This is a genomic window from Pseudomonas grimontii (genome assembly GCF_007858185.1).
In the GTDB taxonomy this organism is placed as follows: domain Bacteria; phylum Pseudomonadota; class Gammaproteobacteria; order Pseudomonadales; family Pseudomonadaceae; genus Aquipseudomonas; species Aquipseudomonas grimontii.
Genome location: NZ_VFES01000005.1, coordinates 115344 through 230686, shown reverse-complemented (window position 1 = coordinate 230686; position 115343 = coordinate 115344). Strand labels below are relative to the sequence as shown.

100 protein-coding genes and 4 pseudogenes (2 of these 104 cut by a window edge) are annotated in these 115343 nt (G+C 58.8%); 51 read left to right on the top strand and 53 right to left on the bottom strand.

Annotation, left to right across the window (positions count from 1 at the left end):
• The 4 genes from ada to FIV39_RS10920 form a co-directional block, all read right to left on the bottom strand.
• Positions 1–30, bottom strand: partial view of a bifunctional DNA-binding transcriptional regulator/O6-methylguanine-DNA methyltransferase Ada gene (gene ada / locus FIV39_RS10930; RefSeq protein ID WP_090403980.1) — the beginning only. 1017 nt of this gene lie to the left of the window's left edge; the window shows 30 of its 1047 coding nt (coding positions 1–30); the start codon lies at positions 28–30; its stop codon lies beyond the left edge, outside the window.
• Positions 31–105: 75 nt separating this feature from the next.
• Complete coding sequence (gene alkB / locus FIV39_RS10925) at positions 106–771, bottom strand: DNA oxidative demethylase AlkB (protein ID WP_090403982.1); 666 nt, start codon at positions 769–771, stop codon at positions 106–108.
• A 4-nt stretch (positions 772–775) separates the two neighbouring features.
• On the bottom strand, positions 776–943 hold the full coding sequence (locus FIV39_RS32990) for a hypothetical protein (protein WP_090403985.1): 168 nt from the start codon (positions 941–943) through the stop codon (positions 776–778).
• Positions 944–968: 25 nt separating this feature from the next.
• Entirely contained in the window at positions 969–1271 is a 303-nt protein-coding gene (locus FIV39_RS10920) for a DUF1883 domain-containing protein (RefSeq protein ID WP_003173824.1), read from the bottom strand.
• Between the two features lie 212 nt (positions 1272–1483).
• On the opposite strand from FIV39_RS10920, the gene FIV39_RS10915 reads away from it, so the two are divergent.
• On the top strand, positions 1484–1834 hold the full coding sequence (locus FIV39_RS10915) for a hypothetical protein (protein ID WP_027606592.1): 351 nt from the start codon (positions 1484–1486) through the stop codon (positions 1832–1834).
• A gap of 20 nt (positions 1835–1854) precedes the next feature.
• A complete protein-coding gene (locus FIV39_RS10910) occupies positions 1855–2085 on the top strand; it encodes a hypothetical protein (RefSeq protein ID WP_027606591.1) in 231 nt (76 codons plus the stop codon).
• 9 nt (positions 2086–2094) lie between these two features.
• On the opposite strand, the gene FIV39_RS10905 is transcribed toward FIV39_RS10910, so the two are convergent.
• Both FIV39_RS10905 and FIV39_RS10900 read right to left on the bottom strand, forming a co-directional pair.
• On the bottom strand, positions 2095–2376 hold the full coding sequence (locus FIV39_RS10905) for a hypothetical protein (protein WP_090403987.1): 282 nt from the start codon (positions 2374–2376) through the stop codon (positions 2095–2097).
• A gap of 142 nt (positions 2377–2518) precedes the next feature.
• Positions 2519–2704, bottom strand: a complete 186-nt coding sequence (locus FIV39_RS10900; RefSeq protein ID WP_017528082.1) for a hypothetical protein — start codon at positions 2702–2704, stop codon at positions 2519–2521.
• Positions 2705–3014: 310 nt separating this feature from the next.
• Between FIV39_RS10900 and galU the strand changes: the two genes are divergently transcribed.
• Both galU and gorA read left to right on the top strand, forming a co-directional pair.
• Complete coding sequence (galU, locus tag FIV39_RS10895; protein WP_003212579.1) at positions 3015–3854, top strand: UTP--glucose-1-phosphate uridylyltransferase GalU; 840 nt, start codon at positions 3015–3017, stop codon at positions 3852–3854.
• A gap of 99 nt (positions 3855–3953) precedes the next feature.
• Complete coding sequence (gene gorA, locus FIV39_RS10890) at positions 3954–5312, top strand: glutathione-disulfide reductase (protein WP_090403989.1); 1359 nt, start codon at positions 3954–3956, stop codon at positions 5310–5312.
• Here the strand turns inward: gorA and FIV39_RS10885 are convergent, their stop codons facing one another.
• The gene (locus tag FIV39_RS10885) at positions 5313–6320 is read right to left on the bottom strand and encodes a DNA-binding protein (protein WP_090403990.1); all 1008 of its coding nucleotides are present in this window, start codon (positions 6318–6320) and stop codon (positions 5313–5315) included.
• 170 nt (positions 6321–6490) lie between these two features.
• On the opposite strand from FIV39_RS10885, the gene FIV39_RS10880 reads away from it, so the two are divergent.
• From FIV39_RS10880 to ahpF, 3 genes are all read left to right on the top strand, one after another.
• Positions 6491–7423 (top strand): site-specific integrase, encoded by a 933-nt coding sequence (locus tag FIV39_RS10880; RefSeq protein WP_090403991.1) that lies wholly within the window; start codon positions 6491–6493, stop codon positions 7421–7423.
• A 133-nt stretch (positions 7424–7556) separates the two neighbouring features.
• On the top strand, positions 7557–8120 hold the full coding sequence (ahpC, locus tag FIV39_RS10875; RefSeq protein WP_003173835.1) for an alkyl hydroperoxide reductase subunit C: 564 nt from the start codon (positions 7557–7559) through the stop codon (positions 8118–8120).
• Between the two features lie 130 nt (positions 8121–8250).
• Entirely contained in the window at positions 8251–9816 is a 1566-nt protein-coding gene (gene ahpF, locus FIV39_RS10870) for an alkyl hydroperoxide reductase subunit F (RefSeq protein ID WP_090403994.1), read from the top strand.
• Between the two features lie 64 nt (positions 9817–9880).
• On the opposite strand, the gene gloA is transcribed toward ahpF, so the two are convergent.
• Entirely contained in the window at positions 9881–10402 is a 522-nt protein-coding gene (gloA, locus tag FIV39_RS10865) for a lactoylglutathione lyase (RefSeq protein WP_053129696.1), read from the bottom strand.
• A gap of 199 nt (positions 10403–10601) precedes the next feature.
• Here gloA and FIV39_RS10860 point away from each other — a divergent pair, with 199 nt between their 5' ends.
• The gene (locus FIV39_RS10860) at positions 10602–11138 is read left to right on the top strand and encodes a DUF4946 domain-containing protein (RefSeq protein ID WP_090403996.1); all 537 of its coding nucleotides are present in this window, start codon (positions 10602–10604) and stop codon (positions 11136–11138) included.
• Positions 11139–11250: 112 nt separating this feature from the next.
• Here the strand turns inward: FIV39_RS10860 and FIV39_RS10855 are convergent, their stop codons facing one another.
• The 3 genes from FIV39_RS10855 to FIV39_RS10845 form a co-directional block, all read right to left on the bottom strand.
• On the bottom strand, positions 11251–11616 hold the full coding sequence (locus FIV39_RS10855; RefSeq protein ID WP_027606583.1) for a histone-like nucleoid-structuring protein, MvaT/MvaU family: 366 nt from the start codon (positions 11614–11616) through the stop codon (positions 11251–11253).
• A gap of 197 nt (positions 11617–11813) precedes the next feature.
• Entirely contained in the window at positions 11814–13355 is a 1542-nt protein-coding gene (locus FIV39_RS10850) for an EAL domain-containing protein (RefSeq protein ID WP_090403998.1), read from the bottom strand.
• Between the two features lie 27 nt (positions 13356–13382).
• Positions 13383–14309, bottom strand: a complete 927-nt coding sequence (locus FIV39_RS10845; protein ID WP_090404000.1) for a LysR family transcriptional regulator — start codon at positions 14307–14309, stop codon at positions 13383–13385.
• 77 nt (positions 14310–14386) lie between these two features.
• On the opposite strand from FIV39_RS10845, the gene FIV39_RS10840 reads away from it, so the two are divergent.
• From FIV39_RS10840 to FIV39_RS10810, 7 genes are all read left to right on the top strand, one after another.
• Positions 14387–15310 carry a DMT family transporter gene (locus FIV39_RS10840; RefSeq protein ID WP_090404001.1) on the top strand — a complete coding sequence of 308 codons (924 nt, stop codon included), beginning with the start codon at positions 14387–14389 and terminating at the stop codon, positions 15308–15310.
• Positions 15311–15556: 246 nt separating this feature from the next.
• The gene (hppD, locus tag FIV39_RS10835) at positions 15557–16633 is read left to right on the top strand and encodes a 4-hydroxyphenylpyruvate dioxygenase (protein WP_090404003.1); all 1077 of its coding nucleotides are present in this window, start codon (positions 15557–15559) and stop codon (positions 16631–16633) included.
• A gap of 235 nt (positions 16634–16868) precedes the next feature.
• On the top strand, positions 16869–17432 hold the full coding sequence (locus FIV39_RS10830; protein ID WP_090404005.1) for a fimbrial protein: 564 nt from the start codon (positions 16869–16871) through the stop codon (positions 17430–17432).
• 108 nt (positions 17433–17540) lie between these two features.
• Complete coding sequence (locus FIV39_RS10825; RefSeq protein WP_090409957.1) at positions 17541–18317, top strand: fimbrial biogenesis chaperone; 777 nt, start codon at positions 17541–17543, stop codon at positions 18315–18317.
• A 68-nt stretch (positions 18318–18385) separates the two neighbouring features.
• The gene (locus FIV39_RS10820; RefSeq protein WP_090404007.1) at positions 18386–21070 is read left to right on the top strand and encodes a fimbria/pilus outer membrane usher protein; all 2685 of its coding nucleotides are present in this window, start codon (positions 18386–18388) and stop codon (positions 21068–21070) included.
• Positions 21071–21114: 44 nt separating this feature from the next.
• Positions 21115–22164, top strand: coding sequence for a fimbrial protein (locus tag FIV39_RS10815; RefSeq protein ID WP_159440125.1), 1050 nt, complete (start codon positions 21115–21117; stop codon positions 22162–22164).
• A complete protein-coding gene (locus FIV39_RS10810) occupies positions 22161–22910 on the top strand; it encodes a fimbrial biogenesis chaperone (protein WP_090404009.1) in 750 nt (249 codons plus the stop codon). The genes FIV39_RS10815 and FIV39_RS10810 overlap by 4 nt, the downstream gene beginning before the upstream one ends.
• A gap of 7 nt (positions 22911–22917) precedes the next feature.
• Here FIV39_RS10810 and rarD read toward each other — a convergent pair whose 3' ends face one another.
• The 3 genes from rarD to FIV39_RS10795 all read right to left on the bottom strand — a co-directional run bounded on the left by rarD (position 22918) and on the right by FIV39_RS10795 (position 26015).
• A complete protein-coding gene (gene rarD / locus FIV39_RS10805; protein ID WP_090404011.1) occupies positions 22918–23799 on the bottom strand; it encodes an EamA family transporter RarD in 882 nt (293 codons plus the stop codon).
• A gap of 221 nt (positions 23800–24020) precedes the next feature.
• Entirely contained in the window at positions 24021–25031 is a 1011-nt protein-coding gene (locus tag FIV39_RS10800) for an aldo/keto reductase (RefSeq protein WP_090404013.1), read from the bottom strand.
• A gap of 81 nt (positions 25032–25112) precedes the next feature.
• Positions 25113–26015, bottom strand: coding sequence for a LysR family transcriptional regulator (locus tag FIV39_RS10795; protein ID WP_090404015.1), 903 nt, complete (start codon positions 26013–26015; stop codon positions 25113–25115).
• Between the two features lie 101 nt (positions 26016–26116).
• On the opposite strand from FIV39_RS10795, the gene FIV39_RS10790 reads away from it, so the two are divergent.
• Entirely contained in the window at positions 26117–26821 is a 705-nt protein-coding gene (locus tag FIV39_RS10790; RefSeq protein ID WP_090404017.1) for an SDR family oxidoreductase, read from the top strand.
• A gap of 48 nt (positions 26822–26869) precedes the next feature.
• Here FIV39_RS10790 and FIV39_RS10785 read toward each other — a convergent pair whose 3' ends face one another.
• On the bottom strand, positions 26870–28180 hold the full coding sequence (locus FIV39_RS10785; protein WP_090404019.1) for an MFS transporter: 1311 nt from the start codon (positions 28178–28180) through the stop codon (positions 26870–26872).
• 172 nt (positions 28181–28352) lie between these two features.
• On the opposite strand from FIV39_RS10785, the gene FIV39_RS10780 reads away from it, so the two are divergent.
• From FIV39_RS10780 to FIV39_RS10765, 4 genes are all read left to right on the top strand, one after another.
• Positions 28353–29459: a sugar diacid recognition domain-containing protein gene (locus FIV39_RS10780; protein WP_090404021.1), complete on the top strand. Its 1107-nt coding sequence runs from the start codon at positions 28353–28355 to the stop codon at positions 29457–29459.
• Between the two features lie 91 nt (positions 29460–29550).
• Positions 29551–30690: a glycerate kinase gene (locus FIV39_RS10775; protein WP_090404023.1), complete on the top strand. Its 1140-nt coding sequence runs from the start codon at positions 29551–29553 to the stop codon at positions 30688–30690.
• Between the two features lie 55 nt (positions 30691–30745).
• Positions 30746–31810, top strand: coding sequence for a DUF1176 domain-containing protein (locus tag FIV39_RS10770; protein ID WP_090404025.1), 1065 nt, complete (start codon positions 30746–30748; stop codon positions 31808–31810).
• A 61-nt stretch (positions 31811–31871) separates the two neighbouring features.
• Positions 31872–32384, top strand: coding sequence for a GNAT family N-acetyltransferase (locus FIV39_RS10765; RefSeq protein WP_090404027.1), 513 nt, complete (start codon positions 31872–31874; stop codon positions 32382–32384).
• On the opposite strand, the gene FIV39_RS10760 is transcribed toward FIV39_RS10765, so the two are convergent.
• Positions 32381–33073 carry an aspartate/glutamate racemase family protein gene (locus FIV39_RS10760; protein ID WP_090404028.1) on the bottom strand — a complete coding sequence of 231 codons (693 nt, stop codon included), beginning with the start codon at positions 33071–33073 and terminating at the stop codon, positions 32381–32383. The two genes, FIV39_RS10765 and FIV39_RS10760, sit on opposite strands and share 4 nt — an antisense overlap.
• 381 nt (positions 33074–33454) lie before the next feature.
• Here FIV39_RS10760 and FIV39_RS10755 point away from each other — a divergent pair, with 381 nt between their 5' ends.
• The 6 genes from FIV39_RS10755 to FIV39_RS10730 all read left to right on the top strand — a co-directional run bounded on the left by FIV39_RS10755 (position 33455) and on the right by FIV39_RS10730 (position 39042).
• A complete protein-coding gene (locus FIV39_RS10755; protein ID WP_090404030.1) occupies positions 33455–35680 on the top strand; it encodes a cytochrome P450 in 2226 nt (741 codons plus the stop codon).
• On the top strand, positions 35677–36474 hold the full coding sequence (locus tag FIV39_RS10750) for a class I SAM-dependent methyltransferase (RefSeq protein ID WP_090404032.1): 798 nt from the start codon (positions 35677–35679) through the stop codon (positions 36472–36474). Before FIV39_RS10755 ends, FIV39_RS10750 begins: the two co-directional genes overlap by 4 nt.
• A gap of 73 nt (positions 36475–36547) precedes the next feature.
• A complete protein-coding gene (gene idi, locus FIV39_RS10745; RefSeq protein WP_090404033.1) occupies positions 36548–37126 on the top strand; it encodes an isopentenyl-diphosphate Delta-isomerase in 579 nt (192 codons plus the stop codon).
• 103 nt (positions 37127–37229) lie between these two features.
• Complete coding sequence (locus FIV39_RS10740; protein WP_090404034.1) at positions 37230–37571, top strand: hypothetical protein; 342 nt, start codon at positions 37230–37232, stop codon at positions 37569–37571.
• Between the two features lie 171 nt (positions 37572–37742).
• Complete coding sequence (locus tag FIV39_RS10735; RefSeq protein WP_146371514.1) at positions 37743–38237, top strand: hypothetical protein; 495 nt, start codon at positions 37743–37745, stop codon at positions 38235–38237.
• Positions 38238–38370: 133 nt separating this feature from the next.
• On the top strand, positions 38371–39042 hold the full coding sequence (locus FIV39_RS10730; RefSeq protein WP_090404038.1) for a DUF3313 domain-containing protein: 672 nt from the start codon (positions 38371–38373) through the stop codon (positions 39040–39042).
• 3 nt (positions 39043–39045) lie between these two features.
• Here the strand turns inward: FIV39_RS10730 and FIV39_RS10725 are convergent, their stop codons facing one another.
• The 4 genes from FIV39_RS10725 to FIV39_RS10705 form a co-directional block, all read right to left on the bottom strand.
• Positions 39046–40029 carry a DUF3829 domain-containing protein gene (locus tag FIV39_RS10725; protein ID WP_090404040.1) on the bottom strand — a complete coding sequence of 328 codons (984 nt, stop codon included), beginning with the start codon at positions 40027–40029 and terminating at the stop codon, positions 39046–39048.
• Complete coding sequence (locus FIV39_RS10720; RefSeq protein ID WP_090404042.1) at positions 40026–41573, bottom strand: J domain-containing protein; 1548 nt, start codon at positions 41571–41573, stop codon at positions 40026–40028. The genes FIV39_RS10725 and FIV39_RS10720 overlap by 4 nt, the downstream gene beginning before the upstream one ends.
• A 131-nt stretch (positions 41574–41704) precedes the next feature.
• Positions 41705–43105, bottom strand: coding sequence for a DUF1254 domain-containing protein (locus FIV39_RS10715; RefSeq protein WP_090404044.1), 1401 nt, complete (start codon positions 43103–43105; stop codon positions 41705–41707).
• A gap of 277 nt (positions 43106–43382) precedes the next feature.
• Positions 43383–43748 (bottom strand): response regulator, encoded by a 366-nt coding sequence (locus FIV39_RS10705; protein ID WP_090404046.1) that lies wholly within the window; start codon positions 43746–43748, stop codon positions 43383–43385.
• 295 nt (positions 43749–44043) lie between these two features.
• On the opposite strand from FIV39_RS10705, the gene FIV39_RS10700 reads away from it, so the two are divergent.
• The 5 genes from FIV39_RS10700 to FIV39_RS10680 all read left to right on the top strand — a co-directional run bounded on the left by FIV39_RS10700 (position 44044) and on the right by FIV39_RS10680 (position 50611).
• Positions 44044–47541 (top strand): response regulator, encoded by a 3498-nt coding sequence (locus tag FIV39_RS10700; protein ID WP_090404048.1) that lies wholly within the window; start codon positions 44044–44046, stop codon positions 47539–47541.
• Positions 47542–48372: a CheR family methyltransferase gene (locus tag FIV39_RS10695; RefSeq protein WP_186731513.1), complete on the top strand. Its 831-nt coding sequence runs from the start codon at positions 47542–47544 to the stop codon at positions 48370–48372.
• Entirely contained in the window at positions 48369–48968 is a 600-nt protein-coding gene (locus FIV39_RS10690) for a chemotaxis protein CheB (protein ID WP_090404050.1), read from the top strand. Before FIV39_RS10695 ends, FIV39_RS10690 begins: the two co-directional genes overlap by 4 nt.
• Complete coding sequence (locus FIV39_RS10685) at positions 48962–50155, top strand: hybrid sensor histidine kinase/response regulator (RefSeq protein WP_090404052.1); 1194 nt, start codon at positions 48962–48964, stop codon at positions 50153–50155. Before FIV39_RS10690 ends, FIV39_RS10685 begins: the two co-directional genes overlap by 7 nt.
• A 78-nt stretch (positions 50156–50233) precedes the next feature.
• Positions 50234–50611, top strand: a complete 378-nt coding sequence (locus tag FIV39_RS10680; RefSeq protein ID WP_003217591.1) for a response regulator — start codon at positions 50234–50236, stop codon at positions 50609–50611.
• Between the two features lie 44 nt (positions 50612–50655).
• Here the strand turns inward: FIV39_RS10680 and FIV39_RS10675 are convergent, their stop codons facing one another.
• From FIV39_RS10675 to FIV39_RS10655, 5 genes are all read right to left on the bottom strand, one after another.
• Positions 50656–55368, bottom strand: a complete 4713-nt coding sequence (locus FIV39_RS10675) for a hypothetical protein (protein WP_143513872.1) — start codon at positions 55366–55368, stop codon at positions 50656–50658.
• A gap of 140 nt (positions 55369–55508) precedes the next feature.
• Positions 55509–57179 (bottom strand): ATP-binding protein, encoded by a 1671-nt coding sequence (locus FIV39_RS10670; RefSeq protein ID WP_090404056.1) that lies wholly within the window; start codon positions 57177–57179, stop codon positions 55509–55511.
• Positions 57176–58678: an ATPase domain-containing protein gene (locus FIV39_RS10665; RefSeq protein WP_090404058.1), complete on the bottom strand. Its 1503-nt coding sequence runs from the start codon at positions 58676–58678 to the stop codon at positions 57176–57178. Before FIV39_RS10665 ends, FIV39_RS10670 begins: the two co-directional genes overlap by 4 nt.
• 147 nt (positions 58679–58825) lie before the next feature.
• A complete protein-coding gene (locus FIV39_RS10660; RefSeq protein ID WP_090404060.1) occupies positions 58826–59884 on the bottom strand; it encodes a tetratricopeptide repeat protein in 1059 nt (352 codons plus the stop codon).
• A 71-nt stretch (positions 59885–59955) separates the two neighbouring features.
• The gene (locus FIV39_RS10655) at positions 59956–60849 is read right to left on the bottom strand and encodes a bestrophin family protein (protein ID WP_090404062.1); all 894 of its coding nucleotides are present in this window, start codon (positions 60847–60849) and stop codon (positions 59956–59958) included.
• Positions 60850–61049: 200 nt separating this feature from the next.
• Here FIV39_RS10655 and FIV39_RS10650 point away from each other — a divergent pair, with 200 nt between their 5' ends.
• From FIV39_RS10650 to FIV39_RS10635, 4 genes are read left to right on the top strand one after another with little or no spacing between them, the layout of a single operon-like run.
• Positions 61050–61817: an SDR family NAD(P)-dependent oxidoreductase gene (locus FIV39_RS10650; protein ID WP_090404064.1), complete on the top strand. Its 768-nt coding sequence runs from the start codon at positions 61050–61052 to the stop codon at positions 61815–61817.
• Positions 61818–61829: 12 nt separating this feature from the next.
• Positions 61830–63014: an acetyl-CoA C-acyltransferase gene (locus FIV39_RS10645; RefSeq protein WP_090404066.1), complete on the top strand. Its 1185-nt coding sequence runs from the start codon at positions 61830–61832 to the stop codon at positions 63012–63014.
• A gap of 12 nt (positions 63015–63026) precedes the next feature.
• Complete coding sequence (locus tag FIV39_RS10640) at positions 63027–64154, top strand: acyl-CoA dehydrogenase (RefSeq protein WP_090404068.1); 1128 nt, start codon at positions 63027–63029, stop codon at positions 64152–64154.
• An 11-nt stretch (positions 64155–64165) separates the two neighbouring features.
• Positions 64166–64939 (top strand): enoyl-CoA hydratase, encoded by a 774-nt coding sequence (locus FIV39_RS10635; RefSeq protein WP_090404070.1) that lies wholly within the window; start codon positions 64166–64168, stop codon positions 64937–64939.
• A gap of 82 nt (positions 64940–65021) precedes the next feature.
• On the opposite strand, the gene FIV39_RS10630 is transcribed toward FIV39_RS10635, so the two are convergent.
• The 12 genes from FIV39_RS10630 to arnC form a co-directional block, all read right to left on the bottom strand.
• On the bottom strand, positions 65022–66173 hold the full coding sequence (locus FIV39_RS10630) for an acyl-CoA dehydrogenase family protein (protein WP_090404072.1): 1152 nt from the start codon (positions 66171–66173) through the stop codon (positions 65022–65024).
• Between the two features lie 3 nt (positions 66174–66176).
• Positions 66177–67280 carry an enoyl-CoA hydratase/isomerase family protein gene (locus FIV39_RS10625; protein WP_090404074.1) on the bottom strand — a complete coding sequence of 368 codons (1104 nt, stop codon included), beginning with the start codon at positions 67278–67280 and terminating at the stop codon, positions 66177–66179.
• A 140-nt stretch (positions 67281–67420) separates the two neighbouring features.
• Entirely contained in the window at positions 67421–68131 is a 711-nt protein-coding gene (locus FIV39_RS10620) for an HPP family protein (RefSeq protein WP_090404076.1), read from the bottom strand.
• Positions 68132–68298: 167 nt separating this feature from the next.
• A complete protein-coding gene (locus FIV39_RS32985) occupies positions 68299–68454 on the bottom strand; it encodes a type VI secretion system contractile sheath small subunit (RefSeq protein WP_259194788.1) in 156 nt (51 codons plus the stop codon).
• A gap of 272 nt (positions 68455–68726) precedes the next feature.
• A complete protein-coding gene (locus FIV39_RS10610; RefSeq protein ID WP_090404080.1) occupies positions 68727–70349 on the bottom strand; it encodes an ArnT family glycosyltransferase in 1623 nt (540 codons plus the stop codon).
• A gap of 3 nt (positions 70350–70352) precedes the next feature.
• Positions 70353–71732, bottom strand: a complete 1380-nt coding sequence (locus tag FIV39_RS10605) for a UDP-glucose dehydrogenase family protein (RefSeq protein WP_090404082.1) — start codon at positions 71730–71732, stop codon at positions 70353–70355.
• Positions 71729–72142: a 4-amino-4-deoxy-L-arabinose-phosphoundecaprenol flippase subunit ArnF gene (arnF, locus tag FIV39_RS10600; RefSeq protein WP_090404084.1), complete on the bottom strand. Its 414-nt coding sequence runs from the start codon at positions 72140–72142 to the stop codon at positions 71729–71731. The genes FIV39_RS10605 and arnF overlap by 4 nt, the downstream gene beginning before the upstream one ends.
• Positions 72139–72486, bottom strand: coding sequence for a 4-amino-4-deoxy-L-arabinose-phosphoundecaprenol flippase subunit ArnE (gene arnE, locus FIV39_RS10595; protein WP_090404086.1), 348 nt, complete (start codon positions 72484–72486; stop codon positions 72139–72141). Before arnE ends, arnF begins: the two co-directional genes overlap by 4 nt.
• Positions 72483–74138 carry a lipid IV(A) 4-amino-4-deoxy-L-arabinosyltransferase gene (arnT, locus tag FIV39_RS10590; protein WP_090404088.1) on the bottom strand — a complete coding sequence of 552 codons (1656 nt, stop codon included), beginning with the start codon at positions 74136–74138 and terminating at the stop codon, positions 72483–72485. The genes arnE and arnT overlap by 4 nt, the downstream gene beginning before the upstream one ends.
• The gene (gene arnD, locus FIV39_RS10585) at positions 74135–75019 is read right to left on the bottom strand and encodes a 4-deoxy-4-formamido-L-arabinose-phosphoundecaprenol deformylase (protein WP_090404090.1); all 885 of its coding nucleotides are present in this window, start codon (positions 75017–75019) and stop codon (positions 74135–74137) included. The genes arnT and arnD overlap by 4 nt, the downstream gene beginning before the upstream one ends.
• The gene (gene arnA, locus FIV39_RS10580; RefSeq protein ID WP_090404092.1) at positions 75019–77010 is read right to left on the bottom strand and encodes a bifunctional UDP-4-amino-4-deoxy-L-arabinose formyltransferase/UDP-glucuronic acid oxidase ArnA; all 1992 of its coding nucleotides are present in this window, start codon (positions 77008–77010) and stop codon (positions 75019–75021) included. The genes arnD and arnA overlap by 1 nt, the downstream gene beginning before the upstream one ends.
• Positions 77007–78038 carry an undecaprenyl-phosphate 4-deoxy-4-formamido-L-arabinose transferase gene (gene arnC / locus FIV39_RS10575; RefSeq protein ID WP_090404094.1) on the bottom strand — a complete coding sequence of 344 codons (1032 nt, stop codon included), beginning with the start codon at positions 78036–78038 and terminating at the stop codon, positions 77007–77009. Before arnC ends, arnA begins: the two co-directional genes overlap by 4 nt.
• Before the next feature lie 513 nt (positions 78039–78551).
• Here arnC and FIV39_RS10570 point away from each other — a divergent pair.
• Both FIV39_RS10570 and FIV39_RS10565 read left to right on the top strand, forming a co-directional pair.
• A complete protein-coding gene (locus FIV39_RS10570) occupies positions 78552–79364 on the top strand; it encodes a M949_RS01915 family surface polysaccharide biosynthesis protein (RefSeq protein ID WP_090404096.1) in 813 nt (270 codons plus the stop codon).
• Between the two features lie 107 nt (positions 79365–79471).
• The gene (locus FIV39_RS10565; protein WP_027605855.1) at positions 79472–80386 is read left to right on the top strand and encodes a site-specific integrase; all 915 of its coding nucleotides are present in this window, start codon (positions 79472–79474) and stop codon (positions 80384–80386) included.
• A 15-nt stretch (positions 80387–80401) separates the two neighbouring features.
• Here FIV39_RS10565 and FIV39_RS10560 read toward each other — a convergent pair whose 3' ends face one another.
• Together FIV39_RS10560 and FIV39_RS10555 are read right to left on the bottom strand one after the other, a co-directional pair.
• Positions 80402–81259 (bottom strand): SDR family oxidoreductase, encoded by an 858-nt coding sequence (locus FIV39_RS10560; RefSeq protein ID WP_090404098.1) that lies wholly within the window; start codon positions 81257–81259, stop codon positions 80402–80404.
• Between the two features lie 114 nt (positions 81260–81373).
• Positions 81374–82585: a multidrug effflux MFS transporter gene (locus FIV39_RS10555; RefSeq protein ID WP_090404100.1), complete on the bottom strand. Its 1212-nt coding sequence runs from the start codon at positions 82583–82585 to the stop codon at positions 81374–81376.
• Between the two features lie 152 nt (positions 82586–82737).
• On the opposite strand from FIV39_RS10555, the pseudogene FIV39_RS33895 reads away from it, so the two are divergent.
• From FIV39_RS33895 to FIV39_RS10525, 7 genes and pseudogenes are all read left to right on the top strand, one after another.
• A pseudogene (locus FIV39_RS33895) lies at positions 82738–83493 on the top strand (MCP four helix bundle domain-containing protein); the annotation flags it as partial.
• Positions 83488–84351, top strand: a complete 864-nt coding sequence (locus tag FIV39_RS33890; RefSeq protein WP_390620696.1) for a methyl-accepting chemotaxis protein — start codon at positions 83488–83490, stop codon at positions 84349–84351. The pseudogene FIV39_RS33895 and the gene FIV39_RS33890, both read left to right, overlap by 6 nt.
• A gap of 239 nt (positions 84352–84590) precedes the next feature.
• A complete protein-coding gene (locus FIV39_RS10545; RefSeq protein WP_090404105.1) occupies positions 84591–84950 on the top strand; it encodes a response regulator in 360 nt (119 codons plus the stop codon).
• Positions 84950–85561, top strand: a complete 612-nt coding sequence (locus tag FIV39_RS10540; protein WP_090404107.1) for a chemotaxis protein CheC — start codon at positions 84950–84952, stop codon at positions 85559–85561. The genes FIV39_RS10545 and FIV39_RS10540 overlap by 1 nt, the downstream gene beginning before the upstream one ends.
• A 53-nt stretch (positions 85562–85614) precedes the next feature.
• Complete coding sequence (locus FIV39_RS10535; protein ID WP_244176316.1) at positions 85615–86901, top strand: ATP-binding protein; 1287 nt, start codon at positions 85615–85617, stop codon at positions 86899–86901.
• Positions 86902–86903: 2 nt separating this feature from the next.
• Positions 86904–87311, top strand: a pseudogene (locus FIV39_RS10530) (response regulator); the annotation flags it as partial.
• Between the two features lie 140 nt (positions 87312–87451).
• Positions 87452–87997: a hypothetical protein gene (locus FIV39_RS10525; protein WP_090404114.1), complete on the top strand. Its 546-nt coding sequence runs from the start codon at positions 87452–87454 to the stop codon at positions 87995–87997.
• Between the two features lie 246 nt (positions 87998–88243).
• On the opposite strand, the gene FIV39_RS10520 is transcribed toward FIV39_RS10525, so the two are convergent.
• Positions 88244–88780 carry an ATP-dependent nuclease gene (locus tag FIV39_RS10520; protein ID WP_090404117.1) on the bottom strand — a complete coding sequence of 179 codons (537 nt, stop codon included), beginning with the start codon at positions 88778–88780 and terminating at the stop codon, positions 88244–88246.
• A 176-nt stretch (positions 88781–88956) separates the two neighbouring features.
• On the opposite strand from FIV39_RS10520, the pseudogene FIV39_RS33365 reads away from it, so the two are divergent.
• A pseudogene (locus tag FIV39_RS33365) lies at positions 88957–89059 on the top strand (transcriptional regulator); the annotation flags it as partial.
• A 673-nt stretch (positions 89060–89732) separates the two neighbouring features.
• Here the strand turns inward: FIV39_RS33365 and FIV39_RS10505 are convergent.
• Genes FIV39_RS10505 through FIV39_RS10490 form a run of 4 tightly spaced genes read right to left on the bottom strand, consistent with a single transcriptional unit; the run spans position 89733 to position 96215 of the window.
• The gene (locus FIV39_RS10505) at positions 89733–90581 is read right to left on the bottom strand and encodes a DUF7281 domain-containing protein (RefSeq protein ID WP_090404119.1); all 849 of its coding nucleotides are present in this window, start codon (positions 90579–90581) and stop codon (positions 89733–89735) included.
• Entirely contained in the window at positions 90578–91819 is a 1242-nt protein-coding gene (locus FIV39_RS10500; RefSeq protein ID WP_090404121.1) for a hypothetical protein, read from the bottom strand. The genes FIV39_RS10505 and FIV39_RS10500 overlap by 4 nt, the downstream gene beginning before the upstream one ends.
• Positions 91816–92451, bottom strand: a complete 636-nt coding sequence (locus FIV39_RS10495; protein WP_186731512.1) for a hypothetical protein — start codon at positions 92449–92451, stop codon at positions 91816–91818. Before FIV39_RS10495 ends, FIV39_RS10500 begins: the two co-directional genes overlap by 4 nt.
• Positions 92452–92459: 8 nt before the next feature.
• Positions 92460–96215 carry an ATP-binding protein gene (locus FIV39_RS10490; RefSeq protein ID WP_090404125.1) on the bottom strand — a complete coding sequence of 1252 codons (3756 nt, stop codon included), beginning with the start codon at positions 96213–96215 and terminating at the stop codon, positions 92460–92462.
• A gap of 88 nt (positions 96216–96303) precedes the next feature.
• Between FIV39_RS10490 and FIV39_RS10485 the strand changes: the two genes are divergently transcribed.
• Positions 96304–97257 (top strand): WYL domain-containing protein, encoded by a 954-nt coding sequence (locus tag FIV39_RS10485; protein ID WP_226926230.1) that lies wholly within the window; start codon positions 96304–96306, stop codon positions 97255–97257.
• 334 nt (positions 97258–97591) lie between these two features.
• Positions 97592–99151, top strand: coding sequence for an endonuclease NucS domain-containing protein (locus tag FIV39_RS10480; protein ID WP_090404127.1), 1560 nt, complete (start codon positions 97592–97594; stop codon positions 99149–99151).
• 692 nt (positions 99152–99843) lie between these two features.
• Here the strand turns inward: FIV39_RS10480 and FIV39_RS10475 are convergent.
• Both FIV39_RS10475 and FIV39_RS10470 read right to left on the bottom strand, forming a co-directional pair.
• A complete protein-coding gene (locus tag FIV39_RS10475) occupies positions 99844–101448 on the bottom strand; it encodes a DUF2357 domain-containing protein (RefSeq protein WP_090404129.1) in 1605 nt (534 codons plus the stop codon).
• 3 nt (positions 101449–101451) lie between these two features.
• Complete coding sequence (locus tag FIV39_RS10470) at positions 101452–103650, bottom strand: McrB family protein (protein WP_186731511.1); 2199 nt, start codon at positions 103648–103650, stop codon at positions 101452–101454.
• 598 nt (positions 103651–104248) lie between these two features.
• Here FIV39_RS10470 and FIV39_RS10465 point away from each other — a divergent pair.
• Positions 104249–105349, top strand: a complete 1101-nt coding sequence (locus FIV39_RS10465) for an integrase (RefSeq protein WP_090404131.1) — start codon at positions 104249–104251, stop codon at positions 105347–105349.
• Positions 105350–105846: 497 nt separating this feature from the next.
• On the opposite strand, the gene FIV39_RS10460 is transcribed toward FIV39_RS10465, so the two are convergent.
• Positions 105847–106539: an ImmA/IrrE family metallo-endopeptidase gene (locus FIV39_RS10460; RefSeq protein ID WP_090404133.1), complete on the bottom strand. Its 693-nt coding sequence runs from the start codon at positions 106537–106539 to the stop codon at positions 105847–105849.
• Between the two features lie 240 nt (positions 106540–106779).
• On the opposite strand from FIV39_RS10460, the gene FIV39_RS10455 reads away from it, so the two are divergent.
• Entirely contained in the window at positions 106780–107790 is a 1011-nt protein-coding gene (locus tag FIV39_RS10455) for a hypothetical protein (RefSeq protein WP_244176318.1), read from the top strand.
• A 347-nt stretch (positions 107791–108137) separates the two neighbouring features.
• Here the strand turns inward: FIV39_RS10455 and FIV39_RS34100 are convergent.
• From FIV39_RS34100 to FIV39_RS10430, 5 genes and pseudogenes are all read right to left on the bottom strand, one after another.
• A pseudogene (locus FIV39_RS34100) lies at positions 108138–109723 on the bottom strand (hypothetical protein); the annotation flags it as partial.
• A gap of 160 nt (positions 109724–109883) precedes the next feature.
• Entirely contained in the window at positions 109884–110483 is a 600-nt protein-coding gene (locus tag FIV39_RS10445) for a malonic semialdehyde reductase (RefSeq protein WP_090404135.1), read from the bottom strand.
• A gap of 82 nt (positions 110484–110565) precedes the next feature.
• The gene (locus tag FIV39_RS10440; RefSeq protein WP_090409967.1) at positions 110566–110955 is read right to left on the bottom strand and encodes a nuclear transport factor 2 family protein; all 390 of its coding nucleotides are present in this window, start codon (positions 110953–110955) and stop codon (positions 110566–110568) included.
• Between the two features lie 5 nt (positions 110956–110960).
• Positions 110961–111857 (bottom strand): MBL fold metallo-hydrolase, encoded by an 897-nt coding sequence (locus tag FIV39_RS10435; protein ID WP_090404138.1) that lies wholly within the window; start codon positions 111855–111857, stop codon positions 110961–110963.
• Between the two features lie 63 nt (positions 111858–111920).
• Entirely contained in the window at positions 111921–112559 is a 639-nt protein-coding gene (locus FIV39_RS10430; protein ID WP_090404140.1) for a DsbA family protein, read from the bottom strand.
• Positions 112560–112613: 54 nt separating this feature from the next.
• On the opposite strand from FIV39_RS10430, the gene FIV39_RS10425 reads away from it, so the two are divergent.
• Positions 112614–113585: a LysR family transcriptional regulator gene (locus FIV39_RS10425; RefSeq protein ID WP_244176323.1), complete on the top strand. Its 972-nt coding sequence runs from the start codon at positions 112614–112616 to the stop codon at positions 113583–113585.
• Between the two features lie 370 nt (positions 113586–113955).
• On the opposite strand, the gene FIV39_RS10420 is transcribed toward FIV39_RS10425, so the two are convergent.
• Complete coding sequence (locus FIV39_RS10420; RefSeq protein WP_090404142.1) at positions 113956–114873, bottom strand: LysR family transcriptional regulator; 918 nt, start codon at positions 114871–114873, stop codon at positions 113956–113958.
• Between the two features lie 243 nt (positions 114874–115116).
• Between FIV39_RS10420 and FIV39_RS10415 the strand changes: the two genes are divergently transcribed.
• Positions 115117–115343, top strand: partial view of a pirin family protein gene (locus FIV39_RS10415; protein ID WP_090404145.1) — the 5' end (the start) only. Its footprint extends 613 nt past the window's final position; only the first 227 of its 840 coding nucleotides appear in the window; the start codon lies at positions 115117–115119; the stop codon falls past the right edge of the window.

The window sequence follows — 115343 nt, the reverse complement described above, 5'->3', positions numbered from 1 at the left end:
AGCCCAGCGCGGGTCGTGTTCGGTAGTCATGGTCGGCACTCTTGACGGATCCTGGCCAGATTAGCCTCGCCGTGCTGGCCTGGCACTCCGAAGCTTGCGGTCAAATCAACCGGCGGTGCGAAAGGTGAGGTTGATGCGCTGCGGGCCCATGATCGGGTGCACGCCTTCCTTGATCGGCATCACGCCGTGAAAGCGCAGGCGGTCGACGCCGCCCCAGACCACCACGTCACCGTGGAACAGCGAGATCTTTTGGGCTCGATCGCCACGCTCATGACCACCGAACAGGAAAATCGCCGCCAAGCCAAGGGACACGGATACCACAGGGGCGCTGTAGCAGCGCTCATTCTTGTCTTGGTGCAGGGACATTTTGGCGCCTGGCACATAGCGGTTGATCAGGCAGGCGTCGGGGTCGAAATCGCTGAACCTGGCGTCTGCCGCAGCTGATACCGCCAGTTCACGCAGCACGTCAGGCAGGGCCGGCCACGGTTGCTGGCTGCGCGGGTCCAGTGGGCTGTAGCGATAGCCGGTGGTGTCGGTGGTCCAGCCCAGGGCGCCGCAACTGCTCAACGCCGCCGACATGGTAAAGCCACCTGGCGTGACCATTTGCCGAAAAGGCGATTGAGCCAGCACGCTGCGCAACGCTGGCAGAAGTCGCTCAATCCAGGGCAGGGCATAGCCCCTTAGCACGTAGGACTGTTCGCCAATTTGCTCACGCCCTGCGGGCTGTTGCAGGGCGTCGTCAGCGAACAAGTCTGCAGTGGGGCCGGGCATTGCCTTACAGCGCCTTGCTCACGTTGATGTCGGTGATCACATCACTGGCATCGTGAATTTTCGCCAAGGCTTGCAGGGCCTCTTCCACGCTATTGCTCGTAAGTTGGGCGAACTCAAAGCGGCGTTCGCCGTTGAGCTTGTACTTGATCACGTATTTGGTGGTAGCAGTCACGGTGGTTTCCTGTGGCGTCTTCGAGTCAGCTCAGCTTGGTGCTGGTGCGACGTACGATGCGGATCTTGTGGGACAACGCGGGCTTGCGGGTGACACTGATCGCGCGACGCGTCACCACGTCCAGGGTGATGTTCCAGAACCCGGTGCTGGGTGCGGTGATTTTGGCGGGAAACTTATCGAAGGCGCCGCCGTGGTAGGTGTGGCGACCGCCATTCTTGAAGCTGCGAAAGTTCGCGTCGCTCATCAGGCGAATATTACAAGTCTGCGAGCACTCGATGACGACAATGTCTCCCTCGTTGAGGTGCTCGCGCTGGTGGATGAATTTCATGAGGGTGTCTCCAGAAGGGCTTTTTCTGAAAAATCAGAATGATACGTAGGTTAAGATAGAGTTTATCAGCCCCAGCGTGTTTATTATCGGCTCGTCTTCAATGACGTCGACAATTTAAAACAGTTATTTACCGAGTTATCAGGGATAAATCCTACGTGGGCGGGAGAAAATTACCATCCCCGCTGTCGTAGGGTCTTTATTGGAGGATTTGTATGAAGTGGAGTGTGTTGGTTCTGGCCTTGGCGATAGGTGGGTGTGCTTCGGTTGCAGATATCAAGCAGACCCCGCCGACGTTGGCAGTCATTTCCGGGAAAAAACCCCAGGAGTACGCCGCGTGTGTGGTAAGAAAATTGTCGGCCACCCGTCGGCCGCCGCAGATTGAACCGCATAAAGACGGTGTGCAGGTCATCGTGCCGCAGAAATTTTCCGCCGATCCTTCGGCTATTTTCGAAATTGAAGAGCGCTCCAGCGGTAGCAGCATCAAGCTCTACGAGAGCATGTCGAACGTGCCGATCCGTCCGGGTGATGTGAAGAAGGCCGGAGAAGAGTGCATTTCCGGTTGAGGCCGCTGGGGAAAGCAGATATGAAGCGTGAACACGTCAAAGCCCGTCATGCCGAGGGTGAAATCTCGGCCACCCATGTCATCCAGAACCCAGCCGACTTGGGCGAGTGGATCGTCTTCTTCAAGAAAAGCGGCGGGCGCAGCTTTTTTCTGGTGGATGATCAGGATGAAGTCGAGTCCTTTGCCAGCCTTGACGAGCTAAGCGAGATCCTTCGTGAGCTGGGCATCAAATTTGCCGAGATTCACCTGTAACCCTCAGGGTTACTTGCAGACCACCACCACGCTGCGACTTTTGTAGTTGCCCACATCCTGGCCCAGGGTCTTGTCGCTTTCTTTCAGCGATGGTGTGCCCTCGGTGCCGACAATGCGATAGCCGGTGCCTGCGCAGGAGGCCTCGGCTTTCTCGTAGCAACTGGCCCAGGAGTTGGCTTCGCCTGAACAGTCGATGGTCAGGCCTTGCTCACCGTTTTTGAGGTAGACATCGGAAGTCGTGGTACAGCCGGCAAGTGCCAGTACCGCAGTCAGTGCCAGAAATTTGTTCATGTGTGTTCGTCGTCGAGGGTGTGGGAGGGGCGCTGACACTGTCGTGGGGCGTTTTTGGAAGATTATAGCGAACTGCCATCTAGGTACAGGCAAAACCAAAAAAGCCCCGTAAGTCGGGGCTTTTTGCGCAGGGTCTGGAGGCTTACTTGCCCTTCGGTCTTTTGCTCGACGCGTGGCCCGCTTCATCCACAAATACTTCGGCGACCGCGATGGCCATGCTTTCGGTTTCGAAAACGCCCGCGACGCTGTCTCCATGGAAGTTGATCAGGTGCCAGCCATCCGCTCGCTTGGTGATCAGGTAGCCGTTCACGCCTTTTGGTTCTGACATCTATTAACAATCTCGTGGTCTGATTCAAGGGCGTAATGATAGCGCCAAATGTCCCTGGGCCGCGCAAGTTATTCCAGGTCAGTGTTCTGGGCTGAAAAGCGTGTTAAAAGGGTTGCAGACCCCTTTAAACATGAGGAAGCGGTTTTTTTTAGTGTGATGGCGGAGTCGCTCTTTGTAAGATCAGCGGAACTTACGCCGACATTTTTTCTCTATGATGACATCGCAACGCCAGCAGGACCCATTGTAAGGTGACTGCGGCCTGATTAGACTGCGCCGAATTCCGTACGCACAGCCCTTTGTAAGGACTTATATGATCAAGAAATGCTTGTTCCCAGCAGCCGGTTACGGCACTCGCTTCTTGCCAGCGACCAAGGCCATGCCCAAAGAGATGCTGCCGGTGGTAAACAAGCCACTGATTCAGTACGGCGTCGAAGAGGCATTGGATGCCGGTCTGAACGAAATCTCTATCGTCACCGGTCGCGGTAAGCGTGCACTGGAAGACCACTTCGACATCAGCTACGAGCTGGAAAACCAAATCAAGGGCACCGACAAGGAAAAATACCTGGTCGGCATCCGCAAACTGCTGGACGAGTGCTCGTTCTCCTACACCCGTCAGACCCAGATGAAAGGCCTCGGCCACGCCATCCTGACCGGTCGCCCATTGATTGGTGACGAGCCGTTCGCCGTAGTCCTCGCGGACGACCTGTGTGTGAACCTGGAAGGCGACGGCGTACTGACCCAGATGGTCAAGCTGTACCAGAAATACCGTTGCACCATCGTTGCGGTTCAAGAGGTTGATCCTCAAGAGACCAACAAGTACGGCGTGATTGCCGGTGACGACATTGGTGATGGCCTGATCCGCGTACGTGACATGGTCGAGAAGCCTGCGCCTGAAGATGCACCGTCGAACCTGGCGATCATCGGTCGTTACATTCTGACCCCGGACATCTTCAAGCTGATCGAAGAAACCGAGCCAGGCAAAGGTGGCGAGATCCAAATCACCGACGCCCTGTTGAAACAGGCGAAAGACGGTTGTGTGATTGCCTACAAGTTCAAGGGTCGTCGTTTTGACTGCGGTGGCGCCGAGGGCTACATCGAAGCAACCAACTTCTGCTACGAGCACTTCTACAAGACTGGCAAAGCTTACTGATTCACGCTTGCCTGCGTTTGAAAAGCCACCTTCGGGTGGCTTTTTCGTTTTTCAGCCCCATGTAAGTCGGTATGCTGATGTCCTGCCGAGGAGAGTGAAATGGCCTACGATTTTGATCTGTATGTAATTGGCGCCGGTTCCGGCGGTGTTCGCGCGGCGCGCTTTGCTGCGGGCTTTGGCGCCAAGGTGGCCGTGGCGGAAAGCCGTTACCTGGGCGGTACCTGCGTAAACGTCGGCTGCGTGCCGAAGAAACTGTTGGTGTACGGCGCGCATTTCGCCGAGGACTTCGAGCAGGCCAGTGGCTTTGGCTGGTCCCTGGGCGAAGCGAATTTTGATTGGGCGACCCTGATCGCCAACAAGGATCGCGAGATCAACCGCCTGAACGGCATCTACCGCAACCTGCTGGTCAACAGTGGCGTGACCCTGCATGAAGGTCATGCGCGCCTGGTTGACCCGCACCAGGTGGAAATCAACGGTGAGCGCTTTACGGCCAAGCATATCTTGATTGCGACCGGCGGCTGGCCGCAGATTCCGGACATTCCGGGGCGTGAACACGCGATTGGCTCCAATGAGGCGTTCTTCCTCAAAGCGTTGCCCAAACGCGTGCTGGTGGTGGGGGGCGGCTATATCGCGGTTGAGTTCGCCGGGATTTTCCATGGCCTGGGCGCGCAAACTTCGTTGTTGTATCGCGGCGATCTGTTCCTGAGGGGCTTTGATGGTTCAGTGCGTACGCACCTGAAGGAAGAATTGACCAAGCGCGGCCTCGACCTGCAATTCAACGCCGATATCGAACGCATTGAAAAGCAAGCCGATGGCAGCCTCAAGGCCACCTTGAAAGACGGTCGTGTGCTGGAGGCCGATTGCGTGTTCTATGCCACCGGCCGACGTCCGATGCTGGATAACCTGGGGTTGGAAAATACCGGCGTCACACTGGATGAGCGCGGTTTTGTCCAGGTGAACGACCAGTATGAAACGACTGAAGCTTCGATCCTGGCGATCGGTGATGTGATCGGCCGCGTACAGCTGACGCCGGTCGCCCTCGCCGAAGGCATGGCAGTAGCGCGTCGCTTGTTCAAGCCCGAGCAATACCGCCCGGTGGACTACGCAATGATCCCGACAGCGGTATTCAGCCTGCCGAATATCGGTACCGTCGGTTTGACGGAGGAGGAGGCGAAGAAGAACGGGCACAAGGTGCAGGTCTTCGAAAGCCGTTTCCGCCCGATGAAGCTGACCTTGACCGAGTGCCAGGAAAAAACCTTGATGAAACTGGTAGTCGACGCCGACACCGACAAAGTATTGGGCTGCCACATGGTCGGCCCGGACGCGGGCGAGATCGTCCAGGGCCTGGCGATCGCGCTCAAGGCCGGCGCGACCAAGCAGCACTTCGATGAAACCATCGGCGTACACCCCACGGCGGCGGAAGAGTTCGTCACCATGCGCACGCCTGTGGCGGACTGATCAGGCTGGTGGCATTGCCTCTGGCGCCGTTGCAACGGCGGCGGCCAGGCGCAATGCTTCGACAGTGGCATGGGCCTTCATAAGGTCCAGTTCCAGGCGCTTGTTGGTGTGCGCGTGTTCTGTCAACGCTTGTTGGCGTGACTCGTTTTCAAGCAAGGCAACCCGCAGACGCTCCTGAAGCAGAGTGCGCTCGCTGTCGATCTGGCTCGCGTGTTCGCTCAGCTTCAGTTGCTGCGCCTGGCCTTTGCGGGTTTCTTCCTGCAGCGCAGCCAATTCCCTGGTCGTCACTCGCTGTTCGATCAGTAGTCGCTCATTGTCGCGATGCAGCTGGGTGATCTCATCCTGGCGAACCATTGCACTTTGCTGGGCCTGGCGCAGTTCTGCCTGTACCTGCTGCAACTGGCCTTCGTGGCGCTGCTGTTCCTGCTCGCGTTGCTCCTTGATCGCATTGCGGTAGTGCTCCAGCGCCTCGCGGGCGTGCAGGTGCTTTTCTTCCAGCGAGCGAATCTGTTCATCCTTGTCATTGATCCGCAGTTCGTAATCACTGCAGGCCTGGCTGAGCCCGGCGTTGCGCGTTTGCTCGGTTTGCAGGCTGGTGCTGGTGGTGTGCAGGGCGGCGCTTTCTTCTGCCAGTGCGGCCGCCTGAATATCGAATTGTTGCTTGAGCTCACGGTGAGCGTCCTCAAGCGTCTCGATCTGCGCGAGCAGGGCGGTTTTTTGCTGTTCGAACTGCGCCAGGGCCAGGTCGATTGGCTCTTGAGCCTTCTCCTTCAAGCGCTGCGCCAAGCGTGCAACCAGTTCGCCAAGCTCGTCGTCAATCGGGGCTTCGGTAATGGTCAGGCGGGCCTCGCTGTCGTCCAGCTCCTTCAAATAGCGGTGGATCGTGGTTTTCGAGCCGGTATTGCCCATCTCGATGCGTACCGCGTCGATGCTGGGGTTCTCGCCACGGGCTAGGATCGCCAAGCGTGCCGTTTGAACTACTGCTTTATTAATGCCGCCGCGAGCCATGGGGTCTCCGTCGATTTAGTACTGTGGTATGTATTATGTAAATACATACTGTATCACGAATAAAAACCTGTTGAAATTCATGATTCAACAGATGGGATATTGGCGTATTATCCCGTGTCAGTAGTGTTTGGAACGCTTTTACCTCTGCCAGTAGTACGAATAGGCCTCCCATGAGCGATCTGGATCGTTACCTCAGCGCCGCCACCCGCGATAACACGCGCCGCAGCTATCGTGCGGCCATCGAACACTTCGAGGTCAGTTGGGGCGGGTTCCTGCCGGCCACCAGCGACAGCGTGGCGCGTTATCTGGTGGCGCATGCAGGCGTGCTGGCGGTCAACACCCTGAAGCTGCGGCTCTCGGCATTAGCGCAATGGCATACCAGCCAGGGCTTTCCCGACCCGACGAAAGCGCCGGTGGTACGCAAGGTGCTCAAGGGGATTCGCGCCGTGCACCCGGTGCAGGAGAAGCAGGCCGAGCCTTTGCAGCTCAGGCATCTGGAGCAGGTCGTGGCCTGCCTTGAGGCTGAGGCGCGAGAGGCCAGTGAGGCGCATGACCCACCACGATTGCTGCGCGCCAAGCGCGACACTGCGCTTATCCTGCTGGGCTTCTGGCGCGGTTTTCGTAGCGATGAGTTGTGCCGGTTAAGTATCGAACACGTGCAGGCCACACCCAGTGTCGGCATCAGCCTGTATCTGCCGCGCAGCAAAAGTGACCGCGACAACCTCGGCAAGACCTATCACACCCCGGCGCTGCTGCGCCTGTGTCCGGTGCAGGCCTACAGTGAATGGCTCAGCGCCTCAGCGCTGGTGCGTGGTCCGGTATTCCGGGGTATCGACCGCTGGGGAAACCTGGGCGAGGAGGGCTTGCACCCCAACAGCGTGATCCCGCTGCTGCGCCAGGCGCTTGAGCGTGCGGGCATCGCCGCCGAGCACTACACCAGTCACTCCCTGCGCCGCGGGTTTGCCACCTGGGCCCATCGCAGCGGCTGGGATTTGAAGTCGTTGATGAGTTACGTCGGCTGGAGCGACATGAAATCCGCCATGCGCTATGTTGAAGCGACGCCCTTTCTCGGCATGACATTGGCCACCCAAGCGCTGCTTTGAGATTTCTTCTATTAATACCGTCACCTGATAGAGAAAACCAATCGTCAGCATCAGGTTTGCCAATGAGCCATCCACCGAGAGAGTGGGTAGGATTCACCTCATCAACTTCTTAACCCCTGACGGAGAGTCAACGATGCCTATCATCAACAGCCAAGTAAAACCGTTCAAAGCTACCGCATACAAAAACGGCAACTTCGTAGATGTGACCGACGCTGACCTGAAAGGCAAATGGTCGGTAGTGTTCTTCTACCCAGCCGACTTCACCTTCGTTTGCCCAACCGAGCTGGAAGACCTGGCTGACAACTACGCCGAATTCCAGAAACTGGGCGTCGAAATCTACAGCGTTTCCACCGACACCCACTTTGCCCACGCTGCTTGGCACAACACTTCGCCAGCCATCGGCAAAATCCAGTACACCATGATCGGCGACCCAACCCTGACCATCTCCCGCAACTTCGACGTACTGATCGAAGAAGCTGGCCTGGCTGACCGCGGTACCTTTGTGATCAACCCGGAAGGTCAGATCAAGATCGTTGAACTGAACGACGGCGGTGTTGGCCGTGACGCTTCCGAGCTGCTGCGCAAGATCAAGGCCGCTCAATATGTTGCTGCCCACCCAGGCGAAGTGTGCCCAGCCAAGTGGAAAGAAGGCGAGGCTACACTGGCTCCGTCCCTGGACCTGGTCGGCAAGATCTAAGTCTGTGAAGACGTATCAAGGGCGGAACTCCGCACTTAAGTAAGCTGCATCCGCCCTCAAAACGCCCGGGCGAGAGTCGCTCGGGCGTTTTTTTGTCTGCAATAAACCGAATTAATAGGAAATCGCCCGTATGTTGGACGCCAATCTTAAAGCTCAGTTGAAGTCATACCTGGAACGGGTCACCCAGCCGATCGAGATCGTCGCCTCCCTCGACGACGGCGCGAAATCCCAGGAAATGCTTGCCCTTCTGCAGGACGTAACCAGCCTCACCACGCTGATTACCCTGAAGACCGATGGCGATGATGCGCGCAAGCCGTCGTTCTCCATCAACCGCCCGGGTGCCGATATCAGCCTGCGTTTCGCTGGCATCCCCATGGGCCATGAATTCACTTCGTTGGTGCTGGCCCTGCTGCAAGTCGGTGGCCACCCGTCGAAGGCCAGTGTCGAAGTAATCGAACAGATCCGCGCCCTTAAAGGCGAGTTCAGTTTCGAGACTTACTTCTCGCTGTCCTGCCAGAACTGCCCTGACGTGGTCCAGGCGCTGAACCTGATGGCCGTGCTTAACCCGAACATCCGCCACGTTGCCATTGACGGCGCGCTGTTCCAGGCTGAAGTCGACGAGCGCCAGATCATGGCGGTGCCGAGCGTCTACTTGAACGGTGTGAACTTCGGCCAGGGCCGTATGGGCCTGGAAGAAATCCTCGCCAAGCTCGACACCAGCGGCATTGAAAAAGCTGCCGAGAAAATCAGCGCCAGAGATGCCTTTGATGTGCTGGTTGTCGGCGGTGGCCCGGCCGGTTCCGCAGCCGCCATCTACGCAGCACGTAAAGGCATTCGCACCGGTGTGGCCGCCGAACGCTTTGGCGGCCAGGTGCTGGACACCATGTCCATCGAGAATTTTATCTCGGTACAGGAAACCGAAGGGCCGAAACTGGCCAGCGCCCTTGAAGCCCACGTGCGTCAGTACGACGTGGACATCATGAACCTGCAGCGCGCCAGCAGCCTGATCCCAGCGAAAAACGCCGGTGACGTGCACGAAATTCGTTTTGAAAGCGGTGCGACCCTCAAGTCCAAGACCGTGATCCTGGCCACCGGCGCTCGCTGGCGCGAAATGGGTGTGCCGGGCGAGCAGGAATACAAGGCCAAGGGCGTGTGCTTCTGCCCGCACTGCGATGGTCCGTTGTTCAAGGGCAAGCGTGTGGCAGTGATCGGCGGCGGTAACTCTGGCGTTGAAGCGGCCATTGACCTGGCCGGTATCGTCAGCCACGTGACCTTGCTGGAGTTCGACAGCAAGTTGCGCGCCGATGCGGTCTTGCAGCGCAAGTTGTACCGCCTGCCTAACGTTGACGTGATCACCAGCGCGCTGACCAGTGAAGTCAAAGGCGATGGCCAGAAAGTCACCGGCCTGGCCTACAAGGATCGCGATACTGGCGATTTCAAGACCATCGACCTGGAAGGCATCTTTGTACAGATCGGCTTGCTGCCCAACACCGACTGGCTTAAAGGCACTGTGGAGCTGACCCCACGTGGCGAGATCATCGTCGATGCCCGTGGCGAGACTTCACTGCCGGGTGTGTTCGCCGCCGGTGACGTGACGACCGTGCCGTACAAGCAGATCGTGATTGCAGTCGGCGAGGGCGCCAAGGCTTCCCTGAGTGCTTTCGATCACCTGATCCGTACGTCCGCTCCGGCGTAACCCCCGGCACGGAAACGAAAAACCCCATGAGTGATCATGGGGTTTTTTGTTGTGCGTTAAAAACTTACAGCGGCGCTGGCTGGATGATCTCGACCCAGTACGCATCCGGGTCCTTGATGAAGGCCAGGCTTTTCATGCGGCCATCGGTCAGGCGCTTCTGGAAATCGCAGCCCAATGCTTCGAAGCGTTCACACGCAGCGACAATATCAGGCACCGAGATGCAGATATGGCCAAAGCCACGTGGATCGGTGTTGCCGTTGTGGTAGGCGAAGTCGGCATCGTTTTCGGTGCCGTGGTTGTGGGTCAGTTCCAGGATGCCCGGAATCGACTTCATCCATTGGGTACGCGCGGCGGCGTCGGCCGGGATCTGGGATTTGTCCACCAGGGCCAGGAAGTACAGGCTGAATTCGGCTTCCGGGAAGTCGCGCTTTTCAACCAGGGAAAACCCCAGGACGCGGGTGTAGAAATCCAGCGACTTGGTGATGTCCTTGACCCGCAGCATGGTGTGGTTGAACACGAAGTTCGAGGTGGCGGTGTCAGGTTGGGCGGTGACGCCCGGAAAGGTGTTCAGTTCGTGCAGGCTCATGGGCCCTCCAGAAAAAAATGGGGCAAACGCGGCTCCAGGTGAGAGGAGCGTTCCCTTGGCTTGCGGCTGGCGTCCGTGCAGCCGAGCCATGATACGCAAGGCCCGTCTGCTGCGCCAAATGAAAAAGCGCGCACGGGTCTTGCGACCAGCCGGTGGCGGGGCTCACACTTTGGCGCTTGAACCTTGGGTGTCTTTTGCAATGATCGAATGTCGTACACCGCTGTTGAGCGCTCTGTGTTTGCTGTTGGCCAGCCCCTGGGTGTGGGCGGGCGACCCGGAAATTCATTGGCCCAGCGGCTGGCAGGTGGAGGAAGTGGTGCCCGACGCGGACGCGCCGGCAAGACCGCAGCCGGTTTCGCGGCAGCGTGCGATCAAGAACGATGAAAATGGCAATACATTGATGGTGATGGAGTTGACGGGCACGCCGATCGAGGCCGGGCATAACGTTAATCTTCAGGGCGTATTGCTGGAGATGCGCAAGTCCATCCAGAAAGATTTTGCCCAGGGTGGTTACCAAAGTGTGTGCAGCAAGATGCACTCGACAACACTGAGTCGTCTTGAGGCCGTGGAAACTACGTGTGTGATTACCGAGAATGGACGGCACGTGCTTTCACAAACATTGGTGGGGGCGGTTGATACCGATAAAGCCTATGTTTTTTCATACGCGGGTCAAGCCGAAGCTTACGAAGCCAGCAAGGATGAAGTCAGTTCGGTGCGCGACAGCCTCAAACTTTAAGTGCATTTCATCCGTCGATGTTGAGCAAGGTGAAATGTTATTTAAGTTCGGCTTCGAACCGTTGAATAAAAAAAGCCCCGCATGTGCGGGGCTCTTTGTTAGTGCGTTGTGATCAGCCGCGAAGCCAGGAATCTACAGTGGCGGCGCCATACTGTTCTTTCCAGGCTTTGAGGCCACGGTGGTTACCGCCCTTGGTTTCGATCAGCTCGCCAGTGTGCGGGTTGTGGTAAACCTTGACCACGCGCGCACGGCGCTGTTTTGGTGCGCTGGCGGCGGCAGCGCTGGTCTTGCCCGGGTTTGGATCAAGGATCAGGATGATGTCACGCAGGCCTTTACCGTAGGTTTTCATCAGTCCTTGAAGCTTTTCTTCGAATTCGATTTCTTTCTTCAGGCCGGCGTCGTTCTTCAGGGATTCCAGCTGGGCAAGCTGCTCTTGAAGGGCTTTTTCTGCTGCGCGAAATTCGGCGAGTCTGGACAAAATCTGTACTCCAATAGTGTATTTGGCTGATGTCAACTACAGACAAAGCTATAAGCCAATAGCGTTAAGGCGACTCACAGAAGAAGTCGTCCTGCGAGTTCTGCACAGGCAAGAAAAATTGTAGTAGTTAATCCACCACGAGTAAATCACGTCTTTTGCCTTATTAACACTATTTCAACCCGCTAGTGCATGGCTATTCAATGGCTGGTCAGGTTTTTAATGAATTCATCGCTGGGTAATGGCCTGCCAAACAGGTAACCCTGTAGGAAATCCACACCATGAGCGGCCAGGTATTCGCACTGCTCGGCGGTCTCTACACCTTCTGCAACGATGCCCAAGTCCAGCTTTCCGGACAATTCTATGATGCTGTCCAGAATGTGACTCGATAGTGCATCCGCACCGATCATGGCGACAAAACTCTGGTCGATCTTCAAATAGTCCACATTGAAATTGCGCAAATAACCCAGGCTGGAATGACCGGTACCAAAGTCATCGATAGCAATCATCACGCCCAGTTGATGCAAGGCATCGAACAGTCGACGGGTAATATCCGTGGGCTCGATCAGCTCGCGCTCGGTCAGCTCCAGTACCAAGGTCACCTGGCCCGGTGCGAAGGCGGCGAGAAATTCACGGCAGTCCTCCACCAGCGCAAGGTCGTGGCAATGGCGCGCGGTGATATTCACGCCGATATGGAACCCCGGGCTGAACCGCATCGCGTGGGGCGCCAATTGGGCGGCGGTCTGGCGCAGGAGAGCACGGGTCATTGGCACGATCAGGCCAGAATGTTCGGCCAGCGGGATAAACAGATCGGGCCGGACCAGGCCTTCCTTGGGGTGCTGCCAGCGCATCAGCACTTCGCAACCGGCCCATTCGCGGGTGTCGCCGCGTACCACCGGCTGGAAGTACGGGATGAACTCATTGGCCCCGAGCGCCCGCCGCAGCTCATGGGTTGGCGCCGAGGAACGCTTTTGCAGCCAGTGTGCGAGCAGGCCTGCGAGTACGCCAAAGAACACCACCAGGCTGAACAACGCGGGGTAGCGGGCCTGCATATAGCGCCACACCTCACCGGCCGGCATGCCGGCATCCACGCTGTAGTGATAGCGCTCGGACGCCAGATGATGATGGGCCACGGCAAATACCGGGACCGCAGTCTCATGCACGTTGCCATCGGCGCCGAGCCAGTGAGGCCCCACTTGCAGTACAAGCTGCGCATAGCGGCTGATCAGGCGCAGGGCGTTGGTCAGGTGATAGCCGTCAATCGAGGCAAACGCCGCTTTGTCCCCGTCGACCAATCGGTAGACCAGCAGCGCGGTGTCCGGCGTAACCGGGTTGCCGTTCATCAACCACAGGCGCCCATCGACGTAGTCATCCGGATTCACCGGCGACTCGTAGTTGCTGCCGAACAGCGAGGTGCAATAGATGTTTTTCTGCCAGGACAAGGTTGTCGCCCGCACAAACGGGCGGCGCGTGACTTGTTCACGCAGCGCCAGTTGCGCGCCACTGTCACACGGTTGTCCGGCCAGTGGCAGCAAGGCCTGGGCGGCGAGGGCGGTATTGTCGAGCATCAGGTCGAATTGGCGTACGGCTTCCTGGGCGGTTTGCGCCGTGCTTTGTTCAAGGGTGCGTTCGGCTTGCCAATACAGGATGGCCACACCCAGCAGGATCGGCAGCAGACCCGACAGCACGCTGATCGAATAGCGGGTGAGGAGCTTTCGCGGGCCTTTGACGGTGAGAGGCATGGGTTCAGGCCTGTTGCTCAGGGGGCTTTACCGGCAGGCCGGTGAGGAATGTGTCGATGATAGATGGCCCGCCTGGAATTTGCTCGACCTACCCAGGCTTTGCGCAATCTCGATAAAGGCCAGGGTGGCCGGCGACGACTGCCGCCGATCAAGCACCGCCAGGCCAATCTGGCGCGGCACTCTGGGCGAAAGCGGTCGCCTCACATAGCGCGGATCATGTGCCTGGGGCAGCGAGGCTTCGGCGACGAGGCTCAGCCCGTCCCCGCGGCTGACCGCTTCGAGGGTGCTCAGCAGTTGCGCGCAGCGGTAACGGACCTTTGGCCGCAGTTGGCCGGCGTCGAACAGACGGGTGACCAATTCCGAGGAACCGGCTTCGGTCAGGATAAAGGCATCGTCACACAGGTCCTGCAGGGCCAGTGTGTCTCGCGCAGCCAAGGGATGACCCGCCGGCAGCAGCGCCACCATCTGGTCCTCGAACAAGGCGAAGGTGTCGAAGCGCTCCTGTTCCAGCACCACAAAACCCACGTCGATCCGACGCTCATCAAGCCACTGCAGCACCTGGCGGTCGGGCCCTTCGTCCACATGCACCTCAATCCCCGGATGGGCAGCGCGAAACTCGCTGAGGATGGCCGGCAGCAGGCGAATCGACGCGGTCGGCCCGAACGAGCCGATGCGCAAGGTGCCGCACCGCATGCCACGGGCATCGGCCGCCTCTTGTTGCAGGGTGTTGGCCAGGCCGAGCATGGCACGGGCGCGTCCGAGCAGTTGCTGGCCGATGTCGCTCGGCTCTACCAGCGACTGGTGGCGCCGAAACAGCTCCACACCCAGCTCCTGCTCCAGGGCCTTGATCGCGTGAGACACCGCCGATTGGCTGATGCCCAAGCGGTGGGCGGCACTGGTGAAGCCTTGCAGCTCGGCAACCAGTGAGAAGATTTCCAATTGGGTCAGGGTCATGAGTGAAAGCTCATTTTACGATGATCGATTATTAGCTGAAGAATACGCGAAGTCTCCCGTACTTTGAGCCCATCCTCATGCACGCCGCCTCCGATCGCCTGACTTATTGCAAACTCGCCACCGTCACCATGATCTGGGGCGGAACCTTCGTCGCCGGCCGCTTCCTGGCCGACCAGCTCAATCCGCTGCTGGCCGCCAGCCTGCGTTTTATCCTCGCCAGCCTGGCGTTGTTGCTGTTCATGGTCTGCGCGCGTATCCGCCTGACACGCCCGAACCTCCGGCAACTTGCGCAACTGGCGTTATTGGGTTTCTTCGGGATTTTTTTCTACAACCTGTGCTTCTTCTACGGGTTGCAGTACATCAATGCGTCGCGGGCCTCGTTGATCGTGGCGTTGAACCCGGCGGTAATCGGCCTGGCGAGCTGGCTGTTATTCAAGGAGCGGCTCAGCCGGATCAAGCTGTTGGGTATCCTGCTGTGCCTGGTCGGTGCCGGGACGGTCATTGTCAGTCGCAACCCGCAGGTATTGCAGGCCACCGCCGATGCGTGGATCGGCGACCTGCTGATCCTTGGCTGTGTGGCAGGGTGGGGCGTTTATTCGCTGTGTGCCCGTGGGCTCAACCAAAGCCTGGGGCCGTTGCAGACGGTGACCTGGTCGGTGCTGCTGGGTACGTTGATGTTGACCATGACCGCAGTGGCCACGGCAAGCGTCAGCCTGGAAGCGCTTGTTCACTTAGCGATGACCCAGTGGTTGAGCCTGGCCTACCTGGGCGTTTTGGGCTCGGCGCTGGCGTACATCGGTTACTACGATGGCATCCGGCGCATCGGCGCGACGCGCGCCGGCGTGTTTATCGCTCTCAACCCGCTGACGGCAGTGATCTGCGGTGCGCTGCTGCTGGGTGAACAGCTGACCGCGCCGATGCTGGCGGGCGCAAGCGTCATCCTGCTGGGCATTTACCTGTGCAACAAACCCCTTGCACAGGCCAGGGCAATGGGGATTTGATAAGAGTACGGACAAATACGATTACGCTGTGTAGAATCAATTTACGCATACAAGAATATGAACTTGCGCTCACGCAAGCCTCGGCCGTCAGAGACTGATGTAACCATGAAGCTACTCGGCTCCCCTCTCATCTTTGGTGACTTCCTCGCCCGCAGCGTGCGAGGCCTTTCGTGTGCGCCTCCCTCTGACCTCATCCTTGCTCGCAAATAATCAATTGCTACCCACAAGAATGATGAGGCACCGGCCATGACCGACCAATACGAAAACCCAATGGGCCTGATGGGCTTTGAATTTATCGAATTTGCATCGCCGACCCCAGGCACCCTGGAGCCGATCTTCGAGATCATGGGCTTCACCAAAGTCGCGACCCACCGCTCCAAGAACGTGCAGCTGTTCCGCCAGGGCGAGATCAACCTGATCCTTAATAACGAGCCCAACAGCATCGCCTCCTATTTCGCGGCCGAGCACGGCCCGTCGGTGTGCGGCATGGCGTTCCGCGTCAAGGACTCGCAAAAAGCCTACAACCGCGCGCTGGAACTGGGTGCCCAGCCCATCCATATCGAAACCGGCCCGATGGAACTGAACCTGCCGGCCATCAAGGGCATCGGCGGCGCGCCGCTGTACCTGATCGACCGTTTTGGTGAGGGCAGCTCGATCTATGACATCGACTTCGTCTACCTCGACGGCGTCGAGCGCAACCCGCAGGGCGCCGGCCTCAAGGTCATCGACCACCTGACCCACAACGTCTACCGCGGGCGCATGGCCTACTGGGCCGGCTTCTACGAAAAATTGTTCAACTTCCGTGAAGCGCGTTACTTCGATATCAAGGGCGAATACACCGGCCTGACCTCCAAGGCCATGAGCGCCCCGGACGGCATGATCCGCATCCCGCTGAACGAAGAGTCGTCCAAGGGCGCCGGGCAGATCGAAGAGTTCCTGATGCAGTTCAATGGCGAAGGCATCCAGCACGTGGCGTTCCTTACCGACGACCTGGTCAAGACCTGGGACGCGCTGAAGAAGATCGGCATGCGTTTCATGACTGCGCCGCCGGACACCTACTACGAAATGCTCGAAGGTCGCCTGCCGAACCACGGCGAACCGGTGGATCAGTTGCAGGCGCGTGGCATCCTGCTGGACGGTTCGTCCATTGAGGGCGACAAGCGCCTATTGCTGCAGATTTTCTCGGAAACCCTGATGGGCCCGGTGTTCTTCGAGTTCATCCAGCGCAAGGGCGATGATGGGTTTGGCGAGGGCAACTTCAAGGCGTTGTTCGAGTCGATCGAGCGCGATCAAGTCCGCCGTGGCGTCTTGACCACCGACTGATCCATGTAAGGCCTGGCAGGCTGTCCGGGCGCTTCAGGAGCATGCTCCGTATCGAAAGGTACGGAGCATTTTTTTTGTCTGTCAAACAGCTCCGAAAAGTCTTGTAACGGACATTTCCTCGGGTCTGTGGAACAAAGTTTGACGAGACTCCCACCCATGGATGACGCAAGAGCTGATCTTCTCCTGTGTCGAAATTATGCGTTTCGCGACCCCAAATTTTAAGGAAAGGCAGATTATGAAAAAACAGACTCTCGCGGCTGCAGTACTGGCTTTGTGCGGCTTCGCTGCCAGCTCCGCTTATGCGGCAGACGGCACCATCACGATCACTGGCTCGGTCAGTGGCACCACCTGCACCATCAGCGGCGGTACCGGAGCCTCGCCAGGTTCAGGTGCCAACTTTCCGGTAGTGCTTGATCGCGTGCAAACCTCGTCCCTCAGGGCAGCAGGCGATACGGCCGGCAGCAAGCGCTACTTCGTCTATGTGGGCGGCTCGGGCGGGTGCCCGAACGGGACCAAGGTCGCCGTACGTTATGAGCCGACCAGCCCTGGCATCAACCCGGCAACCGGCAACCTGCGTAATACCGCCACGGCAACACCCGCCTCGCGGGTAGAGGTACAAATTCTCGATGGCGCTTCCAACACGCCAATGGACTTGCGCACAGGTAATAACTCGACCGTTGCCACCGTGACCAATGGTCTGGCGACCTTGCCGTTTTACGCACGCTACATCGCCAACGGCGGAGCGGCAGGCGCGGGTAATGTCACCAGCAGCGTGCAGTACTCGGTCACCTTTCCTTGATGCAGCCTCGCTGATGACCATTGCGTTTGTTGCCTGAGATCCTCGCTCGACCCAGCGGTCGGGCGCAGGACAACTGTTTTCAAGGATTACCCGATGCAGGATTTACTGATGTTCTTAAGTCATCGCGTGGTGTCGGTCGCGTTGAGCCTGGCCTTGGGGATAGCCTCGCATGGGGCGCAGGCGGGGGTAGTTATCGACGGTACGCGACAGATTTACCCCGAGCAGCGACGCGAGGTCACCATTCGAGTGACCAATGATGACAAACACGCACCCCGCCTGGTCCAGGCCTGGCTGGACGCAGGTGACCCCGAGGCCGCGCCGACACTGAGCGATGTGCCTTTCGTGATGTCTCCCCCGGTATTTCGCCTGGACGCCGGCAAAAGCCAGTCCATGCGCTTGTCCTACACCAAGGCACCGTTGCCTGCGGATAGAGAGTCGCTGTTCTGGTTGAACGTCCTTGAAGTACCTGGCGCTACCAGTGAGTTTGATCCCACGCTTGAAGACAGCCAGCGGAATCACTTCAAGTTCGCGTTCCGTATCCGCACCAAAGTGTTTTTTCGCCCGGCGCAGTTATCTGGAACACCCGAGGAGGCGCCAGGGCTGCTGCGCTGGTCCCTGGAGCAGGTCGCCCAGGACAACGTGATACAGGTGCACAACCCATCGGCGTATCACGTCACCTTCAACGACATTGCCCTGCTTATGGGCTCCCATCCCGGCGCGGAAAAATTATCCCTGCCGGAAGGAATGGTGGCGCCGGGAGGCACGTTGAAGGTGCCGGTACCGAACGCCGCGCAGGTAATACCCGCCGATGCACGGGTGAATTTCACCTATATCAACGATTTCGGCGGCTTTTCATCGGCGCAGCCTGCTGTCTTGCATCGCTGAACGCGCCCCCGGAACGTTGCTGATGGCAAGCAAACGTAAATTTTCCAGCGTCCACTGAAGTCATAACTATGCCTAGTCACATCCAAGTACGGGTGCATCGTTGCGCCCCGATTTTGCCATTCCAGCATCGCAAGATGATGTTGGGCGGTTTGATGAGTGCGGCCGTAATCGCAAGCGATACCGCGCTTGCGTCTGAGTTGAGCTTTGATCTGAATGCATTCTCCAGTGGCCTGGCGTCGTCGGTTGACATGTCACGGTTCAATACCGGCAACCAGATGAGTCCTGGCATATATCGCATAGATATCGTGGTCAACGGCCAGGCGTTGGGGCGCAGGGAGGTGGAGTTCGTCGCAGCCCATGCAAAGGCCGGCGCGCAGCCGTGCTTGAGCCGCGAAGTATTGGAAAAAATCGGTATCGCGATGGATAAGGTCGATACCGATGCCCGTACGCGTGAACTCGCGAACCCTGCCGCAGCCGGCCAGTATTGCGGCGACCTGGGGCAGTGGATTCCGATGGCGTCCAGCACGTTCGATCCAGGTGCACTCGAGTTGGCCGCCAGCGTGCCGCAGGCCTATATGAAGCGTTCCATGCGTGGCTACATTGACCCCGAGACGTTTGATGAGGGAATTGCCGCCGGGTTGCTCAATTACAACTTCAGTAGCAGTGCGGTCACTGCCGGTGAAGGTGACGGTCGCACCTACCTGGGCCTCAATGCCGGTATCAATCTGGGTGCCTGGCGCCTGCGGCACCAGGGGGCCCAGAGCTGGAACAATCGCACAGGCTTTGAGACCTATCAGAACACGGCCACCTATGTGCAACGCAGCATCATCCCCTGGCAGTCACAACTGACCCTCGGAGACACCTTCAGCAACGGACAGATTGTCGACGGGGTACGTCTGCGGGGCGTAACCCTGGCCACCGACGACCGCATGCGCCCGCAGACGCAGCAAGGCTATGCACCACAGGTGCGCGGTGTCGCCGACAGTAATGCAACGGTCACGATCAGCCAGAACGGCTACACCATTTATGAGACCACCGTGGCGCCTGGTCCCTTTGTCATCAGTGATCTGCATGCCACGGGTTATGGCGGTGATTTGATCGTTAGCGTGACGGAAGTCGACGGGCGTCGAAACACCTTCGTCGTGCCGTACTCGGTGGCCCCGGAGTTACTGCGGGCCGACACGACAAAATACAGCGCCACCTTGGGTGAGGTGCAGCAAAAGGGCATCGATGCCAAGGGCGCGAACGTCTTTCAAGGCACTCTGCAACACGGCTTGACCGATGATCTGACGGTGTATGGCGGCGGCAGTCTTTCCAAAGGCTATGAGCAGGGAAAGGTCGGTGTTGCGTTAAATACGTCCATCGGTGCCTTCTCGCTGGACGGCGCTACCTCGCATACCAAGGTAGCTGATCATGGACGCCTGTCCGGCCAAAGCCTGGGCGTGGGCTACAACAAAAGTCTGCCCACCTCGGGTACGCATTTTGCGCTGGGTGCCTACCGGTTCTCTACAGAGGGTTACCTGAACCTTCCGGATGCACTGAATGTGCGTGAAATCGCTCGCCAGTCCGGTGATGTCAACGGTTATGCCCGGCAAAAAAGCCGGCTTGACCTGACCATCAGCCAGCAGTTGGGCATCGGCACCTTGAGCCTGTACGGCAGCTCAGTCGACTACTGGGGCGGGCAGGAAGGGCGCCAGGTTTCATTCACTGCGAGCTACGGCTCGACCTGGAAAAAGCTCAACTGGAACCTCTCGGCGCAACGCTCCAGGGTCCAGGACACGCGGCAACTGACCCAAAGCGAGCTCAGTGACGATGTGTTTTTCGGGCGTATCGGCCAACCTGGGCGCATCGATAACCGCTACATGCTCACGCTGTCAATGCCGCTGGGGAGCGAGCCGAGGTCGCCGACGATGAATACTTCGTTGTCCCGGGATACCGGCGATACACGGGGCAGCCAGCAGCAGGTGGGCATCAACGGCTTCCTGGGCGAGAACGCCGAGTTCGACTACGGTGTTTCTGCCAGCCGCGCGACCAGTGAGAGCACGAGTTCCAGCCAACTTAACACCCATGCAGGCTACCGCACCGGCTCAGCCAGCGTGCGTGCGGGTTATGGCCAGAGCCGCGATAGGTCGCAGCTTTCATTTGGCGTCGATGGGGGCGTCGTCGTTCACGCCGATGGCGTGACGTTTTCGCAAAGCCTGGGAGAAGCCTCGGCGCTGGTTCATGTGCCGGATGCTGAAGGCGCAGTGTTGGGCCATGACGGTGTTACGCGCATCAATAGCAGCGGTTATGCCGTGGTTCCGTCGCTCAGGGCGTTCCAGAACAATACGGTGAGTGTTGATCCGCAAGGCATGTCCATGGATGTGGAGCTTCAAGAGTCGAGCGTGAATATCGTTCCAACCCTGGGTGCAGTGCAGTTGGTGGAGTTCAAGACCGTCAGCGGGCGGGCGGTGGTCGTCCAGGCCAAACAGCAAAATGGTAAGCCGCTGCCATTTGCGGCGCAGGTTCTGGACCAGCAAGGCCGGGAAGTGGGCGTAGTGGGCCAAGCCAGCAAAGCCTTTGTCCGCGATATCCCAGCGGCCGGTACGTTGACCGTCAAATGGGGTGAAAAGATTTCTGAACGATGCGACGTGCATTACCAGATGCCCGCACATGCCGCAAACACCCGCCAGCAAGACGTCGACTATCTCCAAGGATTGTGCGTACCCAGCGCGGCTCGCCAAGTAGCCGGCAATATCAATCGGCACCCGTGAATATTCGGTGCCGCATCTGTGGGGCACCAGCAGAGGACTTGTGTATGAATTTATTTTGGCTTACTGCCTCGACGTTTGTCGGCTGGACGCTGGCGATGCACGCGCATGCTTTTTCAGGTGGGAATTGTTCTCCGCAAGGGGCAACGACTATCAACATTGCCCCTATCATCGCCCCGAGCAACCCTCAGGCCGGGCAGGTGATCGGTTTACCGGAAGGCTATCCATTGAATGCACCTGGCGCTGTCATGCAGTGCCGTTATGACTTCTGGAGCGGTTTCCATTGGGTAACTGCGACAATCAACGCGGTCAACGCTAACGCCACTGGCAGGACATTCAATGCCAACGGAGTGACGATGCCGGTGTTCGCCACCGGCTTGCCCGGGGTGGGGTTTGCAATGATGGCCCGGGACCCGAATCATGGCTTCGCCGCTGTCGGCCAATCGGCCGCATCACTGCTCAGGGTGAAGTATCCCAAGCCAGTTGTTTGGGGCCTGCAGGGACGGTTATACCTGGTGGCCACGGGAGGGGCGATTTCACCTGGGACTGCGTCCACGCGCACTGTCGCGCACTACAGGGTGCAAAATACCGTTACCTCAGCCCCTGGGTATCATCCGGTCAATATGCAGGCGCTGGTCATTAGCTCACCGCTTAAGCCGACCTGCCGGGTTTCGACGCCCTCCATTGCGATGTCGTTGGGGAGCGTACCGGTTAAGGCGTTCGGTGGCGTCGGTAGTCATGCGGGCAGCGTAACCCGCAATATCACGCTCTCCTGCGCTGGCGGCACCGGGGGCACGCGTGATGTGTTTATCACTGTCACTGACCATACCTCGCGCTCTAACCGCAGCGATGTGTTGTCCCTGACCGCAAATTCGCAGGCCAGGGGCGTAGCCCTGCAGTTGGTACGCAGCGGCAATATTCTGGTTCGTTACGGCGCGGACTCCTCAAGCGTGGGCAACCCTAATCAATGGATGGTGGGTACGACGGGCAATGCCACGGTGCAAATTCCGCTGACTGCGCGCTATATCCAGACCCAGCAGACGATCGCGCCAGGCAGCGCCAATGGCGTGGCAACGTTCACGATGAGTTACCGATGAGCCGGATGCTCCTGCGAAGGCTCGGCATGGTGGGGCTCCTGATGGTGCTGCAGGCGCCCCTGGTCCAGGGCGAAATCGTCATCGACCGTACCCGTGTGATCTATCCGGCAAAGGCCCGTGAAGTAACGGTCAACCTCACCAATGACACGGATGGCCCGCGGCTGGTCCAGGTATGGGTCGACGCCGACAATAGCGAAGCGTTGCCTGAAGACAGTGATGTGCCGTTCACTGTCACACAACCGATTTTCCGTATGGAGGCCGGCAGTGGACGAGCATTGCGCCTGCTCCATCAATCGTCTTCACAGCACAAGGAGGATCGGGAATCAGTGTATTGGCTCAACGTGCTTGCGATCAGGCCGACCGTTGAGCCATCCGCGCAAAACAACCAGGTGAATCTGGCATTCCGTACGAGGGTTAAATTGTTCTTGCGGCCGAGCCAACTGAAGGGGGCGGCGGCAGACTCGGGTAATGCCTTGCAATGGCAGCTGGTTACCGGTGATGAGTCGACGCTGCACGTGAATAATCCCGGCGACTACCACGTCACGCTGTCCAGCATCGTCGTGACACTCGAAGGCGTTGAATACCAAAGCGAAGACCCGCCGATGATCGCGCCTCGATCCAAAGCCATCGTAGCGATGCCAAGACTGCCGCACAGCGGGGAGGGCGGCGCCACACTGCGCTTCACCACACTTGACGATCAAGGTGCAACTCAAATTCATGCTGCGCAGTTGGGGCATTCCAGGTGACGACGGTTCAAGCCCGGCGCTGTCGCACCAAATGCTTGAACCCTTCGAACACCAGCACCATGACCGCGATCCAGATCGGGATGTAGGTCAACCATTCGCCCGCCTTGATGCCTTCACCCAGCAGCAGCGCCACCACCAGCAACAGCGCCGGCTCGACATAACTGAGCAGCCCGAACAGGCTGAACGCCAGCAGGCGGCTGGCGATGATATAGCTGACCAGCGCCGAGGCGCTGATCAGGCCCAGCATCGGGATCAACCCATACAGCTTGGGGTGGGCATCCATTACCGCGAAGCCCTGTTCGCCGCTTTGCACAAACCACCAGGCCACCGGCAGCATCAGCGCCATGTCCAGCCACAGCCCGCCCAGATGGTCGGTCTTGAGGTATTTGCGCACGATGAAGTACAGCGGGTAACCGATGATGACCACCAGCGTCGCCCAGGAGAACCCACCGGCCTGGAACAACTCGTTGAGTACCCCAAGGCCCGCAAAAAACACCGCGATCTTTTGCAGGTAGGAAAGCTGTTCGCCCCACACCAGGCGCCCGGTGAGCACCATGGTCAGCGGCAGCAGGAAGTAACCCACCGACACATCCAGGCTGCGCCCGTTCAGCGGCGCCCACATGAACAACCACAACTGCACGCCCAGCAAGGCCGACGAAAGCACCACGCCGCCGATCAGCCGAGGCTTGGCTGCCAGCACTTGCAGCAATTCCCACACCCGGCGCCACTCGCCGCTGACGATCATGAACACCGTCATGCACGGCATAGTCAGCAGCATGCGCCAGCCGAAAATTTCCAGGCCGCTCAATGGCGTCAGCAATGACGTGAAGTAATACATCACGGCAAACAACACCGAGGCCGACACCGATAACACAACACCTTTAGACACGCTGCCCTCGCGAAAACCGATTTCAAAACAGTAGGGGGAATTTCAAGAGCGGATTATGGTGCTTTTGACGCGAGAGGGTTGCGCTGTTTTGGGGCGTTTTTCAGGAAGATTTCTCGCTGCCGCGGTCTGGGTTTGCTTGGTAGGGGCAGTCGGCTTGTTGTTGTGGCGAGCGGGCTTGCCACCAGTAAGCCCGCTCCGCAACCATCGCTTGGTCAATCCGCCTAAACGCGCGCCACCCGGCCCGAGACAAAATGGCCCACATCATTGAACCCCGGCGTGGACGAATGCCCTGGTGTCACCAGCGAATCGATAAACGCCTCATCCTCAGGCGTGATCTTCACGTCCAGCGCCCCGGTATAGGCATCCCACTGCGCTTCGGTGCGCGGCCCGACAATCGCCGAACTCACCGCCGAGCTGTTCAGCACCCAGGCGATGGCAAATTCGACGATTCCCACGCCACGCCCTTGGGTGTACTGCTGAATCTGCTGGGCAATGCGCAGCGACTCCATGCGCCATTCGGTTTCCAGGATGCGCTTGTCCTGGCGGGCTGCACGGCTGCCGGCTTCGGGCGTGGCATCCGGCGCGTATTTACCGCTGAGTACGCCACGGGCGAGTGGGCTGTAGGGCACCACGCCCAGGCCGTAAGCGGCAGCAGCGGTGATCTGTTCCACCTCGGCCTGGCGATTGACGATGTTGTACAGCGGTTGGCTGATCACCGGTTTGTCCACGCCCAGGCGTTCGGCGATGCGGATCACCTCGGCAATCCGCCAGCCGCGATAGTTGGACAGGCCCCAGTAACGGATCTTGCCCTGGCGGATCAGGTCGCCGATGGCCGATACCGTCACCTCCAGCGGGGTGTCGTGATCTTCGCGGTGCAGGTAGTAGATGTCGAGGTAGTCGGTATCGAGGCGGGTAAGGCTGGCTTCCAGCGCGTTGAAGATGCGCTTGCGGCTCAGGCCACTGCGGTTGGGCAGGCCCTCCGTGGGGCCAATGGCAACTTTCGACGCCACCACCCAATCCTGACGATGGCGAGCGATGGCTTCGCCGACGATCTCCTCGGAGCGCCCGCCGGTGTAGACGTCCGCCGTGTCGATAAAGTTGATGCCCTGGTCCCAGGCCTTGTCGATGATGCGCAGCGAGTCCTCGGTGTTGGTCTGCTCGCCAAACATCATGGTGCCCAGGGTCAAGGCGCTGACCTTCAAACCGGACTGGCCCAATGTGCGGTAAATCATGCAAAGCTCCTTGCGGCTGTGAGACGTGCCCTATGCAATACCAGACTCGCAGGCTCTGGAACAAGCCCTGCGCGCGTTTCTTCATGTGCTCAGCAAGGCCTGGCAGCGCACTTGTAGAAACCGGTGCAGCACTTTCACCCGTTCCGACACTTGCAGGCGATGCGGGCACATCAGGTTGAACGGCGTGGGTTCTCCCTGCCAGTCCGGCAACAGTTGCACCAGCCGTCCGGCCTTGAGGTCCCGGGCGATGTCGAGGTTGGCTTTGTAGGCAATACCGTGGCCGGCCAGTGCCCAGCGCCGCACAATTTCTCCGTCATCGCTCAGGTAGTCGCCCGTCACCTCGACTTCCTGCAACGTGGTGCCTTGGCGAAAGTACCAAGTGCTGTTGGCCCGGCCCTGGCGCATGTACCGCAGCGTGTTGTGCTGCGCCAAGTCCGCCGGCGTGCGTGGCGTGCCGTGGCGCGCCAGGTAGTCGGGGCTGGCGCAGGGAATGCGTTGGTGGTCGGGCACCACCGGCAGCGCCACCAGGCTGGAGTCCCGGGGGACGCCGAAACGCAGGGCGATGTCGACGGTGTCGCGGAACAGGTCGGCATTGCTGTCGTTGAGCAGCAATTGCAGACGGATATTCGGGTGTTCCTGCTTGAACTCATCCAGCCAGCCCAGGACCACATTGCGCCCGAAGTCCGAGGGCGCGGCCAATTGCAACAGGCCGGTCAGGCCCTGGCTCTGCTGCTTGAGCGCTTGCTCGCCGTCGGCCAATGCGGCAAGGGCCTCGCGCACACTGTCGAGGTAACGCCGACCTTCTTCGGTCAGGCGCATGCTGCGCGTGGAACGTGCCAGCAGGCGAATACCCAGGCGGGTTTCCAGGCGCTTGAGGGCGATGCTGGCGGCGGCTGGCGTCAAGCCGAGGCCACGTGCAGCGGCAGACAGGCTGCCGGTGTCGGCGGTGCGCGCGAACACTTCAAGGTCGAGGATTGAGCTCATTTGTAAAAATCCTTTAAAGATCTTGTCGTTTTACCGGGATTTTTCGCCAATTGCCAAGCTGGGAAGATGAACGCTCACTTTCTAACCCAGGACACTTCTCCATGACTTCTCCCCTCAACGGTAAAACGGTCATCGTGATCGGCGGCAGCAGCGGGATCGGTGCAGCCGTGGCCAGGGCCGCTGCTGCACGCGGTGCTCAGGTGGTGTTGGCGGGGCGGCGCCTATCGTCGGGCCGCGACAAGGGGCTGCGCAGCGAGCCAGTGGACGTCACCGACGCCGCCTCCCTGCAACGTCTGTTCGAAACCGTCGGGCGTTTTGACCATCTGGTGTACACCTCCGGCCCCTCGGTGCGCGCCAAGACCTTGATCGAAACCGATCTGGACGAGGCCCAGGATAACTTCAACGTAAAACTTTGGGGCGCGTTGCGGGCGATCCAGCAGGCGCTGCCTTTCCTTGACGAGCGCGGCAGCATTAGCCTGACCTCGGGGCAACTGGGGCGCAAATTGGTGCCGGGCCAGTTCATCAAAGTCGGTATCAACGCGGCCACTGAAGCCCTGGGCAAGCAGTTGGCCAAGGAGCTGGCGCCGCGACGCGTCAACGTGGTGAGCCCCGGTGTGATTGATACCCCGGCGTATGCGGGGTTGGCGGAGGACCAGCGCCTGGCGATGTTTGCCAAGGCGGGTGGCGCGTTGCCGGTGGGGCGCGTGGGACAGGCAGAGGAAGTGGCAGCGGGGTATGTGCTCGCCATGGAAAATGGCTACATGACCGGTGCTGTCATTGATATAGACGGCGGCGGCCTTCTGTAGACGCGGACTAAATGTGGGAGCGGCAAGCCCGCTCCCACATGCAATGCGTTATACCTTCAAGGTCCGTGTCATCCGCAACGCCAACACACTACCCGCCACAATCACCGCCGCCAGCAGGTACAGCGCCACATCCGTGGAGCCGGTGGCGTCCTTCACAAAACCGACGATATACGGGCTGAGAAAGCCGGCCATCTGGCCCATGGAGTTGATCAGCGCCAGGCCACCGGCCGCTGCGCCTGCGCTGAGCATGGCGGTCGGTACCGGCCAGAACATCGGCAGGCCGGTGAGGGCGCCCATGGTGGCGATGGTCAGGCCGAGGATGGCAATCGCTGGCGTGGTGGCGAAGTTCACGGCGATCACCAGGCCGATAGCGCCCATCAACATCGGCACGACCAGATGCCAGCGACGCTCCTTGCGCAAGTCCGCCGAGCGGCCTACCAGCAACATGAAGACGGCGGCCAGCAGATACGGAATCGCACTGAGCCAGCCGATCACCAGGTTATCGCTGAAGCCCAGGTTCTTGATGATCGATGGCAGCCAGAAGTTGATGGCGTACACGCCGCTCTGGATGCAGAAGTAGATCAGGCCGAACGCCCAGATCGCCGGGTTCTTGAACACTTCGCCGAGTGAATCGGTGGTGGTTTTCGGCTTGTTCGCCAGGTCGGTGGCCTGGTCGGCTTCCAGCACTGCGCGCTCGTGGGGCTTGAGCCACTTGGCGTGGGCAAAGCTGTCGCTGAGCAGGAAGTAGGCGAGGGCGCCGAGGATCACGGTCGGGATGCCTTGCAGCAGGAACATCCACTGCCAGCCGGCCAAGCCGCCCTGGCCGGCGGCGAAGTGGTTGAGGATCCAGCCGGAAAACGGGCTGCCGAGCAAACCGGATACCGGGATTGCCGACATGAACAGCGCCATGATCCGCCCACGGCGGAACGTCGGGAACCACTGCGAGAGGTACAGCACCACTCCGGGGAAGAAGCCGGCTTCGGCCGCACCGGTAAACAGGCGCAAGGTGTAGAAGTGCGTCGGCGTGGTGACGAACAGCAGGCAGGTGGACAGTGTGCCCCAGACGATCATCATCAACGCAATCCAGCGCCGTGGACCGAACTTGGTCAGCGCCAGGTTGCTCGGCACGCCACACAGCACGTAGCCGATAAAGAAGATCCCGGCACCCAGGCCGTACACGGTTTCGCTGAATTTCAGCGCATCGAGCATCTGCAACTTGGCAAAGCCAACGTTGACCCGGTCGAGGTAGTTGAACAGATAGCAGATGAAAATGAAGGGGATCAAGCGCAGGGTAACGCGCTTGTAGATGGCGTTTTTATCGTCATCGGTGGCCAGTGTGACAGCGGCGCTCTGTGACATGGGAATCTCTCTTTATTATGATTTTTTGCGATGCGAGGGTAACGTTGATCGCCCAACGAGTCTCGGCCACGTGGCGGGGTGCTGTCTTTGTGCTTGCGCACAGTGATGCATACGTTGCGCTGTGCCGATGAACAACCACGCTTTTAAGGGCTTCTTTCAAGGAGACGGCCGCATGTTCGAGCTGGATCATGACCTGGCGCAGGATATTGTCGATAGGACCATGGCAATCCTGCCCTACAACGTCAATGTCATGGACAGTCAGGGCCTGATCCTCGGCAGCGGTGAGCCCGAGCGAGTCAATACCCGCCACGAAGGCGCACAATTGGTGTTGGCCAATGGTCGCGTGGTCGAAATCGACGGGCAGACCGCCAAGCACCTCAAGGGCGTACAGCCGGGCATCAACCTGCCGCTGATGCACGATCAGCGCTTGATTGGCGTGCTGGGCATCACCGGCGAGCCCGAGCTGTTGCGCACCTATGCGGAACTGGTGCGCATGACCGCCGAAATGCTCGTCAGCCATCGCCACCAGCAAGCCGAGCAGCAATGGCGACGCCAGCGCTGTGATGATCTGTTGGCGTTGCTCCTCGCCGACAGCGGCGACTCACCACGCCTGGTCGATGAAGCCCAGCAATTGGGCCTCAAGCCGCAGCTGGCACGCACGCCGTACCTGTTCGAACTGGGGCCAGGCCAATCGGCTGAGGCCTTGAACACCTGGCTGACCTCGCGCTATCCGGACAGTTGGTGCGTGAGCTCCGCGCAGTTCTCGCTGCTGTGGTGCCGACCGGCGACGCACCAGGTGGACAATCCACGGCTGCTGGAAAAGCTCCAGGGCCTGGGCTGGAATATCCTGCGGGTGGCGGTCGGCGGGCAGGCGGATGGCCTGGCCGGATTGCGCCGTTGCTATCGTCGCGTCGGTGACTTGCTGGCCTACGGTCGCGATGTGCTGCCGCAGTCGCGGCTGTTGACCCTCAACCGCTACCGCCTGCCGGTGATGCTCTGGCGTCATCGCAACGACGATGCCCTCGACGAGTTGCTCAACCCATTGCGCAAGGTGCTGGCCAAGGACGGTAACGGCCAACTCCTGGCCACGCTGCGCAGTTGGTGTGAACACGACGGGCAAAGCCAGGCCTGTGCCGACGCCCTCGGCATTCACCGCAACAGCCTGCGTTATCGTATGGAGCGCATCGCCGAACTCAGCGGCGTCGACCCGCTGACCCTGGATGGCATGCTGGCGCTGTACCTCGGCGTGCAGCTGTTGCCCCAGGCTTTGTCGGAATGAACAACAAACCTTACCCGTACTTGTGCATCGGACCGGCGTCATCGGCGGTGCCAACTGGCAGCATGGGCGTCATAAAACCCGGAGAAAGCCCATGAAAATCATCATCGCCCCTGACTCGTTCAAGGACAGCCAGAGTGCCGAGGGCGTCGCCCAGGCCATTGCCGCAGGGTTGGCGCAAGTCTGGCCGGATGCACAGGTGATCCAGTGCCCGATGGCGGACGGTGGTGAAGGCACGGTGGACTCCGTGCTCGCCGCCTGTAACGGCCAACTGCGCCGCGAGGCGGTGCGTGGGCCTCTGGGCGCTACGGTTGAAGCACGTTGGGGCTGGCTGGCCGACAGCCACACCGCGATCATCGAAATGGCCGAAGCCAGCGGCTTGCAATTGGTAGCGCCAGGCCAGCGCGATGCGTGCACCAGCAGCACCTACGGCACCGGCGAGCTGATTCGCGCGGCCCTGGACCTGGGTGCCCAGCGCATCATTCTGGCGATTGGCGGCAGCGCCACCAACGACGGCGGCGCGGGGGCGATGCAGGCCCTCGGCGTGCAACTGTTCGACGCCGCGGAACAGGCTTTGCCACCCGGAGGCCTGGCCTTGTCACGGCTGGCGCATATCAACCTGGAACAACTCGACCCGCGCCTGGCCCAGGTACGCGTTGAAATCGCCGCCGATGTGAACAACCCGCTGTGCGGCCCCCACGGCGCCTCGGCGATTTTCGGCCCGCAAAAAGGCGCCAACCCCGAGCAGGTGCAACAACTGGACGCTGCCCTCGGCCACTTCGCCGATCACTGCGCCAACGTCCTGCCCAAGGACGTGCGCGACGAACCCGGCAGCGGCGCCGCCGGCGGCCTGGGGTTTGCCGCCAAGGCGTTCCTCGGCGCGCAGTTCCGCGCGGGCGTGGAAGTCGTCGCCGAACTGGTGGGACTTGACGAGGCCATACGCGGTGCCGACCTGGTCATCACCGGCGAAGGCCGCTTCGACGCCCAGACCCTGCGCGGCAAAACCCCCTTCGGCGTGGCCCGAATCGCCCAGCAACACGGCGTCCCGGTGATCGTCATCGCCGGCACCCTGGGCGACGGCTACGAACAGATGTATGCCCATGGCGTGGATGCAGCGTTTGCCGTGCCGTCTGGTCCGATGAGCCTGGAACAGGCCTGCAGCGAGGCACCACGTTTGCTGCGCGAACGCGCGGCGGATATTGCGCGGGTGTGGCGCGTCGCTGCCAAGCGCTGACGCCCCACGCCGAACATGGGACAATCCGCGCCTTTTTTCGACACGGAGAGTCCCCATGCGACGCCCCATACTCTTGGCTCTGCTGCTGACCGGCACCGCCACTCCTGCCTTCGCTCAACCGCCTGCTGAAACCGTGCCGCTGTTACGGGAAATCAAGAACTGGGTCACCGGTTGCGACAACCTGCGCAATTGCCATGCCCTGAGCGCGCCCAGTGGCGTTGATGAAGAAGACTACAGCTCCCTGACCTTGCATGTCTGGCACCAGGCCGGGCCTGAAGGGTACCTGCGCCTGCGCTTCGATCATCGCGGCGAGGCGTTGGACCTGTCGACCTTGCTGTTGGACGGTCAACCGCTGGGCCTGGAGTTGACGCGGGATCTGCACGTCGAGCTGGACGATCAGGGCGGCGATCCCGAGGTGCAGTCTTACGGCGTGATCGAGGACGCAGCGGCGCGGCGCTGGTTGCAGCGTTTGCGCAATGGCCAGCGCTTGCAATTGCCGGGCGATGAGCAGGCGCACGTGTCGCTGAGCGGCCTGAGCGCTTCGCTGCTGTTGATGGATGCGGTGCAGGGGCGGGTGGATAACGTGACGGCCCTGGCACGCCCCGGAAAAGCTCCGGCCAGTGAGGTGCCGCGACGCTTGCCGACGCCAGTGTTGCGCAAGTTCCCTGCGCCGCCAACGCTGACCCCGCAAGAACAGGCGGGCCTGGTGGCCGCTGCATTGCAGGCCGTCACGCCGGAGGAGGGGGAGCCCGAGGCAAAGGCCGGGGCGCTGACGGCGCAACAGGCGATGACGGTGGTGCGTTACGACTGCGCAGCCTACAACTGTGAGTTCGACGTGGTCAGTCGCCAGCGTCAGGCGCCCTATGCGCAAACGCCGCTGGAGCTTGAGCCCTTGCCGTTGGACGGCGCGGCGCTGCAAGGCTCGGTGGGGTATGACGAAGCCACCGGCACCCTGAGTTATTTCTACAAGCAGCGCGGGATCGGTGACTGTGGCGGCGGTGGCGTCTGGGTGTTTGACGGCAAGGCGTTCCAGCTCAGTGAGTTTCATGTGATGCCGCGCTGCACGGGCGTGGGTTATGGCGATTGGCCGTCTTTGTGGACGACCGCGCCGGCACCCTAGCCAGGAGGCGGGCATGGCCTCTACACTGGCCGGCCACTTGTTTTTCAAAGGATGAAACGCAATGCACACGCCTGAACCCCACATCGTGATCCAGCGCTTTACCGAAGCCCACCTTGAAGGTGTCGCGGCGCTCTATAACGAACCGGCTGTGTGCCGGCAGGTGCTGCAGATGCCGTTCCAGTCGATCGAGGCCTGGCGCAAACGCCTGGTGATGGACAACGAGCGGCGCCTGCAACTGGTGGCGGTGCACGGCGGTGAGGTGATCGGCCAACTGGGCCTGGAACAGTACCTGCGTGTGCGCCAGGCCCATGTCGGTTCGTTCGGCATGGGCGTGGCGACGGCCTGGCAGGGGAAGGGCGTGGGCTCGCGGCTGTTGACGGCCGCGCTGGACGTGGCCGACAACTGGATGAACCTGCACCGGGTGGAACTCACGGTGTACGCCGACAACGAAGCCGCGCACCACCTGTACCGCAAGTTCGGCTTCGAGGTTGAAGGGTGCTTGCGTGACTACGCCCTGCGCGACGGGGTGTTCGTCGACACCCTGAGCATGGCGCGTCTGCGCAAGTCGGCTTAATCCTCCAGCGCAAACGCCACCGCAGCCTGCGCATGCAGCTCGGTGGTGTCCAGCAGCGGCAGGTCGCTGTGTTCGGGCTTGACCAACAGGCTGATTTCCGTGCAACCGAGGATGACCGCCTGGGCACCCCGCGCGGCCAGGGCGTCGATGACCCGCAGGTAGACCTGGCGTGACGCCTCGCTGATCACGCCGACGCACAACTCCTCATAGATGATCCGGTGCACGGCGCGGCGCTCGTCTGCGTCCGGCACCAGCACGGTGAGGCCCTGGGCGGCCAGGCGTGACGTGAGAAAATCCTGCTCCATGGTGAACGCGGTGCCGAGCAAGCCGACCGTCAGGGTGCCGGCTGCCACCGCCGCCGCAGCGGCCGCATCGGCGATATGCAGGAAGGGAATCGACACCGCCGCCTCGATACGCGGCGCCACCAAATGCATGGTGTTGGTACACAGCACCACGCACTCGGCGCCACCCGCCTGCAAACGGCGCGCAGCGTCTTCCAGGATCAGCGCGGCGTCATCCCAACGCCCGGCGTGCTGGGCCTGTTCCACCGGGCCGAAGTCCACGCTGTACATCAACACTTGTGCCGAGCGCAGGGGGCCGAGCTGGTCACGCACACGCTGGTTGATGATGCGGTAGTACTCGGCGCTGGACTCCCAGCTCATGCCGCCGATAAGGCCGATGGTGCGCATGTGATGCTCCTGACAGGGAAGGTCGCTTCACCTTACCCATCGAAAGCCGATTCGTCATACGCAGTTGCCAACCTATTCACCAGAGCAGTTCAAAAAGCGGTGATTACCAATCACTGCTTTCCTGCCGAGCTGACTCGTCTATACCTGTAAGAAATGACAGTATATTTTGAGTCAATGCACGTATCTAATCCGCATGGATGAGGGACCAATACACCTGTCCACTATGCGGGGGTTTTTCTGGGGCAAATTCCGACAATTCTCATTTCTCAGGATGTGAACTTCGAGCAAGATCGGGCCGGCTGGGAAAATGCTCCCGGTGATTTCACCGGCTACGCGGCTTGGCAATAGCCGCCAAGTATCTCTTACAGAAGAGGACACATCATGGCAGCGGAACTCCGGGAAGGTGCTCCCGGCACCCCCTACGGCGGTCATTTACCGACGACACAGCTGGTTATTCCCGAGATCCGGCTTCCTTTCGCCGGTCCGCCACCGCGTTCCGACAGTGAGCGGTTGCGCACGCATGCGCTCGCTTGGGCGCAGCGCTACGGCTTGATCGGACGCCGTGGTGCACATCGGTTGAGCACCACCGCGCTGCTCGAACTGGGCGTTGCGCTGTGCGGGAGGGCGCCCACGCCCCAAGCCGAGATTCTGGTGTGCTGGTATCTGTGGGCGCTCACTCTCGATGACCGAATCGATGATGGACCCTGGGCGGAAAACGGTGCGTTGGATCGTTTCATCATCGCAGTAGAGGCGTTGACCGAAGGCGGCGATGCTGATTCATCAGGTGAAATCAGCCGATTTGATGACCCAATGCTCGTTGTTCTGGTCGACGATCTGTGGCCTCAGACCCGGTGTTTGGGGGGCGATCAATGGCGGCATAGGCTTGTGCGACATTTGATCCAACATCTGCGTGCGCAGGCGACGCTGGTTCGTGTGCGGGAAACCGACAAGGCGCTCACATTGGCCGAGTACCTGCCGTTGCGCCGGGACGCTTTCGGCGCACTGTTCTTCTTTGATCTTATCGATGCGGCCGAAAGTCTGGACCCGTACGAGCATCCAGCGGACACCGCATGGTGGAACACGTTGCGTGAACACGGCGCCGATATCATCGCCTGGACGAACGATATCCATTCGATTGCCAAAGATGTGGTGTGTGGTGAACGCTTCAACCTGGTTTCAATCCTCGCGGATACCGCTGGCATGGACTGGCCTGCCGCGATTGAATCCGCCCATCAAATGGTGAACACGGCGGTTGCGCAGTTCACGGCGGTCGCCACCCAGCATGCAAATCACCGGCGGTGCGTCGCGACCGACCCGGACCGGCTGCGTCAGGTTGTCCGGGCGGCGGGCGACTGGCACCGGAGCGTTTCTCGCTATCACCTGCATGCCGCCGATTCCACGGCACAGGACAACCGGCAAGTGGACCTGAAACTTACTCCACCGACCCTTAAATCCCGGCAGTTCGAAATCGACCCTTACCCCTTGTATGAGCGGTTACGTACCAGTCTGCCGATCGTTTATGACGAGCCCACCGATGTGTGGCTAGTCAGTCGGCATGTGGATGTCAAAGCCGCATTGACCCATCCTGGGGCGAGCAACAACAACTACACCTGGCAGATTGGGCCGCTGCTGGGACACACTATTGTCACGATGGACGGGTGTGAACATGCGCAGCACCGTGCGTTGCTTAGCCCTTCGTTTCGCAGCAAGGCCCTGGCAGCGCTTGAAGTATCCATCACGTCGGTGACCGCGGACCTTCTGGCGCAGATGCACGGGCGACCCCAGGTGGACCTCATTGCCGATTTCACCGCAGCGCTGCCGGTGCGGGTGATGGCCCGTGCGCTGGGTCTTCCGGCTGAAACCCGCGAGGAGGTGGAGCAGCTGAAGCGTTGGTGTGCCATCGGCTTCGCTTACATGGGCAACTATCGACAGGATCCGGCACTGTTGACCGGCGGGTTATCCAACCGAGACAGTTTCTACGACTTCATCCAGCCGCACATCGACGCTCGTCGTGCTGAGCCCTCAGACGACCTGATCTCGCAGCTTCTGGCGGCAAGGATTGACGGTCAACCGTTGTCCGAGACGTTCGTCCGGTCCTACTGCGCGATCCTGATGACTGCGGGTAGCGAGACCAGTCACGGTGCCCTGGCGAATCTGATTGTCAACCTGTTGAGCGAACCTGGCGTCAAAGACGCGGTGATGGCTAATCCAGACCTGATGGACAATGCGCTCGCCGAGACCCTGCGACGCAACCCTCCTTTGCAACTCGTACTTCGCGAAGCCCGTGAGTCGCTGCTGCTGCCATCGGGAACGATTCCTGCTGGCGCGACCCTGGCCTGTCTTATCGGTTCGGCCAACCGCGATCCGAACCAATTCACCGACCCGGACACCTTCAACATGTCGCGCACCGAACAGGCGAGCAGTCATTTCGCCTTCGGAGCGGGGCGCCACTTCTGTCTGGGATCGATGCTGGCACGTATGGAGATCACGATCAGCGCTCGCATGCTGCTACAGACCTTTCCAAACGTGCGCTGGGCTCCTGGGTTCACCCCTGCCGAACGCGGATTCCTCAACCGCTGCCCCGATCAACTGGAGGTCGTACTGTGACCATTACTGACTTTGCCAAGGAGCCCGGCTACACCAACAGTTATCTTGCTGATCAGCACGCAGGCCAATTGGAACGGTTACGCACCCTGGAGCGTGCCTTTGACCCGTTGAGCCAAGCGGTTTTCGATCAGCTGGATCTTCCGGGCAAGCCTGCCATCCTCGATCTCGGCGCCGGTGCTGGATCGCTCGCCCGCTGGCTGAGCAAGCGCTATCCCAACGCGACCGTCACCGCCACCGACATCGACACTCGATTCCTGACCAATATTCCTCGCATTCGGGTGATGACCCATAATGCGGCGACCGATGATTTTCCTGCTGCCTCCTTTGACGTGGTGCACATCCGCGCGCTTCTGTGCCACCTCACCGAACGCGAGGACATATTGACGCGAGCCATCACTTGGGTCCGCCCGGGTGGTTGGCTGGTGATCGAAGACGTGAGTCTGCGACCGAGCTTGATAGCGGCGAACCCTGTGTTCCGAAAAGTAGCCCAGGCCGGAGTTACCCTCCTGGAGCAGTCCATCGGTTCCGATATGCTCTGGGCCGACACTCTCCCCGGCCAGTTACGTGATCGGGGACTCTCCAACGTTGGGCATTGCACCTTTGAAGGCCGAATCGGAGACAAAAGCCCAGCCGATGCCTTCTGGGCTGCAACCACCGCACAGGCTGGGCCTGCTCTGCTGAAACTCAAGTTACTCACTCAAGACGACCTTGATGCCATGGCCCGTCTGCGTGACGACTCCGCGTTTACCGCCGCGGCGTTGACATTCGTCAGCGCCTGGGGACGAGTCCGCTGACTTGGGTAAACCCCGCACACTGAAAACAGTGTGCGGGGGAGGGCGCGCGTAATTGCACCGAAGGGAATACAGAATGACCAATGATGTAGTGTTAGTTGATGCCAATGATGTACAGATCGGAGTGTGTGACAAACGCATCGCACACTTGGGAGAGGGAAAGCTGCATCGCGCATTTTCAGTGCATCTGATCGACAGTGAAGGGCGTCATCTGCTTCAACGTCGTGCCGCAGGTAAAATGCTTTGGCCAGGTTTTTGGTCGAATGCGTGCTGCAGTCATCCGGCACCGGGAGAGACTATTCTGGATGCTGCGTCTCGTCGTCTGCGTGAAGAATTAGGCATCTCTGCCTCCAGCCGGTTTTTATATAGTTTTGAGTACCATGCCCACTTTGGTTCGATCGGTGCGGAACATGAGTTATGTCATGTATTGGTTGCGCAATCTGACGCTGTGGTCTGCCCGGCAACTGAAGAAGTCAGCGAGATCAAGTGGTGGACGCGAGCCGAAATATCAGCTCGACTTTCAGCGTCACAAGGGCAATTCACGCCCTGGTTTCGAATGGAGTGGCATCGTCTTTTATCGGAACACCCTTCGTTCGATACGCCGGCATTGCAGATCTGCCCGGAGGGGAATACGACACCGTCAGGACACGTATAAACCTGTTACTTCTGACAGTAGACGGCAAGTAATTTGGCCTTGTTAATAGAGGCCAGGCCTGCGCCTTGAAGGCTTGGTCCCTTAACATGATGAGGATTGCCACATGCCAAATGTATACAAGATTATTAGCTTCGATGGACTGCCTGCTGCGCTGATTACCGATACCGAGAAAGAGCTCATAGTCACCGCGCCGGCGATTCCTGGGCTAGAAAAGGGACAGGAAGTGGTGTTCTTCTTTCGCACGCACCTGGGGCATGGCATTGCCGTCTACCTGAGCCTGGAAGAAGGCAGCTTGAAGCAACCCATGGAACTCGTGGTTGATAAGAGCCAACTTCCCAAGACGAAGGAATTGCACATCGACTACGGCGCCTACGTTAGCAGGCGCGCGGTTCATCGTTCAGCCGTAGCGTATTACCCCGCCCGTGAAAGCGCAGCCCAGGGCTAGCCCGTTAACTGCACCCTCCATTGCATTCACGTTGAGGCCGGGTCGCCCGGGTTGGAGTTCATCCAGCTGTAAACGACGACCCATGCCTCAGGCCGGTGTTTAGTCATACGCCGAGCGGGCGCATCTGCCATGATCGCGCTTTGCAACCTGGCTCACCCAAGGAGATCCGCAATGGACGATGTACAGCAACTGGGCGAGATGCTTCGTCATTACGCCGATAGCGAAGCGCACAAGAAGCAGCAGTTCGATGTGCAGTCGGCCCGTTGGGCGCAAAAGCTTGGCGAGTTGTTCGGGCAGATAGAGCAATGGCTGGAACCGGTCAAGACCGTCGGCTTGCTGGAGGTGCACCGTGAAGCCTATATCGCCAGCGGGCCGAGCGTGCCGGTGGAGACGTCGACCTTCAAGACCGAAAAGCTGCTGGTGCAGATCACCGGAAAAACCGTGGAGTTCGTGCCCGAGGTCATGGGCGTGGGCGGTTCAATCTCAGTGTCGGTGATGGGCTTGACCGCTGCCCGTCACGGCAGCGTGTCGCTGGTACTGCCGGCCGACAAAAACGACTGGCTGTGGAAGAAAACCAATGGCCTCAAGGACCCGGACACCTTTGGCTTCGACGCCAACTTCCTGGCCACGCAGTTGCAGAGCCTGATTCCGCGCGAACGCGGCTGAGGGCTACCGCTTCGTACAGCGTCGATGCGGGCCGCAGGCGTGTCAAACACTGGGTGGAAATAAGTATTTTTTGCCCAGGATTGGCTATACCTACAGCTCCATGTTTCGATGATGATCGCCAAGGAGTTCAATGATGAAACTAAGGCTAATGATCAGTACGCTGTGCGTGGCTTCAATCGCAATGGCTGGCTGCGCCAGCAAGGTCACCCAACCGGACGAGTACTCAGGCTTCCTTTCCGACTACAGCCAGCTCAAGGAAGCCAAGTCGCCTTCGGGGGCCGAGGTGATGCGCTGGGTCGACCCCAAACTCGACCTGAGCCGCTACACCGCGGTGTACATCGAACCGACGCAGTTCTACCCCAAGCCCCAGGCCACCGCGAAAATCCCCGACAGCACCCTCAATGGCATCAACACTTACTTCAACCAGGCGCTCAAGCGTGAGCTGGGCAAATCAGTGCCCCTGGCCAACGGCCCCGGCCCCGGTGTGATCGTGGTGCGTGCGGCGATCACCGCCGTCAGCAGCAAGACTGAGGGCCTCAAGCCCTATGAATTCGTGCCTGTGGCCCTGGTGGCGGCGGCGGTGAGTACCGGCACCGGCATCCGCGACCAGGAAACCACCCTCGGCACCGAGGCGCAGTTCCTCGATGGTGCCAACGGCAAGGTGCTCGCCCAAGTGGTGCGCAAGGGCACCGGCAAGCCGCTGGCCAACGACTCGCAGGTGATGAAGGCCGATGACGTGAAAGGCGTGATCGATGGCTGGGCGTCGGACCTGCATCAGTCGTATGTGAAGCTGAAAAAACACTAGGGACTAGAACGCATTCCTGGCGGGTTTGTTGTAGTAGCTGAGCAGGGCGTCATAGCGACGGGTGATGAGGTAGTAGTCATCACTCAGTTGCTGTGGCGGGGCGTGTTCCCGCCAGTCCTGATGCAGGGTGCGCAACGCCTGGAGGTACGCGTCGGCTGACGAGCGGGTGGCGTACCAGAGGTGAGTGGCTTCCTCCTCCCGTTTGCTGCGCGGCATTTTAACCAGGAAGTCCTTGCTGGCATCGCTGGCCTGTTGCAGTGTCTCAGTCAAGCTGAGCAGTTGTTGGGGCGTCAGGCTGGCGTCGCGTACACCCTGGTCAATCTGGTTCATCGCCTGACGGGCCGCGATCATATGGTTGAGCAGGTGCCAATGCAGGTCCCGGCCGAAGCGCGATTCGAGTCGCGCCAGTTGTACCGGGCGCAGATGGATGTCTTCGTTTTCCAATTGGGTGCGTAACGCAGCGGACGCGCTCAGGTACTCTTCGCCCCGGTTGGCCAATTCCCCGACCATCCGCTTGTTCATGGCTTGCGCCACCCATTGACGCATGTTCGACGGCATACCTTCGGTTTGTATCGGATCAACCATGTCCGCCAGGGAGGTGAATTTATTCAGCTTGTCGGCATACACCATGGCGAGAGTGCCGAGGTGGCTTCCGGGCTGCTGACGCTCCAGTTTGAGGGTGTACAGCTGCGAACAGACCGCCGCCTGTATAATGCGCGGCTCGGGCTCGTTACGGTCGCCAAACTTATCCTGGGTGGGGGCTTCGGGCTGTGTCGAACGCATACGGTAGTACGCCAGGCGCGTATCGCGATCAATTCGGTTCACGCAATCAATGATCGGCGCCAACGCGCTGGCCATTGCGGTGGAAGGGCTGTCCCGTTGGTCCAGCCATAATTGCACACGTTGCAGCGGTTTGGTGGCCCCGGCCACACCGAGCAATCCCAGGCCCAATACCAGGCTGACGGGTAACAACCATTTCGGATTCATTGCGCGGCCTCCTGACCATACCACTGTGCCTGGGTGGCGGGCGCCTGGCAGTCGGGGGCGGAGCGAGGCATGCGGCTGCACAGGCGTTCGGTCCACTGTTGCAGGCCCTGGTTACGGGTTACGTGTTGCTGGTTGTCGAGCACCGTCAAGCCGGCGTACAGCACAATCCCACTGATGCCCAACAGCACCATGCCCAGGGCCGTCCAGCGTGGGTGGCGGGCGGTCCAGGGGGTGTGGCTGTTCATGAAGGGCCGCTTGATCACGCCGATAACCGCCAGGGTCGCGACCAGCGCCAGGCTGGCAAACGGGCCGAACGCGTAACCCAGCGCTGCGGCAAGGACCAGCCCTGGCAGCAGGTCCCGTATCGGCAACAACGGCAGGTGAGTAGGGCTAAACCAGCGCGGCAGGCGCTCACTGAGCCGTTCATCGAGCACGCGGTACTGATGAGCCAGCGGGCGCCAGACCTGCCAAGCCAATCCGGCGCCGATCACGGCGCCCAACGACCACAGCAGGCCGTAGCCCAAGGTCGGCAGCACGTTGCCGGCCAGGGGCTCGGCATTCACCAACACGCCTACCAGGCAGCTCAATACCAGCGCGACAATCCAGGGCCAGGTATCCATGGCCGTGTCCCACCCTTGCCAGAAATACACGATACCGCCGGGCATCGTTTCGGCTTCGGCCGCGTGCTCGGTGTAGATATCTGCACTGAGTGCCTGGCAGGCTTTCCAGTCATGTTCATCGAAGCGTTGGGCGAAGGCACGGCGCTGACCCAGGCTCATCGGTGCCAGTAGCAGTCGGGCAGCCCGTTGTTGCGGGCTGTTGGGCGCTTCGGCGGCCAGTGCCCGTTGGCGTGCCATGAAGACCGGGCCTTGCTGGCGATGCAATAGCCGAGCCCAATCCTCCGCCGGGCAGTCATGACCGCTGCCGCCATGCCAGTTTTGGCCAGCGCACACTGCGTCGAACACCGCGCTCGACCAGTAATGACTCTGCGCCAACAAGCGCGCCAGCCATTGGTTGAACCACTCGGCATGCGGATGATTGTTCACCCAGGGATGCTCGGAGCGCGCGGCATAGGCAGTCAGGAAGGCGGCCTCGTCCTTTTGCTCAAGCGCCTGGCGCAAGGGTTGCTGCAACGCGCTGCGGTGCTTGCGCTCGAGCTTTTCGATCAGCTCGCCGGGCAGTTCCAGGCGCTGCCAGGCCGTCAGCCAGTTGAAGGTTTCAAAGGCCCAGCGAGTTTCTTCGGGGTTCAGATGCCCTTCGATGTCGCGCAGCAACAGGTGGATTTCAAAAGGCAGCGCATTGCCATCGGCCATTGCCGCCTGATAATGGTCGGCAAGGGTGTCGCCCTGGGCTTCGATGACGACTTCGTCGACTTCCTGCAGCCGTTGGCTCCACGCCAGCGCAGCCTCATAGGCCTCGCGCAGGCGCTGGAAACCCTCGGGGTCATCATCCGGCCGGGTTTTCTTCAGCAGGGCGGCGTATTGGCGCTTGATCGTGCGGCTATCGGCATCCGGCGCCAGGCCAAGGACATTCCAGCAAGTCATGTGCAGTGCAACTCCGTAGACAATCGCGCGCACATTACCTGTTTTACCGGTTGATTAACCAGCGCCAGTACGGGTTAGAGCCCACGGTAGGGCTGGCCCGGCCTGACCCTGCGGCGACCGGGCACGCGGTGTTACTTAAGCGGCGTCAATGGCGGCAGTTTCCACTGGCCGTTACCCACCTCAGGCTTGGGCAGGTAAATCCGCAGGATGGCGTAGAACGGACCGGGTGGAGCCGGCAGCCAGTTGCTCTGCTCGGCTTTCGGCGGTTCGTGGTGCTGCAGGGCCAGGGTCAGGCCGCCATCGGCGTCCCGCTTGAGGCCGGACAGCATGTGCGAGTTGATCACGTAACGTTTCTTGTGGTTGGGCACCAGTTGCTTGGTCTTGGCGTCGTACATGGTCAGCGACCAGAACGCATCGGCCGGTGGCAACTGGTCCTTGGCGAAATGCACGGTGTAGCTGTGGCGTGCACCGTTGGCAGGCTTGCCCTCGCTGTCGTTGACGTAGCTCAGGTAAGCGACTTCATCGCCGGAGTTACCGAAAAGCCCCATGTCCGCACCGGCGTAGCGGTACAGGTAGTTATTGTTCAAGTGGTCGCGGCTGCCATACAAATCGCCATTGGCGACCTGGTGCGTGTCGACCTTGTCCTTTTTGAATGCGGCAAACTCGGCGCGCGCATCGGAGATGCCGTCTTCCAGGGCCTTGCGCTGCTCAGCGGTCAACTCCTTGACCTTGAAGGGCGCGCCTGGGGCGATACCGATCTTGGCGAAACGCGCCAGCAGGTCTTTCTCGCTGTCCTGGGGCGCGGCGAAGGCCAGCATGAAGTTCAGGTAGCGAAACAGCTGCGGGCCTTCGGTCATGGTCGCCATGGGCTTGGGCCATGCGACCTTTGGCGCCTTGGCCGGCGCAGCTTGCTTCACGTAGTTGCTCAGGGACTGGACTTTGTAGCCGTTCTGGATCTGCTTGACCTTGTTCAGGTCCTTCTCGTCGAACAACTGCGTGCGGTAGAGGGCGTAGGCGATGTTGCTTTCGCTGTAGACCACGCGGTCGACGTTCACCGGCTGCTGACCTTTCCAGTCCGGGCCAGCAATCATGTAGTGACCGCCGTTGTTGCCGGTGCTGCGGGTGCCCAGGTAGGCGATGTTCTGCGTGTAGAGGTCGATCAATTGCACCGAGTAGTAACGGTCGTCTTCGATCTTGGGCAGCGTCAGCACCAGCGGCTCGCTGCGCAGGTCCATCCAGACAAACGAGTAGGGCGTGTCCAGGTTCGGCGTCACGAACGCGGTGTCCTTGGGGGTGAGCACCTGGGCGGTATTGCCGATATGGTTGAACGGCGCCTTGAAGTTGGCGCCGCCCTTATCAACGGCCTGGGTGTAGAGCGTCTTGTACATCTCCACCACCGGGTAGCCATACAGGTAGGCTTCCTTGGCAATGGCCCGCGCTTCGCTGGGGGTAGCGGTGAAATCGGCCCAGGCGCCGGAACTCATGAGTATCGAGAGGCTCGCCAACAGCAGGCGCGTCGGTTTTCCAATCATGTTGTTGCGTCCTTCCAAAGTTCGTTTGACTGACGGGGAATAAAGGCGACGAGTTTCCTGTTTTATTTCCCGAACGTCACGTTAATCCCTGCGAATAACGTGAACTGCGGCCAGCCGTCGTCTTTGCACGCCACGGTCCACTGCGGCTCAAGCGAGCAGCTAAATGCAGGCGCGCCAGGCATCCAAACGAAGGAGGGCGCGAGTACGGGCGTTTCACAGGTGGGTAAAGAGGGGGGGAATAGCCGCCCGTGCTGGGCGGCGATGCGCAAAAGAGGGGTCAGGCGGCAGGCAGCATCGATTTGACTTTATCGCGCAACTGGTCGATCGAGAACGGTTTGGCAATCACCTGCATGCCGGCAGGGACGTCGATACTTTCGGCATAGCCGCTGGCAAACAGGATAGGCAGAGCCGGGCGTAGTTCACGCACACGGGTTGCCAGTTGCTTGCCGTCCATGTCCGGCAGGCCCACGTCGGTCATCATCAGGTCGATCACCTGAGCGGAGTTTTCAACGACCGCGAGCGCCGCTTTAGCGTCGGCCGCCTCAAGCACACTGAACTCCAGCTCTTCGAGTACATCGACGATCAGCATGCGCACGATGGCGTCGTCTTCGACTACAAGGATGGTGGAGGCTGACGCGGGCATAATGGGAATTCCTGAGAAGAGGGGGGAGCAGGTAATAAAAAATTCAAAAGGACACCGCAGTAGTGAGTCTCCTTGATCAAGCCAAGTTCCCTTGGCATGCGCATTGTGCCGACACCGCACAGCATTGTCTCTTTCCAAGGTGACCATGGGTTTGTTCTGGGCTGGAAACAACGTACTACCCTCAGCCTCCTCTCGCTCGACGTGTCAATTACACGCTGAGCTGGCAGAAAAATAGCGTTCAACCGCAACTTTGGGGCAAACTCCCGGTTTTTCCGTATTTGGCCAAGGCATGCCCATGACTCCCGCGTCGTCCGTCGATGAACAGAGCTTTCGTACACTGCTGAGCCGAAACGTGGCATTGCCCCTGAGTGTGGGCGTGCTCAGCGCGGTGTTTTTCGTTTGTCTGATCACCTATTTGCTGTCGGTGATCCAGTGGGTGGAGCACACCGATCGGGTCATCAACAACCTCAACGAGACGTCAAAGCTGACGGTCGACCTGGAAACCGGCATGCGCGGTTTCCTGATCACCGGTGACGAGCACTTCCTCGACCCGTACGAAGTGGCCAAGCCGCGAATCATTGCCGACTTGCGCAATTTGCAGGGCCTGGTGGCGGATAACCCGCAGCAGGTGGATCGCCTCAAGCGCCTGGAAGCGTTGCAACTGGAGTGGAACAAATACGCCCAGTCGATGATTGATATGCAGCGCGAGAGTGGAGACTACCGCAGCGCGGTCAAGGCCGGCCGTGGCAAGCGCCTGACCGATGAGATCCGCAAGGAATATGAGGAAGCGGTGGCGATGGAGCAGCAGTTCCGCATCACGCGCAATCAAGAAGTGACCCGCACCACGGTCATCAGTGTCACCCTGTATCTAGCGTTCGTGCTCGGGCTGAGTGGCTTCCTGGCGTACATCGGCCGCAGGAACTTACTAGCTTTATCAGACAGTTACAGCGCAAACATCGCGTCACAACAGAAGATCGCACTGCGCCTGGAACAGCAGGCCTGGCTACGCAATGGCCAGACCGAGCTGGCCGAACAAGTACTGGGGCAGCTGACCCTCAATATGCTCGGACGCAATATCCTGCAATTTTTTGCCCAGTACATGGGCTCGGCGGTGGCGGCGCTGTATGTGCGTGAAGAGCACGGCGGTCTCAAGCGCGTCGCGACGTATGGCTTCTCCCGCGAACAGGAACAGCTCGAACAGGCGATCTACAGCGACGAAGGGATCGTCGGTCAGGCCGCCCAACTGGACCGGCTGATTCGCCTGGATGACGTGCCGGTGGACTACTTCAAGGTCAGCTCCGGCCTGGGCGAAGGCTTGACCCGTAGCGTGCTGGTGGTGCCGACCAGCGATGACGACCGTGTCAACGGTGTGATCGAGCTGGGCTTTCTGCGGCCGCTGGAAGAGCGTGACATCGAGCTGCTGGAGTTGATCGCCGGGAATATCGGCACCTCCATCGAAGCCGCGCGCTATCGCCAGCGCTTGCAGGAAGTGCTGGCCGAGACCCAGCAGCTCAACGAAGAGCTGCAAGTGCAGCAGGAAGAACTCAAGACCGCCAACGAAGAACTCGAGGAACAGTCACGCATCCTCAAGGAGTCCCAGGCCCACCTGGAAACCCAACAGGCCGAGCTGGAGCAGACCAACGAGCAACTGGCCGAACAGACCCAGACCCTGGCCGAGCAACGCGATGCCATGGACCGCAAGAACGTCGAGCTCAACCAGGCCCAGATCGAGCTGGAAGACCGCGCGGATGAATTGCAGCGCTCCAGCAAGTACAAATCCGAATTCCTCGCCAACATGTCCCACGAGCTGCGCACGCCGCTGAACAGTTCGTTGATCCTGGCCAAGTTGCTGGCGGAAAACCCCCAGGAAAACCTCAGCGCCGAACAGGTCAAGTTTGCCGAGTCGATCTATTCGGCGGGCAACGACCTGCTCAACCTGATCAACGACATCCTGGATATTTCCAAGGTAGAAGCCGGCAAGTTGGAAGTGCGCCCGGAAAACTCCAGTGTGACGCGCCTGGTGGACGGCCTGCGCGGGATGTTCGAACCGCTGGCCGCCGACCGCAAGCTGGGGTTCCAGGTGCAGGTGCAGGAAGGTGCGCCGATCATGCTGTTTACCGACCGCCAGCGCCTGGAGCAGATTCTCAAGAACCTGCTGTCCAACGCGATCAAGTTCACCGAACACGGCGAGGTCAGCCTGTCAGTATCCCGCGCGCCAGGGGAGGGCATTGCCTTTACCGTGCGCGATTCGGGCATCGGTATTGCCCCGGACCAGCAGGAAAGCATCTTCGAAGCCTTCCGCCAGGCCGATGGCACCACCAACCGCCGTTACGGCGGCACCGGCCTGGGCTTGTCGATTTCCCGCGACCTGGCCGCGTTGCTCGGCGGCTATATCAGCGTGACCAGCGAACCCGGCAAAGGCAGCACCTTTACCTTGGTGCTGCCGGAGCACTATGTCGAACGCGAGGAAGACGCGCCGCCGATCGAGCAACCGCGCCAGGTCGTTGCCGCCCCCGCACCCAAGCCCATCGCGATCTCACCGCTGCCGGTAGCCGACGCCAAGCAGATCCCGCGCTTTGCCGACGACCGCGACAAGGCGCCGTTCGCCACCCGCTGCATCCTGGTGGTGGAGGATGAGCCGAACTTTGCGCGCATCCTCTTCGACCTCGCCCATGAGCTGGGTTATCAGTGCCTGGTGGCCCACGGTGCGGACGAGGGCTACAGCCTGGCCGAGGAGTTCATTCCCGATGCGATCCTGCTGGACATGCGCCTGCCGGACCATTCCGGGCTCACCGTGCTGCAACGTCTCAAGGAACACGCCAACACGCGTCACATCCCGGTGCATGTGATCTCCGTGGAAGACCGCGTCGAGGCCGCCATGCACATGGGCGCCATCGGCTATGCGGTAAAACCGACCACCCGCGAAGAGCTCAAGGACGTGTTTGCACGCCTGGAAGCCAAGCTGACCCAGAAGGTCAAGCGCGTATTGCTGGTGGAAGACGATGACCTGCAGCGCGACAGCATTGCCCGCCTGATCGGCGACGATGACATCGAGATCACCGATGTCGGTTATGCCCAGGCCGCCCTGGACCTGCTGCGCACCAACATCTATGACTGCATGATCATCGACCTCAAGCTGCCGGACATGCTGGGCAATGAGTTGCTCAAGCGCATGGCTACCGAGGATATCTGCTCGTTCCCGCCGGTGATCGTCTACACCGGCCGCAACCTGACCCGCGATGAAGAGGCCGAACTGCGCAAGTATTCGCGCTCGATCATCATCAAGGGCGCCCGCTCGCCGGAGCGTCTGCTCGACGAAGTCACACTCTTTCTGCACAAAGTCGAATCCCAGCTGTCCCATGACCGCCAGAAGATGCTCAAGACCGCCCGCAGCCGCGACAAGGTCTTCGAGGGGCGCAAGATCCTGCTGGTGGACGACGATGTGCGTAACATCTTCGCCCTGACCAGCGCCCTGGAGCACAAAGGCGCCGTGGTGGTCATCGGGCGTAATGGCCGCGAAGCCATCGAGAGACTCAATGAAGTCGACGACATCGACCTGGTGCTGATGGACGTGATGATGCCGGAGATGGACGGTTACGAGGCCACCGCCTTGATCCGCCAGGACCCGCGCTGGAAAAAGCTGCCGATCATTGCGGTGACGGCCAAGGCCATGAAGGACGATCAGGAGCGCTGCCTCGCAGCAGGCTCCAATGATTACCTGGCCAAGCCGATCGACCTGGATCGCCTGTTCTCGCTGATTCGCGTATGGCTACCCAAGATGGAACGCATTTAAGTGGAGCACCGTTTTTTGGAGAAAAGCAGCGATATTGAGCTGCGCCTGTTGATCGAGGCGATTTACCTCAAGTACAGCTACGACTTTCGCGACTACTCCGGTGCGTCGGTCAAACGTCGCGTGGCCCACGCCTTGCGCCAGTTCGACTGCGCCACCATTTCGGCGTTGCAGGAGCGGGTGCTGCACGATCCGGCAGCGTTCATGCAGTTGCTGCAATTTCTGACGATCCCGGTGAGCGAGATGTTTCGCGACCCGTCGCACTTCCTGGCCATCCGCCAGGAAGTGGTGCCGCTGCTCAAGACCTACCCGTCGATCAAGATCTGGATTGCCGGCTGCAGCACGGGGGAAGAGGTGTACTCCATGGCCATCCTGCTGCGTGAAGAAGGCTTGCTGGAGCGCACGATCATCTATGCCACCGACATCAACCCCGCCTCCCTGGATAAAGCCAAGCAAGGCATCTTTTCCCTGGAGAACGTGCGAGCCTACACCGCCAATTATCAGCAGGCCGGCGGGCAACGGTCATTTGCCGACTACTACACGGCGGCTTACGATTACGCGATCTTCGACAAAACGCTGCGTGAGAATGTGACGTTCGCCGACCATAGCCTGGCGACCGACAGTGTGTTCTCAGAAACTCAATTAATTTCATGTCGCAACGTACTGATTTATTTCAATAAAAAATTACAGGATCGAGCGTTTGGATTGTTTCATGAGTCGCTGTGCCATCGCGGCTTCCTGGTGCTGGGCAGCAAGGAAACCCTGGAATTTTCTGGTTACAGCAAGCAATTCGAACCCTTGGTCAAGCAGGAACGGATCTACCGAAAATCATGAGCGACGTCGCAGCCAACCCGATTCGCGGGATTGAAGCCATCGTCGTCGGCGCCTCCGCCGGCGGCGTCGAGGCGTTGCTGAGTATTTTCAGCGAGCTGCCCGACACCTTCGCCCTGCCGATCATTGCCGTATTGCACCTGCCGGATGAGCGCCGTAGCCAACTGGCGGAAGTCTTTGCGCGGCGCCTGCCGATTCCGGTACGGGAAGGGCAGGACAAGGAAGTGATCCAGGCGGGCACGTTGTATTTCGCCGGTCCCGGCTATCACCTGTCGGTAGAGCATGACCGCAGCCTGTCCCTGAGCCAGGAAGACCGCGTACACCATTCCCGGCCGGCTATCGATTACCTGTTCGCCTCGGCCGCCGATGCCTATGGCAAGGGCCTGCTGGCCATTTTGCTCACGGGCGCCAACCACGACGGCGCCCACGGGCTGGCCCATATCAAGCAATCGGGCGGCACCACGGTGGTACAGGACCCCAGCGAAGCGCGGATTGCCGTGATGCCGCGCGCGGCCCTGGCCCTGCACGCACCTGACCATATTCTGACCTTGAGCCGCATTGCCGCATTGCTGGCTTCCCTGGAATCCTCCCCATGTTAAGTACTGTCCAGGCCAAACTGCTGATCGTCGACGATCTGCCGGAAAACCTGCTGGCCCTCGAGGCACTGATCAAGCGCGAGGATCGCCAGGTCTTCAAGGCACTGAGCGCCGACGAGGCCTTGTCCCTGTTGCTGGAGCACGAGTTCGCCATGGCGATTCTCGACGTGCAGATGCCCGGCATGAACGGGTTCGAGCTGGCCGAACTGATGCGCGGCACCGAAAAAACCAAGAACATCCCGATTGTGTTCGTCAGTGCCGCCGGCCGTGAACTCAATTACGCCTTCAAGGGCTACGAAAGCGGCGCCGTGGACTTCCTGCACAAACCGCTGGACATCCACGCGGTCAAGAGCAAGGTCAATGTGTTCGTCGACCTGTACCGCCAGAGCAAGGCGATGAAGCAGCAGGTGGAGGCACTGGAGCGCAGCCGTCGCGAGCAGGAACTGTTGCTCGCCCGCCTGCAGGCCACCCAGGCCGAACTGGAGCAGGCGGTGCGCATGCGTGATGACTTCATGTCGATCGTTGCCCATGAAGTGCGCACGCCGCTCAACGGCCTGATCCTGGAAACCCAGCTGCGCAAGATGCACTTGGCCCGCGATAACGCCGCCGCGTTCACCCTGGACAAGATGCACGCCATGGTCGACCGCGATGAGCGGCAGATCAAGAGCCTGATCCGCCTGATCGAAGACATGCTCGACGTATCGCGCATCCGCACCGGCAAGCTGTCGATACGCCCGGGGCGCTTTGACCTGACGCAACTGGTGCGCAACCTGGTGGAGAATTTCGCACCGCAGGTTGCCGCCGCCGAATCGACGATGCAACTGGTTGCCGAGGCGCCCGTGGAGGGCAACTGGGATGAGTTCCGTATCGAGCAGGTGGTCACGAACCTGCTGACCAACGCCTTGCGCTATGGGGCTAAAAGCCCGGTGGAAGTGCGCGTGTACAGCGAACATAGCGAGGCCCGGGTTGAGGTGCGCGACCATGGGATCGGCATCAGTGTCGAGAACCAGAAGCGTATTTTTCAGCAGTTCGAGCGCGTGTCCGCCAGCCAGGTATCAGCGGGTCTGGGCCTCGGTCTGTTTATTTCAGAACAGATCATTGCAGCCCATGGCGGCACCATCGAGGTCGAGAGCCAGATAGGCGAGGGCGCGTTGTTTCGGGTGTGCCTGCCCCTGGAGCAGCCGGCATGAAATCAATCGTCACCCCGACGCAACCTCTGCGTGACCCCATGGTCGTAATTGCAGCAATTGACCGGACAAAGGCTTCCCATGAGTGAAGATGCACAAGACGTCGTTCTGATCGTCGAGGACGACGAATCCATTATGTTTGTGCTGGGTGAATACCTGGCGGGCCTGGGTTATCGGGTGTTGAAGGCGATCGATGGGGAGCAGGCCTTCGAAATCCTGGCCACCAAGCCGCACCTGGACCTGATGGTTACCGACTACCGCCTGCCGGGCGGGATTTCCGGCGTACAGATCGCTGAGCCGGCGATCAAGCTACGGCCGGAATTGAAAGTCATCTTTATCAGCGGTTACCCGCAGGAAATCCTCGACTGCAACAGCCCGATCACGCGCAATGCACCGATCCTGGCCAAGCCGTTTGATCTGGATACGCTGCAAGAGCATATCCAGCGCTTGCTCGCCTGAGCGCCGCAGCGCCGAACGTACACGGCGCCATCGGCTCCAAAGGGTCAGGGGGTCAGCTTCTGCACATTGGCCTTGAGTGTGCTGGCGGGGGTGTAGGCGAATTGCCAGCCGGTTTTTCCGTCGATCCCATCAAGAAAACGCTGGAGGCCTTTTTGACCGCTGCCGTCAAGGCGGTAGACGGTCATCCCGCCGCTGACCGCTGGCTCATTGCCCAGCAGTGCCATGGCAATGTCCAAGTCCGGGCTGTTGGTGTTGAACAGGTACAACTCGTTGTGCATGGTTTTCTGGATGTAGACGGTGTGGCCAAATAATCCAGCCTCGCTGGCATGTTTGAAGTTAATCAGGCCGGACTCCGTAATGTCAGCGGCATTGAACGTGGCTTTGATACCGTCTGGTTGGATTCCCATGATATCCAGATAGCCCTGTGAATAGTTTGTACCGCCCTGACGGTGGGTGGCGGCTTGCACAGTGTCGAATATTTTGGGCGTAAAGGTTTTTTCCGCCTGGCCCACACGCATCGAAGCCTCGTAACAGACCAGGCCTTGATTCTTTGGAATATTACCCAAAATATCCCAACTCTTTATCAACTCAGCGTTAGAAATCGGCCCAGTGCCGGTTGGGGTGATGGGGGCCTCATACAATGCCTTGACGTCTGGGCTAAACACGTTGTTTGTTTGTTGCCAGGCGTCGTCATGGTCAAGCACCCTGAACTCCAGTGTATTGGAGTCGCTGCTGTGGGTTTTATATTGCGGCGTCAGTTTTTTATCGCGGGTCAGTTTTTCCAGGCCCTTTTCCATGTCTTGCGCGCTTGGAAACTGGGCGAGGCCATGATTGGGGTCATAAAAGTAAAAGGTCTTGCGCGTGCCATCGACTTTTACCCCAGCCGCCATGGAGTGCCCAGGATATTCGACCATGAGCGACTTCGAGACATCCGAATCGGCCAACTCCTTGACCATGCCTTTCAATGACACCTGGCGTGTGGGTTGCCTGGCACGGAAGGTGGTCGGGGTAGTCAGTATGTTCTGGAGCTTGCTCAACCTGGCAACGAACGCTCTGGAGGCCAGGTCCGTCGGAAAGGCCGCGGCGGTGTACATGTTTTTGATCAGCACCTGCTCTTTCCCTTCCGCTATCGCGGTCGCCATGGTCCGTGCAAGCGCGGAACACTGGCCATCGGACAGTTGCGCTGTTTGAGAAATGTAAACGACTTGCGGCATGGGGATGACTTCGCCGAAGCGCGGTTGGATCACGTCGATAAACCTGGCGGTGCCACTGCGGCCGAATTCGTAGGCAACGTCGTTGTATTTCTTGACCAGCATCCCGACCTGCTCGGCCGTGAGGTTTTTGTTGCCGGCCAATTTCATCACGTCTGCCGCTTTCATATTTTTGGAAACCCCCTTGATCGTTTGAGGGTTCCCAGAGAAGTAGCCGCGTTCAAAGGCTTCTTTCTCAGGCCCGTCTCGATGGGCGCTGACGGTTTTTTTCCAATCAGTGACAACACTTCCAGGCGTTGTCGAAGCAGTGGCCCAATTGCCCAACGCCTGCGGGTCGAGCTGCGCTGAAGGCACAAAATCTTTAAGCGCCGGGCCGTAGGCCTGCCCCGTCATGGAGTTGTAGTGATGCCATTGCCCGTTTTGCAGCACCGCTGGCCCCTCCAGAATTTCGTTCTTAACCTTGAAGGTTCCCATCGAAGAGGCATCGAAGCGCTTGCTGGCGTGCAACAGATCATAGTTGCCGGCCGCATGGGTCAGCTCCCTGAAGCCCCGGGAGGTGGCCTTGAAGCCGCTTCTTCCGAGTTTCAAAGCCCCTTTGGCCAGGTCGCCGATACCATCCACGGGATTAAGGCTGCCGATTGCCGCCCGCCCGATAATCTTGCCGCCATGCATGACGTTGCTGAAAGCCGAGGCCCCGGCCGACAGTGCCTTGGCGCCCTTCGCGGCGGCGCCGGCACCCACCACAAAGCCGAACACATCCAGCGACAGGTCCAGAATGCCCTCGGCTATATTGCCATCGCGCAAGTTGACGATTGCCGAGCGCAGCGGAATCAGGTTAAGCATGAATTCCTGCGCTTTCTTGTAAAACGGCGTCTCGGTATCGAAGGTGGTCTGCCCCATGGCTTCCTGCCGAAGTTCACGAATATTGATATGGTTGACGAACGCATCGGCAAGGTACGCAGTCCTCTCGCTATTGAAGCTATCGGGTGTGGCGTCGCCACCGTATCGTGCGTCGGTCATACCGGATGAGTACTTGCCGGCGCCCGTGACTTCCACAAGCTCTCGGCCGGGATGGGTGTGATCAAGCGGGAATTTCCCAGGCCTGAAGTCCCCCAGGTCAGTGCGCTCGACCATTTGCCCCCGTTTCAGATCGACTTCGTATGTGTGAACCTGCCCGTTGCGCTCGGTCTTGATCAACAGGTTGTTGTTTTCCCGAGGTCGGGTACTGACTCTTAGGCTATAGGGGGCATAAGAGAGCTTATCTTCACGAGCGATCGTGACTTTGCCGTATTCGAGGTTTCGTCGGACCTCGATCGGTTGTTGCGCGACCAAGTGTCTGAGTTGCACTGAAATAGCGTTTTCAACAGCATCAGCGTACGGGCCGAAGCGCTTTTTGAACTCGGCGGATATGTCTGGAAGTTGCTTTATCTTCGCGAGGGCTGCGGCAATATCGACATCGGTGGACGCGGAGATAAAGCGGCTGGCAGAAGGCCGGTCCGATGTCGTGCGAAAAAGCGCCGTATAGAAGGCGTCGTAATGCGGGGTGGGGGCGCCACTGGCGCTCCTGCCGTCCATATACAGGTCCAGCATCGAGTAGGGCCCCGGAAAATCTGCCACGGCAGGTTCCAGGGTGATGCACTGCTTCTCGAGGAGCCCGGGCTCCATGTCTGGAAAGGCTTGTCTCAACTGGGCCAATGCCATCTCCTTGGCCACCGGCATCGGCGTGCCAAGCGCTTCGGACGCGGTTTTCAGCGCGTCGATACGCGCGTTGTACGCCGTGCTCACCTCTGCCATCTGCGCCTCGGTGCGAGGGTAGGGCATCCCGTTCGCGGCCGCCCAATCCTTGAGTGCTTCTTGCTGCCCAGTGTATTCAATGGCGCGGTCATGGGCAGAGATCGGTGCAATGGAGGCTTGCAGCATCACCTGACCGTAACTCATCGTGGCGGTCGAGCCCGGCGCTTGTGCTTCCAGACGTTTGACGGCCGTGGCGAATGCCACCCAGCTGTGAGAGCCGAAGGTCACCTTGTCGGGGATATCCTTGACCAACAATTCCGGCGCGCGGTTGGCCAAGCGCAAATACACCAGAAGCTTGGCTTTTTCAGTCGACGATGCTTCGTCGCTGTTGACCATGTAGTCGGTGACGGCCCTAACGATGGCCGATGCGCTCTTGCCGTAGTTATGGGCTGCGTTCCACGTGTATCTCCCGATGTGGTTTTTTGAATCCTGTGTCGGCGAGTTCAGATCAACGTTCAATGCAGCCAATAGCCAATCGTCGACGCTGCCTTTGACCGACTTTGCGTCGAAGCTGGCCTGGATCGCTTTGCCCAGTGCCTGTGCGCGGTCCGACTGGACTAACTGGTCGATGACCTTTTGTGGGTTTTGCCCATCGGAAGGCTCCAGCGTCCGGCCTTGCATCAGGTAATCCAGCACGTTGTCATAGGGGGCCAATTCAACGCCGTCAAACTTACCGAAACGAATACCGGCCTGCAGTTGCCGCTGGCTGGTGCTGTCCAGCGGTATTGGCCAGTCCAGCGCGCCGCCATAGTTGCCATACCGCACGCTTTTCGGCGGCGGGTTGAGCAGGGCGGCGGCCAGGTTAGTCACCTCTGCACGTGTCTTGGGAATATCCAGGCCATTTTCCTGCAGGTACTGCTTGAGGCTGGTCTCGCCCCGGTGGTTGAGGCTGTCGGCTGGAAAAGCGCTGTGGGGATCTACCTGCAAGGTAAGCTCTTGCAACAAGGCGTGAATCTGCCGTTCGTCCAGGTCGCCGGTCTCCAGCAGGGCCGCCATGTGCTTGAACTCCCGCGCAGCAGTGAGCCGGGTATTTTTATCGCCGACGCTCGCCTTTTGCCTGAGGAGTTCTTCTTCGCCGCGCAGCGCCTGCAAGGGCGCCTTTTGCGCGGTTGGGAGCTGCCAGAATGCGTTATAGCGCTCCAGCTCATCAGCGTGTTCACGGTTGTGTTCCGGGGTTTGGAATTCGGGCTGATAGTAGAAATGCGTGACCACATCCAGCGGCGCGCTGGTGCTGTTTTCGGAAAGCGGAGGCTTGAAAAGTGAGGTGCCGCCGCGCCCGTTGACGACCTTTCCTGCTTCGATGATCGGTCCACTCAATTGCGACCAGGCCTGGTCATTAGCGCGCAAGAGTGGGCCTGATGCCCGGAAACGCTGGACGTTGTCGGTGATTTCTCCACGCTCGGGAGAAATGAGCAGCGCGCGCTTATTCACCCCGACGGACAGCAGCCAATCATTCACATCCTGGGATTGCATGGCACGCCCCAACTGCGCCCACCACTGGCCGAACGTCGAGTGTGCGGGGATGTTATCGATCATGATCTCGCGGTCATGACTGGGCACCCCCGTCGTACGCCGCAAGGCTTGAGCGTACAGCGCCACCAGCTCGCGGTCGCCGGCAGCGCGACTGGCGTCAGACGATGCGGCGGGGAGGTCGGCGCCATGCGCGCTGGGTGTCTCAGCAGGCGGCTGATTGACAGTTGAAGTGTGGGATGCAGGGCGGGGAGCATTTAAAACGGTGGCAGAATTAATCATCCTACGGCTCGTCAGGTCATTTTAGGGGGGGCCGGGCTAAACTTCGTCGCCCGATACCTAACCTTAATGTCCGAAAAGCGTTCAGCGATTCCAATTCGCCCCGTGTCCAATCGTGTCCGGATTGACCTTGTCGAATCAGCTCACGCCTGGATCATCTCCCTGACCTTCGCCGTCAACAAATCAAACGTAAACGGCTTGGTGATCAGCTGCATCCCTGGGTCGAGAAAACCGCCGCGTACGGCTGCATGCTCGGCATATCCGGTAATGAACAACACCTTCAGGTCCGGCCGAATCTGCCGCCCGATTTCCGCCAGTTGCCGACCGTTCATGCCCGGCAGGCCAACGTCGCTGATCATCAGGTCGATACGCTGGTCGGACTCGATGATCGGCACGGCTGCATCGGCGTCGCCGGCCTCGACAAAGGCGTATCCCAGTTCCTTGAGCACTGCACTGACCAGCACGCGCACCGCCGGGTCGTCCTCGACGATCAGCACGGTTTCGCCGGCATTGGCGAACGGCAGCAGCGCTGGGTTTATCGCCGCGCCGGTGACGACTTCGCCGATAAAGCGCGGCAGGAACAGGCTCACAGTAGTGCCCTTGTCCACTTCGCTGTGAATCGTGACGTGGCCACGGGACTGACGGGCGAAGCCGTAGATCATCGACAACCCTAGACCGGTGCCCTGGCCGATGGGCTTGGTGGTGAAGAAGGGGTCGAACACGCGGCCCATCACGCTTTGAGGAATGCCACAGCCGGTGTCGCTGACGCTCAGTTCCACGTAATCGCCGGGACTGAGGGTGCCGTAGGCGGCGGTGAATACGCTGTCCAGATGGCGATTGGTGGTCTCGACGGTCAGCTTGCCGCCACTGGCCATGGCATCGCGCGCGTTGATCACCAGGTTGAGCAGGGCGCTTTCCAGTTGGTTGGGGTCGGCTTCGGCGGTCCACAGTTGATCGGTGAGGCGCATCTCCAGGGTGATGCTTTCGTTGATGCTGCGTTGCAACAGCTCGCCCATGGAGGTGACCAGTTGATTGATCTGCACCGGCTTTGAATCCAGCGACTGGCGCCGGGAAAACGCGAGCAGGCGGTGGGTCAGCCCGGCGGCCCGGTTGGCCGAGGTCACGCCCAGGTCGATTAAGCCGTCGAGGTCGTCGAGCCTGCCGCGAGCGATACGCCTGCGCAGCAGCTCCAGGCTGCCGATAATCCCGGTGAGCATGTTGTTGAAGTCGTGAGCGATACCCCCCGTCAATTGGCCGACGGCTTCCATCTTCTGGGATTGACGCAAGGCTTCTTCGTTACTGCGCAACTGGGCGGTGCGCTCTTCAACTTGCTGCTCAAGGGTTTCGAGGGTGCGCTGCAACCGCGCCTCGCTCTCGCTCAAGTCAACCAGCCGGTCACGCGCGTCATATTGCCGGCGCCGCCCGCGCAGGGCGGCGCTGACCAGGCTGATCAAGGTCACCGGGTGAAAGGGTCGCTCCAGGAAGGTCACGTTGCCGAGCAAGCCACTGAGGTGGGATGAGCCGTTCTGCTCGTTGCCACCGTGATGGGTCATCAGCACGATGGGCAGGTCGGACCAGGCGGGCTGTTGATGCAAGTGCATCAGCAAAGGCTCCAGGTCCTCGCCGCGCAAGGCTTCGGCCGCAATGATCAACAAGCCGGCGCCGTGCTCAAGCGCCTCGCACAGTCCTTTCAGGTTGCTGGCAATGATGCCGCTGTAACCGGCTTCTTTGAGCATCATCAACGCCAACGAGCCGTCACGCCCCATTGGCGCAAGCACAATGGCGCGCTCGGAGACGGGTGACAGGCCTGTCACACGCCCTCATCCCTGAGCAACGGTGAACCCGCGCCCATATAGGTCGGGATCCCGCGCAGCACACCCTGGAAATTATCGAGAGGCTCGCCGACGGTCATGCCCTGGCCGCTGATGCGGTATTCGCGAATAGTCGCCTCGTGGGAGCCGGTGCGCTTCTTGATGATCGAGATGGCTCGGCGCACCTTGCCCAAGGCTTCGAAGTAGCGCAGCAGGATGACCGTGTCGGCCAGGTAGGTGATGTCGACGGGGGCCTGCATGTCGCCGACCAGACCGTGTTGCGCAACGGTCATGAACGTCGCCGCGCCTCGGCGATTGAGGTACAGCAGCAGCTCGTGCATATGCAGGATCAGCGCGTTCTCTTCGGGCATGGCGGCCTGGTAGCCGTTGATGCTGTCGATGACCACCGTCTTGATCCCGCGCTCGTCGACGCAGCGCCGCACGCGGTGCGAGAATTCGCCGGGTGACAGCTCGGCCGCATCCACTTGCTCGATCAGCAGGTTACCCGTGGCTTGCAGGGCGGCGAGGTCGATACCCATGTTCTTCATGCGTTCGAACAGCAACCCCAGCTCTTCATCGAAGATAAACAGCGCGGCTTTTTCACCCCGCGCGACGGCCGCGGCGGCAAAGATCATCGAGATCAGCGATTTGCCGGTACCCGCCGGACCAAGGATCAGGCTGCTGGAGCCGGTCTCGACCCCGCCGCCCATCAGGGCATCCAGTTCGCGAATGCCGCTGCTCAAGGTCTCACGCACATAACCGCCGCGATGTTCGGCCGCCACCAGGCGCGGGAACACATGAATGCCATCTTGCATGATCGTAAAGTCGTGGAAGCCGCCCCGGTATTTCTGGCCACGGTACTTCACCACGCGTACGCGACGGCGTTCGGCGCCGTAGCTGGGGGTCAGTTCTTCCAGGCGAATTACCCCGTGGGCTACGCTGTGCACGGTTTTGTCGAGGGATTCGGTGGTCAGGTCATCCAGCAGCAGGACGGTGGCGTCGTAACGCACGAAGTAGTGCTTGATCGCCAGGATCTGCCGGCGATAGCGCAACGAGCTTTGCGCGAGCAGGCGGATTTCCGAGAGACTGTCGATCACCACGCGGGTGGGCTTGACCCGTTCCACCACTTCGAAGATTTGCCGGGTGGCCTCGCCCAATTCCAGGTCGGAGGAATACAGCAGGCTCTGCTGGTGGTCGGCGTTGAGCAGGCTCTCCGGCGGCGTCAGTTCGAAGATATGGATGTTGTCATCCAGATTCCAACCATGGGACTCGGCCCCCTGGCGCAACTCGCGCTCGGTCTCGGACAGCGTGATGTAGAGCGATCGTTCACCGCTTTTGGCCCCGGCTTGCAGGAAGTGCAGGGCGACGGTGGTTTTGCCTGTGCCGGGTTCGCCTTCCAGCAGGAACAGGTGGCTGCGCGATAGCCCTCCGCAAAGAATGTCGTCAAGACCTTCGATGCCAATGGCCGCTTTGTCGGTTAACAACGCTTTGGATGTAGACAAGAAGTGCCCTCAGGTCACATACGAGTAGAGGATGCGCAGCCATGTGACCGCGCTATGTTCTCTTGACCGTTGCGCTCTGCGGCGGTTCAACTGGATCCGGGATTAATGCGGGCTGTGGCACGTTTTGCACACAATCGTGCCGCGCACCTACAGGCCTTGCGCAAGCGCCGGATCGTCAGGGTTTTGTTGCTCGAGCTGGGCGAGCAACACCTGGACATTCTGCAATTGGCCACTTTCCTTCCAATAGTTCACAAGCAGCACCCGCGCCTTGCGATTGGCGGGGTTACGCTGAACGATCTCTTCGAGTTGGCGCTGGGCGGCTTCCAGCTCCTCCTGGGCGTGCAGGGTGGTAGCCAGGTCATAGCGATAATCCTGATTGTCCGGCTCAAGCTCGACCGCTTTGGACAGGCCGAGCAGCGCATAGGGGCGTTCGCCATGGTGCAGCAGCCACATGCCCAGGGCGTGTTGCAGGTAGGCCGACTCAGGATGCGCTGCCAATTGCCGCGCCAGCAGCTGGCGCGACTCATCGGTCTTGCCCTGTTTGTCGAGTAACTCGATCTGCGCCACCACCGCCTGCAGGTTGTCCGGCTGCAAGCGCATGGCCTGTTCCAGGGCGTTTTGTGCTTCCGGCAGCAGGGCACTGTGAATGTACAGGCGCGCCAGTTGAATCCAGCCCTCGGCGGTTTCGGGTTGGGCCTTGAGCTTTTTCACGAACTCGTCCAGCACCTGCTGCAAGGGGCCGAAGTACAGGCCCAAGGTGTCGGGCGACAGGCCGAGCAAGGCATTGGCGGCGGCAAAGCGCACGCTTTGTTCGGGGTCATCCAGCACCGGGCCGAGCAACAGCGTGCGCTGGCCGGTGGGCACCAGGCCGACAATGCTGTGGATGGCTGCTTCGCGCACCAACGGTGAGTCGCTGGTGAGGTCTTTATCGGCGAGTTTCAAGGCCTGGGGGCTGGGGTAGTTGGGCAATTCGGCATGCAGCGCGGCGCGGCGTTCGGGTGACAGGTCCGGCCGGCCCAATTGCTGATACAGCACGCGCGCTGCGCCCGGCTCGCCGTTATGCGCCTGTTTCAAGGCTTTCGAGTAACCATGGGCAATGGCGGGAGGCACGGCCACCTGGGTGGTGCGGGAGAAATACCAGGTGATCAGCACAATCAACAACAGGGCGCACAGGCCGACGATGGAGTAACGGCGTGACTTTGACATGCAGGCGTCCGAAAAGCTGAAGAAGCAAAGCCGTCAGCTTCGGTCAGACCACGGCAGGTGTCAAACCCGCTTCAGGTCAGCACGTATTCCACCGGTTCCAGGGCCGGCGGCAGGTCGGTTTCGCCCAGGGCGGCGAGCAGCTCACGCTCCAGGGTGCGCAGGATCGCATTGCAGGGCAGGTCGTTTTCGTCGAAGCCGAACGGGTCTTCCAGGTCGTCGCCGATTTCATCCAGGCCAAAGAAGGTGTAGCTGACAATGGCGGTAAACACCGGCGTGAGCCAGCCCAGGGGCTCGGCCATGGCGAACGGCAAGAGGATGCAGAACAGGTAGATGGTGCGGTGCAGCAGCAAGGTGTAGGGGAAGGGCAGCGGCGTGCTTTTGATCCGCTCGCACGCGGCCTGTACCTGGCTGAGGCTGACCAGGCGGGTTTCCAATTGGGTATAGCGCCATTCGCTGATGGCGCCTTGCCCGGCCAGCGCGGAAAACCGCGCGCCGAGCTGTTGCAGCACACGGTCAGGGAGGTTGGGATGACTGGCTTCCACGCTGGCCCACGGCTGGATCGCCAGGGCTTCGTCTTCATGGCGCAAACGCGCGATCAGCCCATGGGCGAACCCACCCAGGCTCCGCAGCAGGCGCCCGCGCTCCGCCGGGTCAGTGAGCACCTGGGTTTCGCGAATCAGCGAACGCACCTCGATGATCATCTGCCCCAATTGCTTGCGGCCTTCCCACCAGCGGTCATAGCAGGCGTTATTACGAAAGCTCATGAAGATCGACAGCGACAGCCCGAGCAACGTGAAGGGCGTGGCGTTGACCTTGGAAAAATATGCCGGGTGCAGGGTTTCCACCAGCACGATCACCGACGCCAGCAGCGTGACCAGCAGGCTGCGCAGGGCGATGCGCTTGGCAATCGAGCCCTTGAGCGAAAACAGGATGCCGAGCAGGTTGGGTTTGGGACGTACGATCATCGGGGGCAGGGCTTCTTCGCTGGCGCAGGCCCTCAGGTTAGGAGCTTGCACGACGGGCGTCCAATCGCTTGGACTGACCGGCCGATCAGCGGGGTCAATGATTGGCCAAACCAGTCAGCCATGTTGAAGGCTTTGACCATTGCTGCTGTGGCGTTGCGGAGCGACTATTTCGGCGATCCCGACCGTTCAAGGAAACAATAATGCAGATTGAGAACAAGATTTTTCTGGTCAGCGGCGGCGCTTCCGGCCTCGGTGCAGCCACCGCAGACATGCTGGTCGCGGCCGGTGCCAAGGTCATGCTGGTGGATTTGAACGCCGACGCCGTGGCGGCCAAGGCCAGGCAGCTCGGCGACAACGCCCGCAGCGCTGTGGCGGATATCAGCCAGGAAGCGGCTGCTGAAGCCGCCGTCCAGGCAACGGTCGCGGCGTTTGGCGGTTTGCATGGTTTGGTCAACTGCGCGGGGGTGGTGCGCGGTGAAAAAATCCTCGGCAAGAATGGCCCTCACGGGCTCGCAAGCTTTGCCCAGGTGATTAACGTCAACCTGATCGGCAGCTTTAACTTGCTGCGCCTGGCGGCGGCGGCCATCGCTGAAACAGAAGCGAACGCCGACGGCGAGCGCGGGGTGATCATCAACACCGCTTCGGTGGCTGCGTTCGACGGGCAGATCGGGCAGGCCGCTTATGCGGCATCCAAAGGCGCGATAGCCAGTCTGACCTTACCCGCCGCACGAGAGCTGGCGCGCTTTGGCATTCGCGTGATGACCATCGCCCCCGGCATTTTCGAAACCCCGATGATGGCCGGCATGACCCCCGAAGTCCGCGACTCCCTGGCCGCCGGCGTGCCGTTCCCGCCGCGCCTGGGCAAACCTGTCGAGTACGCCGCGCTGGTGCGGCACATCATTGAAAACAGCATGCTCAATGGCGAGGTGATCCGTCTCGACGGCGCCTTGCGCATGGCCGCCAAGTAAGGAGGATGACCCATGAATGATCCCATCGTGATTGTCAGCGCCGTACGCACGCCCATGGGCGGGTTCCAGGGCGACCTCAAGGGCCTGACCGCGCCGCAACTGGGCGCTGCCGCCATCCGTGCAGCGGTCGAGCGTGCCGGTATCGCCCCCGACGCCGTGGATGAGGTGTTGTTTGGTTGCGTGCTGCCCGCCGGCCTGGGCCAGGCGCCTGCGCGTCAAGCCGCCCTGGGCGCAGGGTTGGACAAGTCCACGCGATGCACCACCCTCAACAAGATGTGCGGCTCGGGCATGGAAGCGACAATCCTGGCGCATGATTCGCTGCTGGCCGGCAGCGTCGACGTGGTGATCGCCGGGGGCATGGAAAGCATGTCCAACGCGCCCTACCTGCTGGACCGCGCCCGCAGCGGCTACCGCATGGGCCACGGGCGCGTGCTCGACCATATGTTTCTCGACGGTCTGGAAGACGCCTACGACAAGGGCCGCCTGATGGGTACCTTTGCTGAAGAGTGCGCGCAGCTCAACGGCTTCAGCCGTGAGGCGCAGGATGCGTTCGCTATTGCGTCGCTGACCCGCGCGCAAGAGGCAATCACCCATGGCAGCTTCGCCGCCGAAATTGTCCCGGTACAGGTCACCGTCGGCAAAGAGCAGAAAACCATCCTGCATGACGAACAACCACCCAAGGCCAAGCTGGAAAAAATCCCCAGCCTGAAACCCGCGTTCCGCGACGGTGGCACCGTGACGGCGGCCAATTCCAGTTCGATTTCCGACGGTGCGGCAGCGTTGCTGCTGATGCGTGAGTCCGAGGCACAGAAACGTGGGCTCAAGCCGCTGGCGGTGATCCATGGGCACGCGGCGTTTGCCGATGAGCCCGGGCTGTTTCCGGTGGCGCCGGTGGGTGCGATTCGCACATTGATGAGCAAGACCGGTTGGAGCCTTGACGACGTCGATCTGTTCGAAATCAACGAGGCCTTTGCCGTGGTCAGCCTGGTGACCATGAGCAAGCTGGAAATTCCCCATGCCAAGGTCAATATCCACGGCGGGGCCTGCGCCCTGGGCCACCCGATTGGTGCGTCCGGCGCGCGCATCCTGGTAACCCTGCTTTCGGCCCTGCGCCAGAAAGGCCTCAAGCGTGGCGTCGCCGCCATTTGTATCGGCGGCGGTGAAGCCACGGCCATGGCCGTTGAATGCCTGTATTAAGGACTGAGCCCAATGCTGCCCAATGACGAACAACTGCAAATCAGCGATGCCGCCCGGCAATTTGCCCAGGAGCGGCTCAAGCCGTTTGCCGCCGAGTGGGACCGCGAACACCGCTTTCCCAAGGAAGCCATCGGCGAGATGGCCGAACTGGGCTTTTTCGGCATGCTGGTGCCGGAACAGTGGGGCGGCTGCGACACCGGTTACCTGGCCTACGCCATGGCCCTGGAAGAAATCGCCGCCGGTGACGGCGCCTGTTCCACCATCATGAGCGTGCACAATTCCGTGGGTTGCGTGCCGATCCTCAAGTTCGGTAACGAGCAACAAAAAGCACAATTCCTCACTCCCCTGGCCAGTGGCGCCATGCTCGGCGCTTTTGCCCTGACCGAACCCCAAGCCGGTTCCGATGCCAGCAGCCTGAAAACCCGCGCGCGCCTGGAAGGCGACCATTACGTGCTCAACGGTTGCAAACAGTTCATCACCTCCGGGCAAAACGCCGGGGTGGTGATTGTGTTTGCCGTCACCGACCCGGCAGCGGGCAAGCGTGGGATCAGCGCGTTTATCGTGCCGACCGATTCGCCGGGCTACAGCGTGGCGCGGGTCGAGGACAAGCTGGGCCAGCATGCGTCCGACACCTGCCAGATCCTGTTTGAAGACGTGAAGGTGCCGGTCGCCAACCGGTTGGGCGAAGAGGGCGAGGGCTACAAGATCGCCCTGGCCAACCTCGAGGGCGGCCGTGTAGGCATCGCCTCGCAATCGGTGGGCATGGCCCGCGCCGCGTTTGAGGCGGCCCGTGACTACGCCCGTGAGCGCGAAAGCTTCGGCAAAACGCTGATCGAGCATCAGGCCGTGGCCTTTCGCCTGGCGGACATGGCCACGCAAATCGCCGTGGCGCGGCAGATGGTGCATTACGCCGCTGCCCTGCGGGACAGCGGCAAGCCGGCGTTGGTCGAAGCCTCGATGGCCAAGCTGTTCGCCTCGGAAATGGCCGAGAAAGTCTGTTCGGCCGCCTTGCAAACCCTGGGCGGTTACGGTTACCTGAGCGACTTCCCCCTGGAGCGGATCTACCGCGATGTGCGGGTCTGCCAGATTTACGAAGGCACCAGCGATATTCAACGTATGGTCATCTCACGCAATCTCTAAGGAGCCGATACATGAGTTACGAAACCATTTTGCTCGAAGTCCAGGGCCGCGTCGGCTTGATTACCCTCAACCGTCCCCAAGCCTTGAATGCCTTGAATGCACAGTTGGTCAGCGAGTTGAACCAGGCGCTGGATGGCCTGGAAGCCAACCCGGAAATCGGCTGCATCGTGTTGACCGGCTCGAAAAAAGCCTTCGCCGCCGGCGCCGACATCAAGGAAATGGCCGAGCTGACCTACCCACAGATCTACCTCGACGACCTGTTCAGTGACAGCGACCGCGTGGCCAACCGGCGCAAGCCGATCATCGCCGCGGTCAACGGCTTCGCCCTGGGCGGTGGCTGCGAACTGGCGCTGATGTGCGATTTCATCCTGGCCGGTGACGGCGCCAAGTTCGGCCAGCCGGAAATCAACCTCGGCGTACTGCCGGGCATGGGCGGCACCCAGCGCCTGACGCGAGCGGTGGGCAAGGCCAAGGCCATGGAAATGTGCCTGACCGGGCGCTTTATCGATGCGGTGGAAGCTGAACGCTGCGGGATTGTCGCGCGCATCGTGCCGGCCGATGATCTGCTGGACGAGGCGCTGAAAGTCGCCACGCTGATTGCCGGCAAATCGGTGCCGATCAGCATGATGGTCAAGGAAAGCGTGAATCGCGCGTTTGAAGTGAGCCTGTCGGAAGGCGTGCGCTTTGAGCGCCGGGTATTCCATGCAACGTTCGCGACACTGGATCAGAAGGAAGGCATGGCGGCGTTTGTGGCCAAGCGTGCGCCGGAGTTCAAGGATAAGTAGCAGTGGGAAGTGACTAGCTGCAAGCGTCAAGTAAAAGCTAATCTGCTTTTACCTGACGCTTGCAGCTTAAAGCTTGCAACTACTACGTCTGATAGTGCTTGAGCTCTCTGGCAATCACCATCCGCTGGATCTCGCTGGTCCCTTCGTAAATCTGCGTGATCCGCGCATCCCGGTAGTAACGCTCCACCGGGTAATCCTCCAAATATCCATAGCCGCCATGAATCTGCATCGCGCTGGAGCAGACTTTCTCGGCCATTTCCGAGGCGAACAGCTTGGCCTGGGACGCTTCCGAGAGGCAGGGCTTGCCGGCGCTGCGCAGGCGCGCGGCATGCAGGATCAGTAAACGGGCAGCGTTCAAGCGGGTTTGCATATCTGCCAACAGGTTGGCGACGCTTTGGTGTTCGATGATGGGCTTGTCGAACTGCACCCGGTCACGGGCATAGGCCAGCGCTGCCTCAAAGGCCGCACGGGCGATGCCGAGGGCTTGGGCGGCAATGCCGATGCGGCCGCCTTCAAGGTTGGAGAGGGCGATGGCCAGGCCTTTGCCGCGTTCGCCGAGCAGGTTAGCCTCGGGCACGCTGCATTGGCTGAGCGTCACCGCGCAGGTGTCCGAGGCCCGAATACCCATCTTGTGCTCGGTGCGGTCGACCACAAACCCAGGGGTGTCGGTGGGCACCAGGAACGCGGAAATGCCTTTCTTGCCCAGTTCCGGGTCGGTCACGGCAAATACAATCGCCAGCTTGGCGCGCTTGCCATTACTGACGAACTGCTTGGCGCCATTGATCACCCACTGGCCATCGCGCAGTTCGGCGCGCGTGCGCAGGTTGTGGGCCTCGGAGCCGGCCTGGGGTTCGGTCAGACAGAAACAGCCAATCGCCTGGCCACTGGCAAGATCGGCCAACCAGGTTTGTTTCTGTTCATCTGTGCCGTAGTTGAGGATTGGCCCGCAACCCACTGAATTATGGATACTCATCAGCGCACCGGTAGCGCCATCGCCGGCAGAAATCTCTTCCACGGCCAGGGCGTAAGCCACGTAGTCGACATAGGTGCCGCCCCATTCTTCCGGCACTACCATGCCTAACAGGCCCAGCTCACCCATCTTCGCCACCAGGGCGTCATCGATCCAGCCGGCTTTCTCCCAGGCTTGGGCGTGGGGGGCAATTTCGCCACGGGCGAAGTCGCGCGCCATGTCACGAATCATTACCTGTTCTTCAGTATATTCAATGTCTTGCATGGCTTATTTCGCAACCTGCTCGAAGTGATGGAAGAAGCTGTCGACATGGCTCTTATCCAGTCCATGGAGCGTCGGCGGGTTCCAGCGAGGGTTCTTGTCCTTGTCGATGATCAGCGCGCGGACCCCTTCGATCAGGTCACCGCGTTCGAACCATTGGCGGTCCAGGTGCAGCTCCAGGGCAAAGCACCGCTCCAGCGGCAAGCGCCGGCCGCGCCGCAGCATTTCCAGGGTCACGGCCATGGCCAGGGGTGAGCGGGTTTGCATCAGGTGGACAGTGTTCAATGCCCACTCGTGGCTGTCGGCGACGGTGACTTCCTGGAGCTGCTCGACGATGCTCGGAATGTCCGGCAGGCCGAAGAAGTGGTCGATAGCGGGACGCAACGCGGCCAACGGCGGGTCGGGCAGCCGCTGCACGGCCAGCTTGGCCAACACCCCTTGCAGGTCCTTGAGGGGCGATTCCTGCCATTGCAGGCTATCGAGTTTCTGGTCGAGGATGGCCAGCTTGGCGCTGTCCAGGTACCAGTTGGCCAACCCGCAATAGAGGGCGTCTGCCGCGCGAACCTGCACACCGGTCACCCCAAGGTAAATGCCCAGCTCACCGGGAATGCGGGGCAGGAAGTAACTGCCACCGACATCCGGGAAATAACCGATCGCCACCTCCGGCATCGCCAGGCGGCTGCGTTCGGTGACGACACGCAAATCCGCGCCTTGCACCAGGCCCATGCCGCCGCCCAGGACAAATCCATCCATCAGGGCCAGTACGGGTTTGCGGTAATGGTGGATGGCCAGGTCCAGCGCGTATTCCTCGACGAAGAAGTCTTCGTGCAGGGTGTCGCCACTTTTAAAACTGTCGTACAGGGAGCGAATATCGCCGCCGGCACAGAAGGCCTTTTCGCCTGCGCCGCGCAGGACCACGGCATGTACCTGCGGGTCGTCTGACCAGGCCTGCAGCTGTTGCGTCAGGCTGCGCACCATGTCCAGGGTGATGGCATTCAAGCCGGAGGGGCGGTTGAGGGTGAGGTGGCCAATATGGTTACGCACTTCGGCCAAAACATCGTTCTGAAGCTTATCGGCACTGCTTGCTTCGCTTGAAACCTGAGCAGTCATCTGTAACTCCCTGCTTTTATTGTTCTTTATCAAGATGTTCGTGGGCGAACCTTCTCGCGATCGTACCAGTGCAAATTTGCCCAGTACAACCCGGAATCATGCAGGTCGTTTTTGCATTTATGCAGGGTGCCGGGCGCGGCTCAGGTCACGCGGGTTGCCAGTACTTCACCGATGCTGCGGCGCCGAGCGTGGGTTTCTGCGGCATGGATCAATTGCTCCAACTCCGTGGGGGCCACATCGTAGAACTGCTCCATCTCGGCCAGTGCCAATTTCAAGTCGGCGGCGGTAATGGCGGGATCGCGGGCCGCCCTGGGGTCAGGCAAGACGGTTGTCGATGCCTCGACAGCACCCTTGGGGTAGCGCGTTCGCGTAGCGTTATTGTAGGCCAGCGCACAGGCCAGCAGGGCACCGGCGCCGAGTAATACGGCACCCAGTTCGTGCCAGCCCAGGGCGGCAGAGGCGGGGTCGGCCAAGACCAGGGTCATGGCCAGGCCACCGGCGGGCGGGTGCAGGCACCGCAGCCAGCACATCAGCACCACGGCCATGCCGGCCGCCAGGCAGGCACCGCCCAGGGTACGCCCAAGGACGCGGGCCACCAGCAATGCCACGACACCGGCGCACAGGTAGCTGCCGATGATCGACCAGGGTTGCGCCAGCGCACCGGACGAGACCGCAAACAACAGCACCGCCGAAGCGCCCAGCGGACCCAGCAGGTGCAGCGCCACCTCCATGCCAAAAACCTGGGCGCAGAGCCATACACTGAATAATGTACCCAAGGCCATGCCAATCGCGGCACGGCTCCATTCGGCGGGGCGGGTGTTGATAGCAGCGGGAAACCAGCGAGCGAGCATTGAAAAGAAATCCATAAACGGCGGGCAAAAAAAAGGCTTGTCTGGTCGCCCGGAAAAGCCCTTTGAAAGTTCCTGCATTTGGGGGAGGAACCCGCGCAGTGTGCCGCGCCTGATAGGGCAGCGCCAATGCATATTAATGAGGGTTAAATACAAAAATAATGCATTTATTACGAAGTGACAGGAGGGTTGAGCTTACCGAGAACGCGATTATCGGTTTCCTCATTGAATAAATGCTGTTGCAGGTTTTCCCGCAGCCCCGGCTCGCCGGCCAGGGGGCCGTTGAGTGCCACCAGGGCATTGCGCAGCCACATCAGCCGGTCCAGCGGCGGAATGGGCAAGTAGCCGATATGCACTTCATCACGGGCCAGGGAAGCAGGGGTACGCGGTAAACGATCATTTGGCACGGTATTGTCCTCTCACGAAGTGAACCACAGCGCCAGCTGCGGCTCCTAGCGTCCTTGTTGTTATCCATGGCCTATGGCGGTAGATAGCTACCGCGCGAGGTCATTGAGTTTACAGTTGGGTTTCAGACGCGGGAAAGTGAAATGGCACCAGCCATTACGCATAGCTGCGTAGGATCTTTCTGCGTCGCAACTCAAGGTAGAGCAGGTTTGGCCAGATACAGCAGCACATAGGGGTTTCGGTCGAACTCGCCGGTCAGGGTCGGACGAAGGGCGCGAAAGCGCGGGTCTTGCAAACCTTCGAAATCCGCCTGGCTCATCACCAGCCAGGCTGGCCCTTGTAACGGCGTCAGGTCAGAGGCTTGTTGGGTGAACAACGGCACCTGGTCGCAGTCGAGGTTGACCATGTACTTGATCGCCTTGGCGTCTTTGCCCAAGCCGTGCAATACCACGGGAGCGCGCTGTTGCTTGACCTGCTCATGCACTTGCAGCGTAAAGGTGCGGGTGTCGTAGACGCTGCGTTCGAGCGGTTCGACCACTGCAATATACGTCGCCCACACCGCAAGCACGGCGGCAAACGCTGGCCCGAGCGGCCGCAGGCGAGGCATGAACAACGCCAGCAATGCCAAGACCTGCAACAGCCCGAGCACGGCGAACACCGGCCCCAGCTGGCTCAACTGCTGCGGATAGCGTGGCCGCGCGAATACCAGCCCAACGATCAGCAGGCCTGGCAGCAGTGTCCATAAACCCAGCATCAAGCCGCGCAGCCAGGCAAACAGACGACCTTCAGCGACCTGGAACGGGTACGCCGCAATGATCGCCGCCATCGGCAGCATTGGCAGCACATAGCGGGCCTTCTTTGCCTGGGGAATCGACAGGCCCAGCATCACCAGCAAGCCGGCGGCGGCGCAGTACAGCACCAGTTGCAACGCTGGCGTGGAGACGCGTCGCCCACTGACCGCGACCGCCAACAGCACCAGCAGAGCGACGGGATAGGCGAGGGCGTAATTGCCCAGCGAGCTGGTGAAGTAATACAACGCGCCGCTGGAGCCCTCACTGCCGTCCATGCGCCCCAGGAACTGCATGCGGATCACGTCCTGCATGAAGCTCTCGCCGCCACTGAGCTTAGCCATCAGCAACAGCAAGCCGACACAGGCCGCCAGCAGCGCCAGGGCCAGCAGGCCAAAGCTGAACAGTTGGCGCCATTGCCGGTTGATCAGGTAGTAGCTGCACAGCACGCCCGTAGGAATGACCAACCCGATCGGCCCACGAATCGCAAAGCCGAGAATCAGCAGCAGGTACAGCCAGTACAGGCGTTTACCCCCGCCGAAATGGTCATGGGCATAACCCAGGTAGAACACCGCCAAGGCGATGGCCGCGAGCATCTGGTCGAGGGACACCGCGCGGGTTTCACTGATGAAGGTACTGCTCAGCAACAGCAGCGCGATGCTCAGCAGGCCCCAACGCTGGGAGTAGGGCGCTGTCAGGCGATACACCAGGGAGACGATCACTGCCGAGGCAATCGACGTGGGCAGCCAGGCCGTGAGGCTGGTGACCTGACCCAGGGGCAGCGACAACAGCCAGGTCATCAGCGTCGAGGTGGCCAGGTAATCGGCATACGGCTGCCCGTACGTGGTGGGGAAAAACCCCGGCCCATGGCGCAGCATCTCCTGGGCAAACACCACGAAGCGTGAGTCGAAACCGATAATTGCCTGATGCCAGCTGCCAGCGATGAACAACAACAGCGCCAGCAATCCCAGACCGAGGGATTGGCGGCGGATCGTTGGGCTGAGCAAGGGCGGGTGAGCTTTGTTCACGAATCAGGCTTCCACGACCTGAGGTAGCCACTGTTGCTGGGGAATCGGCAAGTGGCAGGAATCGCCACGGCCGATCGGGTAGTACTGGAAGCCTTTGCGCGCCAGGCGTTCACCGTCGTACAGGTTGCGGCCGTCGAAGATCACCGGGGTTTTCAGACGCTGGTGGATCAGGTCGAAGTCCGGCGCCTTGAACTGCTGCCATTCGGTGCAGACGATCAGCGCATCGGCGCCGACCAGCGTGGATTCCGGCGTGCCCATCAGCATCAGCCGCTCTTCGTCACCGTAGATGCGCTGGGTTTCCTGCATGGCTTCCGGGTCGAACGCACGGACGTTGGCGCCGGCAGCCCACAGGGCTTCCATCAGCACGCGGCTGGGCGCATCGCGCATGTCATCGGTGTTGGGCTTGAACGCCAGGCCCCACAGGGCAAAGGTCTTGCCGCGCAGGTTGCCCTTGAAGAACGCATTGATACGGTCGAACAGCTTGCTCTTCTGGCGCTGGTTGATGGCTTCCACGGCTTCCAGCAGGTCGCTGGAGCAGTTGGCCTGCTTGGCGCTGTGGATCAAGGCACGCATGTCCTTGGGGAAGCACGAGCCGCCGTAGCCGCAACCGGGGTAGATAAAGTGGTAGCCGATGCGCGAGTCGGCGCCGATACCCAGGCGCACGGCTTCGATGTCGGCGCCCAGGTGTTCGGCCAGCTCGGCGATCTGGTTGATAAAGCTGATCTTGGTGGCCAGCATGCAGTTGGCGGCGTATTTGGTCAGCTCGGCGCTGCGCAGGTCCATGAAGATGATACGGTCATGGTTGCGGTTGAACGGCGCGTACAGGTCGCGCATCACATCGCGCACTTCTTCACGCTCGCAACCGATGATGATGCGGTCCGGACGGCGGCAGTCGGAAACGGCAGAGCCTTCCTTGAGGAATTCCGGGTTGGAGACAATATCGAACTCCAGATGCCGGCCGGCAAGGCGCAGGGATTTTTCGATGTGGGCGCGCAGGGTGTCGCCGGTGCCCACGGGCACGGTGGATTTTTCCACCAGGATCACCGGGTCGATGCGGTGACGGGCTACCGCGTCGCCCACCGACAGCACGTACTTGAGGTCGGCCGAGCCGTCTTCATCCGACGGCGTCCCCACCGCGATAAACAGCACTTCGCCGTGTTCGACGGCGAGTTTTTCGTCAAAGGTGAAGTGCAGGCGCCCGCTCTCCAGGTTTTCCTTGACCATGGCCGCCAGCCCCGGCTCGAAGATGCTCACATGGCCTTGCTGCAGGAGCTTGACCTTGTTCTGATCGACGTCCATGCAGATGACATCGTGACCGACTTCGGCCAACACAGTGGCCTGCACCAGACCGACGTAACCACTACCAAATACACTGATTTTCATGGGGCATTCCTGGCGCTTGCAGCGCTAGCACGGCGAGAGTTAATGACCAGCACACCGAGGATGACCAAGGCCACCCCCAGGGTTTTCGAGAGCGAAAAATGTTCGTTGAACACCGGCAGGCTGGCGGCCAGCAGGTACACCAGCGCGTAGCTGATGCTCAGCAGCGAATAGGCACGGCCCAGGGGCAGGTGCTTGAGGGCACCGAGCCAGCAGAGCATCGACAGCGCGTAGGCGAGGATCGCCAGGCTCACCACGCCCAACGCGGCGAAGTCGATGGCGTTGCTGTTGAACGCTGTCAGCCATTCGGTGGGCAAGGGCAGGCGCGTCATGCTCCAGCGCATGCCCAGTTGGGCGGCGCTGACCAGGCCAACGCTGCCCAGGGCCAGGGCAAAACCACGCACGCGGCTCATACCTGGCGCCCCAACAGCACCACACCGGCGATTACCAGCACCACGCCCAGCCAATGCCGTGTGTCGATGTGTTCCTTGAACACAAAGCGCGCTACCAGCGTGACCAGGACAAAATTGAGGCTGAGCATCGGATAGGCGATGCCGACTTCCAGGCGCTGCAACACCAGCAACCACACCAACAGGCCAAAACCCAGGCACAGCAGGGCAGACCATAACCACGGCGAGCGCAGCTTCAGCGCCCAACCGTCGGGCTGGTCGCGCCAGCCCTCCACGGCGAACTTTTGCGAGACCTGGCCCATGCACGTCAGCAGGCAGGCGGCCAACAACAGGCACAGTGTGATCATGGCGCAACCTGCGGGAACACCAGGATCACGATATTGCCTTGCTCGTAGCGCTTGCCGTCTTTGGGCAGCAAGTCCACTTCGGCGATTTCGTCGTCACCCTTGACGCGCATCACCACACCGACCGCGCCGTGTTTACGCGCGTCGCTCATCCATTGCTGGACCTGCGTGGTGTCGACCTTGTGATGGGCCGCATCGTCGAAGGCCAAGCCATATTTCACTTCGCCGACGGTGTTATAGAGGGTCACGTCCGGGCGCTTGACGCGCCACGCCAGGGCGGAGGCCGCGCCGAGGTCGTTGCTGAGCAAGGCGCTGGTCTGGCTCAGCTCCTGGAGGTGATCGATGATGAACTGGTCCGGGGTCTTGTTATAAACCACCGAGTGGGGCAATGCGGCCGGGACCAACGCCACCAGCAACCAACTGCCGACCACCGGCGCCGCCCACAAGCGCAGCGGGCGCGACGCTTGCAGCAGGTTGGCAACGATCCAACCGAACAGGAAGACAAACACCAGCACCAGGCTGAGGGTTTCACTGCCGTGCTCATACACCGGTTTTTTCAGTTGGAACCAGGTCAGCGCGAGCAAGGCCAGCATGCCGATTATCAGGTTGAGCCAGCCGTTGATGCGCAGCACACGACCGCGAGCCTGGGCGAGTTTGTCGGCCAGGGTGTGGCCCATCAACAACGCCAGCGGCAACAGGCACGGCATGATGTAAGAGGGCAACTTGCCTTTGGCCAGGCTGAAAAATGCCAGCGGCATCAGCAGCCACAGCAACAGGAAGGCGGTTTTCGCCGCACGCTTTTCCTGCCACGCCTGTTTCAGGGTGGAGGGCAACAGCGCAATCCACGGCAGGCAGAAGGCAATCAGCAGCGGCAGGTAATACCAGAACGGCTCGGCGTGCTGGGCATCGTCGCCGGCAAAACGCTGGATATGTTCATGCCAGAAGAAGAAGTTCCAGTAGTCCGGCTCCTGCAGGTGCACGGCCAGGGCCCACGGCAGGCTCACCACAATCGCCACGACCACGGCGACCAGGCCGTAACCGAGCAGTTCGCGAAAGCGCTTCTGCCAGATCGCGTAGGGCAGGGCGATCAACACCGGTAACAGCCACGCCAGGAAGCCCTTGGTCATAAAGCCCATGCCACAGGCAAAACCGAGCAGCGCCCAGGCTCCCAGGCGGCCGTTGCGGGTGGTGCTGTCGAAGCAGAACCACAGCGCAACGCCGGTCAGGTTGACCCAGAACGTGAACTGCGGATCGAGGTTGGCATAACCGCCCAAGGCCGCCACGCTGACAAAACTCATGTACAGCACGCTGCTGACCAGGCTTTTTTGCGGGTCATTCCACAGCCGGCGCGACACCAGGTACACCAGCAGGATGCTCAAGCCGGTGCTCAACGCCGACGCGAAGCGCACGCCAAACAGGTTTTGCCCGAAGATCGCCTGGCCCAGCGCGATCATCCAGTACCCGGCAGCGGGTTTTTCGAAGTAGCGAATCCCCATGAAGTGCGGCGAGGCCCACTTGCCGGTCAGCAGCATTTCCTGGCTGATCTGCGCGTAGCGGGTTTCATCCGGAATCCACAGACCATGGGTGGCCAGCGGCAACAGATAAAACACACCGAACGCCAACAGGAGCAGGGGCAAGGCCCAACGCCGGATCATGCCTGTTGCACTCCAAGCCAACCCTCACGGCCGCTCAATGCGCCGCGCACCAGGTGCTGCTGGGGCAGGCTGGTCAGGTCCGCGGGCAACAAATCGCCCAACGGTTTGAAATCGATGCCGCGCTGCCCTGCCTGGGCGAGCAACTGGCGAAAATCATTGGCCATCAGAATCCCTTCTACTTCTGCGTGGATCGTGTAGACGTTGAGCTTCGACTCGGCAAACCGGTCAAGAATGAAGCGGTTGAAGTCTTTGGCGGCCACCACCGGCCCGACGACTTCGTCGAAGGTCGGCAGGTCCACCGGAATTTGTGGCGTACCCGCGCTGCCATCGGCCAATGTCGGCCGAAACAGGCTGGTACCCCGGCAATCGCTGTTGTAGCGAAAGTTAAAACCTTGCTTGGCTTGCACCACCCGCTCGTCGGCGCGCCAACCGGCGGCTGCCGAACAGTCGATGCGTTCGCCCAGGATGTCGCTCAAGGTCTCCACGCCGCGTCGAATCTGCTCGACCAGCTGTGCATCGCTCCAACGCCCGGTGTTGGCCTGCCAGCCGTGGTGATCCCAGGCGTGCAGGCCGACTTCATGCCCCGCCGCCTTAGCCTGGCGCATCAAGTGCCCCAGGTCACGGCCGATCGGCTTGCCCGGCCACGCGGTGCCGGCGAGCAGGATGTCCCACCCGTACAGGCCGGCGGCGTTGGAACGCAGCATCTTCCACAGGAACTGCGGGCGGATCAGGCGCCACAAGTGGCGCCCCATGTTGTCCGGCCCGACGCTGAAGAAGAACGTCGCTTTTACCCCGGCCTCATCCAGGGATTCGAGCAACCGTGGCACACCTTCACGGGTGCCACGATAGGTGTCGACGTCGATGCGCAAGCCTGCCTTCATTACTTTTTGTCCGCGATTTCGAGCATGGCTTCACGCAGGAAGAAGTCCAGCGTGTTGCCGATGGTTTCGCTCATTTCCACGGTCGGCTCCCAGTTCAGCAGGCGCTTGGCGTTTTCGATGCTTGGCTTGCGGTGTGCCACGTCCTGGTAACCGGTGCCGTAGAACGCCTTGCTTTCTACATCGCGGAAACCGGCGAACGGCGGGAAGTTACTGCGCAGTGGGTGCGCTTCGAACTGACGCAGCAGCTCTTCGCCCAACTGACGGATGCTGGCTTCGTTTTCCGGGTTGCCGATGTTGATGATCTGGCCGTTGCAAACATCGTTGTCGTTATCGATGATGCGCGCCAGGGCTTCGATACCGTCGGCGATGTCGGTGAAGCAACGCTTCTGCTCGCCACCGTCGAACAGGCGGATCGGCGTACCTTCCACCAGGTTCAGGATCAGTTGGGTGATCGCACGGGAGCTGCCGATACGTGCCGAGTCCAGGCGGTCCAGGCGCGGGCCCATCCAGTTGAACGGACGGAAGAGGGTGAAGTTCAGGCCCTTGGCGCCGTAGGCCCAGATCACGCGGTCCAGCAGTTGCTTGGAGACCGAGTAGATCCAGCGCTGCTTGTTGACCGGGCCGACCACCAGGTTGGAGGTATCTTCGTCGAAATACTGGTCCTGGCACATGCCATAGACTTCGGAGGTCGACGGGAAGATCACGCGCTTGTTGTACTTGACGCAGTAGCGCACCAGCTTGAGGTTTTCTTCGAAGTCCAGCTCGAACACGCGCAGCGGGTTACGGGTGTACTCGATTGGCGTGGCGATGGCCACCAGCGGCAGGACCACGTCGCACTTCTTGATGTGGTACTCGATCCACTCGGTGTGGATGCTGATATCGCCTTCGACGTAATGGAAGTTCGGGTGGCTGCGCAGGCGCTCGATGGCGTCGGAGCCGATGTCCAGGCCGTAGACTTCATAACGGTCATCACGCAGCAGGCGCTCGGACAGATGGTTACCGATAAAACCGTTCACACCGAGGATCAGCACGCGGGTACGGCGCGGCTTGCGGCCGGACTCGGCACCGCGCAGCACGGAGCCGTCGACCAGGCCCAGTTCGTTGGCCAGGGACGGACCGGCCAGGTACAGGCCGTTGTCGTTGCGCTGGCCGAACTTGACCACCAGGGAGTCTTCACCGCAGGCGATGCGCAGCGGGTTGACGCTGATCACACGGCCCGGCGCCAGGCCTTCGTTGCCCTTGACCACTTCGGCTTGCCAGACGATGAGCTTGTGCTCACCGACAGAGCAGAAGGCGCCCGGGTACGGTTGAGTCACCGCACGCACGAGGTTGAACAGTTCTTCAGCCGGTTTTTTCCACTCCAGCTTGCCGTCGGCGGCCGTGCGGCGACCGAAGCAGGTGGCCTGGCTTTCGTCCTGGGCCGTTTCAGTCAGCTTGCCCGCCGCCAGTTGCGGCAGGGCGTCGCGCAGCAGGCTGGTCGCCGCATCACGCAATTTGGCGTGCAGGGTCAGGCCGGTGTCAGTGCGCTCGATCACAACTTTTTGCTGGGCCAGGATCGCGCCGGCATCGGCGCGCTTGACCATGCGGTGCAGGGTCACGCCGGTTTCGGTTTCGCCGTTGACCAGCACCCAGTTGGCCGGGGCACGGCCACGGTATTTAGGCAGCAGCGAGCCATGCAGGTTGAACGCGCCTTTGCTGGCGGTGGCCAACAGCGGCTCGCTCAGCAGGTTGCGGTAGTAAAAGGAGAAAATGTATTCCGGGTTCAGCTTGGCAATGCGCTCGATCCACAGCGGGTGGTTGGCATCTTCCGGGGCGTGCACTGGGATGCCGTTGCGGGCGCACAGTTGGGCGACGGAACCGTAGAAATTGTTTTCCTTGGGGTCATCGGCATGGGTGAACACGGCAGCAATTTCGTAGCCCGTGTTGAGCAGTGCTTCGATGCCTGCACAACCAATATCGTGGTACGCGAATACAACAGCTTTTGAACTCATGACTGAACCTGATCGGCAGAAGTGGAGGTATGGGAGGAGGCAAGGCCGTCAACGACGACGACCGGGGCCGGTGCTGCCGGTGTGTTGCGCAGCACTTTTTCGATAAAGAAGCGTGGGCGGGCGCGCACGTCGCTGTACATGCGGCCCAGGTATTCACCCAGCAGGCCCATGCCGATGAACTGGCCGCCGGTGAATACGAACAACACCGCGAACAGTACGAACATGCCATCGCCAGCCCATTGGGCACCGAAGGCCAGGCGCAGGATGATCAGCGCGAAGGCGAACAGCACGCCCAGGCCCGCGAGGCTGAAGCCGACAATGGACAACAGGCGCAACGGGGTGGTGGTCATGCAGGTCAACAGGTCGAACATCAGGCTGATCAGGCGCATGGCGCTGTATTTCGATTCGCCGTGTTCACGCTCGGCGTGGTGCACCAGGATCTCGGTGGTGTGACGGGCAAAGCCGTTGGCCAGGATCGGGATAAAGGTGCTGCGCTCGCGGCAGGCGAGCATGGCGTCGACGATGGTGCGGCGGTAAGCGCGCAACATGCAGCCGTAGTCGCTCATGGCCACGCCGGTGGAGCGTTGCACGGCGAGGTTGATCAGGCGCGAAGGCCAGCGGCGAAACGCCGAGTCCTGGCGGTTGTTACGCACGGTGGCGACCACGTCGTAGCCCAGGGCGGCTTGTTCCACCAGGCGTGGGATTTCTTCAGGAGGGTTCTGCAGGTCGGCGTCGAGGGTAATCACCACTTCGCCCCGGCACTGCTCGAAACCGGCCATGATCGCCGCATGCTGCCCGTAGTTGCGATTGAGGATTACCGCCACCACGTTGCTGCCGTCTTCAGCGGCGGCGTCTTCGAGCATTTGGGCGGAGTTGTCGCGGCTACCGTCATCCACCAGGATGATTTCGTATTCGTAGGCCAGTTGCTTGCAAGCCGCCGTCGTGCGACGCAGCAATTCAGGCAGGCTTTCTTGTTCGTTGTAGACCGGGATAACGATCGACACGCAATGAATAGGGTAGGGTTTCAAAGATTCATGACCTCAGGGTTAGAGCAACTTGGAGCGTAAGACAACAGCAATCAATGGCCGAACAGGCAGGCGCTTGGTTAAACCTGGCGTGGATTTGGGATGTTCATCCGACCGTCCTGGTAGGCTATTGGGGGCTTCCATGGACATTAGGGAGTAAAGCCAAAAAATCATAAAGGTAAAGTGGAATCAACGAGTTAGTTGGCACAGCGCGGTTCGTTCTCAAGTCCTGGGCCCAAGATTAAGCGTAAAAATGTTGAACGAATATGAAAGCCAGATGAAAAACTCGTTTATTTGACAGGTAGACAGCTAGTGTTCAGCTAAACAACTAAGCCATTGAGGGCATTATTTATTGGGCGAAACAGGAACGGTTTGCATGTTGCAGGCCGGGTTTGAAGGACGCTCATTGCTGGATCGTGCCGCGCGACTGCCCGCTGCGCATTTATATTGAAGAATCTTCTCTGCATTGGCCCTCAAGTGCCGGTAAAGTAAGCCATCTCTTGCCAGGGTACTCGGATGAACAGCGTGCAGCGTATAGGCGGCCAATGGCGGCCCGTTTTGATCGGATTGTTGATGACAGTGGCCTGCGTCACGACCGCACGCGCAGATGATGGCGTGGCACTTACCGCACTCGCTCAAGTGCCTGAGGGTGTTGAAGTGCGCGGCCGGCAGGTCGCCGCCTATACCTGGGACGACCGTCAGGGCAAGAACCTGCTGGTGCTCTCCGAGCAAGTCAGTGAGCGCGAGGATGATGGTACCCAGTCGGCATTTGTCTACGCGGCCCACTACCTGATCGACGGTGACCGCCCCAAGCGCATGTGGATGCTCTACGACGACGTACAGCATTGCCAGTTCGATGCGGCGCTGCGCTTCGACATGGCCGCGACCAAGGTCACCGATCTCAATGGCGATGGCCTCACCCAGACCACGGTGGGCTATTCGCGCACCTGCACCAGCGATGTCAGCCCCAATGAATTCAAGCTCATCATGCATGTCGGCAAGTCGCAGAAGTACCGTCTGCGCGGGGTCGACCGGGTGGGCGCAGCCTGGTGGGACGAAGAAGCCGGGGGCCTGCGTGGCATGCCGCTGCCCAAGGATTGCAGCGTGGCCGCGCAGCAGGCGCTGGTCAGCCAGTACAAGGAGCAGGGCACCGAACTGCCGTTGCCGGGTTGCTATGGGGATGAGAAGGATTTTGCCAAGGCGCCGGATGCCTATCTCGCATTCATGCGCCAGCACTGGTTCGCGTTGATGCAGAAACAGGACGCCGAATGGAGCCAGGCCCAGACCCAGCCCCCGGAACCGGTCGAGGATGACGAAACAGCCCCGTGATTTGGCGCCACGGCCGCGGGTGCGTTAGACTCGCGACTGCCAATTCACTAAATACCTCGATTAAACAAAGGGTTGGACGAGGTATTTAATCCAAAGGCTGATTTACCTTGACTGAGTCTATCCGCAATCCGCTGACCCTCTACCTCACCCGCCTGGCCCCCTCCAGCCAACTGACCATGCGCTACGTGCTGCAGGATGCCGCCGACCGCCTGGGCTTCGAGGACATCAACCTCGAAGACATCGACTGGCACCTGCTGCAACCCGAACATGTCATCGCCCTGGTCGCTGCATTGCGCGAGGACGGCTATGCGCCGAATACCTCGTCGCTGTATGTGAATGCGGTGCGCGGGGTGATGAATGAAGCCTGGCGCATGAGCCTGATCAGCCAGGAACATCTGCTGAAAATGCGCACGGTCAAAGCCACACCTGGCACGCGCCTGGGCCAGGGCCGCAACCTGCGTCGTACCTTGATCCGCGAAATGATGGAAGTCTGCGCCGCCGATCCGCGCCCCCAGGGCCTGCGGGATGCGGCAGTGATCGGCATCCTCTACGGCTCGGGCATGCGCAAGTCCGAGTCGGTCAACCTCGACCTCGCGCAGATCAACTTCGATGAGCGCAGCCTGCGGGTGATCGGCAAGGGCAATAAGGAGCTGGTCAAGTATGCCCCGGACTGGGCTTTCGCCAAGTTGCAGGCCTGGTTGGCCTTCAGGCGCGAACAGCTTAAGGAAGGCGAGCAGGACGATAGCTTTCTGTTCAACCGCATACGCCGGGGCAGCCATATCACCCGGGAACGTATCACCAAGCACGCGATTTACTACATCGCCCGCCAGCGCGGTGAGCAGGTGGGCGTAAAGATCATGCCCCACGATTTCCGTCGCTCGTTCATTACGCGAGTGATTGAGGAGCATGACCTGTCGATTGCGCAGAAACTCGCGCATCACACCAATATCCAGACCACCGCCAGCTATGACGTGCGTGACGACAATGAGCGGCGGCGGGCCGTGGATCGGTTTGATTTGTAGGCGATCAGCGCCATTTTACAGAATAGGTTTGCCACCGGTGACCGCATAGCGCGACCCCGAGATATAGCTGGCTTCATCCGACGCCAGCAGCACATAAATCGGCGCCACTTCTACCGGTTGGCCGGGGCGGCCCAGCGGGGTTTCGCTGCCGAAGCTCTTCACGTCGTCGTCGGTCATGGTCGCCACGATCAACGGCGTCCAGATCGGCCCCGGTGCCACGCTGTTGACGCGAATGCCCTGGCTTCCCAGCAACTGCGCCAAGCCGCCGGTGAAATTGGCAATTGCACCCTTGGTGGCGGCATAGGCCAGCAGCGTCGGCTTAGGCATGTCGGAGTTGACCGAGCTGGTGTTGATGATCGAACTGCCGGCCTTCATATGCGGCAGCGCGGCCTTGCAAATGCGAAACATCGCGGTGATGTTGATATCGAAGGTCTTGACCCATTCCTCATCCTCGATCTCCTCGAGCGTTTCGTGGGTCATCTGGAACGCAGCGTTGTTCACCAGCACATCGATGCGCCCGAACTGTTCCACGGTCTTGTCGACCAGCGCCTGGCAGTTGGCTTTTTGCGCGATGTCACCGGGCAGCAAAAGGCACTGGCGGCCCGCTTCTTCAACCCAGCGTGCGGTTTCCCTGGCGTCTTCGTGTTCGTCCAGATAGGCGATGGCGACGTCGGCGCCTTCACGGGCAAATGCAATGGCCACCGCGCGGCCGATGCCACTGTCGGCACCGGTGATCAGGGCGATCTTGTTGGCCAGCCGACCAGAGCCTTTATAGCTCTGCTCCCCGCAGTCGGGGTACGGGTCCATTTTCTTCTGGGAACCGGGCACGGACTGGGGCTGGGCGGCGAACGGTGGGCGTGGGTAGTCAGTCATTTCAAACTCCATAGGTCTTGAAGGGTGCTATGGAATTAGTTGTTTTACCGCCTGCGATAGTTGTGATGGATCCCTTCAAGGCCCGACGAATGGTCACGAGATCGTCGGCGCCGATCAGGAGGAGGGTGGGGCGCTGGACAGCAAGTGCGCCGGCAGACGGCGCAAGGTCCACAGCGTGGTGAGCATCGCCGCGAGCGCACACAGCGCGATACCGATCAGCATCGGCGCCGGTGTGTGGTCGGCGAACACACCGACCAGGGTCATGGACACGGCTGCGGTGATCATCTGGATGGCACCCAACAGGGCGGAGGCAGAACCCGCCACAGCGCCATGGTCCTCCAGGGATAACACCCCGGCCGCCGGCAACAGCAGGCCAAGGAAACCGAAGCCGATAAACAGCAACGACATCATCACCGCCAGGCTATCGACCCATAGCGTGCTGGCGGCCAGCAGCACCATTACGACGGCTACCGCGACCACTGACCAACGAATCAGCGGCGCCAGGCCGAAACGCGCACTCAAGCGCGCAGTGAGTTGGCTCATGGCGAAAAACGACGCGGCGTTCAGGGCGAAACACAGGCTGAACTGGGTAGGCGTGAGGCCGAAATATTCGATGTAGACGAAGGGCGCACTGCCGATAAACACGAAGAACGTGGCCAGTCCGAACCCGCACACCACCGATAAACCGATGAACACCGGGTCCCGCAGCAGTGCGCCGTAGCTGCTGAACGCCGTGCCCAATGTCTTGCCCAGCCGGCGCTCGGCGGGGTGGGTTTCGGGCAGTTGCACCATCGTCATCACCATGCACAGCACCGCCACCACCGCGAGCACGGCAAACACTTCGCGCCAGCTCCACAGCGAGATCACCAGGCTGCCGGCCAGCGGCGCGAGAATCGGCGAAACACTCATCACCAGCATCAGCAAGGCCATCAGCCGCGCGGCTTCATGGCCGGTGTACAGGTCACGCACAATGGCGCGGGGGATTACCATCCCGGCACAGGCGCCGAACGCCTGCACGGCGCGAAAGCCAATCAGCACTTCAATCGTCGGCGCCAGCGCGCAGCCGATACTGCCCACGGCGAAGATCACCAGCCCCGCATAAATCGGCGGCTTGCGCCCGAACACATCACTGATCGGCCCGTAGAACAGCTGGCACACGCCGATGATCATGAAGAACACCGTCAGGCTCATCTGTACCGCTGCCGGCGAAGCGTGCAGGCTGGCGCCCAGGGTTGGCAGGGCGGGCAGGTAGATGTCGATGGCGAATGGGCCAACGGCGGTGATCAACCCCAGCAGCAGGGCGAGGTGGGCAATACTTCGAGACATACATGGTTCCGGGCGGAGCAAAGGTCGGTCAGCTTAAGGGATCTGCGCAGATCCTTAAACTTAGGCTTCAATAACAGGCAACGGGTGCCGATAACGGTACTAGTGACGCTCGAACGGTTGGGGCCCCAACCGGCGGTTCAGGGGATACAGGCATGACGATCAAATTACGCTTGATACTGTTGATTGCGACCGGTGTATTCGCGGCTTTGCTCATGAGCCTGGCCGGTTACCTGGGAAATACCCGGATGGCGAGCGCCGTGGAGGACAACGAGGTCAGCATGACGATCCTGCGCAACCATATGGAAGCCGACATGATGCACGACGCCCTGCGCGCCGATGTGTTGTCGGCCATGCTGGTGGGCCTGGGCAAAAGCACAAGTACCAAGGACGAGGTCAACAGCTCGCTGAAGGAGCATGCCGAGCATTTCCGTCAAGTGCTGGGTGACAACCTTAAGCTGCCGCTCAACGAGACGCTCAAGGCCAGCCTGGAAAAAATCCGGCCCAGTCTGGATACCTATATCAGTGCCGGCGAGCGCATCGTCGCCCTGGCGTTGGATAATCCCGAAGCCGCCCGTGGGGAGCTGGAGAGCTTCAACACCGCATTCAGTCGCCTGGAAGATCAAATGGCGGCCCTGAGTGAGTTGATCGAAACCAATACCCAGCAGACCGGCGCGGGCACACGGCAGACCATCAGCAACGCCAACATCACCCTGAGCGCGGTGTTGGTTGCCAGCCTGTTGCTGCTGTTGGCCCAGGGTCGCTGGGTCACCTTGAGCATCATGGGGCCGCTGCAGGCCGCCAGTCGCATTGCCGCGAGCATCGCCCGTGGCAACTTGAGCGAGCCGATTGTCGAACCCAAGCGCAATGACGAAGCCAGTTCTTTGATCCGCAGCCTCGCTACCATGCAGCGAGATCTACGCGGCATGATCGAAGTGGTGCGCAGCAACGCCCATGGCGTCAATGGCATGAGCGAACGCTTGAGCCAGGGCTGCCATGACGTTGCCGGCAGCAGTCAGCAGCAAAGCGCGGCGGCCAGCACCATGGCGGCAGCGGCCAGTGAAATGACCGCCAGTATCGAGGAAATCACCCGGCATGCCGGGCGCGCCCTGGACATGGCCAACCAGGCTGAAGCCTTGGCCAAGGATGGCGGCCGGGTGATCCACCAGGTGGTGAAGGACATGGATGGCATCGCTCGTTCAGCGCAGCAATCGGCCCAGGTCATTCGTACGCTGGACAAGGAGTCCGAGGCGATCTACAGCATTATCCAGGTGATCAAGGGGATCGCTGACCAAACCAACCTGTTGGCCCTGAACGCCGCGATTGAAGCCGCCCGCGCCGGCGAACAGGGGCGCGGCTTTGCGGTGGTCGCCGATGAAGTGCGCAGCCTCGCGGGCCGTACCAGTGCCTCGACCCAGGAAATTGCCAACATGGTCGGGCGTATCCAGCAGAACACCCGGGAAGCGGTGACCAGCATGGAGGAGGGCGTCACCCAAGTGGATAAAGGCATGGCGGTGACTGCGGAGGTGGAACGAGCGATCCGCGATATTCTGCAGGCCACCCTGAATACCACCGAGTTGGTGAATGACATCTCGCGCACCATCGGTGAACAGAGCCTGGCCAGCAACGAGATCTCCCACCAGGTAGAGATGATTGCCGGGATGTCGGAAAACAACAGCCGCATCATCGGCGAAACCGCCTCAACCACCGATCAGTTGGCAGGCCTGGCCGGCAAGTTGTCGCAGTCCGTGGATCGCTTCAGCCTGTAACTCAGCTCAACTGCCTGCGCGATTATCCGACCGCAGTGAGTGGTTACTGAGCTTCGCGCCGGCGCTTGGCGGCCTGTAGGGAAATCCCTGCAGGTTTCGCAAATCATTAGGGCAATATCAGGATTTCCTGATGGCTCTTTGCTATATGGCGAGCTAGAGTGATTGGAAGATTTAATCAAATCTTGATGTCTCCGGCCTCGGCTTAGGCCGCAGGACACTTCATACCTGTGGAGTGCACCATGAAAGTTCTAATCGCCGATGACTCATCCATGTCGCGCAAGATGGTCTTGCGCTCCCTGCCAGAATCACTGACCGAAGATGTTCGCCAAGCCTGTAATGGTGCCGAGGTGATGGAGGCCTACCACGCCGGGTTGGTCGATCTGCTTTTTCTCGACCTCACCATGCCCGTCATGGACGGTTTCCAGACCCTGGAGGCGCTCAAGCGCGAAGACGCCAATGTGGTTGTCGTGGTGATCAGCGCAGATATCCAGCCCCTGGCCAGGCAGCGCGTATTCGATCTGGGCGCGGCTGCATTCGTCGCCAAGCCGGTTACTTCAGAAGCCGTACTCAGTGCTTTGCACGTCATAGGAGTGCTTTGATGGAAACCTTGGCCGAGCTCACCGAAGACCAACGTGATGCCTTGCAGGAACTGATGAATATCGCCATGGGACAGGCGGCCGAGCGACTGGCCCTGCTGACCAATACCATGGTGACGCTTTCGGTTCCTTTTATTCACCCGCTGATCCGGGAACAAAATAACCTGGCGATTCCGGAGCATCTGCGCCGAAGCTTCATGATCGTCACCCGCCAGTCGTTCCTGGGGGAGCTGCGCGGAGAAGTGTTCGTGTGCTTTGGCTCCATGGGGGCAGATGAACTGGCCGAACTGCTGGGCTACAAGGGCGGCGGCCTGGCCCAGCAGGATGAGTTGATGCTTGATGTCACCAACATCCTGACCGGCGCCTGCATCAGTGGCCTGGCAAGGCAGGTGGCGACTCAAGTGAGTTATGACGCGCCATCCATTCTCGTCCACAGGGAACAGGAAGCGAATGCACTGGATGAATTGAACCTGAATGAACACCTTGCGATGGTGTTGGAAATCCGTTTCGAGGTTGAGGCTCATCAATTCTCCTGCGACTTGCTGATCTGCATCACTGAACGCACAGCAGGCGTTGTCGTTCGGGCCATCGATCGTTTGCTGGACGAGCTTTGAAGGGATCTCTCATGACAGACAGCAAGGCAATCTCCCGGGAAACCCTTGAGTCGATGCTCAAGGCCATCAACATGGGTGTGCTGCTGGTCGACCAGGACTGCAAAGTGCTGTTTTCCAATCACTTTATGTCCATCAACAGTGGCCGCAGCGCTGAAGAATTGGTCGGTCGTACGCTGTTTGAAGCCTTTCCGGAGCTACCGGAGGTCTGGACCCGGCAGAAGATCAACAGCGTCGTCACCCTGCAAAACTTTGCGTTCACTTCATGGCAGCAACGGCCGCACCTGTTCAATTTCGAAAGCACCCGGCCCATCAGTGGCATGGTCCGGCTCATGTATCAGAACTGCACCTTTTTCCCCGTGCAGGACGCCGATGGCAGCAATCTTGGCGTGGGCTTGGCCATCAGTGACACGACTGACACGGCTGCCCGCCAACTCGAGTTGACGCACCTCAACAAGCTGCTGGAAGAAGAAAAGGGCGCCCAGGCGCTGCTTATCGCGCGGCTCGAAGATGCACAGGCGCAGTTGTTGCAGTCCGAGAAGATGGCGGCGATAGGGCAACTGGCTGCGGGCGTGGCCCACGAGATCAATAACCCGATCGGCTTTGTTTGCTCCAACGTCAACAGCCTGCGTCGTTATCTCGTGGACATCTTCGCGCTGCTCGAGGCTCATGAACAGGCGACAGACGAAGGACATGCCAATGCTCATCCCGAGCTGGCGATCATGCGCGACAAGATGGATTACACCTTCATGCGTCAGGACATCGACGACCTGCTTGCCGAGTCGGCCGACGGTCTTGACCGGGTCACCCGCATAGTCAAGGACCTGCGTGAGTTCTCCCATGTCGACAGTTACGAATGGCAGTTGGCCGATCTGCACAAGGGGCTCGATAGCACCCTCAACGTTATCTGGAACGAGATCAAGTTCAAGGCTCAGGTGATCAAATGCTACGGCGATGTCGAGCCCATCGAATGCATGGGCTCACAAATCAATCAGGTTTTCCTGAACTTGCTCATCAATGCCAGCCATGCCGTGGGCGCCGACGGCGAAATCACCATCAGTAGCGGGAGGGAAGACGGCGGAGTGTTCGTCGAGATCGCCGACAACGGTCATGGCATCCCCCTTGAAATCCAGAACCGGATATTCGAACCGTTCTTCACAACAAAACCGGTGGGCATGGGGTCGGGCCTTGGCCTGTCGTTGTCGTACAGCATCATGGTCAAGCACCATGGAAGGCTCACCGTCGAAAGCGAGCCGGGCAGGGGGAGTCGCTTCCGCGCGTGGTTACCACTACGCCAGCCCAAGACACAGGACGTCTCAACTTACGCCGCTGAAGGACGCTGATCATGGACACGCTCTCTTTCTGCGTAAAACGCTACACCGTCATGCTGGTGGATGATGAAGAAAGTATCCTCAACAGCCTCCGACGTTTACTGCGCTCAAAGCCTTACGACTTGCTCCTGGCCACGAGTGGGGCGCAGGCGCTGAGTCTTTTCGAACAACACCCTATAGACCTGATCGTCTGTGACGCGCGCATGCCGCACATGGACGGTCCGACCTTGCTGCGCGAGGTGCATAAGCGCAATCCGCACTGCATGAATATCCTGCTGACCGGTTATGCCGATATGAGCATGATTACCCAAGCGCTCAGCGACGGGTATATTTTCCGCTACATCAGCAAGCCCTGGAATGATGAAGAGCTGAAGCTCACTCTCGATCAGGCTCTGGAAATGAAGAGAGTGAGCGGTGATCGTCACGATCCGAATGTTCAGTCGACTATATAACTCAACTAAATAGTCATTTAGTTGAGTTATTCATTATTATTATATGATGAGGGCAGGGTAGTTCACCTGGCTATCTTCGGTAGGCATGCATCCTCAAGGAGCTCTGTTCAATGAAACACTTTCCAGGCTGGATGCTTGAAAGCGCCCATAGTTATCTCAAGGCTGCCGAGCTTCTAGACGCACAAAACCTCCCACATGTCTCCATGGTTAACGCAGCGATTGGCATGGAAATAGTGCTGAAAAGCTTCATTTCTGTACCAGACCAGCATCAAGATACGTCCGGTGAAACCTACACGATTGACGTTGATGCACTCAAAGCGGCTCACAAGCATCTTCAGTCAACCGGCAAGACGCCGGCCGATCAGCGTCGTGACGGTCACGATCTGTTGACCTTGTTTCATGCCGTGCCTGCAGACATTCGTAAAGCGTTGGCCCTGGACAGCCAGGAAGATTCGTTCGACCGGTACCGAGATGTTTTCACCAACAGCCGGTATCAGTACGAGTCGAGCAGCTGGAAGTTTTCTGATCCGGTGCTGATGAGGTTGCTGCGGTGGACGCTGGCCAACGTGGTTGGTTATCACAAGGAGCGCGGATCGCAGGATGCATTCATCGTGAGTTACATCGCCAAGCAGCAAGCTGGACCAGGCGATGCGTAAGAGGCAGTGCTTGCCTTCAAATCTGACCACCAGAGCCCCCCAGCCCCGCATAGGGCGCTTCGCATAATGTATATTATGTTAAATCATGTGCTAGGTTGTATGGGCTCGTAAGTCACTGATTCGACGGCGTGCATCTATAGGACTCTATAGTGTGACCCCCACTGGTTAATCGGAAACGTGGACAACTTATTCGGAAAACATTCCACGCCAACTGCGCCAATCGCGGTTTAAGTGGAAAGCCCTATGTTAATCCCCTGAAACCCTTGATCCCCAGGGGCTGGAGCGCAGCCAGCAAGCCATTGCGACCCGCAAAGGCTTCAGGTAGGCGGTCGCCAGTAACTGTCGCGCTCCAACGTCCAGGGCCGGCCCCTCTCCGCGCGCCCCACAACGGACTTGGATGTCGACCCAGCGACGTGACGCAGTCGGCAACGCGAGTCGACGTGCTGACCAGTGCACATGTAGCAGGCCCTCGCCACCAGAAAACGTTACGTACTCAGCAAATGCTCCGAGTTCCAGCGTGGATAACCCGGACAGCGTGCAAACCAGGGTGATGTCCGTCGTAGGCTCGCCATTCCCTGTGACATGGAAGTCCTCCAGTTCAAGCCGAAGGAAATCCGAGTCACGGGTCTGCAGGACGTGCCGGATGGCGTCGATTACTGCGGTCTTACCGGCATCATTCTCCCCTACAAGAGCAGTGACGCCCTGGTTAAAGTGGATCACAAAACCTGGAGTCAGATCGCCAAACTGCCGGAAATTACGTATAGACAGCGCTGAAAGGTACATACCAACTTCTCCCTAAGCCTGGCTTCCATCGGACTTTGGGCTTCCAAGCCGAAGGCAATGTGACTGGCTATATGCCACAGACTGGGGCAAGGCGCTATCTCGAGCAACTGCTATCTGTAATGGAGAGAAATGGATAATAGGAATTGTAGAGCGGTGGAAGTTGTTCAGGACGGTCAGTGATCGAAACGAAGGGCGGCAACCACAAGCCCCCTCAAGGAATGGAAAGGCCAATATGGTTCCAAGGAAGTCGAGAGCTGGTTGGCTCACCAAAGCACTTGAACCCGGTGACATCCAACTGACGCAAATACATGCGATTCCCTTCTGTTTTCTTATGTCCATGGTGACTTAAAGCCGGCTGTGTGGTGCCACTTCGATGCTGCAAGCAAATCGAGCAAATCGGCATCAATAGTGGCAACGCAGCATGTAGTCGGCAATCTCGCTTGCGCCATAGGCTCAGAAATGGCGTGTGCCGGCATCGTGGTGTCCCTAGATCACGAGGCTACATATTTGGTTTGTACCGCCTGGCCAGACGGAAACGAAGGTCGATCGACAGATTATTACCCTATGAACCCGGCTCAATTTACTAGGGACAATATCTGATCGCCGGATACGTAAGTCCCCAAGCAGCCCCCTGGGACAACACCGCCTAAGAAGTAGAGCTTCCTGCCGTCGTTTGGCGATCGTCGATAGCGGTTTTACCGTGCACTGTATATTTGTACGGCATCACAACAAATGCTCCTATGAACCACATTTCCTTCCCCCAACCACCAAAGCTAAACTACCCACCCTCCTCCATGTTTTGTCAGGTCGAGAATCCGGCGGCTTCCCATCCCGGCTGAGGATCATTATAAAGTCCCGATCTCGCTAGGTGACTTGGAAGACTTCAGGCCTCCACACGTGTAGTTAGGCATCACCACCAGCCATCTACACCAAGCACCTACGCATCACACCTCTAACCCGCGGCCACGCTGCACCAAATCTTCAGCTGCCGTCCCGCCATGGATTCCTGGCTGAAGCCGGTACGAAGCTCCTTCAGAACCAACGCCAGCGGATGACCTGATCGGAGCAGCCCATCCATGGCATGGAGTTGGTTCATGTAGTCGTGGGGTTTATCCAGCCGGTAATCCATGAGTTCATGAAGTTCATCAAGGGTGCAGCTTATGACCCCTGAGCAATTGGCTGCATTCAAGCTGTTGGCCAACCCTTGGGGATCGGTGTCCGGGAAATAGAAGACATTGGGCGTCTCCTCGGCCAGCATCGCCGCCGCAGCGGGTGAGAATTGTGGCGAACCCCTGAACACCCACGGAACTCCCGCGAGCTCTTCCGGCATTTTATAGAAATGAGCGCCCAAAAAAACCGCAAGGTTCTCGACCATCACGAATCGGTCAATGCCGGCCAGCAGATCGACGGGAAGTGCTAATGAGCCACCGGGTGGAATCATGTAGTGGGAGCCAGCCAAGTCCACCTTCCCTCTAGGGCTACTCACCAATGCCAACAACCGGCCGACAACCTCATTCGAAGCTTTTTCTACGCGAGTATGGCTCGCAAGCCCAATTCTTGAGCCTTCAACCCTCCTGGACTCAACTGGATCCCAGTTAGCTTTATCGATCAGGAGGCTTCTAAGTGCTTGACGGTCAGCGGGGCTCAGCAACAGCTTACTGCCACTGACTTCACCGATCCCATAGTCTCGGTGGATCGTCTTCCAAAGTTTGCCGAGCGCCACACTATCCAAGCCCATGCGCACGAGCGTGCTGATCATCTCTATAGTTCGCTTGCTGCGTAAAACGCTGTGATCGCTCATTCGCCGCGCCTTTTGATACGTAGGGTAAGGTCAGTCACGAGTTGGTTCGCGATGCCTCTGGGCATGGGCTCAGCTACTGGCTCAAGCACGTATCGCAGGGGTTTTTCAGTTTTCTGCGCAACCAGCACAAGGTTTCGGTAATAGGCATCAAGCGCGTAAAGCCAGACATTCACCCCGTATTCACTCTCGGCATTGTCCTCCCAATAACGGCTGGCGCTCTGCGGCACACGATGCTCTTTCAAATCCAAGAGCATGGCCTCCAAGTGCGGTTGAGCAAATGGAATGGGGGCCTCGACGACTTCCAGCTCGGTGGGGATCACGCGTGCTGCTGGCCGGGCCGCAAGATCTTCAACGGCTTTGCGCACCCTCGGAGCAGGCAACGAGTGGATGAGCAGCGCCATATCGTCAATCGCCTGGGAGTCTTCAACGGGAGGATGCAGATAGCCGCCTAGGGATAAGGGCGATGCGCATACCCACTCAGCAGCATCGGCCCGATCCAGAATGCCCTCAAGATCCGGAACATTACCAGCCTGGAGCCAGCTTTCGACTGCCAGAACCACTTGGCGCAATCGGTTACGTTTTCTTACCGTTACTCCCAACTGGTCGAGCCGGGTGATTAAGTCACCCAAGCGGGTGCGCTGGCGCATGATTGCACTATGAAGGGTTGTCAGCAGCAGCCGACGCAGTGTCCGGTCATTGTTACACCAGCCTGAAAGCTTGTCGTACTCAAAAGCGTCCAGCTTGTTGGACAGACGCTCCAGGCGTTCCACGGCTTGCCGGATGTCGCGCAGGCGGTCTTCAAACCGGGGCGAAAAGCCGTATCGGCCTTCGATGAACTCAGTCGTTGCTCGATGCTCATCGCGCAGGTGCGTCACGACCTGGCGCACGGCCAGCCAGATTGATCGCTGCTCCTTATCAGCATCGGCTAGGGATAAGTCCTTCGCTGCCAGATACCGCTCGCAAGCCTGCTCGATCTTGACCAGCAACTCTTCAAGATCCGGTGCGGATAGCTCGAAGCGTTGCGAACTGATTCGTACACCGAGGTCGATCAGGAGGGAGGAAGGGTGCAGGCTTCCTTCGAACTCATCGACCAGGTGCTGCTTGATCAGCCACATAATGCCCTGGGTCATCATTTCTGGCTTGGCGGTACCCTCCTCATCCGCCTGGACAATGGTTTCAAGGGTGGCGGCGTTTGCGACCAGGTGCTTTCCGAGCGTTGCCCAATCTTCGGCTCTCACAGGATGAACTCGCTCTGTGTGTCGGAGGCAGCATCGCTTTCGTCGTCGGGAACTAACTTCTGGTGCTCCACGATCCAGGACATGGCCCGATAGATATAGGTCATTTTGCCCGTGGCGACGAAGATGGATGATCCAACCCCTTTCCTGACCAGGAAGCCCGCCTCTTCCATGGTCTTGAGCACGACGGAGAGCTTCTCGCTGTGGCTGTCTCCACGCTTGGATTTGCGGAAGAAAGCGTGACCCGCAAGATCGCGCAATTGATCTCCACAAATCGAGCTGTTTTCAACTTGTGCCAGAAGCTGCGCGGTATGCACTTCCTCCCCAGGAGCCAGGCAGACGTCTCCCCTACCAGCCCGGGCACAGAGCTGGATGAATTCCACCACAGGCCAAATGGCGTCACGGATATGCTTGAATTCCTCAGCAGCGGCAATGCGATCATTCGCATAGGAGAGGCTCACGAAGCGCGAGAAAAACGCGCTTGGTTGCTCAATACTGCCCAGCCAGCCAAGTGTCCGACCCAATGGCTGCAGAGCCTGGTCGACAGCGCGGGCATAGCTGGCGTCACAGAGCTGGCTGTACAGCTCAGGACTTGAGTAGCGACAAATGAAGCGGCCGCCCAGCAGGCTTTCCAAAGTGTCTCTCATACAAATGCCCCCGGCCTATTGATATCCGGGCCATTGAGATCGAGCCCATCATCAAGCTCTAGCTCATCATTCAAATCAGCAAGTCTGTCGGTTTCGGGAGCTTGATACTGCTTGACGTACACGGCCCCCGAAGGCCGGCGGTCAAGGGCATAAAGGTGCGTGAAGTGACGGATAAGCTCAGGGGCGCCACCGGGAAATCCGAGCATCAGCTGTGAGTTACGAGCGTTGAAGTATTTAAGCAGGGTATACGCATTGTTCACATCGAGCTCCAACGCCTCATCAATCGGCAACAGCAGATCGAAGTCAGCATCACGTCGAATGAGCTCAAATAGCGCCTGGTAAATCATCCCGACGATGATCTTGAGCTGGCCTGTACTGAGCCCATCGCCCAAGTCTGCGGTGTTGAAAGCGACCTTCTGAACACCGTTGACCATCCAGCTCAACGAAACGTCGAAGCAGTCCGCAAGCTTCGGGGAGAGCCAACCCCCTGCCTTCATGCGCCGCTGCATGGACATCAGTCGTTCATTGAGAGCGTCCGTTGGGATCTCGCCAGACTTGAGACGCCAGCGGTTGAAGTGCTCCACTAACCCCTCGATCTCGTCCCATGCACTGATGTCGTGGATCCTGGAAACCACTCGAAATTCGAAGTTGGTAAACTGAGGAAACGCTGCCAGCACCTCATTCACCTTCCTGGTGGCCTTGCGGCCGAGATCCATGATGGAGCGATGCAGTCCATTGAGCACTGACTGGTTTTCGGCGACCTGGGTACATAGAGATCTGACACGGGTGATCAGCTTGCTGCGCTGCACGTCATGACCTTCTGCCATGTACACCTGCAATTCAGGCGTGGCGTGGAACCAGACTTTCTCACCGGTGCCATCCGCTTGGCGTGAGCGCATCGCGATGTCCTGGATCGCGTCAAATTCCGCGGTATCGCGTGGGCCGGCCATAATGGCTTGCTCAATCTTTCTGAATAAGCTCCTGCCTTCTTCTCGCTGGCTCCTGGCTTCGCGCTCCAGTCGCCCTACCTCGGCCTCGATATCGGCCGGCGTGAGCTTGCGCAGGCTATCAAGATCCGAATTCACCACGGGGGTGTCCTCTAGCCGCTTTATGACCGATGCCAGTGTCGATAGCTTCGTACCGAGCACAGATTGGCGTTCAGAGATCACTGCCGAGGCGGCCTTGAAGGCATTCAGTTGCTCAGTCCTGGCTTGCTGGAACGCTTCTACTTCAACTTGGATACGGCTGGCCAGCTCTGAAGCCTGGAGGTGCGTGGCTTTGAGCGTAGGGAGCTTGGGCAGGTCATCATTAAGCCACCGCTGGTAGTTTCGGATGCCGGACAAGTGGTTATTCAGGGTGGCGAGTTTCGACTCCAATGCAATCATCGCTGCTTCAAGGTTTTTGATGGCATCACTATCCACCCCGGCCTCTGTGAGCTCAGCGAGTCGAGCAGCCGTGTAGCCATCCACCTTCTCGGCTTGCTCTCTATCAAGCGCGTCGAGGGCGTTCTTTTTCGCCCGTTCAATTTCATCCAACTGAACCGCAAGCTCTTGCTTGACTTTGTCCACGATCCCTTTGAGGTTCGCCAGATGGTGTTGCTGAGACCTTTTCAACTCTTCGCGCTGGATGACATGAGCTTCCAGGCTGCGCTCAGCTTCAGCTAAAGATTGGGCACATTGAGATCGCAGGCGACCGATGTTCTCTTTACCCTCTTCTTCCAACGTGGCGATGTGGCCTTGCAGTGCTTGGAGATTCTCCTGATGCTTGTTCTGGCGACGGAGGATCTCGACAAGTAATGACTGGTGCTGCTTGCGCTGTTCCAGCATCACGGAGGCTTTGCGGGTCAGGCGCTGCTGTTCTTCGTCGACCTCAGTAAGGTGGTGATTTGCTAGAGCCAAGCTTGACTCTATTGCTTCCCTGTCAGACTCTGCCACTGGTTGAAGCCGATTCAGATCAAGCTGAATCCCGAACAGGGTGGACGATTCGAGCGCACGTGAGGGCGACAAGTCATTGCGCAATAGGAGCCCGCGGTCGATGACCTTACCGATCGATTGCTCCCAAGCTGGGCACTCTGAGCGCAAAAATGCCAGCAACGTGTCCTCGCTTGGATTGAGTTGACACTTGAGCGTCTCGACTTCGTCACGCAGTTGCTCACGACGCCTTACGACCTGCTCCTGCTCATCGGCTACCGCTTGCTGCTCATGAGCGAATCGCCGCTGCTCGGCGCTGTGCTCGGCAACTTCGATCGTTGCGCTGTCCAATTCGGCGCGGATGAGGTCGATCGACCACTGTTCGTTCTGTATCGCATCAGCGGTTTCCGGTAGATACCGAGTGGCACTCAGGAAAGCGGCCTGGCTTTTGAGCTCTACGAGCGCTGTGGCCAGCAAGGTATGCTTCTGCTCGTGGTCTTCAAGCTCACTGCTATGCTTTTCCCGGGCAGATTCGAGTTGCTGCTCCAGGTGATCCAGTTGAGCTTGGGCCTGTGCCCGGGTATCCATTTGCCGTATTTCGGCCTCTTGGCTGCGGCGTTGTTTTCGCTCGAGCACTGAACGGGTCAGCTCTGTCTGAAGCTTGTCATACCGCTGTTGAATGCCTTGGCCTTGCTCGACGAGTATGGAATGCTCGCCTGCCGTAGCGCGCAGTCCCTCCTCCATGGCACTCATCGAAGCATAGTCCTTCATCAGCGACGGGAGGCTGCTTTGGTCATAGCTGTCCCGTTGGCGGATCAGTGATTCGACATCTCGCAGGGCCTCCCTCTCTGCACGACGCGCGGTGCCAAGCCGGTCGTGAATGGCCTCGCTTCTTTCGCTGTAAAGGTCGGACGCGGCGGATTCGCGTGCCCTGGCCTCCTGGATCTCCGCTTCGACGGTTGTCTTGGCAGCTAGAGCGTCCCGTTGTTGATCAGTTGCGATTCGTTTGAGGCGGCCTTGCTGACCTTCGTTGGTGACCAACCTGGGGTGCAGTTGGGCAAGACGATCGATCATGGGTCTGATCTGTTTTTCCATGATCAAGAAGCTTGCGCGGCTGTCGATCGCTCCAGTGAATGCGGCTAGATCCATCCCGGAAAGATCGACACTCTCAACGCCTGTCTCTTGTTGGAGTATCTCTTTCATCGCCGACTTCATGGAGTCGAAGGTACCTTTGGACTCCAGAAGCGAGAACATCAGGTTGTCGATGCCGCCGAAGTGATGCCGCAGTGGTGCGAGCGAATAGGAGCGCCGAAGTCCTGCAATCATGCGCTTGCGTTCGACTGAATTGATGCCCTCAAGATCCGCTACGCCTGTGTTGTACTGGATTATTCTGAGGTAATCACGAGGGGTGAGCTCGGGGGTGCAGTCGATTCGCATATTCATTGCACGACGCTGTAGACTGCTCGGCTCGACTAAAAGACCAATGATTTGATCTACATACAGAAGCTCTGGGTTCCACGCGCAACTGACCAGGCGGTAGGCATATCCCGAGTGTGAGCGATGAAGCACGGCGCACCGCGGCTCATTCTTATGATTCAGATATTCGAAAACGATGTAGCTGGTGAAGCTGGGTAAATAGTGGTCGGCAAAGCTGGAGGTGTTTGTCCCCGCCTTTACCATCCTTCCGGCGCTGGCGCCGTAGAACAGCGGAATCAGCTTCAGGAAGGTCGACTTACCGATGCCATTGGTACCTGTGAGGCAGGTATTGGCATCAACGAGCACTTCGGCCTTGTCGCCGGCACACAGCGAATCAATGAGAACGATGCGGAGCAAACGTGACATAGCAAACCTCTGATCAACGAGTCACATGGCGCACCCCTCAGCGAAGGGCTAGACTGAATGGCTAGAATGAGCGCATAAAGAGATCAAAATGATCTCAATGTCGGACGATAACGATCCTAAGATAAGCTTGCAACTGAGGTTTTATACAGTGGGTTTGCGAGAAGAACTTCCGCAGCTGTCACAGAAACAGCGCGATCGACTGGCTTTCATCGAGCTGCAGGCGTGGTTTTGTGGCGCGGTGTCGCGACAGGACATCGTTCAGCGCTTCGAGCTGCAAACGGCCGCAGCTACGCGTGACTTGGCGCTCTATCGGCGCTTGGCACCGGACAATCTGGTGTTTGATAGTCGCACCAAGGCATACGCCCCCGCCGAAAATTTCACGCCGATATTTGAGTTCACCTCCGAACATGTGTTGACATGGGTCAGTCGGGGCTTTGGCGATGCCGAGCCATCGAGCTGGACTCCAGGTATCCCTTGCTTGGCTCAACCCCAACTTGCGAAGCCTCGACTCGACATCCTTGCGTCCATCTGCAGGGGCATTAAGCAAGGTCATGCAGTCAGGATTGACTATGAGTCCCTGCGCGAGAGAAGCGAGCGGGAGCTGGTTCCGTATGCGCTTTTCGACAACGGACAACGGTGGCACGTGCGCGGTTATGACCGCAAAAGCGGTCAGTTCAGAGATTTCGCGATTACTCGCATCACTGGCGTGAGTAGCGCCCAGGGCCCAATCCTCCCTAACGAACTAATGGCTGAAGATGATCAGTGGAACCACCGAGTGGAGCTGGAGCTTGTCCCCCACCCGAAACTGGCAAGGCCCGAGACCGCGCTCCTCGACTTCGATATGGATGAAAGCGCTACCCTGCGAATCCGGCTTCGTTCAGCGGTAGTGGGCTACGCTTTGCGCCAGTGGTCAGTCGACTGCAGTCCTGATCACTCACTCGACCCACTGGAGTTTCGCCTGTGGCTGAAAAATCCTGGAGCTCTGTATGGCGTTCATAACCTAGAGTTGGCCCCGGGCTATCCGCGCACCGACCATCGGTGACAGGGGGAGTTGGATGCATCCGATCTGTAATCGATGTTTTGATTACTTGGTTGAGAACGGCCGGCAGCTGCGGATCCGCTTGAGTAATGCAGGTTCAAAGGCGACCGGTATCGTCGATTGTCTATCCGAGCGCTGCGCTTCAGGCTAAGTGGCCTAGCCGATCACATGGGACGTTCCCTCATCGCGCTTCAACCGGATGCGTCACCTCGGCTGAAGGTCTTTTCACACTTCACTAATCAAACGCCGACCGCCCGACTTTTAAGAACGCTATGCAGGGTTCACATGGAGTCGGCAAATTCAGACCTGCCTCTACACGCTGTTAAGGAAATTCGGTATGCCGGGAGCAAAACCTGTCTTGGGGCTTTTCAAGAATGAGGACGAACTGCGTGATCACCTAGCAGAGCGCCTGACAATTGTTGAGCCGCAGCTCGCGTTGATAACCACTAATTTTGTTGTCGAAAACCCAGCAGGCGCAAGCGGCGCCTTTGACATACTGGCTAAAGACCGCTTCGGCAATTTTGTGATCATTGAAGTCAAGCGCAGCGAGCAGGCTGCACGACAAGCCCTCCATGAGTTGAGCAAATACATCGCTTTGTTCATGGAGGATCAGAAAGTGGATAGCCACAGAATCCGCTGCTTCGTATTGTCAACACACTGGCACGAACTGGATATCCCCCTATCGTTCTTCGCTGATTACTGCCCGGTGCAGGTGAAGGGTTTTGAGATTACGCTGGAGAATCAGGCTGTTGTTTCTGAAGAACGAGTCCTGCCCAAAGTGAGCCTACAATCTCGCCTGTCACCAGACATGCGTTTCTATTATTTCGCCTCTGCGCAAAACCAACAAAGCTTCAGCGCTGACCTTCAACGGGCTTTAAGCAACGCCGAGCATGTACGAGCTGCCGTGATCGTCATGGAACCGATTGGCAAACGCGAACGCATGTCCCTATTGTGCGTCTGGAGAGTACCCGATAGGGCCATTGAAGATGTGAAAAAGCTGATATTTAATCCGGACTTCCAGGAAGAAATTTACCTGCATCCAGGTTGGGAGATTGAGACCGACCTTTGCGACTGGCTGGAAGATCAGAGCGATAAAGCCGAGTTCGTTTTCTACTCGGACACTCGGGCAACCCCTGAGAAAGTCGAGAATCAGAAAGTTCACCATCACTATGCTCAACTCGTGAAACTGGGAGACTGGCCTCGCAATGACCTCGTGAACAACCTTGATGAGATCATGCGTTGCTTAACAGCCAAAGATGTAGACGCAAGGTCGACTCGCTCCAATCGATACCGTTTTAGCAAGGCCTCCAGCAAATCCACCGGCAAAGCTTGGAGTTACGCATCAGAAGCCTTTGCATCCTTCATCGGACATACCCCTTTCTGGTTATCGATGTACCAACAGATAGCTTCGGAAATTCCGGACGACGCCACTGTTGAGTTTGAGGGCTATGACATGAGGCATTTCTACTACGCAGTGCATCAGGGAACTGAGTACCCCGGTGCAGAACTTTCAGCGTTTGGCTTGATTATAAAAAATAATGACATTCACGTCACAGTTGAAGGTGGATGGATGTGGGATGGACTTACTCGACCTCAAAATGCCCTCGCCAATATCGAGAAGACATACGGAAACCTGCCGAGCTTATGGCATATGATCGGGAGCGCCGTTGACCAGGACAGGTACGAGTCAGTGTATGAGGAGCATGGCTTCTTTCCCTATGTGTTCGTCCAGAATCTGCATGCTTCAGAGGCAGTGCTGTACGGCCCGGATAACTCTCCAACGCAATTGGATACTCCCAAGAAATTGCAGGCTTTCATTGCCGCCAACCCTGATTACTGTGCAGAGGTTTCAGAGTGCCTGAAATGTTTCCCTCGCAATTTTGCGACCGTTGAATGATCTCCATCCTGCAGCCACCCGGAGACCGTCCAACCTCATTGCTTAAAATTTTCCTTTAGGTCACGCTCAATGAATTGGTCAACCCCACGCCCCAGCTCCAAGACCTCATGATGAAGATCCTTTGCTCAGACTGTAGGAATATCGCCCGTGAGGTCACGAATCTTATGGACGTACGAGTCACCAAGGGCATAGTGCTGGATCGGGATAGAATCGAGGCTGCAGTTGAGCATTGGGGCGGCCGAAAGGCCCAGCAAGGCCCCCAATCTACCTCGACTTCAGTCCCTTATCCGTCTCTCAGACAGGGTTGCCTATGGGGAGTAGAACTCTCCGAAATCAAATGGGTTCAGCGACAGCAATTCCCTGGCAGGGCGACTGAGGCGCAACCGTATTCAGCCTGGTCTGTCACTGGACGAGAATGAGATATCCCGGCGGCTGGAAGCGCCGAGATCCTCAAGAGCCCCGTGCATGAAGAGCACTAATCCCTGTCATTTGCGCAGATCTGATCTGCTGCCGTTACACTGAACATCCTGCCCGATTTTGATGGCAAAGAAGACGATGGACAGAGCAGATCGGTATCCGGTGCACCCGCTACCGCATCAAGCCGTTGCCCAGTGTCGTCCGCGCGAAGACGTATTTTGAGCTCTCACAGGAGCCGGTAGGAATTTGCACTCAGGCTGGGCGCGCGCGATCGCTTACGTGGTCGCTCCAGTAACAATCGAACACACCGGAGCGGCCGCGATTGGTACCGCAGTCAGAATACGTTTGATCTCGACCCCCAGCGCCTCCCCTTCTGATTCAGCTCCGATTTGCCAAGCTCCAACCCCATAGTTCGCATGATAGGTCGGGCTGGCAAGCAGCGTTACGTTGTCTGCCCGAGGGATCAGCAGCAACGAAACGTCAGGCTTGATGCCCTTCCACCGGAGACTATCGTGATATATGTGCGCTGACTCCATTGCATCCAGGACGCTGGCGCGGGCGCTGCGATACTTCGCGTCGAAAACCACGAAGCGCTTCGCCGAAGGCGAGTCCAACGTCACGACGATGTCCGGATATCGCTCTCGCGATAAGCTTTGGAAACCGCGATGCGCAGGTTGATCAATCGCTGGGCATCGGACTTGGTAACACACCTCAACGGTCACATCAGCCGCCTTCCCCCGCCATACGATTTCTTTTAACCCCAACGATCGATATTCACGACTCCATACGAGTTCAGGAAACTGACGTTGCAGCTGTGAGACAACCGTCACAAAGCACCACCGCTCATAGATCTCCCATGTTGGGCTGATCCACAGAGTCTCATCAGGATCCTTCCCCAACCACCCTGAACGCAACGCGTACCAACCAAACCGATAAGCTCGTGCATATGCAGGGTGAGCAGAGATCGCATTCAATCCCGCAGCCGATAGACGTCTGGCAGTCACGATGCAGAAAGGTCTTGCGCGTTGAAGACGTTCTAGCTTGCGAGCAAGCGACTCGGTGAATGCGATTCGGCGTACGAGCCTTGGCGTTAACGCTGATCGGGTATCACTGACCACTTCAGTGGCAGCTGCGTGCTGAAGCCCCCTCACCACCTGCCGGCAACGTCTAAGTACATCAAAGAGAATAAGCCCAACGGTCTGATTCGCGGGATTGTCCTCTTCCTCGTAAGATCTGCTGACCTCAAAGCGAACAGTGTTCAAGACCGGACGCTGAGTGCTAGCAGGATGCAACAGTGCCTGCCCGGTCGGCCCTCTCAGTGCCTTGCGCACGGATGCGGAATCCAACCGCTTGACCGTGTGCGCACTCACCGACGTGCGATCGCTCTTCAAGGTTGTTAACGGCCGCTGAGATATCTGTTTGAGCGCGCGGTGTAGTCGATCCCCATAGCGTCTCAGCCTCGCATACTGCAGATGCGGGCTGGTTAGTGCTCCATCATGGCCAATTCCAAACTGAGCCTCTTCTGTCCCCAGAACGAGAGCCGGGTCGAAATCCAGAATCGCCTCAACCATGGCAGCGAATACCTGTCCTCCAAGCTTATTATCAGCTGCTGAGACGTCCAGCCGGTAACTGGCGGCAGTCCGCCCCTGACCATCCAGAAGCTCGGCCGCGACCTCTCCCGCATAAAAGCCTGGCGACCATAACCACGCACACGCCCCGTTTTGGTCGACCGCCTCGACCAAAACGTCATCAATGTAGAAGGAAAAGCCTTGAAGCGCGGTAAAACGATAAGCCTTCTTCTCCATGAAACCTGGGCTCAACTGACCTGGGTGCACTTCAAATCGAGCATCCCCGTGCTCTACCTGCAAGATGATCGACATGGTCTACCGCCAGAATCTGGTCGAACCGGAGTGAGCCAGGTCGTCAGCCATTTCTTTGACCTTGCGCAGAGACATTTCCAGACCAGCCTGTTTGAGCGTGGTATGGAGCGATGTGAAGACCTCCTGCAGTCGAGGGCTGTCTTCACCGCGCAACTTGGGGAGTATTTTCGAATAAATGGCATGGTCGAGTGCACGTGAGAACTCTATGACACCACCGGCCTGTGTTTGCTGCAGATAGCCGATCACGTCGTTGATCGTGCGCCACCCAAAATGCAGTCGAACTGGACGAAGCACATCCATGAGTGAGGACATGAGATTTCTGACGAGCGCAATCTGTTCATCATCAAGAGAGCTCTTCTGCCAGCCAGGAAATGCTTTGACCTCAATATCCCAGAATTCGATCACAGAGGCTCGATCCAGCACCTTGTCGCTCAATCCATGAGTGGTCTCGTCCATGTTCACGGTGCCGATAATCACGAGGTTGCTCGGATACGGAATGCCCGGAGGAACACCATCGATCTCGTCGACTTGACCGTGAAAAACGATCGTCTCGCCGGTCTCCATGACTGAAAGCAGAGGCGCCAAATATTGTTCCGGATGAGAGAGGTTCATTTCATCAAGAACCAGTGTGTAAGGCTTCGTCGGGTTGGCGCTTGCCTGAAGGAGGAAATCCAGAACGCCGGTACGAACATACGCGTCCGACTCCAACGGATTAACATAACCGAGCAGACTCGTGTAGTCGTGCCAGCCTGGCTGGACAGGCACAATCAGCAAGCCTTCACTTGGCTCAGGATCCTCCTGCCACAGACTCAGCGCATAGTTACGTGCAAGTTGCGTCTTTCCCGCACCGCTCAAGCCTGTGAGCACCGCGAAATGACGCCTCGGATGCCCCCACAATCCAGCATCAAGCTGTCCGATCAGCTCTTCTGGAAAGCGAAACTCTTGATCAAATCGAGCAATCAGGGCGCCTAGCTTCGGCCTCTCAATTACGATATCGAGCTTTACTGGGGGTACTTGAGCCAAGGACGGGCCGATACCTGGAATGCCCGCAAGGCCCTTAGGCTCCCAGTCAATTCGATTAACCCACTGCCTACCCCTTTCGGTGAGGCTGAGCACTTTCTCGTGAATCGTGGCCAGATCAAGGTACCTGAACCAACCAATAATTGCTGATGGGGCAAAGTCAGACGTCCATCCAGGGTTCGCCTTTCTGAGTGTAAGGATGGCATCACGGTTAGATAAAGGTGAGTCACGCAATGCCGCTAGCAAATAGTCAAACCCCAAGATACGGGTGATCATCCAGTCAATGATCTCATCTGGATCACCCGACTCCAGAAATGCCTCGCCGCGAGGCGTTAATTGCAGGTTATTTGCGTTGGCACGTAACACGCCCCACTCGGCGATCAGAGCGTTCAGCTGAGTATTGCAAGTCGACGTTTTCGATTGAGGGCTGATCGATTGCAAGTGTTGGATGAAGTCTTCACGTGTACATCCATCTGTTGCAAAGTCGATCATGCTTTGAATGGTGGCTGTGCCTCCGCCAATCGCCAGCAGACCGCGCCTCCTTCTCTCAGGAGGCAAGGGCTTGAGTACTTCGTCACCTGTCTCCAGGTCGGATATTTCGGTGGCTTCGCCTTCTGGGTTCTGAACATAGTTGACAAACAGTAGCCAAGGCAGCGTCAAACGTGAGACGCCCTCCCTGGAATAGACGTCAGCCACCTCACCCAGCACGTCATCTAACCGGTTCAATACGAGGCGGTGCAGATGACGCCTCCGACCGCTCAGTGGAAGCCCCAAGGCATGAGCCAGCTCGCGCAGTTTTCGATGATGCGCTATCGACGTGAAAGCGCCAGGACAAAGCAATGCGAAAACACGGTACATCTTGAGTCGAGGGTTTCTTTTGGTCAGCCCAGCAACCGCGGATGCAATTTGAGCCCAGGCGTCAGCGATGAGCATCTCATTCTCAGAAGAATCGTTTGTCTGCGCGTACTTTTGCTTCAGATGCCAGAGGCTCTCTGCGATTGCCGGATTATCGGCGACCGCAGAAATGTTGATGCGCCCCATGCCTGTTGCCGAAACAGCCTCGGTGTCCCAGAGCGCCAGCTGGAAGTCCTTGCTTAGGAACTCCTCATGAGACACATCCCTGACACGCACCAACCATTTCTGGAATTCGGCGATCCAGCTTTGATTACCCGCCAAGGACATTACCTGCTCCTGGAGGCTAATACACCCAGTCCTCAGCTGTTCGTCATCCTTAAGATCCAGCAAGTCCATTCTCCACCAACGATATTTATAGATGGCGAAATAATCTCATCACTGGGAGATGGAAGCCAGCTCCGGGAAAAGCGTGGCAGTGACCCGCTCTACCCCATCTGGTCCAGCTGAAAACTTCACGCGAATTACGTACATATTGGTTCAAAAATCGCTTAAATCAATCAGCGGAAAATCACGAATCTGGTGAAAATAATTGGTGGAAAATCACGATTTATTTTGTTTCTTCAGCGGAAAAACCATAAATGATTCCACTCATTTATCGAAGGGCTCGGTTTGGCTTAGGAAATACGGGGCTTTGGGGCTTTCCACTTAAATCGCGATTGGTGCACCCACAAACCCCCGTTTCCCAGAAATTCAAAAGCTTGGGTTCCATTCATAATCCTATCTCTGCGCATGGCCCTTCACTAACCTCCGGTTGACCTCACTCGACCCTGAACCCCATTCGACCACGACATCCACCATGGCAATGCTGCAGCTTTCTGCTACAGGTTAAAGGAGCCATCATTTATTCTAGCCCCCTGGTTCTGTCATGACTCGGCCGTTCATCCCATTCCCGATTTTCCCTCCCTACGTTTACTGGAGGCCAAATCAGCTTCGACCCTTTCCTACGAATCTGGCTGTAGCTGATCGGCTAGCCCAGATAGACCCGGCAGCCCATCCCTTCATCAACATCTGGTACGTCGACAGGTATGTGAATTGGATTGCTCACAATTGGGGCGCAGAAAATCCTCACCGCCAGTATCACAGCTGCATTATGGGTCTGGAGAAAATGCTCAATTGGAGCTTTGCTCATGGCCTGTCACTCGTTGACTGGCGCCGCAAAGACTTTGAGAACTACGCAGAGTTTGTGCTCAACCCGCCAAAAGATTGGACTGTGTACGGCAAACAGGCTCGCTTCGTGCAGGAACCCGGCGTCGCATTTGAGGGTTGGTCTATAAACCCAATCTGGCGCCCGTTCCTTGATTCCAGATCAATTGGTGATGATGGCGAAATCGAGAAAAATGTCTGGAAGCGAGAGATTCGCTGCGCGACGCAGTTTCTGGATTTTTACCTCAAGGATACTTCAGCCTCACGTGAAAACGTTGCCGCGCAGCCCCTTGCTGATCTTGCTTTCAAGCAACCCAAGGCAATCGGTTTTTTGACCGATGCTGAGCTGGAATGGGTCTTGAAGTCGCTCCCAAATTTCTTGGGCGTGCATGAATTCCGAATAATTGAGATGTACCTGATCATGGCTAGGTACTCGGGCCGACGGCTCTGGAGCGTCATGGGAACCGCCAGGTCGCCCAGCCATCTCGATCAGTTCAATCGTAGGTCGGACGGACGTTGGGTTGAGCTTCGCTCAGCCAAGGATGGCTGGCTGCCGCTGTCACCCCATTTCGATGAAGTCTTTGGTCGTTACCTGCGTTACCTGAATATTGATCCGCTCCACCCTCTCCCATCGATTCCAATTTTCCCCAAAGACGATCGGAGTTCTTACTATCCCAAAGCGCTGGGACGCATCCTTGTTTCCATCAGAGACGCTTTGGCAGACAGCGCAGCTGGGTCTGATGATCCAGAGATCTCCAGTGCCTCGGAGAAGATTCGCGGTTTGGCGGTTATGTTGGTTAGTCGCAAGCCTGTTCCTGAGTGAGAACTGCTATTCGCATTCTAAAGGATGCGTTGAGCGTGCCTCTGCGGGGACGGCTGTCGTTAACCATGTTTCGGCCATCAGGCCTCGTCATGGCCCTTCGGGCGTCCACCCTCACGCCTGCGCGCTCCTCTTGCAGTGGCCGTCAAGGGATGCCTTTGCTTGGATGGGTGCACAACCACCGGCCGGTGCCTTGGCTGATTGAAGAGCGCTGCCGAGGCTGCGAGCACGGTAATTCAGGCAGTCGCACCTTGACCCACTGACCTGACTCATCAGAAACCGTGGATAAAACGCCGGTTTGCTTCATGCCGGCGAGTGGTCATACAGGAGTGACCTGGTGAAGCAAAATCAATCCGCTGTGCCAAGACCTGGAGAAGGTGTAAACCTTTTTTTTGCACTGTAAGCCACAGTGGTTAACGGTGTTAAAAAGTGGTTTACACACTGCTTTTTAATCGCTACCGACGATTCACACTCTGAGTATGCTGTGACCCCTGCCCGCTTTATGGCCATCGCACCAACTCCAGTTCCTTGAGCCGGATGGCCATCGCCGAATCCGAGATACCGAATTGCTCGGCCAGTGACACCAGGTGCTGGTTGTTGAATCGGGTGCATCGCGCCAGCGCCAGTTCACGTTCTCCTGACTCTTTTGGGGCGTAGAGGAGCCGATCCGGATTGTTGGGGTCGAGGTGATAGGCAATCACGTCGCTGAAGCGCAGCTGCCCCTTGCAGCAGAACATAAATTCGAACCGTTCCCTCACCAACTTTTGGGGCATGAGGAAGCAGGCCGCGAAGCGATCGGCTTGTCGCTCTGCGGGTGCACGTGGCGTTCGCAACAGGCTGCCATCAAACGCGCGGTCACGATGCATGACGGTGTCCTCATGCAGCACAAGATGGCCGACTTCATGGGCCCCCGTGAAGAGCTGAACTTTGTCACCAAACTCGGTCGCGACAGCGATCTTATTGGATTGACGATCAATCAGGCCCGCAATGCGAGTACCGGTTTTATGCCGGTTGAACTGGGTGTCCCCCAGGGTGGGATATTCATGATAGTCGTAGCCGCAGACCATGGCGGCGATCCGGGGGCTGCGCATCATCATCGGGGGAATTTCTTGATCTGGCCAGAGGTACCGGCGATCACGGTAAATCTGCATGAGCAGGTCAGTCGCTGCTTTCTCGATTGAAGCTTCATTCATGGCGGAACACCACATATAGACTGTCAAATACAATCTAGCTCAATATGTAGTGGTTTCAATATATGGCTAACCCACCATATGGTTTTCCAGATGAACGGTTGAGGAGTTTGGCACAAGAAAAAAAGTGATTTTATTTCGCCATCTTTAGGTTCGCCCTGCTCCAGATTGTATGTGAGGATTCGGCTACGGCGGTGGCCGATGAGGGCGTGCCAGCTCGCTATCCACACATCAGAGCCCTTGATGTCGCCCGCTGTAGCGTTGGGGGCCATCGAAACGGTTACCGGAGGTTTGACAAGAAGCATGGCATTGGATGTTGCGTTCAGCATTGAGGCTGGAGACTTTGTCGATCCCGATCGAGCCTATGACCTGTTTTGGGCAGGTGTAATCACCGATAAACGAGCCTTCGTTTGCCCTGGAGCGAACTGTGCGGCCCAGGTGACCTGTGCGAATTTGGACAAGGACGTGCAGAGCATGCGGGTCGTGCCGCACTTCAAGGTTTATGGAGAGCATAGTGAGGCATGCGGGATCATCAACGGGAAGGCGATCGACCTTGAGGTTGAGCCGAGCGGCCCCGACGGGCAGGAGCGCAAAACCGTCGACGAGTCCATTGTTGACGTGTTCAAGCTAGATCGACCCGACTCGTACTATGACGAACCGACTCAGGATCCCAGCGCTGATGTGCATGTGGCGAAACAACGCGCTAGAAACACAAGGCCTTACACGACCAAGCTGGGTGAATCCGGGATTGTAGGCCCCATTTACTCCGTGCGCTCTGTAGTAAGCCGGTATATCCGGTATCGATCCGACAACACCTTGGAGTTTCGCCGTCTCAATATTGCCGGCCAGGACGTGGCCTACGACAGCATTTTTAAGTGCATCTGGGAACAGGATCTGAATGACCTCCCCGACCACCCGGTCATCTACTATGGGTGGGCCTACATCGATCGCACTAGGAAAAACGACGCATACCGGATCAAGTTCAAGAAATGCTTGATGCGCGGAACCGAAAGCCTGACGACCTCAAGCTTCGTTTCGGACACGCTCGTCGAGCGCTACAAACTCAAAAACCTCATGGCTACCAGGCTTTCAAAGATCTCCCAGCAGCCCAAACCCACTGCGTTTGTGTTTTTGTACGGACAACCCACAGTACGAACGTCACAGGGGGCGAGCTACGCCAATTTCGAGCTGAAGAACTTGGACATGGTTGACGTTAACTACGACTGCCCGTTGCCTTCCAAGTTCGACAAGTAGCTAGTGAAGCCTGAGCCACCCGCAGCATATGCCGATGGTGGTTCGGGCCTGCCATGGATGCTAAGCGAGCCCTAACGCGCTCAGACTATCCCGGGAGATACAGTCCTAGGGCGTCCAGGCTGAGGGGCCTATCGTATTGGTTTGTATCCACGCTACAGCTCCAGCATCGCCCGCCTGCTGGCACAAGAACAGCCCCATGCTTCACGTCTGCACTCCCCTCGCCCATGCTGTTCTTACGAGCAGCTAGAGAAATCATGTGCGAGGGTCAGGTTACTCCCATGCGGTCAGCATCAAGCCCTATCTGGCGCTCTACGGTGGTCGCTAAGCTGCTACCTTCAGCGCTCAGACTAGAGCCATCCGTTCTCAGATGTCATTGACGAGGGCCTGGTGGTTGCGATGATGACGTCGTTCTCAGTAGTCACCGTTGCCAAGTACCCTTCAGATTTCATCGCGTTGACCAACCTCCGGTTTGACTCGGTGTTTCTCACCTGGATCTTCTTGACCTTCGCGCTCACCGTTTTGAAGTCCTCATCGTCGAGCAACCCTAGAGCTGCAGCAATGTCCGGCCACTTCATCCCGGGAAGACATTGTGTCAGCATTTCAGAGCGCTGCTCCGGGGTGAGGCTCGCGTTGCGAACCAGATGTTGCAGCACAGGCATCAGCGAATCAGCAAGCCTTGCACCGGCTTGATTGGCCAGCATCGATACACGGCCGAGCTCTGGAATCGCTTCCGGTTTGCTTTCAATCGTCTCCAGGCTAAGCCCTGACCACATCTGAATTTTCTGTGTGAGTGACAGCGCTTTGCTTTTGCTCAGCGTGAGCATCGTGTCAAGCTGGAGCGAGCTGATATCGATCTCTGCTTTTGCTAGATCCCACCGTTCAACCAGGTACTTGCCTTCGAGGTGTGGGCAAGTATTCAGTACGATCTCCCTGACTTCTGAGCTGTATGGCAAAAATGATGAGGCTACCAGCATGCCCCAGCGACCCTCAGGTAGCGCAGTTTTTATCATTGCTAGGTCTTGAAGCACGACGCCATCGAGCAATACCTGGAGCACGTCATTACTGATACCGGTGGAGCTCAGAAGATACTGTTGCAGCGACCAGTCTGCGCTCGTTGACTGCCACAGCGTGCCCTTGAGAGACGAAGCATTCCGAGCGATGAAGCCGGTGAATACCGCTGTGGGTTCCGATCCGATTTCTTCGTCCGAGACGTTGCCTTCTGGCCCAACGACTTTCTCAAAAAAATCCACACTGCGTCAGCTTTGGCCACCAGGCGATCACTCTCAAGTGCCTTTGCCCAAAGATATCTCGGGGCGTCAGTGAGTGTGTGTAGGTCACAGGTCGTGTGATCGAAGAGTCTATTTGTCAGATCGTGATCTGCGTCCACTTCTGCTAGTAAGCTGGTCAAGGAGTCGCTTGATTCATCCAGGACAGCAGACTGATCTAGCAATGCGCTACCGAGCTCATCGGCGTGAGAGAGCAGATAATTACCGAGCCCATTGATGCCCAAAGCCTGCAGCCTGCGCAAGGACACGATGCCCACATCTGCAGGTTCGGATTTGGCGTCTTTAGAATCCTGTCCAGCTTCTGACTTCGCGCATATCAGCGATAGCATAGGCAGGTTGATCTTGATGCAGCCCCAGTCGATCAGCCTTTCGAGGTCTGCGAGACTCATCGTATGGCCCAGTGAGGCAAACTGGACTGGGTACGCCCTGAGCCACGCCCAGGCTCCCAAATTGCTCTCTAATCCTGGCATCAGTCGTGAAGCATCTTCCAGCCCATCGATTGTAGGCACCAGATCCGTCGAGCAATCACCGGCCAGGGTCTTGAAGTCGGATTCCGGCAGGTTGTCGACGATTGCTTTGACGAGGGACTGACGGGCCTCGCTTCCTTCAAAAACGCCACCAGCGTCCCCCGTGTCCCTAGCGTTGAAACAGGCTCATTAACTTTTTGCGCTGCGTCTGAGTATGCGTAAGGCTCAGTATGGTTAGAGGAGGCAGATGACGCCCACCTTTTGCGCGACCGTCTTCCAAAGTGGACTGCGGGGGTAATTTTTCTCGCATACGATCATCGCGCTTACGCTGCGTCACTTTTCACAAAAGCTGAGCGACAGCTTCAAATGGCAGGCGCGGGCCTTGAGGATGGTTGCCAGCGGGATCGCCGTACCCAAGGTTTATAAGGAAGTTGGCTTGGTAACGCCCATCGGGAAAAAACTCAGAGTTCACCTTCGCCACATCAAAGCCGCTCATGGGGCCTACGTCCAATCCAAGCAAACGAGCCGCGATGATCAGATAGGCACCTTGCAAGCTACTGTTGCGAAAGGCCGTCGCGGCAGCTAGGTCAGCGTTGGCCTCGAAGATAGGCTTTGCATCGTAGGCTTTGAATTGGGTTGGCAAGTGCTCGAAGAAACACGTGTCTGACGCCACGATCACTGTAATTGGGGCGTTCTTGGTCTTTTCGACGTTGCCGGGTGCAAGCGCAGGTATCAAACGGGCCTTGGCCTCGTTACTGCGTAAAAACAAGAAGCGGGCCGGCTGGCAGTTCATGGATGTTGGCCCCTGCTGTGCTGCTGCTTGAAGACGGCTAAGCAGCTCATCACTGACGGGCTGATCAGTGAAGGTATTGAAACTACGTGCTTGTACCAAGGCGATATTGAGCGCGTCCACTGACGTAGTGAGCGTGTTTTTGTGCATTATTAATATTCCTGTGACGAGGAAATTTGAAGTATTTGGATACGTGTAACGTCCATATATTGGACGTCAGGCGACGTTATGCTTACACCATCGCGCCTTGCACAATGGCACTGTCGACGAACTGCTCCATGCTGACAATCTTGCCGTCCTTGAGCAGATAAAGATGGGCGAATGTTGCGCTCATTGCCTTTCCGGTCTTCAGATAAATGCCAGAGTAAACTCCGAATGCGGCAACCCGCTCACCGTCTTCCAAATACGTGTGGACTGTGGCCTTATAGTCTTTCCACTCCGTCGCTAACCGCTGAAAAACCTTCGCAAAGATTTCCGTCGGCCCCGTGTAGGTACCGGCATAAGGGAAGCCAGCGGCTTCAGTCCATTTAGCGTTCGGAGCAAGAGCGGCGAGCAGATGTTTGCCGTTTTCCTCAGACGCGCCTTCATAGGTTTCGCGGATAATATCCAGATTGGTAGTCATGTGGCTTATCCCCACTTCATTTCATTTTTAGCGACTTTAGCGCCGATTTGCAGTGCGATCCCCATTCCAGCATCAGGGTATCGTTTGGTCATTGCTGTGATCAGCGCAGCGCTGTCAGTTGCTTTGCCAAGCTCTTGCTCGAATGCAATCAGGTAGTCGCGAGTGTATTTAACAGCCGATATGTCTGTAGCCGCTGTCGATGCCATATGACCAGGAACTACTATTGAGGGCTTTAACGCAATCATCGCTTCAAGATTGCGCACCCACGCAGCACGACCTTCGGCGCCGGAAGTGTCGGCAGTCCACACGTGAACGCCAGCGAACACCAATACCCCGCCAACAATGGCATTCAGAGACGGCACCCTAAGGTAGCGACGATTAGCCAAGCCGGTTGCGTCGATGATCTCGATATCTTGCCCTTCAACCGATATAGCCCGACTTTCGAATGCTTTAGGCATCACGATGTCCGCCAGTGTTTGGGGGCCGTTGTCTTTCAGTTGTGGGCTCCAAGTAGCCAACTTCTTTTCGACATTGGCTTTGATCGCCGCCACAGTGGCAGAAGAAGCTATTACCTCAGCACTCGGAAACGCTGCTTTGATGGGGGCAAGCCCAAAGTAATAGTCAGGATCGCTCTGGCTAATGTAAATGTGGGTCAGTTGCTTGCCACTGCGCTTAATGGCTTCGGCGACGGATCTACCATCAGACAGAGTAAAACCACCATCGATTAAAACGGCTTCACGCCCTCCCGATATCAAGACCGGCGCGCGGAAAAAACCGTGCTCACCAGCAGGAAAAGACTGCAAGGTCAGTTTGGCCGGTGCCGCCCAAGCTCTATGGCCTAGAATGGTCGTTGCAGCGCCCGCTGCGGCGACCGCTTTGATAAATGTACGTCGTGTTGCCATGAAATTTCCCCAGTTAAACGCTTGTACTGCCAGGTAACTACCAGGAATGTCTTATTTCGCTACTCAAGCCGCTTCGATCTGACGACAAAGATCATCAGGATCGGAAAACAGCGTATGAGTGACCAAAAGCGAACTCGATCCGCCGGACTCCAAAATCAGAGTCGGCACGCCACCCGCGCCAAAATTGCGCATCAACTCCTGCGCATGGGTGATGCGCTTAGCGTTAGTGCTGACGATGTCGCTATCGGAACGTGCAACCAAATTCGCAGCCTCATCAAGGCCAAGCGCTTTCAGCACGCCAACCAATACCGGCTCCGAGGTGACATCACTACCGTCCACATAGCGAGCATGCTGGATCGCCTTGAGCGCTGCGTATTCTTTGCCCGGGACAGTATTCGCCACTGCTGTTAAAGCCAAGGTGGCGGGCCCGCTATCAAAAATTTGTTTACGGTCAGCGAGCACGCCGTAGCGATAAGCTTCTGTGAACTGCTGACCGGTCACTCTTGCGATGCGTTCATCATTCATCCATGCGTACGAAGCAAAGTCGTCGTCCATCTGCCTGGCACCAGCACCAGAAAACAAACCTGTAGGCATAAGCTCAAGCCTTGCGCTACCAACGCCAATAAGTGCCGACAGTGCTGGTATCGAGCCATAACACCAACCGCATAGTGGGTCATAGAGGTAGTAAAGGGTCTTATTCATGATGACTCTCTAGTAAAGTTTTCACTAGGCTAAGCCTTCTTGATTGACTATTAAATGCGTACACGATATATGCAGTGTATGGAAAAAACATACAATCAACGCGAGTCAGGGCTGGGTAGTTTTGGAAATCTCAGGCGTCTGACCTATTTTGTTTCCGTCGTAGAGACAGGCTCATTCACAGCGGCTGCCGAGCGCCTAGGCATCACTAAAGCGGTTGTCAGCCAGCAAGTCTCGCGGTTGGAGCAAGAGTTCAAGACGTCGCTACTGGTTCGTACGACTCGCAGCGTTAGAACTACAGAGACGGGTCAGGCTTTCTACTTACGCTGTGCGTTGATCCTGGCTGACGCAGAAGACGCCTTCGACCAACTGGCGGAAGCCGCCACGACCCCTTCCGGCACCCTACGCCTTACCGCGCCCTTCGACTATGGCGTTGGTGTTGTCGTACCAGCCATTGCTGAGTTCACGCAGCGTTACCCTCTCTGCAAGGTTGATGCGAGGCTGAGCGACCAGACGTTGGACTTAATGTCGAGCAATATCGAACTCGCTATCCGAGTAGGCTGGTTGGCCGAGACAGGTCTGCAAGCTAGGCAAATTGGTACCTTCAAGCAATTACTTGTCGCCCCTCCTAGCTTGGCAAACCAGGTAGCAGTGCTAACTTGTCCTGAAGAGGTCAGCAGGTTCCCTTTCGTGGCAAATACTGCTTTGCGGGAGCATCTTCGCTGGACTTTCACTTTAAACAAGAATGAACACCAAACCGTGAACATGCAGGCGTCCATATTTCTTGATGCAACACTCGCTGTGCGAGAAGCGGTACGCCAAGGGGCAGGTCTTTCAGTGATGCCAGACTACACAGTAGCCGACGACCTTGCTAAGGGGCGTCTTGTCCAGGTATTACCGCAATGGCAATTACCCGTCGGTGGCATTCACGCGGTATTTCCTGCTGCACGCTTTCGCCCTGAAAAGGTACGCGCGTTTGTCGAGCTTTTGGAGCGCAGAGAACGGCAACGACGGCGTACCGATAAATAATGCACTGATGTGATGCTCAGCAGATTTTATCATTATCGGAGCCCCCTAGCATTATCAAGCAACGCTGCCTGACACTGACGGTATTTGTTCTGGAAAACACCCGGATACGTGGACAAAGGGTTTTCTGTCGCAATACATAAATAAACCAGCTCAATAACTCCGGTCGTTAACTCCTCCGGCAGTAACATAAAAACCGCCTCTCCTCTCCGACAAGGAGATGCCTTCAAATATTGGATTTAGTCGCGTGTAATTAAGTATTCCAAGGGAAAGCTGCCCAAACTAATATTGAGAACGGCCATAGATACGCTTTTCACTGCCTTTTCTTCCTTTCGAGCCCAATCACTTGGTCGATACTACGACACCGCATTGATCAGGAACTAGCCGTTGCAGGGAATTCTTTACCCTCCAGCTTCTCCATAACTAACCCAATGAATGCAGACACTGCTAGCGGCAAATGTTGCCGACTGGGGTAAAGCACATGTAGGCCGTATCCGGTTCTATGGTACTGCGGAAGCACAGACACAAGCCGCCCTGTCTGAAGATCAGACTTAGTCATGGCGGGCGGCAGTAAAGCAATTCCTAGCCCAGCCAACGTCGCCTTGCGCAAAGCTTGGGCGGTGTTCCCATTGAACCGGCTAGTGACCCGCACCTCTTCTGCTCCACCGTTTGGCCCGCAGAGAACCCAGGTGGTGACGCCGCTGGGATGGCCAAAACTCACACAGTCATGATTGACCAGATCTTCAAGCGAGTTAGGCACACCACTTTTTGTAAGGTAATTCGGGCTGGCCACCAGACCTTCGTTACCAGCGCCAAGGAGCTGGCGACCGACATATCCCGAGTCCTGCAGCGCTCCACCTCGAAACGCTATGTCGATACGATCAGCGATCAAATCGGCGCGTGCATCACTCAGGACAAAGTCGACGTGTACCCGCGGATGCGCGTCAAGAAAATCGGCCACCCACTCCATAGGGAAAAAGTCGAAGAAATCAGCCATTGCCGCAATCCGCACGGTGCCACTTGCCTCGTGGTTCCCTGTCATCAGCTGCTCACCAGCGTCAATCAGACCTTCCACCGCTCCATAGCATCGCTCGTGAAAAGCCTCACCAGACTGGGTGAGTGTGAGCTTACGCGTGGAGCGTTGCAGCAGCCTCGTACCCAGTTGAGCCTCAAGCTGTTGAACCCGCCGGCTTAAGGTGTTTGAGGGCATTCCTAACTGCCGTGCTGCCTCAGCGAAACTGCCGCTGTGCACCACTTTTACAAACAATGCGATGTCATTCAGATCGATCATCTTGTTGCCACCCACTCCAAAAATGGATCAGTTCAATCCAATTATGCCATCTAATAAAGCAATCGATAGACGCATATCCTTCAGTCATCGCTGCATCTGACCTTCAGTTGCCGGAATCTCCTAAGGACTCACCGTCCCGGCTTTCCGCATCACTGAGTTCATACGCACCTAGTCCTGGCAGCCGGCACTCCGCTCGACGACCTCATCTATCGGCAAGGGAGCGCCAAATTCTGGAGAAAACATATGACCGCCACCGTAGTAGTTCGACCACGCGCCATTGTCCATCGTACTGAAGGAACCACACATGGCCCCATAACGAGGCTTATGAGTCCAGGTGATCTAGGAGAGCTGTTGAAACCGTTTATTTTCCTGGACATTTTCAGCCTTAACGCCAGTGGTGGTAAGTCGAGTTTCGGCATGCATCCGCACTCAGGAATCGCAACGGTTACCTTCATGACAAAAGGGGATGT

Bases quoted from the DNA above. Each gene is read 5' to 3' on its own strand.
- alkB (WP_090403982.1), bottom strand. From the start codon at position 771: ATGCCCGGCCCCACTGCAGACTTGTTCGCTGACGACGCCCTGCAACAG.
- FIV39_RS10920 (WP_003173824.1), bottom strand. From the start codon at position 1,271: ATGAAATTCATCCACCAGCGCGAGCACCTCAACGAGGGAGACATTGTC.
- FIV39_RS10915 (WP_027606592.1), top strand. From the start codon at position 1,484: ATGAAGTGGAGTGTGTTGGTTCTGGCCTTGGCGATAGGTGGGTGTGCT.
- FIV39_RS10910 (WP_027606591.1), top strand. From the start codon at position 1,855: ATGAAGCGTGAACACGTCAAAGCCCGTCATGCCGAGGGTGAAATCTCG.
- FIV39_RS10905 (WP_090403987.1), bottom strand. From the start codon at position 2,376: ATGAACAAATTTCTGGCACTGACTGCGGTACTGGCACTTGCCGGCTGT.
- FIV39_RS10900 (WP_017528082.1), bottom strand. From the start codon at position 2,704: ATGTCAGAACCAAAAGGCGTGAACGGCTACCTGATCACCAAGCGAGCG.
- galU (WP_003212579.1), top strand. From the start codon at position 3,015: ATGATCAAGAAATGCTTGTTCCCAGCAGCCGGTTACGGCACTCGCTTC.
- gorA (WP_090403989.1), top strand. From the start codon at position 3,954: ATGGCCTACGATTTTGATCTGTATGTAATTGGCGCCGGTTCCGGCGGT.
- FIV39_RS10885 (WP_090403990.1), bottom strand. From the start codon at position 6,320: ATGGCTCGCGGCGGCATTAATAAAGCAGTAGTTCAAACGGCACGCTTG.
- FIV39_RS10880 (WP_090403991.1), top strand. From the start codon at position 6,491: ATGAGCGATCTGGATCGTTACCTCAGCGCCGCCACCCGCGATAACACG.
- ahpC (WP_003173835.1), top strand. From the start codon at position 7,557: ATGCCTATCATCAACAGCCAAGTAAAACCGTTCAAAGCTACCGCATAC.
- ahpF (WP_090403994.1), top strand. From the start codon at position 8,251: ATGTTGGACGCCAATCTTAAAGCTCAGTTGAAGTCATACCTGGAACGG.
- gloA (WP_053129696.1), bottom strand. From the start codon at position 10,402: ATGAGCCTGCACGAACTGAACACCTTTCCGGGCGTCACCGCCCAACCT.
- FIV39_RS10860 (WP_090403996.1), top strand. From the start codon at position 10,602: ATGATCGAATGTCGTACACCGCTGTTGAGCGCTCTGTGTTTGCTGTTG.
- FIV39_RS10850 (WP_090403998.1), bottom strand. From the start codon at position 13,355: ATGCCTCTCACCGTCAAAGGCCCGCGAAAGCTCCTCACCCGCTATTCG.
- FIV39_RS10845 (WP_090404000.1), bottom strand. From the start codon at position 14,309: ATGACCCTGACCCAATTGGAAATCTTCTCACTGGTTGCCGAGCTGCAA.
- FIV39_RS10840 (WP_090404001.1), top strand. From the start codon at position 14,387: ATGCACGCCGCCTCCGATCGCCTGACTTATTGCAAACTCGCCACCGTC.
- hppD (WP_090404003.1), top strand. From the start codon at position 15,557: ATGACCGACCAATACGAAAACCCAATGGGCCTGATGGGCTTTGAATTT.
- FIV39_RS10830 (WP_090404005.1), top strand. From the start codon at position 16,869: ATGAAAAAACAGACTCTCGCGGCTGCAGTACTGGCTTTGTGCGGCTTC.
- FIV39_RS10825 (WP_090409957.1), top strand. From the start codon at position 17,541: ATGTTCTTAAGTCATCGCGTGGTGTCGGTCGCGTTGAGCCTGGCCTTG.
- FIV39_RS10820 (WP_090404007.1), top strand. From the start codon at position 18,386: ATGCCTAGTCACATCCAAGTACGGGTGCATCGTTGCGCCCCGATTTTG.
- FIV39_RS10815 (WP_159440125.1), top strand. From the start codon at position 21,115: ATGAATTTATTTTGGCTTACTGCCTCGACGTTTGTCGGCTGGACGCTG.
- FIV39_RS10810 (WP_090404009.1), top strand. From the start codon at position 22,161: ATGAGCCGGATGCTCCTGCGAAGGCTCGGCATGGTGGGGCTCCTGATG.
- FIV39_RS10800 (WP_090404013.1), bottom strand. From the start codon at position 25,031: ATGATTTACCGCACATTGGGCCAGTCCGGTTTGAAGGTCAGCGCCTTG.
- FIV39_RS10795 (WP_090404015.1), bottom strand. From the start codon at position 26,015: ATGAGCTCAATCCTCGACCTTGAAGTGTTCGCGCGCACCGCCGACACC.
- FIV39_RS10790 (WP_090404017.1), top strand. From the start codon at position 26,117: ATGACTTCTCCCCTCAACGGTAAAACGGTCATCGTGATCGGCGGCAGC.
- FIV39_RS10785 (WP_090404019.1), bottom strand. From the start codon at position 28,180: ATGTCACAGAGCGCCGCTGTCACACTGGCCACCGATGACGATAAAAAC.
- FIV39_RS10780 (WP_090404021.1), top strand. From the start codon at position 28,353: ATGTTCGAGCTGGATCATGACCTGGCGCAGGATATTGTCGATAGGACC.
- FIV39_RS10775 (WP_090404023.1), top strand. From the start codon at position 29,551: ATGAAAATCATCATCGCCCCTGACTCGTTCAAGGACAGCCAGAGTGCC.
- FIV39_RS10770 (WP_090404025.1), top strand. From the start codon at position 30,746: ATGCGACGCCCCATACTCTTGGCTCTGCTGCTGACCGGCACCGCCACT.
- FIV39_RS10765 (WP_090404027.1), top strand. From the start codon at position 31,872: ATGCACACGCCTGAACCCCACATCGTGATCCAGCGCTTTACCGAAGCC.
- FIV39_RS10760 (WP_090404028.1), bottom strand. From the start codon at position 33,073: ATGCGCACCATCGGCCTTATCGGCGGCATGAGCTGGGAGTCCAGCGCC.
- FIV39_RS10755 (WP_090404030.1), top strand. From the start codon at position 33,455: ATGGCAGCGGAACTCCGGGAAGGTGCTCCCGGCACCCCCTACGGCGGT.
- idi (WP_090404033.1), top strand. From the start codon at position 36,548: ATGACCAATGATGTAGTGTTAGTTGATGCCAATGATGTACAGATCGGA.
- FIV39_RS10740 (WP_090404034.1), top strand. From the start codon at position 37,230: ATGCCAAATGTATACAAGATTATTAGCTTCGATGGACTGCCTGCTGCG.
- FIV39_RS10735 (WP_146371514.1), top strand. From the start codon at position 37,743: ATGGACGATGTACAGCAACTGGGCGAGATGCTTCGTCATTACGCCGAT.
- FIV39_RS10730 (WP_090404038.1), top strand. From the start codon at position 38,371: ATGAAACTAAGGCTAATGATCAGTACGCTGTGCGTGGCTTCAATCGCA.
- FIV39_RS10725 (WP_090404040.1), bottom strand. From the start codon at position 40,029: ATGAATCCGAAATGGTTGTTACCCGTCAGCCTGGTATTGGGCCTGGGA.
- FIV39_RS10720 (WP_090404042.1), bottom strand. From the start codon at position 41,573: ATGACTTGCTGGAATGTCCTTGGCCTGGCGCCGGATGCCGATAGCCGC.
- FIV39_RS10715 (WP_090404044.1), bottom strand. From the start codon at position 43,105: ATGATTGGAAAACCGACGCGCCTGCTGTTGGCGAGCCTCTCGATACTC.
- FIV39_RS10705 (WP_090404046.1), bottom strand. From the start codon at position 43,748: ATGCCCGCGTCAGCCTCCACCATCCTTGTAGTCGAAGACGACGCCATC.
- FIV39_RS10700 (WP_090404048.1), top strand. From the start codon at position 44,044: ATGACTCCCGCGTCGTCCGTCGATGAACAGAGCTTTCGTACACTGCTG.
- FIV39_RS10690 (WP_090404050.1), top strand. From the start codon at position 48,369: ATGAGCGACGTCGCAGCCAACCCGATTCGCGGGATTGAAGCCATCGTC.
- FIV39_RS10685 (WP_090404052.1), top strand. From the start codon at position 48,962: ATGTTAAGTACTGTCCAGGCCAAACTGCTGATCGTCGACGATCTGCCG.
- FIV39_RS10680 (WP_003217591.1), top strand. From the start codon at position 50,234: ATGAGTGAAGATGCACAAGACGTCGTTCTGATCGTCGAGGACGACGAA.
- FIV39_RS10675 (WP_143513872.1), bottom strand. From the start codon at position 55,368: ATGATTAATTCTGCCACCGTTTTAAATGCTCCCCGCCCTGCATCCCAC.
- FIV39_RS10660 (WP_090404060.1), bottom strand. From the start codon at position 59,884: ATGTCAAAGTCACGCCGTTACTCCATCGTCGGCCTGTGCGCCCTGTTG.
- FIV39_RS10655 (WP_090404062.1), bottom strand. From the start codon at position 60,849: ATGATCGTACGTCCCAAACCCAACCTGCTCGGCATCCTGTTTTCGCTC.
- FIV39_RS10650 (WP_090404064.1), top strand. From the start codon at position 61,050: ATGCAGATTGAGAACAAGATTTTTCTGGTCAGCGGCGGCGCTTCCGGC.
- FIV39_RS10645 (WP_090404066.1), top strand. From the start codon at position 61,830: ATGAATGATCCCATCGTGATTGTCAGCGCCGTACGCACGCCCATGGGC.
- FIV39_RS10640 (WP_090404068.1), top strand. From the start codon at position 63,027: ATGCTGCCCAATGACGAACAACTGCAAATCAGCGATGCCGCCCGGCAA.
- FIV39_RS10635 (WP_090404070.1), top strand. From the start codon at position 64,166: ATGAGTTACGAAACCATTTTGCTCGAAGTCCAGGGCCGCGTCGGCTTG.
- FIV39_RS10630 (WP_090404072.1), bottom strand. From the start codon at position 66,173: ATGCAAGACATTGAATATACTGAAGAACAGGTAATGATTCGTGACATG.
- FIV39_RS10625 (WP_090404074.1), bottom strand. From the start codon at position 67,280: ATGACTGCTCAGGTTTCAAGCGAAGCAAGCAGTGCCGATAAGCTTCAG.
- FIV39_RS10620 (WP_090404076.1), bottom strand. From the start codon at position 68,131: ATGCTCGCTCGCTGGTTTCCCGCTGCTATCAACACCCGCCCCGCCGAA.
- FIV39_RS10605 (WP_090404082.1), bottom strand. From the start codon at position 71,732: ATGAAAATCAGTGTATTTGGTAGTGGTTACGTCGGTCTGGTGCAGGCC.
- arnF (WP_090404084.1), bottom strand. From the start codon at position 72,142: ATGAGCCGCGTGCGTGGTTTTGCCCTGGCCCTGGGCAGCGTTGGCCTG.
- arnE (WP_090404086.1), bottom strand. From the start codon at position 72,486: ATGATCACACTGTGCCTGTTGTTGGCCGCCTGCCTGCTGACGTGCATG.
- arnT (WP_090404088.1), bottom strand. From the start codon at position 74,138: ATGATCCGGCGTTGGGCCTTGCCCCTGCTCCTGTTGGCGTTCGGTGTG.
- arnD (WP_090404090.1), bottom strand. From the start codon at position 75,019: ATGAAGGCAGGCTTGCGCATCGACGTCGACACCTATCGTGGCACCCGT.
- arnA (WP_090404092.1), bottom strand. From the start codon at position 77,010: ATGAGTTCAAAAGCTGTTGTATTCGCGTACCACGATATTGGTTGTGCA.
- FIV39_RS10570 (WP_090404096.1), top strand. From the start codon at position 78,552: ATGAACAGCGTGCAGCGTATAGGCGGCCAATGGCGGCCCGTTTTGATC.
- FIV39_RS10560 (WP_090404098.1), bottom strand. From the start codon at position 81,259: ATGACTGACTACCCACGCCCACCGTTCGCCGCCCAGCCCCAGTCCGTG.
- FIV39_RS10555 (WP_090404100.1), bottom strand. From the start codon at position 82,585: ATGTCTCGAAGTATTGCCCACCTCGCCCTGCTGCTGGGGTTGATCACC.
- FIV39_RS33890 (WP_390620696.1), top strand. From the start codon at position 83,488: ATGCAGCGAGATCTACGCGGCATGATCGAAGTGGTGCGCAGCAACGCC.
- FIV39_RS10545 (WP_090404105.1), top strand. From the start codon at position 84,591: ATGAAAGTTCTAATCGCCGATGACTCATCCATGTCGCGCAAGATGGTC.
- FIV39_RS10540 (WP_090404107.1), top strand. From the start codon at position 84,950: ATGGAAACCTTGGCCGAGCTCACCGAAGACCAACGTGATGCCTTGCAG.
- FIV39_RS10535 (WP_244176316.1), top strand. From the start codon at position 85,615: ATGCTCAAGGCCATCAACATGGGTGTGCTGCTGGTCGACCAGGACTGC.
- FIV39_RS10525 (WP_090404114.1), top strand. From the start codon at position 87,452: ATGAAACACTTTCCAGGCTGGATGCTTGAAAGCGCCCATAGTTATCTC.
- FIV39_RS10520 (WP_090404117.1), bottom strand. From the start codon at position 88,780: ATGTACCTTTCAGCGCTGTCTATACGTAATTTCCGGCAGTTTGGCGAT.
- FIV39_RS10505 (WP_090404119.1), bottom strand. From the start codon at position 90,581: ATGAGCGATCACAGCGTTTTACGCAGCAAGCGAACTATAGAGATGATC.
- FIV39_RS10490 (WP_090404125.1), bottom strand. From the start codon at position 96,215: ATGTCACGTTTGCTCCGCATCGTTCTCATTGATTCGCTGTGTGCCGGC.
- FIV39_RS10485 (WP_226926230.1), top strand. From the start codon at position 96,304: ATGATCTCAATGTCGGACGATAACGATCCTAAGATAAGCTTGCAACTG.
- FIV39_RS10480 (WP_090404127.1), top strand. From the start codon at position 97,592: ATGCCGGGAGCAAAACCTGTCTTGGGGCTTTTCAAGAATGAGGACGAA.
- FIV39_RS10475 (WP_090404129.1), bottom strand. From the start codon at position 101,448: ATGTCGATCATCTTGCAGGTAGAGCACGGGGATGCTCGATTTGAAGTG.
- FIV39_RS10470 (WP_186731511.1), bottom strand. From the start codon at position 103,650: ATGTCCTTGGCGGGTAATCAAAGCTGGATCGCCGAATTCCAGAAATGG.
- FIV39_RS10465 (WP_090404131.1), top strand. From the start codon at position 104,249: ATGACTCGGCCGTTCATCCCATTCCCGATTTTCCCTCCCTACGTTTAC.
- FIV39_RS10460 (WP_090404133.1), bottom strand. From the start codon at position 106,539: ATGAATGAAGCTTCAATCGAGAAAGCAGCGACTGACCTGCTCATGCAG.
- FIV39_RS10455 (WP_244176318.1), top strand. From the start codon at position 106,780: ATGTCGCCCGCTGTAGCGTTGGGGGCCATCGAAACGGTTACCGGAGGT.
- FIV39_RS10445 (WP_090404135.1), bottom strand. From the start codon at position 110,483: ATGCACAAAAACACGCTCACTACGTCAGTGGACGCGCTCAATATCGCC.
- FIV39_RS10440 (WP_090409967.1), bottom strand. From the start codon at position 110,955: ATGACTACCAATCTGGATATTATCCGCGAAACCTATGAAGGCGCGTCT.
- FIV39_RS10435 (WP_090404138.1), bottom strand. From the start codon at position 111,857: ATGGCAACACGACGTACATTTATCAAAGCGGTCGCCGCAGCGGGCGCT.
- FIV39_RS10430 (WP_090404140.1), bottom strand. From the start codon at position 112,559: ATGAATAAGACCCTTTACTACCTCTATGACCCACTATGCGGTTGGTGT.
- FIV39_RS10425 (WP_244176323.1), top strand. From the start codon at position 112,614: ATGCGTACACGATATATGCAGTGTATGGAAAAAACATACAATCAACGC.
- FIV39_RS10420 (WP_090404142.1), bottom strand. From the start codon at position 114,873: ATGATCGATCTGAATGACATCGCATTGTTTGTAAAAGTGGTGCACAGC.